Origin of the sequence: Azospirillum sp. A1-3, assembly GCF_023806445.1 — a bacterium.
Lineage (GTDB): Bacteria > Pseudomonadota > Alphaproteobacteria > Azospirillales > Azospirillaceae > Azospirillum.
This window is the reverse complement of sequence record NZ_JAMSLU010000001.1, coordinates 1964379-2076508: the sequence shown is the minus strand read 5'-3', so window position 1 is coordinate 2076508 and position 112130 is coordinate 1964379. Positions and strand designations below refer to the sequence as shown.

General features: G+C 68.3%; 105 protein-coding genes, 4 tRNA genes and 1 pseudogene (2 of these 110 cut by a window edge). 56 read left to right on the top strand and 54 right to left on the bottom strand.

The genetic code is table 11. The features are described from left to right. The 4 genes from def to M5E06_RS09895 form a co-directional block, all read left to right on the top strand. Positions 1-265: the 3' portion of a peptide deformylase gene (gene def / locus M5E06_RS09910; RefSeq protein WP_109150857.1), read on the top strand. The gene continues 248 nt to the left of window position 1, outside the view; only the last 265 of its 513 coding nucleotides appear in the window; the start codon falls outside the window, past its left edge; it ends in the stop codon at positions 263-265. Positions 266-297: 32 nt separating this feature from the next. Next, positions 298-1242 carry a methionyl-tRNA formyltransferase gene (fmt, locus tag M5E06_RS09905; RefSeq protein ID WP_252138020.1) on the top strand — a complete coding sequence of 315 codons (945 nt, stop codon included), beginning with the start codon at positions 298-300 and terminating at the stop codon, positions 1240-1242. A gap of 5 nt (positions 1243-1247) precedes the next feature. Beyond that, positions 1248-1985 (top strand): tRNA pseudouridine(38-40) synthase TruA, encoded by a 738-nt coding sequence (gene truA / locus M5E06_RS09900; RefSeq protein WP_252138019.1) that lies wholly within the window; start codon positions 1248-1250, stop codon positions 1983-1985. 451 nt (positions 1986-2436) lie between these two features. Next, positions 2437-4995 (top strand): hybrid sensor histidine kinase/response regulator, encoded by a 2559-nt coding sequence (locus M5E06_RS09895; protein ID WP_252138018.1) that lies wholly within the window; start codon positions 2437-2439, stop codon positions 4993-4995. Between the two features lie 24 nt (positions 4996-5019). On the opposite strand, the gene M5E06_RS09890 is transcribed toward M5E06_RS09895, so the two are convergent. Continuing rightward, entirely contained in the window at positions 5020-5925 is a 906-nt protein-coding gene (locus M5E06_RS09890; protein ID WP_252138017.1) for a LysR family transcriptional regulator, read from the bottom strand. An 87-nt stretch (positions 5926-6012) separates the two neighbouring features. Here M5E06_RS09890 and M5E06_RS09885 point away from each other — a divergent pair, with 87 nt between their 5' ends. Then, positions 6013-6618, top strand: coding sequence for a cysteine hydrolase family protein (locus M5E06_RS09885; RefSeq protein WP_252138016.1), 606 nt, complete (start codon positions 6013-6015; stop codon positions 6616-6618). Positions 6619-6657: 39 nt separating this feature from the next. On the opposite strand, the gene M5E06_RS09880 is transcribed toward M5E06_RS09885, so the two are convergent. Further along, a complete protein-coding gene (locus M5E06_RS09880; RefSeq protein WP_109150863.1) occupies positions 6658-8268 on the bottom strand; it encodes an ABC transporter substrate-binding protein in 1611 nt (536 codons plus the stop codon). Between the two features lie 227 nt (positions 8269-8495). On the opposite strand from M5E06_RS09880, the gene M5E06_RS09875 reads away from it, so the two are divergent. Both M5E06_RS09875 and M5E06_RS09870 read left to right on the top strand, forming a co-directional pair. Continuing rightward, positions 8496-9515 (top strand): aspartate-semialdehyde dehydrogenase, encoded by a 1020-nt coding sequence (locus M5E06_RS09875; protein ID WP_109150864.1) that lies wholly within the window; start codon positions 8496-8498, stop codon positions 9513-9515. 86 nt (positions 9516-9601) lie between these two features. Then, the gene (locus tag M5E06_RS09870) at positions 9602-10912 is read left to right on the top strand and encodes a branched-chain amino acid ABC transporter permease (protein WP_252138015.1); all 1311 of its coding nucleotides are present in this window, start codon (positions 9602-9604) and stop codon (positions 10910-10912) included. 52 nt (positions 10913-10964) lie between these two features. Here M5E06_RS09870 and tyrS read toward each other — a convergent pair whose 3' ends face one another. Next, positions 10965-12233: a tyrosine--tRNA ligase gene (gene tyrS / locus M5E06_RS09865; protein WP_252138014.1), complete on the bottom strand. Its 1269-nt coding sequence runs from the start codon at positions 12231-12233 to the stop codon at positions 10965-10967. A 420-nt stretch (positions 12234-12653) separates the two neighbouring features. Between tyrS and bfr (M5E06_RS09860) the strand changes: the two genes are divergently transcribed. After that, positions 12654-13136, top strand: coding sequence for a bacterioferritin (gene bfr, locus M5E06_RS09860; protein WP_109150867.1), 483 nt, complete (start codon positions 12654-12656; stop codon positions 13134-13136). 14 nt (positions 13137-13150) lie between these two features. Continuing rightward, on the top strand, positions 13151-13630 hold the full coding sequence (gene bfr, locus M5E06_RS09855) for a bacterioferritin (protein WP_109150868.1): 480 nt from the start codon (positions 13151-13153) through the stop codon (positions 13628-13630). Between the two features lie 160 nt (positions 13631-13790). Here the strand turns inward: bfr (M5E06_RS09855) and parA are convergent, their stop codons facing one another. Further along, positions 13791-14435 carry a ParA family partition ATPase gene (gene parA, locus M5E06_RS09850; protein ID WP_252138013.1) on the bottom strand — a complete coding sequence of 215 codons (645 nt, stop codon included), beginning with the start codon at positions 14433-14435 and terminating at the stop codon, positions 13791-13793. A gap of 114 nt (positions 14436-14549) precedes the next feature. On the opposite strand from parA, the gene M5E06_RS09845 reads away from it, so the two are divergent. Continuing rightward, positions 14550-15545 carry an L-threonylcarbamoyladenylate synthase gene (locus tag M5E06_RS09845; protein WP_252138012.1) on the top strand — a complete coding sequence of 332 codons (996 nt, stop codon included), beginning with the start codon at positions 14550-14552 and terminating at the stop codon, positions 15543-15545. On the opposite strand, the gene gcvA is transcribed toward M5E06_RS09845, so the two are convergent. Next, positions 15505-16443: a transcriptional regulator GcvA gene (gene gcvA / locus M5E06_RS09840; protein WP_252138011.1), complete on the bottom strand. Its 939-nt coding sequence runs from the start codon at positions 16441-16443 to the stop codon at positions 15505-15507. The genes M5E06_RS09845 and gcvA overlap by 41 nt on opposite strands. A gap of 295 nt (positions 16444-16738) precedes the next feature. Here gcvA and M5E06_RS09835 point away from each other — a divergent pair, with 295 nt between their 5' ends. From M5E06_RS09835 to leuC, 3 genes are all read left to right on the top strand, one after another. Then, complete coding sequence (locus M5E06_RS09835) at positions 16739-17698, top strand: DMT family transporter (protein ID WP_252138010.1); 960 nt, start codon at positions 16739-16741, stop codon at positions 17696-17698. A 68-nt stretch (positions 17699-17766) separates the two neighbouring features. After that, positions 17767-19182 (top strand): FAD-binding oxidoreductase, encoded by a 1416-nt coding sequence (locus M5E06_RS09830; protein ID WP_252138009.1) that lies wholly within the window; start codon positions 17767-17769, stop codon positions 19180-19182. Positions 19183-19335: 153 nt separating this feature from the next. Next, a complete protein-coding gene (leuC, locus tag M5E06_RS09825; protein ID WP_109150871.1) occupies positions 19336-20739 on the top strand; it encodes a 3-isopropylmalate dehydratase large subunit in 1404 nt (467 codons plus the stop codon). A gap of 116 nt (positions 20740-20855) precedes the next feature. Here leuC and M5E06_RS09820 read toward each other — a convergent pair whose 3' ends face one another. Then, entirely contained in the window at positions 20856-24569 is a 3714-nt protein-coding gene (locus M5E06_RS09820; protein ID WP_252138008.1) for a YhdP family protein, read from the bottom strand. Between the two features lie 228 nt (positions 24570-24797). Here M5E06_RS09820 and M5E06_RS09815 point away from each other — a divergent pair, with 228 nt between their 5' ends. The 4 genes from M5E06_RS09815 to M5E06_RS09800 all read left to right on the top strand — a co-directional run bounded on the left by M5E06_RS09815 (position 24798) and on the right by M5E06_RS09800 (position 30541). After that, positions 24798-27803: a bifunctional [glutamine synthetase] adenylyltransferase/[glutamine synthetase]-adenylyl-L-tyrosine phosphorylase gene (locus M5E06_RS09815; RefSeq protein ID WP_252138007.1), complete on the top strand. Its 3006-nt coding sequence runs from the start codon at positions 24798-24800 to the stop codon at positions 27801-27803. A 44-nt stretch (positions 27804-27847) separates the two neighbouring features. Further along, positions 27848-28312: a thioredoxin-dependent thiol peroxidase gene (gene bcp / locus M5E06_RS09810; RefSeq protein WP_109150874.1), complete on the top strand. Its 465-nt coding sequence runs from the start codon at positions 27848-27850 to the stop codon at positions 28310-28312. Between the two features lie 216 nt (positions 28313-28528). Beyond that, complete coding sequence (locus M5E06_RS09805; RefSeq protein WP_109150875.1) at positions 28529-29392, top strand: phytanoyl-CoA dioxygenase family protein; 864 nt, start codon at positions 28529-28531, stop codon at positions 29390-29392. Between the two features lie 39 nt (positions 29393-29431). Next, complete coding sequence (locus M5E06_RS09800) at positions 29432-30541, top strand: anhydro-N-acetylmuramic acid kinase (RefSeq protein ID WP_252138006.1); 1110 nt, start codon at positions 29432-29434, stop codon at positions 30539-30541. Here the strand turns inward: M5E06_RS09800 and M5E06_RS09795 are convergent. From M5E06_RS09795 to aat, 3 genes are all read right to left on the bottom strand, one after another. After that, entirely contained in the window at positions 30439-31755 is a 1317-nt protein-coding gene (locus M5E06_RS09795; RefSeq protein ID WP_252138005.1) for a hypothetical protein, read from the bottom strand. The genes M5E06_RS09800 and M5E06_RS09795 overlap by 103 nt on opposite strands. Positions 31756-31827: 72 nt before the next feature. After that, the gene (locus tag M5E06_RS09790; protein WP_252138004.1) at positions 31828-32001 is read right to left on the bottom strand and encodes a hypothetical protein; all 174 of its coding nucleotides are present in this window, start codon (positions 31999-32001) and stop codon (positions 31828-31830) included. 125 nt (positions 32002-32126) lie between these two features. Then, complete coding sequence (aat, locus tag M5E06_RS09785) at positions 32127-32780, bottom strand: leucyl/phenylalanyl-tRNA--protein transferase (RefSeq protein ID WP_252138003.1); 654 nt, start codon at positions 32778-32780, stop codon at positions 32127-32129. A gap of 145 nt (positions 32781-32925) precedes the next feature. Between aat and M5E06_RS09780 the strand changes: the two genes are divergently transcribed. Beyond that, entirely contained in the window at positions 32926-33672 is a 747-nt protein-coding gene (locus M5E06_RS09780; RefSeq protein WP_252138002.1) for a ribonuclease T2 family protein, read from the top strand. Between the two features lie 3 nt (positions 33673-33675). Here M5E06_RS09780 and M5E06_RS09775 read toward each other — a convergent pair whose 3' ends face one another. After that, positions 33676-34587, bottom strand: a complete 912-nt coding sequence (locus M5E06_RS09775; protein ID WP_252138001.1) for an NAD(P)H-hydrate dehydratase — start codon at positions 34585-34587, stop codon at positions 33676-33678. A gap of 40 nt (positions 34588-34627) precedes the next feature. Beyond that, positions 34628-35392, bottom strand: a complete 765-nt coding sequence (locus M5E06_RS09770; protein ID WP_252138000.1) for a histidine phosphatase family protein — start codon at positions 35390-35392, stop codon at positions 34628-34630. 315 nt (positions 35393-35707) lie between these two features. On the opposite strand from M5E06_RS09770, the gene M5E06_RS09765 reads away from it, so the two are divergent. The 5 genes from M5E06_RS09765 (at position 35708) to M5E06_RS09740 (ending at position 40170) form a co-directional block, all read left to right on the top strand. Next, entirely contained in the window at positions 35708-36814 is a 1107-nt protein-coding gene (locus M5E06_RS09765) for an alkene reductase (protein ID WP_252137999.1), read from the top strand. Positions 36815-37078: 264 nt separating this feature from the next. Next, the gene (locus M5E06_RS35520) at positions 37079-37639 is read left to right on the top strand and encodes a cold-shock protein (protein WP_136704505.1); all 561 of its coding nucleotides are present in this window, start codon (positions 37079-37081) and stop codon (positions 37637-37639) included. Between the two features lie 392 nt (positions 37640-38031). Beyond that, a complete protein-coding gene (locus M5E06_RS09750) occupies positions 38032-38667 on the top strand; it encodes a YgjV family protein (protein ID WP_252137998.1) in 636 nt (211 codons plus the stop codon). Continuing rightward, a complete protein-coding gene (locus tag M5E06_RS09745) occupies positions 38664-39371 on the top strand; it encodes a Crp/Fnr family transcriptional regulator (RefSeq protein WP_252137997.1) in 708 nt (235 codons plus the stop codon). The genes M5E06_RS09750 and M5E06_RS09745 overlap by 4 nt, the downstream gene beginning before the upstream one ends. Before the next feature lie 130 nt (positions 39372-39501). Continuing rightward, a complete protein-coding gene (locus tag M5E06_RS09740) occupies positions 39502-40170 on the top strand; it encodes an MT-A70 family methyltransferase (RefSeq protein WP_109150884.1) in 669 nt (222 codons plus the stop codon). Positions 40171-40194: 24 nt separating this feature from the next. Here M5E06_RS09740 and M5E06_RS09735 read toward each other — a convergent pair whose 3' ends face one another. The 4 genes from M5E06_RS09735 to M5E06_RS09720 all read right to left on the bottom strand — a co-directional run bounded on the left by M5E06_RS09735 (position 40195) and on the right by M5E06_RS09720 (position 44702). Further along, positions 40195-40824: an HAD family hydrolase gene (locus M5E06_RS09735; protein ID WP_252137996.1), complete on the bottom strand. Its 630-nt coding sequence runs from the start codon at positions 40822-40824 to the stop codon at positions 40195-40197. Positions 40825-40837: 13 nt separating this feature from the next. Further along, positions 40838-41605, bottom strand: a complete 768-nt coding sequence (locus M5E06_RS09730; protein WP_252137995.1) for a DsbA family protein — start codon at positions 41603-41605, stop codon at positions 40838-40840. Between the two features lie 132 nt (positions 41606-41737). Continuing rightward, entirely contained in the window at positions 41738-43165 is a 1428-nt protein-coding gene (locus M5E06_RS09725) for an esterase-like activity of phytase family protein (RefSeq protein WP_252137994.1), read from the bottom strand. Positions 43166-43334: 169 nt separating this feature from the next. Then, positions 43335-44702: a M48 family metalloprotease gene (locus tag M5E06_RS09720; RefSeq protein ID WP_252137993.1), complete on the bottom strand. Its 1368-nt coding sequence runs from the start codon at positions 44700-44702 to the stop codon at positions 43335-43337. Here M5E06_RS09720 and M5E06_RS09715 point away from each other — a divergent pair. Next, positions 44662-46095, top strand: a complete 1434-nt coding sequence (locus M5E06_RS09715; protein WP_252137992.1) for a gamma-glutamyltransferase — start codon at positions 44662-44664, stop codon at positions 46093-46095. The genes M5E06_RS09720 and M5E06_RS09715 overlap by 41 nt on opposite strands. 62 nt (positions 46096-46157) lie before the next feature. Then, the gene (locus M5E06_RS09710; protein ID WP_252137991.1) at positions 46158-47321 is read left to right on the top strand and encodes a pyridoxal phosphate-dependent aminotransferase; all 1164 of its coding nucleotides are present in this window, start codon (positions 46158-46160) and stop codon (positions 47319-47321) included. Positions 47322-47366: 45 nt separating this feature from the next. On the opposite strand, the gene M5E06_RS09705 is transcribed toward M5E06_RS09710, so the two are convergent. After that, positions 47367-48104 (bottom strand): SDR family NAD(P)-dependent oxidoreductase, encoded by a 738-nt coding sequence (locus M5E06_RS09705; protein WP_109153506.1) that lies wholly within the window; start codon positions 48102-48104, stop codon positions 47367-47369. Positions 48105-48386: 282 nt separating this feature from the next. Between M5E06_RS09705 and M5E06_RS09700 the strand changes: the two genes are divergently transcribed. Further along, positions 48387-49628, top strand: a complete 1242-nt coding sequence (locus M5E06_RS09700; RefSeq protein ID WP_252137990.1) for a ChaN family lipoprotein — start codon at positions 48387-48389, stop codon at positions 49626-49628. Here M5E06_RS09700 and M5E06_RS09695 read toward each other — a convergent pair. After that, positions 49625-50218 carry an NUDIX hydrolase gene (locus M5E06_RS09695; protein ID WP_109153505.1) on the bottom strand — a complete coding sequence of 198 codons (594 nt, stop codon included), beginning with the start codon at positions 50216-50218 and terminating at the stop codon, positions 49625-49627. The two genes, M5E06_RS09700 and M5E06_RS09695, sit on opposite strands and share 4 nt — an antisense overlap. Before the next feature lie 173 nt (positions 50219-50391). Between M5E06_RS09695 and M5E06_RS09690 the strand changes: the two genes are divergently transcribed. The 4 genes from M5E06_RS09690 to M5E06_RS09675 all read left to right on the top strand — a co-directional run bounded on the left by M5E06_RS09690 (position 50392) and on the right by M5E06_RS09675 (position 54716). Next, complete coding sequence (locus M5E06_RS09690) at positions 50392-51846, top strand: DNA recombination protein RmuC (RefSeq protein WP_252137989.1); 1455 nt, start codon at positions 50392-50394, stop codon at positions 51844-51846. 136 nt (positions 51847-51982) lie between these two features. After that, positions 51983-52171: a hypothetical protein gene (locus M5E06_RS09685; protein ID WP_109153504.1), complete on the top strand. Its 189-nt coding sequence runs from the start codon at positions 51983-51985 to the stop codon at positions 52169-52171. 176 nt (positions 52172-52347) lie between these two features. Further along, complete coding sequence (locus M5E06_RS09680; RefSeq protein WP_252137988.1) at positions 52348-54387, top strand: methyl-accepting chemotaxis protein; 2040 nt, start codon at positions 52348-52350, stop codon at positions 54385-54387. 128 nt (positions 54388-54515) lie between these two features. Then, positions 54516-54716 carry a hypothetical protein gene (locus tag M5E06_RS09675; protein ID WP_244560865.1) on the top strand — a complete coding sequence of 67 codons (201 nt, stop codon included), beginning with the start codon at positions 54516-54518 and terminating at the stop codon, positions 54714-54716. A 37-nt stretch (positions 54717-54753) separates the two neighbouring features. On the opposite strand, the gene M5E06_RS09670 is transcribed toward M5E06_RS09675, so the two are convergent. From M5E06_RS09670 to M5E06_RS09655, 4 genes are all read right to left on the bottom strand, one after another. After that, positions 54754-55830: a hypothetical protein gene (locus M5E06_RS09670; RefSeq protein WP_109157035.1), complete on the bottom strand. Its 1077-nt coding sequence runs from the start codon at positions 55828-55830 to the stop codon at positions 54754-54756. Between the two features lie 159 nt (positions 55831-55989). Then, positions 55990-56211: a DUF1150 family protein gene (locus M5E06_RS09665; protein ID WP_109153517.1), complete on the bottom strand. Its 222-nt coding sequence runs from the start codon at positions 56209-56211 to the stop codon at positions 55990-55992. A gap of 130 nt (positions 56212-56341) precedes the next feature. Then, positions 56342-56818 (bottom strand): Hsp20 family protein, encoded by a 477-nt coding sequence (locus M5E06_RS09660; RefSeq protein WP_042689584.1) that lies wholly within the window; start codon positions 56816-56818, stop codon positions 56342-56344. Between the two features lie 143 nt (positions 56819-56961). Beyond that, complete coding sequence (locus tag M5E06_RS09655) at positions 56962-58104, bottom strand: NAD(P)/FAD-dependent oxidoreductase (RefSeq protein WP_252137987.1); 1143 nt, start codon at positions 58102-58104, stop codon at positions 56962-56964. A 240-nt stretch (positions 58105-58344) separates the two neighbouring features. Here M5E06_RS09655 and rpsD point away from each other — a divergent pair, with 240 nt between their 5' ends. Continuing rightward, positions 58345-58959, top strand: a complete 615-nt coding sequence (gene rpsD / locus M5E06_RS09650) for a 30S ribosomal protein S4 (protein WP_109153494.1) — start codon at positions 58345-58347, stop codon at positions 58957-58959. A 100-nt stretch (positions 58960-59059) separates the two neighbouring features. On the opposite strand, the gene M5E06_RS09645 is transcribed toward rpsD, so the two are convergent. The 15 genes and pseudogenes from M5E06_RS09645 to M5E06_RS09570 all read right to left on the bottom strand — a co-directional run bounded on the left by M5E06_RS09645 (position 59060) and on the right by M5E06_RS09570 (position 74265). Continuing rightward, entirely contained in the window at positions 59060-60277 is a 1218-nt protein-coding gene (locus M5E06_RS09645; RefSeq protein WP_252137986.1) for a PP2C family protein-serine/threonine phosphatase, read from the bottom strand. Beyond that, on the bottom strand, positions 60274-61536 hold the full coding sequence (locus tag M5E06_RS35515) for a response regulator (protein ID WP_353654317.1): 1263 nt from the start codon (positions 61534-61536) through the stop codon (positions 60274-60276). Before M5E06_RS35515 ends, M5E06_RS09645 begins: the two co-directional genes overlap by 4 nt. After that, entirely contained in the window at positions 61533-62354 is an 822-nt protein-coding gene (locus M5E06_RS09630; protein ID WP_252137985.1) for an ATP-binding protein, read from the bottom strand. Before M5E06_RS09630 ends, M5E06_RS35515 begins: the two co-directional genes overlap by 4 nt. Positions 62355-62359: 5 nt before the next feature. Beyond that, positions 62360-62665, bottom strand: coding sequence for an STAS domain-containing protein (locus tag M5E06_RS09625; protein WP_109153489.1), 306 nt, complete (start codon positions 62663-62665; stop codon positions 62360-62362). A 53-nt stretch (positions 62666-62718) separates the two neighbouring features. Next, positions 62719-63399: pseudogene (locus M5E06_RS36040) on the bottom strand (methyl-accepting chemotaxis protein); the annotation flags it as partial. A 527-nt stretch (positions 63400-63926) separates the two neighbouring features. Next, entirely contained in the window at positions 63927-64988 is a 1062-nt protein-coding gene (locus M5E06_RS09615; protein ID WP_252137984.1) for a protein-glutamate methylesterase/protein-glutamine glutaminase, read from the bottom strand. 3 nt (positions 64989-64991) lie between these two features. Continuing rightward, positions 64992-65654, bottom strand: coding sequence for a chemotaxis protein (locus tag M5E06_RS09610; RefSeq protein ID WP_252137983.1), 663 nt, complete (start codon positions 65652-65654; stop codon positions 64992-64994). Positions 65655-65657: 3 nt separating this feature from the next. After that, the gene (locus tag M5E06_RS09605; RefSeq protein ID WP_252137982.1) at positions 65658-66581 is read right to left on the bottom strand and encodes a CheR family methyltransferase; all 924 of its coding nucleotides are present in this window, start codon (positions 66579-66581) and stop codon (positions 65658-65660) included. 19 nt (positions 66582-66600) lie between these two features. Beyond that, a complete protein-coding gene (locus M5E06_RS09600; RefSeq protein WP_252137981.1) occupies positions 66601-69165 on the bottom strand; it encodes a methyl-accepting chemotaxis protein in 2565 nt (854 codons plus the stop codon). Between the two features lie 70 nt (positions 69166-69235). Continuing rightward, positions 69236-69778: a chemotaxis protein CheW gene (locus M5E06_RS09595; protein ID WP_109153789.1), complete on the bottom strand. Its 543-nt coding sequence runs from the start codon at positions 69776-69778 to the stop codon at positions 69236-69238. Between the two features lie 9 nt (positions 69779-69787). After that, positions 69788-72115, bottom strand: coding sequence for a chemotaxis protein CheA (locus M5E06_RS09590; RefSeq protein ID WP_252137980.1), 2328 nt, complete (start codon positions 72113-72115; stop codon positions 69788-69790). A gap of 33 nt (positions 72116-72148) precedes the next feature. Further along, entirely contained in the window at positions 72149-72514 is a 366-nt protein-coding gene (locus M5E06_RS09585) for a response regulator (protein WP_199230985.1), read from the bottom strand. Next, on the bottom strand, positions 72511-72825 hold the full coding sequence (locus M5E06_RS09580; protein WP_109075571.1) for an STAS domain-containing protein: 315 nt from the start codon (positions 72823-72825) through the stop codon (positions 72511-72513). Before M5E06_RS09580 ends, M5E06_RS09585 begins: the two co-directional genes overlap by 4 nt. Positions 72826-73009: 184 nt before the next feature. Beyond that, a complete protein-coding gene (locus tag M5E06_RS09575; protein ID WP_252137979.1) occupies positions 73010-73501 on the bottom strand; it encodes an RNA pyrophosphohydrolase in 492 nt (163 codons plus the stop codon). A 20-nt stretch (positions 73502-73521) separates the two neighbouring features. Beyond that, positions 73522-74265: a sulfite exporter TauE/SafE family protein gene (locus M5E06_RS09570; protein ID WP_252137978.1), complete on the bottom strand. Its 744-nt coding sequence runs from the start codon at positions 74263-74265 to the stop codon at positions 73522-73524. A 166-nt stretch (positions 74266-74431) separates the two neighbouring features. Here M5E06_RS09570 and M5E06_RS09565 point away from each other — a divergent pair, with 166 nt between their 5' ends. From M5E06_RS09565 to gpmI, 5 genes are all read left to right on the top strand, one after another. Continuing rightward, on the top strand, positions 74432-75706 hold the full coding sequence (locus M5E06_RS09565) for a glutamate-5-semialdehyde dehydrogenase (protein WP_252137977.1): 1275 nt from the start codon (positions 74432-74434) through the stop codon (positions 75704-75706). A gap of 142 nt (positions 75707-75848) precedes the next feature. Then, complete coding sequence (locus M5E06_RS09560) at positions 75849-76478, top strand: nicotinate-nucleotide adenylyltransferase (RefSeq protein WP_252137976.1); 630 nt, start codon at positions 75849-75851, stop codon at positions 76476-76478. Beyond that, positions 76475-76921, top strand: a complete 447-nt coding sequence (gene rsfS / locus M5E06_RS09555) for a ribosome silencing factor (RefSeq protein WP_014248611.1) — start codon at positions 76475-76477, stop codon at positions 76919-76921. The genes M5E06_RS09560 and rsfS overlap by 4 nt, the downstream gene beginning before the upstream one ends. Positions 76922-76969: 48 nt before the next feature. Further along, entirely contained in the window at positions 76970-77428 is a 459-nt protein-coding gene (rlmH, locus tag M5E06_RS09550; RefSeq protein WP_109075575.1) for a 23S rRNA (pseudouridine(1915)-N(3))-methyltransferase RlmH, read from the top strand. 90 nt (positions 77429-77518) lie between these two features. Next, positions 77519-79081: a 2,3-bisphosphoglycerate-independent phosphoglycerate mutase gene (gene gpmI, locus M5E06_RS09545; protein WP_252137975.1), complete on the top strand. Its 1563-nt coding sequence runs from the start codon at positions 77519-77521 to the stop codon at positions 79079-79081. Positions 79082-79216: 135 nt separating this feature from the next. Here the strand turns inward: gpmI and M5E06_RS09540 are convergent, their stop codons facing one another. Next, on the bottom strand, positions 79217-79429 hold the full coding sequence (locus M5E06_RS09540; RefSeq protein WP_252137974.1) for a hypothetical protein: 213 nt from the start codon (positions 79427-79429) through the stop codon (positions 79217-79219). On the opposite strand from M5E06_RS09540, the gene M5E06_RS09535 reads away from it, so the two are divergent. From M5E06_RS09535 to M5E06_RS09520, 4 genes are all read left to right on the top strand, one after another. Beyond that, a complete protein-coding gene (locus M5E06_RS09535) occupies positions 79418-80668 on the top strand; it encodes a murein hydrolase activator EnvC family protein (RefSeq protein ID WP_252137973.1) in 1251 nt (416 codons plus the stop codon). The genes M5E06_RS09540 and M5E06_RS09535 overlap by 12 nt on opposite strands. Next, positions 80669-82090, top strand: a complete 1422-nt coding sequence (locus M5E06_RS09530) for a S41 family peptidase (protein ID WP_109075577.1) — start codon at positions 80669-80671, stop codon at positions 82088-82090. Positions 82091-82105: 15 nt separating this feature from the next. After that, entirely contained in the window at positions 82106-83275 is a 1170-nt protein-coding gene (locus M5E06_RS09525) for a divergent polysaccharide deacetylase family protein (RefSeq protein ID WP_136704482.1), read from the top strand. A gap of 121 nt (positions 83276-83396) precedes the next feature. After that, on the top strand, positions 83397-83975 hold the full coding sequence (locus tag M5E06_RS09520; RefSeq protein WP_252137972.1) for a hypothetical protein: 579 nt from the start codon (positions 83397-83399) through the stop codon (positions 83973-83975). Between the two features lie 24 nt (positions 83976-83999). Here the strand turns inward: M5E06_RS09520 and M5E06_RS09515 are convergent, their stop codons facing one another. The 5 genes from M5E06_RS09515 to rplU all read right to left on the bottom strand — a co-directional run bounded on the left by M5E06_RS09515 (position 84000) and on the right by rplU (position 87887). Further along, a complete protein-coding gene (locus M5E06_RS09515; RefSeq protein ID WP_252137971.1) occupies positions 84000-84659 on the bottom strand; it encodes an HAD family hydrolase in 660 nt (219 codons plus the stop codon). Beyond that, the gene (gene proB / locus M5E06_RS09510) at positions 84656-85795 is read right to left on the bottom strand and encodes a glutamate 5-kinase (protein WP_252137970.1); all 1140 of its coding nucleotides are present in this window, start codon (positions 85793-85795) and stop codon (positions 84656-84658) included. Before proB ends, M5E06_RS09515 begins: the two co-directional genes overlap by 4 nt. Next, positions 85785-87065 carry a GTPase ObgE gene (obgE, locus tag M5E06_RS09505; protein WP_252137969.1) on the bottom strand — a complete coding sequence of 427 codons (1281 nt, stop codon included), beginning with the start codon at positions 87063-87065 and terminating at the stop codon, positions 85785-85787. Before obgE ends, proB begins: the two co-directional genes overlap by 11 nt. 161 nt (positions 87066-87226) lie before the next feature. Then, positions 87227-87514 carry a 50S ribosomal protein L27 gene (rpmA, locus tag M5E06_RS09500; protein WP_063635180.1) on the bottom strand — a complete coding sequence of 96 codons (288 nt, stop codon included), beginning with the start codon at positions 87512-87514 and terminating at the stop codon, positions 87227-87229. Positions 87515-87569: 55 nt separating this feature from the next. Beyond that, positions 87570-87887 carry a 50S ribosomal protein L21 gene (rplU, locus tag M5E06_RS09495; protein ID WP_109153776.1) on the bottom strand — a complete coding sequence of 106 codons (318 nt, stop codon included), beginning with the start codon at positions 87885-87887 and terminating at the stop codon, positions 87570-87572. Positions 87888-88095: 208 nt separating this feature from the next. Here rplU and M5E06_RS09490 point away from each other — a divergent pair. Beyond that, positions 88096-88185, top strand: a tRNA-Ser gene (locus tag M5E06_RS09490). A gap of 235 nt (positions 88186-88420) precedes the next feature. Beyond that, positions 88421-89083 carry a hypothetical protein gene (locus tag M5E06_RS09485; RefSeq protein WP_136704477.1) on the top strand — a complete coding sequence of 221 codons (663 nt, stop codon included), beginning with the start codon at positions 88421-88423 and terminating at the stop codon, positions 89081-89083. A 98-nt stretch (positions 89084-89181) separates the two neighbouring features. Here M5E06_RS09485 and M5E06_RS09480 read toward each other — a convergent pair whose 3' ends face one another. After that, positions 89182-89658, bottom strand: a complete 477-nt coding sequence (locus M5E06_RS09480) for an Hsp20 family protein (protein ID WP_109153773.1) — start codon at positions 89656-89658, stop codon at positions 89182-89184. A gap of 278 nt (positions 89659-89936) precedes the next feature. On the opposite strand from M5E06_RS09480, the gene M5E06_RS09475 reads away from it, so the two are divergent. After that, the gene (locus tag M5E06_RS09475) at positions 89937-90362 is read left to right on the top strand and encodes a DUF1465 family protein (RefSeq protein ID WP_085090096.1); all 426 of its coding nucleotides are present in this window, start codon (positions 89937-89939) and stop codon (positions 90360-90362) included. A gap of 89 nt (positions 90363-90451) precedes the next feature. On the opposite strand, the gene rpmE is transcribed toward M5E06_RS09475, so the two are convergent. Beyond that, complete coding sequence (gene rpmE / locus M5E06_RS09470) at positions 90452-90676, bottom strand: 50S ribosomal protein L31 (protein ID WP_012974887.1); 225 nt, start codon at positions 90674-90676, stop codon at positions 90452-90454. 233 nt (positions 90677-90909) lie between these two features. On the opposite strand from rpmE, the gene M5E06_RS09465 reads away from it, so the two are divergent. Together M5E06_RS09465 and M5E06_RS09460 are read left to right on the top strand one after the other, a co-directional pair. Further along, positions 90910-92703 carry an ABC transporter transmembrane domain-containing protein gene (locus M5E06_RS09465; RefSeq protein WP_252138538.1) on the top strand — a complete coding sequence of 598 codons (1794 nt, stop codon included), beginning with the start codon at positions 90910-90912 and terminating at the stop codon, positions 92701-92703. Between the two features lie 68 nt (positions 92704-92771). Beyond that, positions 92772-93905: an ABC transporter permease gene (locus tag M5E06_RS09460; protein ID WP_252137968.1), complete on the top strand. Its 1134-nt coding sequence runs from the start codon at positions 92772-92774 to the stop codon at positions 93903-93905. A 33-nt stretch (positions 93906-93938) separates the two neighbouring features. Here the strand turns inward: M5E06_RS09460 and M5E06_RS09455 are convergent, their stop codons facing one another. Further along, complete coding sequence (locus M5E06_RS09455; RefSeq protein WP_252137967.1) at positions 93939-94541, bottom strand: hypothetical protein; 603 nt, start codon at positions 94539-94541, stop codon at positions 93939-93941. Positions 94542-94810: 269 nt separating this feature from the next. On the opposite strand from M5E06_RS09455, the gene mepA reads away from it, so the two are divergent. From mepA to M5E06_RS09425, 6 genes are all read left to right on the top strand, one after another. Beyond that, entirely contained in the window at positions 94811-95794 is a 984-nt protein-coding gene (gene mepA / locus M5E06_RS09450) for a penicillin-insensitive murein endopeptidase (RefSeq protein ID WP_252137966.1), read from the top strand. 205 nt (positions 95795-95999) lie between these two features. After that, positions 96000-96941 (top strand): methyltransferase domain-containing protein, encoded by a 942-nt coding sequence (locus tag M5E06_RS09445; protein ID WP_247870908.1) that lies wholly within the window; start codon positions 96000-96002, stop codon positions 96939-96941. Positions 96942-97056: 115 nt separating this feature from the next. Next, positions 97057-97143, top strand: a tRNA-Leu gene (locus M5E06_RS09440). Between the two features lie 38 nt (positions 97144-97181). After that, positions 97182-97257, top strand: a tRNA-Ala gene (locus M5E06_RS09435). A gap of 238 nt (positions 97258-97495) precedes the next feature. Beyond that, positions 97496-97867, top strand: coding sequence for a hypothetical protein (locus M5E06_RS09430; RefSeq protein ID WP_252137965.1), 372 nt, complete (start codon positions 97496-97498; stop codon positions 97865-97867). Between the two features lie 389 nt (positions 97868-98256). After that, positions 98257-99447, top strand: a complete 1191-nt coding sequence (locus M5E06_RS09425) for a glutathionylspermidine synthase family protein (RefSeq protein WP_502801968.1) — start codon at positions 98257-98259, stop codon at positions 99445-99447. Between the two features lie 33 nt (positions 99448-99480). Here the strand turns inward: M5E06_RS09425 and M5E06_RS09420 are convergent, their stop codons facing one another. Together M5E06_RS09420 and phaR are read right to left on the bottom strand one after the other, a co-directional pair. Further along, positions 99481-99699 carry a hypothetical protein gene (locus M5E06_RS09420; RefSeq protein ID WP_252137963.1) on the bottom strand — a complete coding sequence of 73 codons (219 nt, stop codon included), beginning with the start codon at positions 99697-99699 and terminating at the stop codon, positions 99481-99483. 208 nt (positions 99700-99907) lie between these two features. Beyond that, positions 99908-100555 carry a polyhydroxyalkanoate synthesis repressor PhaR gene (gene phaR, locus M5E06_RS09415; protein ID WP_136704468.1) on the bottom strand — a complete coding sequence of 216 codons (648 nt, stop codon included), beginning with the start codon at positions 100553-100555 and terminating at the stop codon, positions 99908-99910. Positions 100556-101151: 596 nt separating this feature from the next. Here phaR and M5E06_RS09410 point away from each other — a divergent pair. The 4 genes from M5E06_RS09410 to M5E06_RS09395 all read left to right on the top strand — a co-directional run bounded on the left by M5E06_RS09410 (position 101152) and on the right by M5E06_RS09395 (position 106350). Beyond that, positions 101152-102468 carry an alpha/beta fold hydrolase gene (locus M5E06_RS09410; protein WP_252137962.1) on the top strand — a complete coding sequence of 439 codons (1317 nt, stop codon included), beginning with the start codon at positions 101152-101154 and terminating at the stop codon, positions 102466-102468. 113 nt (positions 102469-102581) lie between these two features. Then, positions 102582-103757, top strand: coding sequence for an acetyl-CoA C-acetyltransferase (locus tag M5E06_RS09405; protein ID WP_109153030.1), 1176 nt, complete (start codon positions 102582-102584; stop codon positions 103755-103757). 148 nt (positions 103758-103905) lie between these two features. Then, positions 103906-104628, top strand: a complete 723-nt coding sequence (gene phbB / locus M5E06_RS09400; RefSeq protein WP_063635164.1) for an acetoacetyl-CoA reductase — start codon at positions 103906-103908, stop codon at positions 104626-104628. A gap of 210 nt (positions 104629-104838) precedes the next feature. Further along, positions 104839-106350 (top strand): UbiD family decarboxylase, encoded by a 1512-nt coding sequence (locus M5E06_RS09395; protein ID WP_252137961.1) that lies wholly within the window; start codon positions 104839-104841, stop codon positions 106348-106350. A gap of 52 nt (positions 106351-106402) precedes the next feature. On the opposite strand, the gene M5E06_RS09390 is transcribed toward M5E06_RS09395, so the two are convergent. The 5 genes from M5E06_RS09390 to M5E06_RS09370 all read right to left on the bottom strand — a co-directional run bounded on the left by M5E06_RS09390 (position 106403) and on the right by M5E06_RS09370 (position 109507). Then, the gene (locus M5E06_RS09390) at positions 106403-106786 is read right to left on the bottom strand and encodes a gamma-butyrobetaine hydroxylase family protein (RefSeq protein WP_252137960.1); all 384 of its coding nucleotides are present in this window, start codon (positions 106784-106786) and stop codon (positions 106403-106405) included. Continuing rightward, entirely contained in the window at positions 106783-107013 is a 231-nt protein-coding gene (locus M5E06_RS09385; protein WP_085090082.1) for a Trm112 family protein, read from the bottom strand. The genes M5E06_RS09390 and M5E06_RS09385 overlap by 4 nt, the downstream gene beginning before the upstream one ends. A 46-nt stretch (positions 107014-107059) precedes the next feature. Further along, the gene (locus M5E06_RS09380; protein ID WP_252137959.1) at positions 107060-107728 is read right to left on the bottom strand and encodes an LON peptidase substrate-binding domain-containing protein; all 669 of its coding nucleotides are present in this window, start codon (positions 107726-107728) and stop codon (positions 107060-107062) included. Positions 107729-107785: 57 nt separating this feature from the next. Then, positions 107786-108745 carry a thioredoxin family protein gene (locus M5E06_RS09375; protein WP_252137958.1) on the bottom strand — a complete coding sequence of 320 codons (960 nt, stop codon included), beginning with the start codon at positions 108743-108745 and terminating at the stop codon, positions 107786-107788. Positions 108746-108934: 189 nt separating this feature from the next. Further along, positions 108935-109507 (bottom strand): prolyl-tRNA synthetase associated domain-containing protein, encoded by a 573-nt coding sequence (locus tag M5E06_RS09370; RefSeq protein WP_252137957.1) that lies wholly within the window; start codon positions 109505-109507, stop codon positions 108935-108937. A 145-nt stretch (positions 109508-109652) separates the two neighbouring features. Here M5E06_RS09370 and M5E06_RS09365 point away from each other — a divergent pair. After that, positions 109653-109727: transfer RNA gene (locus tag M5E06_RS09365), tRNA-Gly, on the top strand. Positions 109728-109922: 195 nt separating this feature from the next. Here the strand turns inward: M5E06_RS09365 and M5E06_RS09360 are convergent. Continuing rightward, positions 109923-110597, bottom strand: coding sequence for an elongation factor P hydroxylase (locus M5E06_RS09360; RefSeq protein WP_252137956.1), 675 nt, complete (start codon positions 110595-110597; stop codon positions 109923-109925). A gap of 160 nt (positions 110598-110757) precedes the next feature. Beyond that, positions 110758-112130, bottom strand: partial view of a methyl-accepting chemotaxis protein gene (locus M5E06_RS09355; RefSeq protein ID WP_252137955.1) — the 3' portion only. It continues 637 nt past the right edge of the window; the window shows 1373 of its 2010 coding nt (coding positions 638-2010); its start codon lies off the right edge, out of view — the gene reads right to left on this strand; the stop codon is at positions 110758-110760.

The following is a 112130-nucleotide window of genomic DNA, read 5'->3' as shown; positions in this document are numbered from 1 at the left end:
GTCCGACGAGAAGTCGGTGTGCGAGGAAGGCTGCCTGTCGGTGCCGGAGCAGTATGCCGAGGTCACCCGTCCCCAGCGCATCCGCGTCCGCTATCTGGACGAAAAGAACCAGCAGCAGGAGATGGAGGCCGACGGGATGCTCGCCACCTGCATCCAGCATGAGATCGACCATCTGAACGGCGTTCTGTTCGTCGATTACCTGTCGATGCTGAAGCGGAACATTCTGCTGAAGAAGGTCCAGAAGATGCAGAAGGCGACGGCCTGACCGGCCCAAAAACAGAACTGCGATTTGATCCGATGACCCCGCTCCGTCTCGTCTTCATGGGCACGCCGGATTTCGCCGTCCCCAGCCTTGCTGCGCTGATCGAGGCGGGGCATCAGGTCGTCTGCGCCTACAGCCAGCCGCCGCGCCCGGCCGGCCGCGGTCAGCAGGTGCAGAAGTCCCCCGTCCACCGCTTCGCCGAGGAGCACGGCATCCCCGTGCGCACGCCCAAGAGCCTGCGCAACGCCGAGGCCCAGGCGGAGTTCGCGGCCCTTGAGGCCGACGTCGCGGTGGTCGCCGCCTATGGCCTGATCCTGCCGCAGCCGATCCTCGACGCGCCGCGGCTGGGTTGCGTCAACGTGCATGGCTCTCTGCTGCCGCGCTGGCGCGGGGCGGCGCCGATTCAGCGCTCCATCCTGGCCGGCGATGCCGAGACCGGGATCACCATCATGCAGATGGACATCGGGCTCGACACCGGCGCCATGCTGTCGAAAGAGGCGGTGGCGATCACCCCCGCCACCACCGCCAGCAGCCTGCATGACGAACTGGCCGCCCTCGGCGCCCGCATGATCGTCCCGGCGCTGGACGGTCTGGCCGCCGGCACGCTGGCCGCCGTGCCGCAGCCGGAAGAGGGCGTCACCTACGCCGCCAAGCTGACGCGTGAGGATGGCCGGCTCGACTGGACCCAGCCCGCCGCTTATGTCGAGCGGCAGGTCCGGGCGCTGACGCCGTGGCCCGGCTGCTGGTTCGATGCTGCGAATGGCGAGCGCATCAAGGTGCTGGCGGCCGAACCCGCGACCGGCACCGGCACGCCCGGCACCTTGCTGGACGATCGGCTGACGGTCGCCTGCGCCGACGGGGCGGTGCGGCTGGTCAAGGTGCAGCGGCCGGGCAAGGCGCCGGTGGATGGCGCTGCCTTCCTGCGCGGCTTCGCGCTGGCGGTGGGGCAGCCGGTCTCCGCCGAAGCTGTTGCGGACTGACCGCCGTGCAGCGCTGGAAACTGACCGTCGAGTATGACGGCCGTCCCTTCGTCGGCTGGCAGCGCCAGGACAACGGCCCCTCCGTCCAGCAGAGCCTGGAGGAGGCGGTGCAGCGCCTGTCGAGCGAGGTGGTGCGGGTCCATGGCTCCGGCCGCACCGACGCCGGTGTGCACGCGCTGGGGCAGGTCTGCCATTTCGACCTGGAGAAGCCCTTCACCGGGCTGAAGCTGCGCGACGCCCTGAACTTCCACCTGAAGCCGGCCCCCATCGCGGTGCTGGAGGTGGAGGCGGTTGCTGACGACTTCCACGCCCGGCTGACTTCGACCGGCCGCGCCTATGTCTACCGCATCGTCAACCGCCGGGCGCCGCTGGCGCTCGACGCCGGCAGGGCGTGGCACGTCACCCGCCCGCTGGATGCGGAGGCGATGCACGCCGCGGCGCAGGTGCTGGTCGGTCAGCATGACTTCACCAGCTTCCGCGCCGCGCTGTGTCAGGCGAAGTCGCCGGTGAAGACGCTGGACCGGCTGGATGTGGAGCGTCAGGGCGAGGAAATCCGCATCCATGCCGCGGCACGTTCCTTCCTGCACCATCAGGTCCGCAACATGGTCGGCACGCTGGAACTGGTGGGCGCCGGCAAGTGGACCCCCGACGACGTGCGCCGCGCGCTGGAAGCCCGCGACCGCGCCAAGGCCGGGCCGACCTGCCCGTCGGACGGGCTCTATTTCATGGCGGCGCGTTACTAAAGACATAGCGAAGACGGCATAGTCACGCTGATTTGTGAGACTGCCGAACTTTCTGCAAAACTGTTCCCACTCAGCAGTGAATGTTGTATGTAGTCTTCTCAAGGCGCTTTGACCTTGAGGTGCGGTCACTTGCTTTCCTTTTCTGGCAACAATCGGAAGGCCGCTTTTGTGTTTCCGAAAACTTAGCATCTCTGATTGCATATGATTTGCCAAGGTTACGGTATCGGCAGGCGGATGTAGCGGGAAGGTCTGCGAGAATGTCATTTTGCAACCGCCGGATCGGAAATCTACACTCTTTGATTGTCAAATTGGAGGTTTGCAAGTCCAGATGTTCGAGGGGAGGCGCCATGCAAAGCGCTGGCGCCGCCGATGTCCGATCGCCGGTCGGGGTTGGATGATGCAACCGCCGCCAAGTGTGCGCCATCCTCGGCCGTCACCGCGATCCCGCCGATTGCGGACTTGGCTCATCCTGCTGGTCACCGCCGTGGCCGTGCCGCTCGTCCTTTTTTCCGGTTTCCTGCTTGTCCGGAACGTGAAAGCCCAAGCCAGGGAAACCGAGCGGCTGGTCCGTGACAGGGCGCACCTATTGGCCGAGGACGTGGACCGGGAAGTGGCGCGACTGATCGCTGCGGCCGAAGTCCTTGCCACGTCCGAGAGTCTGGTGGTGGGCGACCTTGCCACCTTCCACCGGCGCGCCGTCGAGGTGAGGGACCATCTCGGCACCAACGTGGTCCTGCGCGACTTGGCGAACCAGCAGATCGTCAACAGCCGGGTGCCCTGGGGAACGCCCCTGCCCGCGAACTCCGGCCTGGTCACCGACCAGCGGGCGATCGCGACGCGGAAACCGCAGGTGTCCGGCCTGGTCACGGGCGGTGTGACGCGGGCGCCGCATCTGATCGTCGTGGTGCCGGTGATCTGCGACGGGGATGTCCGCTTTCTGTTGAGCCTGACCATTACCCAGGAACGGCTCCAGACCATTGTCTCTCCCGAGCGTCTTCCCCGCGGCTGGCGGGCTGGGGTGATCGACGAGGACGGGACCGTCATCGCCCGCTCGCATCAGGCCGAACAGTTCGTCGGCCAGTCGCTGCCGACGGATATGTGGGCCGGGATGCGCGACGCGCCCGAGGGTGTCCATCGCGCGATCAATCTGGAGGGAGTGTCCGCCTTTCAGGCCTACAGCCGCTCCGGGACAACTGGATGGGTGGTCGCCGCCAGCGTTCCCCAGTCCCTGATGGCGGTGCCCGCGCGTGAGACGCTGCTGCTGTTCGTGGGGGGAGGGCTCGTCCTCGTCCTGATCGGCATCGCCGCCGCCATGGGTTTGGGGCGTCGCCTGATGCGCCCGGTTGTGCAACTGGCTGAGGCTGCCGAAGCCTTGGGGGCGGGGCGTCTGCCGTCTGCCGACGCCGGAGGCGTTCTGGAGATCGACGCAGTCGGCAAGGCGATCCGGAATGCGGCGATCCTGATCCAGCAGCGTGAAGCGGATTTGGCCGAAAGCGAGGCCCGGAATCGCGCCATGGTCCAAACCGCGGCGGACGCCATGGTGGTCATCGACGACGCCGGCATCATCCAGTCGCTCAACCCGGCGGCGGAGCGCATCTTCGGCTATCGGGCGGAGGAGGCAAGCGGGCATACCGTCAGACTTCTGATGCCGGAACCGTGCCGCTCCGCCGACGATGTCGACGTCGTGACCTGCCTGTCCATGGGTGACCGGCGGGGCAATGGCGCCGGCCGCGACCTGATGGGGCGGCGCAAGGACGGCATGATATTCCCGATCGAACTGGCCATCGCCGAATGGACCTCCGGCAAGCGGCGCTATTTCAACGGAATCATCCGCGACATCACCGAACGCAAGTCTGCCGAGGATGCCCTGCGCGCGTCGAAGGCCGAAGCAGACCGCGCCAATATCGCCAAGTCGAAATTCCTCGCCGCCGCCAGCCATGATCTGCGCCAGCCGGTCCAGGCCATGATGCTGTTCCAAAGCGCCCTGGAGGAGCGGCTCGACGGACATCCGGCCTTCCCTCTGCTGAAGTCGCTGGGCGAAGCGATGGGAGGCTTGCGAATGCTGCTAGACAGCCTGCTCGACGTGTCCAAGCTCGATGCCGGACTGATCGTCCCGACCCCGGTGGATATGCCGGTGGGGCCGCTCCTGGAGCGGCTTGGCGCCGAATATCACGCCCAGGCCGCGGCCAAGGAACTGCGCCTGCGGGTCGTCCCCAGCGGCGCGACCATCCGCAGCGACCCGGCATTGCTGGAGCGCATCCTGCGCAACCTCATCGAGAACGCATTGCGCTATACGGAACGGGGCGGTGTTCTGATCGGATGTCGGCGGCAGGGCGGTAACCTGCATATCGACGTGATCGATACCGGCATCGGCATCCAACCCAACAAGCACGAGGAGATCTTCGAGGAGTTCTTCCAGGTCGGCAATCCGGAGCGCGACCGCAGCAAGGGCCTGGGGCTGGGATTGGCGGTGGTGCGACGCCTCGCCCGGCTGCTCGGTCACCGGATCGAACTCCGCTCGTTGCCGGGGCGCGGCTCGATGTTCCGCGTCGAGGTGCCGGTGGTGGCCCTGCGTTCGTCCGGCTCCAGCAAGCCGAACAATGTGCACCCCGTGAATGGGCATCCCGTGAATGGGCATCCCAGCCTGATCCTGGTGATCGATGACGAGCCTTTGGTGCGCACTGGACTGCAGGCGATGCTGGAGAGCTGGGGCTATCAGGTGCTGACCGCCGGTTCCATCCAGGATGCCGTCCTACTTGTCGATAGCGGCAAATGGCCGGACGCCATCCTCGCCGATTACCGGCTGCGGGGCGGCGAGACCGGCCTGAATGCGATCAAGGCGGTGTGCGAACGCCTGAATGTGCCGGTGCCCGCAACTGTCATTACCGGCGATACCGCGCCTGAACGCCTGGTCGAGGTGCGGGCCGGCGGGCATGCGCTGCTCCACAAACCGGTCGCGGCCACCGATCTGCGGAACGCCGTCGTGGAGATGTTGTCCGTCGTGGAGTGACGCCGCTCTGTGCACCGATGGGGGTCATGGGGCCCTCGGCTGCTGCGGCTGACAGCCGGTGCGCCCCGCCAGCCGCTCTTTCTCCGCGGTGAACACCGTCACCAGATGCTCGATCACCGCCCGCACCCGCGGCACCTCGCGGCGGTCGCGGTGGACCAGCAGCCACGCCTCGCGGGTTAATGGAGGGCCGGACTGCGGGCGGCGCTCCAGCCCCGGCACGCCGTCCGCCAGCATGCAGGGCAGGAAGGCGATGCCGAAGCCGGCGACCGTCGCCGCAAGTTGCCCCTGTACGCTGTTGGTGCGAAAGGCGATGCGCCGGCCGCCGCCATGGCGGTCCAGCCACAGCGCCTCCGGCAGTTCGGCCATCGACTCGTCATAGGCGATCAGCGTGTCGGGCGCGCCCGGCGCGGCATAGAGCCCATAGCCCAGCGTCGCCAGCCGCCGCCCGACCAGATCGCCACGCTGCGGCCGGGCCAGCCGGATGGCCAGATCGGCCTCCCGCCGGGCGAGGCTGAGGGTGCGGTTGTCGACGATGATCTCCAGGTTCAGCGCCGGGTTTGCCGCACGCAACGGCCCCAGGCGGGGGATCAGGAAGACGTCGGCCAGCGCCTGGGTCATCGTCAGCCGTACGGTGCCGCTGAGGCCGGCGTCGTCGCCCTCGCGGCGGCGGATCGCCTGCGCCCGCTCGTCCATCGCCTCGGCCAGGGCGCGGACGCTCTCGCCCTCCGCCGTCAGGACATAGCCGTCGGGGCGGCGCTCCATCAGGCTGCGGCCGAGCGTCGCTTCCAACGCAGCCAGCCGGCGCCCGACCGTGGCGTGGCTCAGTCGCAGGCTGCGCGCCGCCGCCGACAGGCTGCCGGCGCGGGCCAGTTCCAGGAAGACGCGCAGATCGTCCCAATCGAGCGGGCCTGTGAATTTTTGAACAGTCATCGTGCAAGGATAGCGGATGGCTGCGCATCGGTGAACGGGGCAGCATGGTCTCCATCAACGCTCAAAACGATTGCGGAGCATTTCCCGATGACGACCCTTCCCGCCCGGACCCTGCGCCAGATCGTCGGCGCGCCGACCGCCCCCGCTCCCTTGGACAAGGCGGTGCTGGTGCTGATCGACCTTCAGCGCGAATACACCGACGGCGCCCTGCGGCTGTCGGGCGTCGATGCGGCGGTGGAGCAGGCGGCGGCGCTGCTGGCCCTTGCCCGCGCCAATGGCGTGCCGGTGATCCACATCGTCCATCACACCGCTGCGGGCGCGCCGGTGTTCGACCCGACCGGGCCGATGGCGGAGATCGTTCCGGCGGTCGCCCCGCGCGATGGCGAGCCGGTGGTTGTCAAGAAGCTCGCCAACGCCTTCGCCGGGACGGACCTGCAGACGGTGGCGCGCGATACCGGGCGGACGGAGATGATCGTCGCCGGTTTCATGACCCACAACTGCGTCAGCAGCACCGCGCGGTCGGCGGTGGATCATGGCTGGCGGGTGACGGTCGTGGCGTCGGCCACCGCCACCCGCGACCTGCCGGACGGCAAGGGCGGGGTGGTGCCGGCGGCCGACATCCAGCGCGGCGTGCTGACCGGCCTGTCCGACAGCCTCGCCACCGTGGTCGAGGATGCGCGGGCCTGGGGGTGAGCGGGAGAAGGGGGCGCGGTCGGCGCCCCCGCCGCATTCTTACTTCTTGTCGGCCTTCCAGTAGTAGTTGGTGTCGAAGCTCGGCCCCCAGACGAGGCCGGTGACGTTCTTGCGCTCCGCCACCATCTCGGTCTGCTGGAACATGATGACGAAGGGCGAGTCGGCCAGGACCGAGCGCTGAAGCTCCTCGTACATCTTGGCGCGCTTGGCGCTGTCGCGTTCCTCGACCGCGGCGGCGGTCTTCTTGGTCAGCTCCGGAATGTCCCAGGCGTTGCGCCACGCCAGCGGCTTGGCCTTGGCGTCGTCGCTGTTGTCGGGGTTGGAGGCGAAGGTGTCGGCGTTGGAGTTCGGATCCTGGTAATCCGCGCCCCACTGCTGGATCATCAGTTCATGGTTGCGGGCGCGGAACTTGGTCAGCACCTGCTTGCCGTCGCCGGGAATGATCTCGATCTTCACGCCGGCCTTGGCGGCGCTGGCCTGGATCGCCTGGGCCATGTCCTGGGTCGGGTTGGTGTTGCGCACGTCCATGCTGACGGTGAAGCCGTCGGGATAGCCGGCCTTCGCCAGCAGTTCCTTCGCCTTGGCCGGATCGTACTTGTAGGGGTTGTCGTTGACGGCGCCCAGGAAGCCCTTGGGCAGGAAGGCCTGATGGACGGCGCCGATGCCGTTCATGATGGAGCCGGCCATGCCGTCGTAATCGACCAGATACTTGAAGGCCTCGCGCACCTCGGGCTTGGCCAGGGCGGGGACCTTCTGGTTCAGGCTGAGATACCACAGCGTGCCCTTCGGCGCCTGGACCAGACGGATGGCGTCGCTGGACTTCAGCGGCTCGAACTGCTCCGGCTTCAGGTTGCGCGCGACATCGACGTCGCCCTTCTCCAGCAACAGGCGCTGGGTCGCCGGTTCCGCGATGTGGCGGATCAGCACGCGCTTCAGCTTCGGCGCGCCGCGCCAGTATTTCGTGTTGGCGTCGAAGGTCAGCAGTTCGCTCGGCTTCCACTGCTTCAGGATGAAGGGACCGGAGCCGGCGGAGTTGGTCTTCAGCCAGCCGGCGCCGAAATCGCCGTCCTTCTCCTTGCTCTTCACCAGCTTGGAATCGATGACCGACGCGACGTCGGCGGTCAGGCAGTAGAGCACGAAGGTGGGGGCGTAGGCCTTGTCGGTGGTGAAGACCAGCGTCTTCGGATCGGTGGCGCGCACCATCTGGTCGACATTGTCCGGGGTCAGGCCGAACTGGGTCAGGATGAAGGCCGGACCCTTGTTCATCTTCACCGCGCGGGCGAAGGACCATGCCACGTCGTTGGCGGTCAGCGGGTTGCCGGAATGGAAATTGATGCCGTCGCGGATCTTGAAGGTGAAGGTCTTGCCGTCCGGCGACACGGTCCAGCTTTCGGCGACCTCGCCCTCGATCTTGCTGACGTCGTTGACGTCGAAATGGATCAGGCGGTCATAGACCTGGGCGCTGTATTCCGCGCCCGACAGCTCGAAGATCTCACCGGGATCGAGGCTGACGATGTCGTCGAACTGCCACGCCATCACCAGCGAGTCCTTGGGCGTGGCGGCGATGGCCGGGCCGGCGAGGCTGACGAGGGCGAGAGCGGCGGCGCCGAGAACGGTCTGGGCAATAAGGCCGCGCTTGAAGCTGGTCATCCGTGAAGTCTCCCTGGAGGCCCGTTCGGGCACTGTTGAGAATTAAATCTTCCCGCTGCCTTCCCTGGTATGTCAACCCGGCAGGTTGGCTGGTTCCGCCCTGGCTGCTTCCGGGCCGCCCTTTCCATCGGGGACGGGTTGCAATTCGTGGGGAAAGCGCCTAGCTCCTATCGCCCCCCGGCACCATTCTTGTATTCGCGGACATTCGGCAGAAGGAAACCACCGTCATGGGCTATACCGTCGCGGTCATCGGCGCCACCGGCAATGTCGGGCGCGAGATCCTGCAAACGCTGGCCGAGCGGAAGTTCCCGGCCGACAAGGTCATCGCGCTCGCCTCCGAAAAGTCGATCGGCCAGGAGGTGTCCTATGGCGAGGACGACATCCTCAAGGTCCAGGATCTCAACAAGTTCGACTTCCATGGCGTGGACATCGTGCTGTCGTCGCCCGGCGCCAAGGTCTCGGCCGTCCATGTGCCGCGCGCTGCCGCCGCCGGTGCCATGGTGATCGACAACACCTCGCACTTCCGCATGGACCCCGACGTGCCGCTGGTGGTGCCGGAGGTGAACCCGGAGGCGCTGGTCGGCTATCGCAAGCGCGGCATCATCGCCAACCCCAACTGCTCCACCATCCAGATGGCGGTGGCGCTGAAGCCGCTGCACGACCGCTACAAGATCCGCCGCGTCGTGGTGTCGACCTACCAGTCGGTGTCGGGCGCCGGCAAGGAGGCGATGGACGAGCTGTTCACCCAGACCCGCGCCATCTTCGTCAACGACCCCATCACCAAGAGCGTCTTCCCCAAGCAGATCGCCTTCAACGTCATCCCCCAGATCGACGCCTTCATGGAGGATGGCTCCACCAAGGAAGAGTGGAAGATGATGGTGGAGACCAAGAAGATCCTCGATCCCAAGATCAAGGTCGCCGCCACCTGCGTCCGCGTGCCGACCTTCATCGGCCATGCCTTGTCGATCAACATCGAGACGGAGGAGCCGATCAGCGCGGAGGAGGCCCGCGTCGTGCTGCGCGCCGCTCCCGGCGTGTCGGTGGTCGACCAGCAGACCAGTGACGGCTATGTCACGCCGGTCGAGGTCGCCGGCGACAACCCGGTGTTCGTCAGCCGCATCCGCGACGACTTTACGGTGGAGAACGGCCTGTCCTTCTGGTGCGTCGCCGACAACCTGCGCAAGGGCGCGGCGCTGAACGCCGTGCAGATCGCCGAGCTGCTGGTGCGGGATTACATGGTGGAGTGAGGGGGCGGGTGGGGGCAGGTCGCGGACGCTTCCCACCCTCCCAAATTGTCGGTAGGCTGAACCATCCCACCTGACCGGGCGGTTCCGTGCCTCGCATCCTGCCGCTGTTGTGCCTCGTCCTGCTGCTGCTCACCGGGTGCGGCGTCGATGCCGACCAGGACGCGCTGTGCCGGAAGCTGATCCCGGCCTTCGACGACGGACCCGTCACCGACCTGTCCACCCGTTCTTATACCGAGGACAAGCGGGTGCTGCGCGTCGATTACCGCAGCGGCGGGCAGGCGCACTGGATCGCCTGCCGCTTCGCCGGCACCTCGATGGAGGAGGGGCGGCGCACCCTGGCGGCGGTAGCCACCGACCGCAACGGCTGGCTGACCGGCATCCGATTCGCCATGCTGCAGCAATGGCTGCGCATCAGGCCGCCGCGCGATGCCGTTGGCGTGGTGGTGGAGGTTCCGCGGGCGCAGCCGACGCGTTGGACGCCCATCCTGTTCCTGGCCCAGCAAATCATCAACGCCGCCACGGTGGCCTGCGTCTATGGGCTGCTGGCGCTGGGCTACACGCTGGTCTACGCCATCCTCGGCCAGATCAATCTGGCGATGGGGGAACTGACGATGCTCGGCGCCATGCTGACGGCGATGGCGGCGGCCGGGCTGGGCATGGCCGGCTGGGCGACATGGCCGCCGGCCCTGCTGGGCGTGCTGGTGCTGGTGATGGGCTTCACCGCAGTGCAGGGCTGGACGATGGACCGGCTGGTCTTCCGCCGCCTGCGCGGGGTGCGCAGCCACACGCCGCTGATCGTCGCGGTCGGGCTGTCCATCGCCTATCAGGAGGGGGTGCGGCTGCTGCACGGCGCGCGCGACTGGTGGCCGGCGCCGGTGCTGACCGAGCGTTTCGACCTGCTGAGTGACGGCGCCTTCACCGTCACCGCGCTGACGGCGCAGCTGGCGATCCTGGCGCTGACCGGCGGGCTCTATGCGGCCCTGTGGGGGATCATGCAGCGCACCGCCTTCGGCCGGGCGCACCGCGCCTGCACCGACGACATTGCGGCGGCGGAGCTGGTGGGGGTGGACGTCAACCGGACGATTGCGGCGACCTTCGCCATCGGCGGCGGGCTGGCGGCAGCGGCGGGGGCGGTGATCGCGCTGTATTATGGCGGGGTGAACTTCTTCACCGGCTACCTGATCGGCTTCAAGGCGCTGGCCGCGGCGGTGGTCGGCGGCATCGGCTCGGTGCCGGGGGCGATGCTGGGCGGCGCCCTGCTGGGGCTGGTGGAGACCTTCTGGTCGGCCTATTTCGCGCTCGCCTACAAGGACATCGTGGCGTTCGGGCTGCTGACGCTGTTCCTGATCTACCGGCCGCAGGGATTGATGGGGCAGGCGCGGGGCAGGGGCGATTAGGCGGGAGGTGCCGGCCGGGGCGTTGAGTCGCCAGCCGGCACCGTGACCGTCCTTACCCCACCTTCACCAGCGCATGCCGCTTCTTGCCGGCGCTGAGCTTGACCACGTTGTCGGCGTTCAGGTCCGCCGCCGTCGCCTTCGCCGCCTCGTCGGCGATCGGCCCGTCGTTCAGCTTGGCCCCACCGCCCTTGATGAGGCGGCGCGCCTCGCCCTTCGACGCCGCCAGACCGGCGGACACCAGCAGGTCAACCACCGGCAGCCCGGCTTCCAGATCGGCGCGGGAGACCTCGATGCTGGGCAGCCCCTCGGCGGCGGCTCCTTCCTCGAAGGCGCGACGCGCGGTCTCGGCGGCCTCCAGCGCAGCCTCTTCGCCATGGGCGAGCTTGGTCACCTCGTTGGCGAGGATCTTCTTGGCCTCGTTGATCTCGGCGCCCTGCAGGCTTTCCAACCGGGCGACCTCGTCCAGCGGCAGTTCGGTGTAGAGGCGCAGGAAGCGGCCGACGTCGGCATCCTCGGTGTTGCGCCAGTACTGCCAGAAATCATAGCTGCCGAGCTTGTCGGCGGTCAGCCACACCGCGCCGGCGGCCGTCTTGCCCATCTTGGCGCCGGAGGACGTGGTCAGCAGCGGCGTGGTCAGGCCGAACAGCTCCGCCCCGTCGGTGCGGCGGCCGAGTTCGACGCCGTTGACGATGTTGCCCCACTGGTCCGACCCGCCCATCTGCAGCGTGCAGCCATAGCGCCGCTTCAGTTCCACGAAGTCGTAAGCCTGGAGGATCATGTAGTTGAATTCGAGGAATGTCAGCGGCTGCTCGCGGTCCAGCCGCAGCTTGACCGACTCGAAGCTCATCATCCGGTTGATGGTGAAATGCCGGCCGATGTCGCGCAGCAGCGGGATGTATTTCAGCTCGTCCAGCCAGTCGGCGTTGTTCGCCATCACCGCGTCGGTCGGGCCATTCCCGAAGGTCAGGTAACGGCCGAAGATGCGCTTGATGCCCGCCATGTTGTTGCCGATGACCTCGTCGGTCAGCAACTGGCGCGCCTCGTCCTTGCCCGACGGATCGCCGATCTTGGTGGTGCCGCCGCCCATCAGGACGATCGGCTTGTGGCCGGTCTTCTGCAGCCAGCGCAGCATCATGATCGGCAGCAGGCTGCCGACATGCAAGCTGTCGGCGGTGCAGTCGAAGCCGATATAGGCGACGATCGGCCCCTTCTGCGCCCGCTCGTCCAGCGTGGCGAGGTCGGTGCACTGGTGGATGAACCCGCGCTCCTGAAGGGTGCGCAGGAACTCCGAAGAGGGAGCCGAGGGGGTGGTCGTCGTCATGGCCGCAATCCGGCTGTCGTTGAAATGAAGGGCGGGCCCGCCGGCCGGGGAGGTCGGAGAATTCCCGCGGTCTGTTACCACGGAACGGCCCCTGCCTCAATGCGGCGGCCGGATCGCCGCCGGATGGCCGTGCGGGAACCGCTCCACCCGCCGGCCTGTTCTCCGGCACAAGCATCGCTGCGCTGCCGCAAGTCAAATCCCACAAGTTATGCCGGGGAATTCCCGCAATTCTTTCCTTGTCGCAATTGACATTGATTCGCAAAATAGATGTCCCGCCCTGACTGTATTTTGTGCAGCCCGCGTCCGACCCAAATGATAGTGACTATCAACTACACTTCTATTTCTGACGGAGATTTTTATTGTGCGAGTCCTTCGTCTGTGACAAGGTGCGACAAATTATCCATTCAGGAGCATCCCACCATGCAAGGCGATCAAGGGGTCCTGGACCGTTTGAACAAGCTGCTCACCGGCGAGCTGAGCGCGGCCGACCAGTATCTGTCCCACGCGCGGTCGATGGAAGACATGGGCCTCAAGGCGCTCGCCGAGCGCATCTCGCACGAGCGGGAAGAGGAGCTGGAGCATGCCGACAAGCTGATCCGCCGCATCCTGTTCCTGGAAGGCACGCCCGACGTCGCCAGCCGCGACCCGATTCACATCGGCAAGACCGTTCCGGAAATGATGCGGAACGACCTGAACCTGGAATATGAGGTGGTGGCCGCCCTGAAGGAGGCAATCGCCTATTGCGAGCAGGTGAAGGATTACGACACCCGCCGCATCCTGCTGGAACTGCTGGTCGACACCGAAGAAGACCACGCCCACTGGCTGGAACAGCAGCTTGGCCTGATCGACATGCTCGGCGTGCAGAATTACCTGCAGTCGGCCATGGGCGGCTTCCCGAGCTGAGAGGGGGACGGACCATGAAGGGCAACAGCGACGTCATCGCCCAGCTTCAGATCGTCCTGAAGGACCAGCTGACGCAGATCAACCAGTATTTCCTGCACGCCCGCATGCTGAAGAACTGGGGCGTCAAGGCTCTGGGCAAGTGGGAGTATCACGCCTCCATCGAGGTTATGAAGAGTGCGGACGAGATCATCGAACGCATCCTGTTCATCGAAGCGATCCCCAACCTCCAGGACCTCGGCAAGCTGCGCATCGGCGAGGACGTGCCGGAGATCCTGTCCAGCGACCTCGCCGCCGAGCGCGAGGCCCGCGACCGCATCGCCAACGCCATCGCCGTGTGCGAGCAAAAGGCCGACTACGTGTCGCGCGACGAGCTGTCCGAACTGCTGGAAGAGTCGGAAGAGCGCATCGACTATCTGGAAACCCAGTTGAGCCTGATCGACGACATCGGCCTGCCGAATTACATCCAGTCGGCAATGGGCGAGTTCAAGGAGTGAGGTCGGGGAGAGGTGGCTTCGAATGCCCCCTCCCCATCCCTCCCCCGCTTCGCGGGAGAGGGGGCAGGACGCTTGCGGAGGTTCAGCAAAGTACGGCGGCAGTCCCCTCTCCCGCGGAACGCGGGGGAGGGATGGGGAGGGGGCATTCGAAGCGCCCCCCTCAAACCCGCCCCAAAATCTCCTCCGCCAGCGCCTGCATCTCCGCTGCCGCCTGGGTCTTGCGCGCGGCTTCCGTCACCGACAGGCCGGTCATCAGCGTGCCGGCATAGGCGGTGCGGTTGCCGACCTGTGCCGTCGCCAGTTCCACCGCCGGTGGATCGACCAGTTCATGCACCTTGGCGATCAGTTCGTCGGCGATGCGGGCGCGCGGCGGTACCCGGTTCAGCACCAGCAGCAGCCGGCGCTTCTCCTGCGCCGCCAGATCGATGGTCGGATGCACCGCCCACAAATCCATCGGGCTCGGCTGCACCGGGGCCACCACCAGCGTGGCGGCGCGGACGGCGATGCGCGCCTCCGTCTGTGCGTGCGGCGGGCTGTCGATCACCACGATGTCGTGGGCGCGCGCCAGCTTCTCCACCTCGGCCTGGGTGCGCCAGCCGGTGATCTGCACATGGGTGAAGCCGGGCTGCCCGCCGGTCGCCTCGGCCCGCACGGCGTGCCAACGGGTCAGGCTGCCCTGCGGGTCGATGTCGACGGTGGCGACCTTGTACCCGAGCTGAGTCCAGGCGATGGCGAGATGGGCGGCCAGCGTGGTCTTGCCGGCGCCGCCTTTCTGCTGCGCCACGGTGAAGACCTTGCCCGTCATGCCCGCACCCATCATGTTGTGTTCGGTGATTGCGCATCCCCCTCATAACCTTGGGCATGGCACCGGTGCAACCGCGCGAATTGACACCGGTGCTGCACTGGCTAGAAAGACGCCGTGACCGACCATTCCGCACCCGATACCGGTGAGAAGCGCCCGGCGCTGATCCCGGCCACCCCCGCCGGCATCGCCCGTGCGGCCGAGCTGCTGCGCGCCGGCCGTCTGGTCGCCTTCCCGACCGAGACGGTCTATGGACTGGGCGCCGACGCCACCGACGACCGCGCCGTGGCGGCCATCTTCGCCGCCAAGGGCCGGCCGCAGTTCAATCCGCTGATCGTCCATGTGCCCGATCTGGTCGCCGCCCACTCCTGGGGCCTGTTCGACGACCGCGCCCACGATCTGGCGACGCAGTTCTGGCCCGGCCCGCTGACCATGGTGGTGCCGCGCCCGGCCAATTCCGCGCTGTCGCTGCTGGTCAGCGCCGGGCTGGACAGCATCGCCATCCGCGTGCCCAACCACCCGGTGGCACAAGCCATCCTGCGCGCCGTCGGCAAGCCGATCGCCGCCCCCAGCGCCAACCGCTCCGGCGCCGTCAGCCCGACCACGCCGCATCATGTGCTGGAAAGCCTGGGCGACCGGGTCGACGCCATCGTCGCCGGCGGCAAATGCATGGTCGGCCTTGAGTCCACCGTCATCGACCTGACCGGTCCGGAAGCGGTGCTGCTGCGCCCCGGCGCCGTGCTGCCCGACGAGATGGAGCGGCTGATCGGCCCGATCCGCCTGTCGGCCGGCGACCCGACCGCGCCCAAGTCGCCCGGCCAGTTGGAAAGCCACTATGCCCCGAATGCGGCGGTGCGCCTGAATGCATCGTCGGCGGAAGAGGACGAGGCGTTCCTGACCTTCGGCCCCGACCGCTTCGTCTTCGGCGGCACCACGCGGCTGAACCTGAGCCTGGAAGGCGACCTGAACGAGGCGGCGGCCAACCTGTTCTCGCACCTGCGAAACCTGGATCAGAGCGGCGCCAAGCGCATCGCCGTGATGCCGATCCCGGAGGTGGGGCTCGGGATGGCGATCAACGACCGCCTGCGCCGGGCGGCGGCGCCGCGGGGATGAGGGCATCGCCGGCCTCCGCCCTGATCCAGCGGAGAAAGGCGGCCACCGCCGGCTTTTCCTCCGCTCCGCCCGGATAGACGAGGTGATAGGCGAGGCCGTTCGACAGACGTTGGTCGAACAGGACGACAAGCCGCCCAGCCGCGAGATCGTCCGCGGCAAAACGGTGCCGGACCAGCGCTATTCCCAATCCGGCCTTCACAGCCTCCATCACGCCGTTGCCGTCGGCGAAGACCGGCCCGCGATCTGCGCCCGCATCCGGCACGCCGGCGGCTCGGAACCAGAGCGCCCAGTCCCCGCGGTGCTCATCATGCAGAAGCCGATGAGCCGCCGAATCCCCTGCCAGATCGGCTGGATGCCGAAGCGGCGGTGCGGCGCGCAGATAGTCGGGGCTGCACACCGGAACCAACTCGTCATCGATCAACCGCTCGGCACATAGGCCTTCGTAGGCGCCCAGCCCGTGACGCACGGCGATGTCGACGCGGTCCTGCGCGAAATCGACGAGCCGGTTGGTGACCCCGATCCGTACATCGATCCCAGGCGCGGCCGCCTCGAACCGCGGTAGACGCGGAACCAGCCATTGCACGGCAAAGGCCGCAGTGCAGGACAGCGTCAGCTCCGGCCTGCGGCGCCCTGCCGTGAGTTCGGCGGTCGCGTCCCGCATCAGGCGGAAGGCGGTCCGGATGGCAGCGTGATAGGCCGCCCCCTCGCCGGTCAAGGCGAGGCTGCGCGGCTTGCGTTCGAACAGCCGCAAGCCGAGCGCCGTTTCCAGCTCCTTGACCTGGAGGCTGACAGCACCGGGCGTGACGTTCAGCTCCTGCGCGGCAAGCGTCATGCTGAGGTGACGTGCGGTCGCTTCGAAGGCGCGCAGGCCGGCAAGCGGGGGCAAAGAAAGCGTCATGGTTTAGGAAATTTCAACGGTATGCGGAAAAGGACTCGTTTGTCCAATGTCAGGACCGGACGCTATTTTTAGCTCAGCTCGATTGAGCATGAAAGGCCGGACAATGGCGGGATCGCGTGGGCCAAGCCCGATCATGGCACGGGCTTCCCAAACATCCGTTCCGGCGGCAATGGCAATTCCACCGCAAGAAGCCGATCGCCGCCGGCCGACACCGCCGTGCAGGATGCCGGAACCCGGCATGTCCAGCCCCTGCCACACACCGGAACACGCATAAGCCATCAATGGAGGCCTCCAGATGACCGCACCGAACCACAAGCCGATGGACCTGACCGACTGGAGCCTGCTGGTCGCGCTTTCGATCCTGTGGGGCGGGTCCTTCTTCTTCGTCGGCATCGCCGTGCGGGAATTGCCGCCGTTCACCATCGTCGCCATGCGGGTCGCGCTGGCTGCCCTGGCACTCGGCGGGCTGCTGTGGATCCTAGGACTGCCGATGCCGCGCGACCGCCGGACCTGGATCGCATTCTTCGGCATGGGGGCATTGAACAACCTCGTTCCTTTCTGCCTGATCGTCTGGGGACAGACCCAGATCGCCAGCGGCGTCGCCTCGGTCCTCAACGCCACCACGCCGCTGTTCGGCGTGATGGTCGCGCATGTCCTGACCCGGGACGAGAAGATGACCGGCAACCGGCTGGCGGGGGTCCTCGTCGGCTTCGCCGGCGTGGCGGTGATGATCGGACCGTCGGCATTGGAGGGGCTTGTCGGAGCCGGGCCGGGAAGCGGGTTGCTGCCGCAGCTTGCGGTGCTGGGCGCCGCCCTCTCCTATTCCTTCGCCGGCATCTTCGGCCGGCGGTTCAAGAGCATGGGCGTGTCGCCCCTGGTCACCGCGACGGGGCAGGTCTCCGCCTCCACCCTGATGCTGGTGCCGGTGGCCCTGCTGGCCGATCGCCCCTGGACCCTGCCGATGCCCAGTGTGGCCGCCTGGGGCGCCGTCATCGGCATCGCCCTGCTGTCCACCGCTCTGGCCTATGTCATCTTCTTCCGCGTCCTGGCTTCAGCCGGCGCGACCAACCTGATGCTGGTCACGTTCCTGATCCCAGTCAGTGCCATCCTGCTGGGCGGCCTGTTTCTCGGCGAACGGCTGGCGGTCAGGCATGGGGTCGGGATGGCGCTGATCGCCGGCGGCCTCGCCGCCATCGACGGAAGACTGTCCACATGGCTGGGACAACGCAGATCCGCATCGGCTGCCAAGGGATAGAAAATGATCGGCGGAGACGTTAGAAGGGATCGATTGCAAGCCCCTTAACCTGCTTCGGACGCCTTGCCATGACCGTCGCCGCCGCCCTCGACCAAATCCGCGCCATAGTCGGCCCGTCCGGCATCCTCACCGACGCAGCCGATATGGCTCCCTATCTCGCGGAGTGGCGCGGGCGCTTCAAGGGCAACAGCCCGGCGGTGGTCCGCCCGGCCAGCACCGAGGAAGTCGCGGCGGTCGTGAAGATCTGCGCCGAAGCAGGCATCCCCATTGTCCCGCAGGGCGGCAACACCAGCCTCGTCGGCGGCTCCATCCCCTACGAGGAGGGGCGCGAGATCGTGCTCAGCCTGTCGCGCATGAACCGCATCCGCGACATCGACACGCTGAACTACACCATGACGGTGGAAGCCGGCGTGGTGCTGACCAGCATCCAGGAGGCCGCGGCCGACGCCGACCGCCTGTTCCCGCTGAGCCTGGGCGCGGAGGGCACGGCGCAGATCGGCGGCCTGATCTCCACCAACGCGGGCGGCATCAACGTTCTGCGCTATGGCAACACCCGCGACCTTGTGCTGGGGCTGGAGGTAGTCCTGGCCGATGGCCGCGTCTGGGACGGCATGCGCCGGCTGCGCAAGAACAACACCGGCTACGACCTGAAGAACCTGTTCGTCGGTGCCGAGGGCACGCTGGGCATCATCACCGCCGCCGTGCTGAAGCTGTTCCCGCGCCCGCGCCAGTCGATCACCGCCTTCGTCGCCGTGCCGAGCCCGGCGGCGGCCATCGAGCTGCTGGCCCGCCTGCGCGCCGCATCGGGCGACGCCGTGTCGGCCTTCGAACTGATGTCGCGCCGCTGCCTGGACTTCGCGCTGAAGCATGTCGCCGGCACCATCGACCCGCTGTCGGAGCCGTCGCCCTGGTACGTCCTGACCGAGCTGACCGCCGGCACCCGGTCCGACGCCTTCCAGGAGACGGTGGAGACCGCGCTGGGCGAGGCGTTCGAGGCTGAACTGGCGACCGACGCCACGCTGGCCCAGTCGGACGCCCAGGCCAAGCAGCTGTGGTTCATCCGCGAAGCCATCGTCGAGGCGCAGAAGTTCGAAGGCGGCTCGATCAAGAACGACGTGTCGATTCCGGTTTCCCGCGTCGCCGAATTCATCGAACTGGCGGAAGCCGCAGTGGCGCGGGCCTGCCCCGGCATCCGCCCGACCCCCTTCGGCCATGTCGGCGACGGCAACATCCACTTCAACCTGAGCCAGCCCGAGAGTGCCGACACCAAGGCCTATCTCGACCGCTGGGACGAGATCTGCCACGTCGTGAACGAGGTGATCTTCAAGCTCGACGGTTCGATCTCCGCCGAGCATGGCGTCGGCCGCTTCAAGAAGGACGAGATGCCGGTCATCAAGGGGCCGGTGGAGTTCGACATGTTGCGCGCCATCAAGGCGACGCTCGACCCGAAGGGCCTGCTGAACCCGGGGAAGATGCTTCCCTGAACACCCCCTCACCAGCCGCCCGCGTCATAATATTGCGGGGGACAGGCTTGCGGCGAAAGACGGATGGCCGCGCTTGTCCCCGGCGCGACACAAGGCTATGGTGCGGCCTCCGATTGTTCTGCGCCTGTCGTACCGCGAGAGAGAGTTTTTCCGATGTCCAAGCCGCGCACTCTGTTCGACAAGATTTGGGACAGCCACGTCGTGCATCGCCAGGACGACGGCACCTGCATCCTCTATATCGACCGCCATCTGGTTCATGAAGTGACCAGCCCGCAGGCGTTCGAAGGACTGCGCGTTGCCGGCCGCAAGGTGCGGCGTCCGGAAGCCACTCTCGCCGTGCCCGACCACAACGTCCCCACCACCGACCGCTCCAAGGGCATCGTCGAGGAGGAAAGCCGGATCCAGGTGGAGACGCTGGACAAGAACGCCCGCGACTTCGGCGTCCGTTACTTCCCGATGGACGACGTCCGCCAGGGCATCGTGCACATCGTCGGTCCGGAACAGGGCTTCACCCTGCCCGGCGCCACCATCGTCTGCGGCGACAGCCACACCGCCACGCATGGTGCCTTTGGCGCCTTGGCCTTCGGCATCGGCACGTCGGAGGTGGAGCATGTGCTGGCCACCCAGACCCTGTTGCAGAAGCCGGCCAAGAACATGCTGATCCGCGTGGACGGCAAGGTGAATCCGGGCGTCACCGCCAAGGACATCGTGCTGGCCATCATCGGCAAGATCGGCACCGCCGGCGGCACCGGCTACGTCATCGAATTCGCGGGCGAAGCCATCCGCGACCTGTCGATGGAAGGCCGCATGACCGTCTGCAACATGGCGATCGAAGGCGGCGCCCGCGCCGGCCTGATCGCCCCGGACGAGAAGACCTTCGCCTATGTCCAGGGCCGCGCCCTGGCTCCGAAGGCCGGCGCCTGGGAGCAGGCCGTCCAGTACTGGAAGACGCTGCCGTCGGACGAGGGTGCGGTCTATGACGCCACCGTCGTGCTGAACGCCGCCGACATCGTCCCGCAGGTCACCTGGGGCACCAGCCCGGAAGACGTGCTGCCGATCACCGCGACCGTGCCGAACCCGGCCGAGATCGCCGATGCCGGCAAGCGCGCCGCCGTCGAGCGCTCGCTCGCCTACATGGGCCTGACCCCCGGCCAGCCGCTGACCGAGGTGAAGGTCGACACCGTTTTCATCGGTTCCTGCACCAACGGCCGCATCGAAGACCTGCGCGCCGCCGCCGAGGTCGCCAAGGGCCGCAAGGTCGCCGAGGGCGTCCGCGCCCTGGTGGTCCCCGGTTCGGGTCTGGTCAAGGAGCAGGCCGAGGAAGAGGGTCTGGACAAGATCTTCACCGAGGCCGGCTTTGAGTGGCGCGAGCCGGGCTGCTCCATGTGCCTGGCGATGAACGCCGACCGTCTGGCTCCTGGCGAGCGCAGCGCGTCGACCTCGAACCGCAACTTCGAAGGCCGTCAGGGCCGCGGCGGCCGCACCCACCTCGTCAGCCCGGCGATGGCCGTGGCGGCGGCGGTGACGGGGCATCTGGCCGACGTCCGCGCTCTGTAAGAATGTAAGGTAAAGTTGCTGGAGGGGCAGGGTCAGGGTTATCCCCCGGTCCTGCCCCTTTTGCTTGAGGTAAGGCCTGATGGCGACGCTTGGTGACGGCGCGGCGGCCTGCCGCCTCACCGCGTGTGGGCTTCCGGCGGCGCCTTGGTGTCGGGCGTCGGCGTGCCGTCGCCGCCCAGGAAGAACAGGTTGCGCAGGAAACCCGGCGCCAGCACCGCCAACGGGTTGACCGACACGTCGGGGTCGGACAGCGGCCCCTGCACATGCCAGGTGGCGGAGAAGATGCCCTGGCCCTCGCCGCCGCTGAGAATGTCGCCCAGCAGCGGGATCTGGCCGATCAGGCGGTTCAGGCCATAGACCGGGACGATGGTGCCCTGCAGGTTGGCGGTTTCCGTCTCAAGGTCGATCTGACCCTCCAGCGTCAGGCCGAGCGCCGAGCCCGAAGTGCGCAGATCCTTCAGCGTCAGCAGCCGGCCCTCCTTACGGAAATCCGCCACCATGCGGCCGAATGCGATGCCCTTGCCGCCGCCCAGCAGCTCGGCGAAGCCCGACGGCGAGATGGCGTTCAGGATGCGGGCCAGCGCCGGAACGTCGATCAGCGTGTAATCGCGGATTTCCGCCTTGCCGACGATGGCGGCATCGGCCCGCGGCTCGGCCGAGCGGCCGGTCAGGGTCAGCCGGCCGCCGCGCATGCGGTCGTTCAGATCCATCGCCTGCAGGGCGGAGCCCAGATCGTCGGCATTGATGGCGAGGTCGTAGACGCCCTGTGGACCCGGCCGCCATTTCATCGACACGCCGCCGCCTTCACTGCGGCCGGTGAGGTCCAGCAGGGTCCAGGCGGAGGCGTTCCGCCGCATGGTTCCCGAGACCTGCCGCAGCCGCCGGCCCTCGCCGAACACCACCGAATCGAACTTGATGGCGACGTCCAGCGGTGTCTTGCGGCCGTCGTCGGTGGGGGAGGGCGGCTTCTTGGGCGGCGGTGCGACGGCGCCCTCACCCGACGGCGTCTTGCCGGTCAGGCCGCGGGCGTCCAGGCTGGCGCCGGTGATGGTGCCGGCATAGCCGCCGGAGGGACCGCCAGGCTTCGCCGGAGGCAGCACGGTCAGGTCGGCGCGCAGATCGGTCTGGCCCAGCTTGAAGCTGGGAGTCTGCACCCGCGCCACCCGCTTGCCGCCGTCGGCCAGCTCCAGATTGGTGACGCTCTTCAGGCCGCCGGCGTCGATGGTCAGGTTGCTGATGCGGGTCGGGCGGTCCTTGTCGAACTCCAGCGTCAGCTTGCCGGTGCCGGGCTTGCCGGGGGGCTTGGCCCAGCCCAGCTCCTCGATCGACAGCCGGGTCTTCTCCAGGTTCAGATTGCCGGTCAGCAGCAGCTTGTGCTTGCGGTCCACCGTGAACAGGATGTCGGCGCCGAAGGGACCCTGCACCCGGTCCTCCAGGTCGATGCCGTGGGCGCGCAGATCGTCGGCGGTGGCGTCGCCCTTCACCGCGATGCGGGTGCGCGGACCCTTGGCGGCACTGTCGAAGGACTCGTTCCAGTCGACGGTGACGGGAATGCCGTCCAGCTTGGTGGCGCCCTTGATCTGCATCGCCTTGAGGTCGAGCGCCAGCGACAGCTCGCCGTCGGTGGCGTTCAGCCCGGCCGCGACCTTCTCCACCGCCACCTTGTGCAGCTTGCCGGTCACGTCCAGCTCCAGTTGCTCCACCTTCAGGTCGGCCAGCAGGGGGAAGGCGAAATGCAGCTGCGCCTCGGCGGTGCCCTGGGTGCGCTTCGGGTCCATCTCCAGCTTGGTCGGATAGCCCAGCGGCGGCATGTCGATCAGGGTCAGGATGGAACGCACCGGTCCCTGGACCGGCAGGCGGATGTCCATCGTCTCCTTGCCGATGTCCAGCCCGCCGATCACCACCTTGCCCTCGCCGACCTCGATATCGCCGGATTTCGGGTCGGCGATCCGGCCGCCCTTGGTCAGGATGGTGAAGGTCTTGCCGTCGGTCGTCGCCTCCAGCCCCGCACCGGTGACCGGCGTCAGGTCGTGGAAATAGCGGACGCTGATGTCCTGCCCGGCCATGGTGGCGAGGAAGCGCGTCTGTTCCGGCGGTCCCGACCCGTCGAGTGGTACCGAGAGGTCCACCTCCGCCCGCGCCTCCGTCACCGTTCCGTGCGACAGGTTCCGTGTCACCCATTCCCGCGCGTTGGGACCGGCGACGGTGGGCCAGTAGCGGTGCAGCTCATCCAGCGCCACGCCGCGGGCAGCCGCCTGCGCCTCCACCGCCATGCGGTCGCCCTGGCGGAGCGCGGTTCCGCTGGCCTCCACCTTCGGCTGAGGCCCGCCGGCTTCGCCCAGCACCGCGCTCAGCCCGTCCAGTTCGACGCGGTCGCGGTTGCCATGCAGGCGCAGCCGGGCCGAGTCTACCGGCAGCGGCCCTTCGAACAGCTCCGGCCGGATCAGCTGCCCGTGCCCGGCGGTGATGTCGGCCTTGCCGCCGGTCGGTTGCAGCGAAGGGTCGAAGGCGACCTCCACCGTTCCCGACAGCGGCAGGTCGGCGGCCTTCAGCGGCGCCAGCAGCGGGGCGAGGCCAGCGACGGCGGCGGGGGTGAAGCCGGTCAGCCGCGCGGTCGCCCGGCCGTCCTTGTCCGGCCCCTGCCATCCCGACAGCTCCAGCCCGGCGGTGCGGCCACCGGCGGTCAGCGACAGGGCGGCCTGCAGGTCGCGCCCCTCATCGGTCTCCACCAGTTCGCCCCGGCCGTTCAAGCCCAGCGGTTCGCCGCCATCCGCCGCGTCCAGCGACAGATCGTCGACCCGCAGCCGCCGGCCCGGCACGTCCAGGCTGCCGCGCAGCTCCAGGCTCCGCACCGCGACCGGCTCCGGCCGCAGAGCGGCGGGAAGGGCGACGCTGCCGCTGCCGCCGCGCAGGTTCAGATCGACCGTCATCGGTTCGAAGCGCGGGTCGAGTCGCGCCGAGACCGTGCCGGATAGCGGCAGCTTCACCGCCGACAGCGGCGCCATTGCCGGCCCGACCTCCGCCAGCGCTGCCGGTTCCAGCCCGTCGACCGACAGGGTGAGGTCGGTGGTGGCGTCGGCGACGCTGTAATGGCCGGTGGCGGCGACGGTCACCGCCTGGGGCGTCCCCGTTCCGCTGGTATTGCCGAGGTCCAGCGTGACGCGGGCACGGCCCTGGGCACCCTGGGAATCGCGGGTCAGCACGATGTCGGCGCGCGTGGCGTGCCAGGACAGATCGAGCATTCGGTTCTCGACCCGCAGGTCGGCACCGACCACCGACAGCCGGCGCAGCAGACCCAGCGGCCGGTCGATGTCAGGCGGGCGGCGCAGGCTGTCCAGCGCCTCGTCCATCAGGTCGGGGCCGGCATTGTCGGAACCGCCGGCGGATTCGGCGTCGGCCCGCACATCGAAGGCGAGGCTGCCGTCGGCGCGGCGCAGCACGGTCAGGCGCGGCCGGACCAGATCCAGGCGCGTCGGCGACAGCGTGCCGCGGAACAGGGCCGGAATGGAGAAGCCGATGCCCATCTCCGGCACCGCCGCCAGCTCCGCCCCCCCGGCATTCAGCGCCTGTACCCGGCGGGCGCGCAGGTCTAGACGGCGTCCGGTGTTCTCAAGCCCGTCCTCGTCCTCCAGCGACAGCACCAGTTCGCCGATGTCGATGTGGAAGCGGCCGTCGCGGTCGCTCAGCGCCTGCTCGACATAGGGAATCAGCGGGTCGAGGGCGATCGGCCCCTGCGACAGCCGCCACGCGAACAGCCCGCCGGCCGCAAGCGCCACGGCGCCGACCCCGGTCAGCGTCAGGCCGAGGATTTTCGCGGTGCGGCGGATCATCGGTCACCGGCCGAGGGAGATCCCCTCTCCCCCCCGGGGAGAGGGTTAGGGTGAGGGGGACGCATAGCGAGGATTCTCGATAAGGCACGCAGCGCATCCCCCTCACCCCGACCCTCTCCCCGGGGGGGAGAGGGAGAAGAATGGGAATCGCGCGAATCGGTCCGATTGACCTTCACGCCCGACACGTGCAGCTTTCTGCCCATGATTTGAGCAGGAAAGACGGTTGCCATGCCCAGCCCCATCGCGTTCTCAAGCCCCTTGCCGAAGCCCTTCGATGCCGCGCAGGCGTCGCTGGGGATGGAGCGCTGGCGCCAGCAGGCCGCCGCGGCGGAGCCGGAGACCCGTGCGTGGGCGGAGGCCTTCGCCGATTCGGAAACCGGCCGCGCGCTGATCGAGGCGGTGTGCGGCAACAGCCCGTATCTTGGCCACAGCCTGACGCGGGAGCTGCCCTTCGTCGCCCGGACGGTGCAGGACGGCTTCGACGACAGCTTCGCCGCGCTGATCGCCGCCCTCCATGCCGAGCACGACGAGGAAAAGTCGATGGACCGGCTGATGGCGGGCTTGCGGGTGGCGAAGCGGCGGGCGGCGCTGCTGATCGCGCTGGCCGACATCGCCGGTGCGTGGCCGCTGTTCCGCGTCACCGGCGCCCTGTCGGAGCTGGCGGAGACGGGGGTGCAGCTGGCCGCGAATTTCCTGCTGCGCCGCGCCGGGGAGGCGGGGACGCTGACGCTGCCGGATCCGCAGCGACCGTGGGTCGGTTCGGGCCTGATCGTTTTGGGCATGGGTAAGCTTGGCGGGCGCGAACTCAACTATTCCAGCGACATCGACCTGATCGTCCTGTACGACGACGCTGTTGTGCAGACGCCCCAGCCGGACAACCTCGCGCGAACCTTCATCAGGCTCGCACGCGATCTTGTCCGCATTATGGATGAACGGACCAAGGACGGCTACGTCTTCCGCACCGACCTTCGGCTTAGGCCGGATCCGGGCGCCACGCCTCTGGCGGTTTCCGTCTCCGCAGCCGAAATTTATTACGGCAGCGTCGGCCAGAACTGGGAACGCGCGGCGATGATCAAGGCGCGCCCCATCGCCGGCGATCCGGAGGCCGGCGCTTCCTTCCTCCGCTTCCTGGAGCCCTTCGTCTGGCGCCGCAACCTGGATTTCGCCGCCATCCAGGACATCCATTCGATCAAGCGCCAGATCAACGCCCACAAGGGCCACCGCGAGGTGACGGTCAACGGCCACGACATCAAGGTCGGCCGCGGCGGCATCCGCGAGATCGAGTTCTTCGCCCAGACCCAGCAGCTGATCTTCGGCGGGCGCGACCCGCGCGTGCGAATCGCCCCGACCCTGATGGCGAACGAGGCGCTGCGCGACGTCGGCCGCGTGCCGCCGCAGACGGTGGAGGAGCTTGCCGGGGCCTATCATTTCCTGCGCCGTGTCGAACATCGCATCCAGATGATCGACGACCAGCAGACCCACCGTATTCCTGCCGACGATGCCGGGGTGGCGCATCTGGCGACCTTCCTCGGCTATGACGATCCCGCCGCCTTCCGGGCGGAGCTGCTGGCGACGCTGGGGCAGGTCGAGGACCGCTATGCCGAGTTGTTCGAGGAGGCGCCGTCGCTCTCCGGTCCCGGCAATCTGGTCTTCACCGGCACCGACCCCGATCCCGGCACGGTGGAGACGCTGACGGGCATGGGATTCGCCGACCCGGCGCGCGTCATCAACGTGGTGTCGGCCTGGCACCGTGGCCGCTACCGCGCCACCCGGTCGGGCCGCGCGCGGGAGCTGCTGACCGAGCTGACGCCGGCGCTGCTGAGCGCGCTGGCCAAGACGCCGGCGCCCGATTCGGCGCTGATGAACTTCGACGACTTCTTAGGCAAGCTGCCGGCCGGCGTCGGGCTGTTTTCCCTGTTCGTCGCCAATCCCTGGCTCTTGGAGCTGGTGGCGGAGATCATGGGCATCGCGCCGCAGATGGCGAAGACGCTGTCGCGCAACCCGTCGCTGCTGGATGCCGTGCTGTCGCCGGACTTCTTCGACCCGCTGCCGGGCAAGGAGGACGGGCTGGCCGACGACCATGCCCGGGTCATGGCGGCGGCCCGCGACTTCGAGGATGCTCTGACCCTGTCGCGGCGCTGGACCAACGACCAGCGCTTCCGCGCCGGGGTGCATATCCTGCGCGGCATCACCGACGGCGACCGCTGCGGCGCCTTCCTGGCCGATCTGGCCGACATCGTCGTCCCCGACCTCGCCCGCCGGGTGGAGGAGGAGTTCGCTCAGCGCCATGGCCACATTCCCGGCGGCGCCTGGGTGGTGGTGGCGATGGGCAAGCTGGGCAGCCGGCAGCTGACCATCACGTCGGACATCGACCTGATCGTCATCTACGACGTGGCGCCCGGAGAAGGGCCGCGCCTGTCGGACGGCACCAAGCCGCTGTCGCCCAACGAATACTACATCAAGCTGACCCAGCGGCTGACCAACGCCATCACCGCACCGATGGGCGACGGGCGGCTCTACGAGGTTGACATGCGGCTGCGGCCGTCGGGCAATGCCGGGCCGCTCGCCACCTCGCTGGACGCCTTCCTCAAGTATCAGACCACCGACGCCTGGACCTGGGAGCATATGGCCCTGACCCGCGCCCGGGTGATCGGCGGCGATCCGGCGCTGGCGGACCGCGTGTCGGCGGCGATCCGGTCGGTGCTGACCGCCCCGCGCGATGCCGACCGGCTGCTGTGGGATGTCGCCGACATGCGGCGGCGAATCGAGAAGGAGTTCGGGACGACCAACGTCTGGAACGTCAAATACGCCCGCGGCGGCCTGATCGACATCGAGTTCATCGCCCAGTACCTGCAACTGCGCCATGGGCATGAGCGGCCGGACATCCTGCACATCGGCACCGCCAAGGCGCTGGGTTGCGCCGCCCGGACGGGGGCGCTGGACCCGGAGGTGGCGGAGGATCTGGAGGCGACGCTGCGGCTGTGGCGGCGGGTGCAGGGCTTCCTGCGGCTGACCACCGCCGGGGTGCTCGACCCCAACCAGGTGTCGCCCAGCCTGCTGGCCGGGCTGGTCCGCGCCGCCTTTCCTGACGAGCGTGAGCCTGGCGGTGTTGACTTCCCGGAACTGGACCACAGAATCCGTGCCGTTGCCGCCCGCGCCCATGGTCATTTCAAGGCCCTGGTCGAGGAACCGGCAGGCCGTCTGGCCCCGCCTACCACCACGCCTCCGGCCTGAGAACTCGCTTCCCCGCCGGCAAGAAGAAGGACATTCGAGCAGCCATGACCGTAGACGTCGGATCGCCCGCCCCGGATTTCACCATGCCGACCGACGGCGGGGGCAGCGTCACGCTGTCGGCCCTGCGCGGCAAGCCGGTGGTGCTGTATTTCTACCCGAAGGACGACACGTCGGGCTGCACGTCGGAGGCCTGCGGCTTCCGCGACCAGCTGCCCGACTTCTCCGCCGTCGATGCGGTGGTGATCGGCGTCTCCAAGGACAGCGTCGCCAGCCACGACAAGTTCAAGGCCAAGCACGAGCTGACCTTCACCCTGGCGTCGGACACCGACGGCGCCGTGTGTGAGGCCTATGGCACCTGGGTTGAAAAGAGCATGTACGGGCGCAAATACATGGGGATCGACCGCGCCACCTTCCTGATCGACAAGGACGGCGTGGTGCGCAACGTCTGGCGCAAGGTGAAGGTCACCGGCCATGTTGCCGCGGTCCTGAAGGCCGTGCAGGCGCTGTAACCTCCTACGGGAAGGTGGGGCGCCTTTTTCTCCCGGCATGGACCGGACGGGAAGGGCACCCTGCCGGCCCGGCTATTCCCCCGGCGTGTGGGCTTACGCCCGAAGGGTATTTTTAGAATCGCCCCAAACAAGCCTACACTTCGTGCATTCCCGCACCAGAGGCCGCGCAACCCACCGCGGTTTTGGTCCTTCGGCTGCCCCAGGGATGCACACGCCATGAACGTTGCGAACATTGCCCGGCGCCTCGTCGCCGGAGAGCTTCACTATGCGCTGGGCCGGTTCGAATCGGTGCGGCGCGGCTACAGTGCCCTGCGCCGTCTGTCTCCCCGGTCGCGTCAGCGGGCGCCGGCCGGCCCGCCCATATCCCTGCCTCCGCTCCCCATCAGCCTGTTCCCCGGTCAGACCATCGACCGCGCGCTGGCCGACCTGCGGCGCGACTCGATCGCGCTCGGTTTCGATCTGCCCTGGGCAATGGTGGAGGAGATGGTGGAGTTCGCCACCCACTCCCCCCTGCAGCGGCGGCTGCGCGACGACCGCGTGTTCTATCGCCACAACGTCCGCAAGGGCCGGCTGGAGGATGGGTCGCCCGCGGTGATGGGCATCGTCCCCGATCCGCTGGACTGCCCGGCGGTGCGCCGGGTCTGCCGCGATCCGTTGCTGATGCAATGTGCCGGGGCATTCCTGGGCTTTCCTGCCACCAAGATCATCCCGCGCCTGTTCTGGAGCTTCGTCACCGACGCCACCGACGACGAGCGGCGCCAGCTGGGCCAGACCATCGACTGGCATTACGACGTCCACGACTTCCATTTCTGCTCGGCGCAGTTCTATCTGACCGATGTCGGGCCGGGGGCGGGGGAGCATGCGCTGGTCCGCGGCAGCCATCACGGCAAGTCGCTGCGTATGCTGCTGGGGTCCGCCAACGCCCGCGACGAGGAGCTGTTCACCCGCTTCGCCCGCGACCGCATCCTGGTGGTGGAGGGGCCGGCCGGCACCGGTTTCATCGAGGACACCTCCTGCTACCACCGCGCCACCCCGCCGGTCAGCCGCGAGCGGCTGATGCTGCAGCTCTGGATCAGCTGAGCTAGACTGCGCCGCATCGCCACGAGGGATGCGGATCGGATGATGGAAGCGAAGGACGGGCTGCGCACGGTCGTCGGCCTGATGAGCGGCACCTCGATGGATGGCATCGACGCCGCTTTGCTGCGCACCGACGGCCGCGACCGGGTGGAGCCGCTGGCCTTTCTGACTATCCCCTATGACGACGGCTTCCGCGCCCGTCTGCGCGGCTGCCTGGGACGGACCGACAGCGACGGGACAGTGGCGGCGGTGGAGCGCGACCTGACCGATGCCCATGTCGACGCGGTGCGCCGCCTGCTCGACAAGGCGGGCGTCGCGGCGGCGGCGGTCGATCTGATCGGCTTCCACGGCCACACTATCCACCATGACCCGGACCGGCGCATCACCCGCCAGATCGGCGACGGCGCACGGCTGGCCGCGGCGACCGGGGTCGCCGTGGTCAACGACTTCCGCAGCGCCGACGTTGCCGCAGGCGGGCAGGGGGCGCCTTTGGTCCCGCTGTTTCACCGGGCGCTGGCGCATGGGCTGCCGCGTCCGCTCGCCGTCCTCAACATCGGCGGCGTCGCCAATGTCAGCTGGATCGGCCCCGAATCGGCGGAAGGGGAGGCGGACGTCGTCGCCTGCGATACCGGGCCTGGCAACGCCCTGATCGACGATTGGGTGCTGCGCCACGGGATCGGCCGTTTCGATGCCGGCGGCGCACTGGCGGCGGCGGGGCGGGTGGATGGCGCGGCGTTGGCAGCCCTGATGGCCCATCCCTATTTCGACCGTCCGGCGCCCAAGTCGCTGGACCGCGACGCCTTCGATCCGGCGCCGGTGGCGGCATTGTCGCCGCAGGACGGCGCCGCCACCCTGACCGCCTTCACCGCCGAATCGGTCGCCCGAATCGTGACCCATCTACCGGCCGCGCCGGTGCGCTGGCTGGTCTGCGGCGGCGGGCGGCACAATGCCACGCTGATGGCGATGCTGACCGATCGGCTGGGCGTGCCCGTCGAGTCGGCCGATCTCGTCGGCTGGGATGGCGACGCGTTGGAGGCGCAGGCTTTCGGCTATCTGGCGGTGCGCAGCCGGCTGGGGCTGCCGCTCAGCCTGCCGGCCACCACCGGCGTGCCGGCGCCCATGCCGGGCGGGGTGTTCCACCCGGTCGGCTGACCGGGCCCTGCGCGTCCCGTCCGTTCGGCGGGCAGTGCGTCGCGGCTGCGGGCCGTCGCCAGCAGCACCAGGGCGGCGAAAGGCACCAGCCAGATCACGCGGTTCTGATAGCGGTCATGGACCGCCGACAGCCCGCCGGTGACAATGGCGTTCAGCACCAGCCCCAGCCCGATGACCAGAAGCAGCATCCGCACCCGGTCGCCGACCCGCCGCCAGCGGCCCAGCCCCATCGTGGCGAGCCCCAGCATGCCGAGCGACAAGGACAGATCCTCGACCAGCGCCAGCCTGCTGCGGGGAAAGCGCTGCTGCGTCTGCAGCGAGTGGTCGAAGGCGGCATAGACCGCCGCGGGGAAGCGGCTGAACAACCGGCGGGTCAGCGGCTTGACCGGGTCGTTCAGGGTGTCATCGGACTGGACCTTCAGGAACTGGCTTACGGCGTTGGCGAGACCATGCTCGGCGACCGCGACCGGGCGGCTGGCGATGGTGTCGTGGGCGATCTCCGCCGCCTCGGCCACGAAGCGCGGCTGGTCGCCGAAGCGGCGTCGGGCACCGTCGGGATGCCAGAGGAAATAGTCGGAGGCGACGTAGCCCGGCGCACTGCGTCCCAGCGTGTCCAGGCTGTCGCACAGCAGATAGTCGCGGCTGTGGCAGGCCTCGGCCAGATAGTCGCGGGCCGGACCATCGCCGATCAGCCGGGCCAGCAGGAAGACGGGGGAGCTTTCCGACAGTACCATCCGTCCGGCCGTCAGCAGGTTGGAGGTTGTCAGCAGCCCGGCCGCCAGCACCACCGGCAGCAGCACTCCCAAAGCCAGCGGCCGGAGGATCCCGCGATCCTTCCACAGCGCCCAGAGGCCGAGCAGGACGATCATTCCGCCCAGGATCGCCAGATGGCTGAGATGGGCGACGGTCATGCCGGTGATCGCCGCGACGATCAGCGACCGCTGCACCATGCTGAGCGCCGCCCAGCGAACGACGACGACATAGACCAGCAGGATCAGGAGCCCGGTGAGGAAATCCGGCATGATGGTAGCGGCGTGCAGCGAGAGGCTGGTGGTCAGGCCCAGCACCGCGGCGATGCCAAGGAATATCCCCGGCCGGTCCGGCGCACCCGCCGCAGTCAGGGCGGCTCGTAGGACCGCCGCCGCCAGGATCCCCTGGGCCAGCGGGATCAGCCACACGCCCCAGCCGCTGGCGAAGGGAAGCAGGAACAGCATGTAGCCGAAGGGCCGCAGGAAGAAGATGTTGGCCGAGGGCGGCCCGTGCGGCGACAGGTCCGGCGGGGACGTTCAGGCCGGCTGGGCGGCGCGGTGCAGGATGTTGAAAGCCGGTTCCAGATAGCCCGGCGTGTCGTCGAAGGTCAGCGGAAAACCGTTCAGCACCAGCAGCGGTGCGCCGATCAGGACACCTGCCAGGACGATGATGAGGGCAGGCAAAATCCGGGATTCGTTCCAAAAGCGCATGGGCGCCTTCCGGCTATAGCGGTGGACGACCGGAGGATGGCCGCGTTCGTTGCGACGCACAACGGATCGGGCGTGGTAGGCGTGGGGCTGCGGGGCGCGCTTCCGGCATAACCCCCGGTGGCAGGTCAGGGGTGTTGAGTGGCGGTCGACTCCAGCAGATCGGCCAGCGCCGCCTGCTGGTCGACGCCGCCGAAGTCGGTCTTGCGCTCCATCGCAGCGGCAAGGCGGCGGCGGTACTCGGTGCGCGGGATCTCGATGGCGCCGAAGCGGCTCAGATGCTCCGTCACGAACTGGGTGTCGAGCAGGGCGAAGCCGGCGGCGCGCAGCCGGGCGACCAGATGGACCAGGGCGACCTTGCTGGCCCCGGTCTCGCGGCTGAACATGCTCTCGCCGAAATAGGCGCCGCCGATCGACACCCCGTACAGGCCGCCGACCAACCGGCCGTCGCGCCAGCATTCCACGCTGTGGGCGAAGCCGGAATCGAACAGATCGCCGTAAAGGCGGACGATGTCGTCGTTGATCCAGGTCTTCGGCCGGTCCTCCGTCGATTCGGCGCAGCCCTCGATCACCGCGCGGAAGGCGCTGTCGAAGCGCAGCTCGAACGGGCAGCGCCGCAGCGTCTTGCGCAGGCTGCGCGGCACATGGAAACCGTCCAGCGGCAGGATGCCGCGGAGTTCCGGGTCGAACCAGTGAAGCTCCCGCGATTCGGCGCTTTCGGCCATCGGGAAAATGCCGGCGGCGTAGGCGCGAAGCAGGATCGGGGCGGACAGGGTGAACATGCCGGTCACTATACCCGCTGATGAGGCGGAACGCGCAAACGTTCGGCCGAAGTTAGGCTGAGTGATACTGGTGTCGAGACCCCGCGACAGCAATCTCCTTCCATGGTATGCAACGCAGGGAAGCACATCCGTGGGGAAGACCGTCATGAGAAGCGCCGTCGCCGCCATTCTGTCCGTCATGGTTGCCGGACTGTTCGTCGCAAGCCCCTCCTGGGCGCAGAGGCGGGCGGAGCCGGGCAACTTCGACTATTACCTGCTGTCGCTGTCCTGGACGCCGACCTATTGCGCCCGCGACAAATACGGCCCCGATCCCGACCAGTGCGGCGACCGCAAATACGGTTTCGTCGTCCATGGCCTGTGGCCGCAATACAATGACGGCAGCTATCCCGCCACCTGCACCCGCGACCGCAACCTGCCCAAGGCAGTGGTGGACCAGACCATGCCGGTGATGCCCAGCGTCGGGCTGATGATGCATGAATGGCGCAAGCACGGGACCTGCTCCGGCCTGAACGCCACCGATTATTTCGCCAAGCTGCGCGCCGCGGCGTCCAAGGTGACGATCCCGGAGCAGCTCAAGGTTCCCGGCCCGACCGTGCCGGCAACGCAGGTGGAGCGCCTGTTTCTGGAGGCCAATCCCGGCCTGACGGCGGAGGGGGTTGCGGTCATCTGCTCCCGCCGCGATGTGGCGGAGGTGCGGGTCTGCCTGAACAAGGATCTGGGTTTCGTCGCCTGCGGCCAGAAGGTGGTCGACCGCTGCCGCGACCGCGACGCCGTCCTGTCGCCCGACGTGGTCGCGGCCCAGCCGCGCCGCAGCGCGACTCCGCCGGCCGCCCCGGCCCTGCCGCCGGCGCCTGCCGCGGCACCCGCCCCGGCAAGCGTCCCGGCGCAGTGAGGCTCAGCCGCCCGTCCCCTCCGCCAGCGACGCCATCACCGCCGGGATTTCCGCCAGCAGTTCGCGGGCGAGGAACCCCAGCGGGCCGATGCGGCGGCTCAGCCGGTTGCCGGCCTCGCCATGCAGGTAGACCCCCCAGATGGCGGCTTGCTCCGGACTGGCGCCGCGGGCCAGCAGGCCGGTGACGATCCCGGCAAGAGTGTCGCCCGAACCGGAGGTCGCCAGCCCGACCGTGCCCTCGCGATAGGCCCAACTGCGACCGTCCGGTGCGACGATGCGGGTGCAGCCCCCCTTCAGCGCCACCACCGCCTTCAGCCGGGCCGCCGCCTGCCTGGCACTGCCGAGCGGGTCGGCGTCCACCTGCTCGCGCGGGCAGCCCAGCAGGCCGGCCATTTCGCCGGAATGGGGGGTGATGACCACGCGGCCTTCATGCCGGTGCAGCGGCGCCGGGTCCTGCCCCAGCCCGGCCAGTGCCCCGGCATCCAAAACAAAGCGTAGCCCGTCCCCACTCGAATCCAGCCGCCTCAGCAGGTCGGCGGTCAAGGCCGCGGTTGCGGGCTCGTCCATCATCCCGGGGCCGATCAGCACCGTATCGCAACGCGAGGCGCGCTCAGCCAGCGTCTGGGCCGACTCGGCGGCGATTCCGCCCTCCGGCGTCTCACGCAGGCCGGCGACCAGGGCCTCGGGCAGGACGAGGCCCAGATGGGGGGCGACGCTGGCCACGGTGGCTATCTGCAGCTTGCCGGCACCCGCCCGCAGCACACCGATCCCGGCCAGCAGGGCGCCGCCCGGCACCGGCACGCTGCCGGCCACCACCAGCGCCCTTCCGCGGGTTTCCTTGTCGCCGTCGCCATCCGGCTGGGGCAGGGGCATGCCACGCAGAAGTTCGGCGGTGACGGGGATCTCGGCGTCCAATCGGCTCTCCTCGGCGGGTGGCGATTTATTGGGCGGTGATTTATCGGGCGGCAACGGCGGCATCCGGCTCGGCGGTGACCGGGGCGCCGGCCTCCTCCAACGGAGCGACGAAGTTGTAGCGATGCAACTGCAGTCCGCCGCGTGGCCCGGCCTGGGCATCGAAGCGGTATTCGGTGACGGAGCAGTTGGCGACGTCGCCGGCCGCGTCGACGGCCAGGATTTCCTCCTCCGTCATGTTTTCCAGCAGATAGCGCAGGCACAGCACCACCACCTGATGCCCGACGATCAGCACCCGCCGGCCGCCGTGATGCAGGCTGACGGTGTCGAGCGCGCTGCGCAGCCGCAGGATCACGTCGCACCAGCTCTCGCCCCCGGGCGGACGGTGATAGAACTTGCCGAGCAGGCGGCGGAATTCGGCCTGTTCCGGGAATTCCTGGCGGATGCCGGCGGTGGTCAGCCGGTCGAGCACGCCGAATTCCTTCTCGCGCAGCCGCTCGTCGATGACGAAATCGGCGGGGTCGATCGGCAGCCCGCCCGACTGGTGCAGCCGTTCCGCCGTGCGCAGCGCCCGCCGGTAGGGCGAGGTCAGCACCACGTCCGGCCGCTCCACCGCCGGCATGGCGGCGAACCAGCGGCCGAGCGCATCCGACTGCCGCTCGCCCAGCGGGCTGAGCGGCACGTCGACGTCGCGTTCGTCGATGGCGATCCGGACATGTCCGGCGGCGTGGGCGGCGTCGCGCGCGACGTTCCCGGCGCTCTCGCCATGGCGGACGATCCACAATCGGTCGGGCCAGCGCTGTTGCATCGGCGATCCCGTTTTCTGGTGGAGGAGGCTGCCGGAAATAGATCGGATCGCGCAAAATCGGAATCGATTTGGAGCGTGAATCCGATCGTCAAACGTAAAGCTATAGCGTCGTGCGTTTCATGGAAAACGCACGACGCTATAACCGCCGGGCGGGCCGAAAGGTCCCTCTGCCGTGCAGGTCGCGGTATGGCAGCCATGCTGCCCGTTCCGCCGCTGCGGCGACGCGGCACCTTGCCGCTGGCGCCGGCCGGGCCACACTTTCCTGTCCAGTTTCCAACCAGCAGCCAGTCTTCAATCATACAGGATGGATCGGACATGACGGATAGCCAGGACGCGGCCCCCCTGTTCCAGCCGGTGACGATCGGGCGCCTTACCCTGCCCAACCGCATTGCCATGGCGCCGCTGACCCGCAGCCGCACCGACAACGCCACCGGCGTGCCGACCGCGATGAACGCCGAATATTACGCCCAGCGCGCCAGCGCCGGCCTGATCATCGCCGAGGCGACGCAGATCTCGCCGCAGGGCAAGGGCTATGCCTACACACCCGGCATCCACAGTGCCGAACAGGTGGCGGGCTGGAAGCTGGTGACCGACGCGGTCCATGCGAAGGGCGGACACATGTGCCTGCAGCTCTGGCATGTCGGCCGCATCTCCCACCCCGACTTGCAGCCGGGCGGCGCCTTGCCGGTGGCGCCCTCCGCGGTGAAGCCGGAGATGAAGGCATTCACCGTCGACGGCTTCAAGGACATCCCGCCCCCGCGCGCGCTGGAACTGTCCGAGTTGCCGGGCATCGTCGAGGATTACCGCCGCGCCACCCGCAACGCGCTGGCCGCCGGGTTCGACATGGTGGAGGTGCATGCCGCCAACGGCTATCTGATCGACCAGTTCCTGCGCGACGGCACCAACAAGCGCACCGACGCCTATGGCGGCTCGGTGGAGAATCGCGCCCGCTTCCTGTTCGAGGTGCTGGACGCCGTGGTGGCGGAGGCCGGGGCCGACCGTGTCGGCATCCGCCTGTCGCCGCTGAGCCCGGCCAACGACGCCCAGGAAAGCGACCCGGTCGGCACCTTCAGCCCGGTGATCCGCCGCCTGAACGACTACGGCCTTGCCTATCTGCACATGATCGAGGGGGTGACCCGCGGCCCGCATCCCGGATTCGGCGGCGATCTCGCCGAACTGCGCGGGCTCTACAAGGGCCGCTACATGGCCAACAACGTCTATGACCGCGCCATGGCGATCCAGGCGACGGCCAGCGGCCATGCCGACATGATCGCCTTCGGCCGGCCCTTCATCGCCAACCCGGACCTTGTGGAACGGCTGCGCATCGACGCCCCGCTGGCCGAGCCGGACCAGAAGACCTTCTATGGCGGCGACAGCCACGGCTACACCGACTATCCGACCTTGAACCAGTCGGCGGCCTGATCCGCGGCGCACGGTTCGCGTGCAAAAGATTGCCGAGTCGCGGCGGAACCGGGAAGCAGGGGGTGCCGAAAAGGGGTGGCGGAGCGGCACTTCGGTGCCGCTCCCGTCCATCCGAGGCCCCAAGGGGGAGGGCGCGCGCGTCAAGCGTGAGCCAGGGGTGGGGCAATTAACGGCGATTCGGCCATCTTTCCTTTGGAAGGCTTGACCTGGGACCCGATCCCTGTGACAAAAGACATTCGGCACACTCTATGAGCTTGAAGACACATGTTCGACCGCCCGCCCCGCCAGGGCTTCCGCGCTCCCGAGATCACCAAGTCCAACGTCACCGCCACCGTGAAGTGGTTCAACCCCACCAAGGGGTTCGGCTTCGTGTCGCCTGAGGACGGTTCGCCCGATGCCTTCCTGCACGTCTCTGCGGTTCAGGCCGCCGGCTACGACGCGCTGGACGAAGGCACCACCATCACCTGTGACCTGGCCCGTGGGCCGAAGGGTCCGCAGGTGGCCTCCATCCACACGGTCGATGCGTCGACCGCTCAGCGTTCGGCCCGTCCGCGGACCGGCGGCTTCGACCGTGGCGGCTTTGACCGCGGCGGCTACGATGCCGGCGGCGCCGGTGGCGAAGAAGTCGACGGCACCGTGAAGTGGTTCAATGCCGACAAGGGCTTTGGCTTCATCACGCCCAGCACCGGTGGCAAGGACGTCTTCGTCCACGTCAACGTGCTGCGCCGTTCGGGCATGCAGACCCTTCAGGAAGGCGATCAGGTGCGCGTCACCGTTCGCCAGGGCCAGAAGGGTCCGGAAGCGGGCAAGGTCGAGTACCTGTAAGGCTCCGGGAATCCCGGGCCTCGGCCGCGCGGCGTTCGTCCTCTCCGGACGCGCGCCACACCGGCTGGCTCCGCTTGGCTGAATAGCCTCTTGAGGTCCTGAACCGTACCGGCTCCGGGCCTCCCGGTGGAAATCCGGACTTTCAGCGCACGGCGCATCCCTTCGGGGGCGCGCCGTGCGTTCCTGTCTTTTGTTCTGCTATTTTTGCGGTCCTGGCTCGTGAGCGATCCGGCCGTGGCGCTGTTCGGCCCGGCTGTTCTTTGCGTGTGTCTTCCGCTCTTTCCTTCGTTCCTGCCTTCTTCGTGACGCCTGTTCTCCAGTGCCGCCCTCCGGGGCGGCCGGCGCCACGTCTCCCTCCCGTTACCCCCTTGCTGCCAAAGGTCCGATCCGGCATGAGCGAGGTGCTGACCGACTTAGTCGCCGTCTTGACAGGTGGTGGGGACGGGGTGGCGGGCGGTGGATGGTCCACGGCGCAGCTGATCGGTTTCTGCGGCACCGTCGGCGGCATGCTCTGGCCATTCTTCCGCAGCCGGGCCGGCATGCTGCTGGTGCAGCTGGTGCCCTGCCTGTGCTTCGCTGTGCATTACGCCATGATGGGCGCTCCGACAGCGTCGGCGCTGAACGGGCTTGCGGCGCTGCAGGTGGCGGCGGCGCTGGCGATCGGCGCGCGGCCCGCCTTCCGAATCGTCTATCTGGCAATCCTTCCGGTGATCGCCGTGGTGATGGCCGTCACCTGGACCGGGCTGCCGTCCGTCTTCGCGGCGGCCGGGATGGCGGCGATCAGCCTTGCCCGCTACCAGACGCGGGTTGCACCCTTCCGCGGCATCATGTTGGTGGCTTTGCCTTGTTGGTTCGTGCACAACAGTCTGGTGGGGTCGGTGCCGGCAATGATCTCGGACGTGACCGGAATCGCCGTCAATGCCTGGATGCTGCTGCGCGGCACCGGGCTGACGCCGCCCTCACCAACACCAATGCCACCGGCTGCAGCAGCAATGCCGCCGGCGGCCGGGGAGGCGAAGCTGTCATGACCGTCAACCATTCCAATCTGTCGGCGGAAGACGCCGCCGCACTGCGCGCGATCCCGCTGTTCGCCAAGCTGACCGACCGGGCGGTGTCGCTGCTGGGCGGGGTCGCCATCGTGCGCCCGGTGTCGCGCGGCACCACCCTGTTCCTGCAGGACGAGACGGCCGACCGCTTCTTCGTCCTGCTCGACGGCTGGGTGAAGCTGTACCGCCTGACCCGCGACGGGACGGAGGCGGTGGTCCATGTCATCGGCCCGGCGGAAAGCTTCGCCGAGGCCGCCATGTTCGCCGACGGCAAATTCCCGGTCTGCGCCGAGGCGGTGACCGACGCCCGCGTCCTGACCCTGACCGCCGACGGCTTCGCCCGCTGCCTGCGCGAGGACGACCGCATCGCCTTCGGCATGCTGGGTTCCCTGTCGGTCCGCCTGCGCCATCTGGTGACGCAGATCGAGCAACTCCAGGTCCAGCCGGCGCCGCAGCGGGTCGCCGCCTTCCTGATGCGCGTCTGCCCGCCGGGCGACGGGCCGGCGCAGTTCCAGCTTCCCTTCGACAAGGCGCTGATCGCGCGGCGCCTGGGCATGCAGCCGGAAACCCTGTCGCGTGCGCTGGCCAAGCTGCGTCCCATTGGAGTGGAAACCCAGGGGCTGACCGTCAGCGTCGCCGAACGCGCCACCCTGCGCGCCATGGCAGAGGCCGGCGAGGAGGAGTGACCGCAGGCCGCCGGGCCGGCGCCTTGTGACAGCGTCGGCGCGGCGGTTCAGACCCGATTGACGGCGCTGTCACAAGGTGCGAGTTTGCACCCCTCCCGGTACCGCATTTGTTCAGGATTTCGAGGCAGCGATGGGCGACAGCAAGACGGTGGCGACGGCATCGGATCCGGCGCAGGATCTGGTGGCCTTCGCCGGTGACCGACGCTTCGCCACCGTGATGGCGGACCCGCCCTGGCGCTTCGTCAACCGCACCGGCAAGATGGCGCCGGAGCATCGCCGTCTGTCGCGCTACGGCACCATGACGGTGGAGGACATCTGCGCCCTGCCGGTCGCCGACATTGCCGCCCCGACCGCACACCTCTATCTCTGGGTCCCCAACGCCCTGCTGCCGGAAGGGCTGCAGGTGATGCGCAGCTGGGGGTTCGAGTACAAGACCAACCTGATCTGGCACAAGGTGCGCAAGGATGGCGGGTCCGACGGGCGCGGGGTGGGGTTCTACTTCCGCAACGTCACCGAACTGATCCTGTTCGGCGTGCGCGGCAAGAAGGCCCGCACGCTGCCGCCCGGCCGCACCCAGGTCAACCTGATCGAGAGCCGCAAGCGCGAACACAGCCGCAAGCCCGACGAGCAGTATGAACTGATCGAGTCCTGCAGCCCCGGCCCCTATCTGGAGATGTTCGCCCGCGGCGCCCGGCCCAACTGGTCGGTCTGGGGCAATCAGGCCGACGATGGGTATGAGCCGACCTGGAAGACCTACGCGTTCAATTCCGCGACGGATCGCGAGGCTGCGGCGGAGTAGGGGGCGGCGGAGTAAGAGGCTGGGTCAAAGCAGCCCCACCGCCTCCAGATCGCGCCGCAGCGCCTCGGCGCCCAGGAACAGGTGCGCCGACATTCCCACCGATCGCGCCGTCTCGACATTGTCGGGGTTGTCGTCGATGAAGTAGCAGTCTTTCGGCGCGAGACCGTAACGATCCATCAGCAGCCGATAGATCGCCGGGTCCGGCTTCACCAGTTGTTCCTGACCCGAAACGATGATCCCGTCGAAGCCGTTCAGGAAGTCGAAGCGCTTGCGCGTCAGCTCGAACTTGTCGACCGAGAAGTTGGTGATGGCATAGACGGGAACGCCGCGGGCCTTCAGCTCCGCCAGGATTTCCGGGGTGCCGGGAATCGGGCCGGGCACCATGCGTTCCCACATGTCGTCATAGGCGCGGATCAGTTCGGCGCAGTCCGGATGCTCCTCGATCAGCAGGGCGACCCCGTCCGACCAGGGACGGCCGCGGTCCTGCTCCAGGTTCCAGGCGGGGGTGCAGACCCGGTCGAGGAAATCCTCCATCAGGTCTTCGTAACCGTCGAACAGCTCGCGGTAGAGATGCCGCGGGTCCCATTCGATCAGCACCTGTCCGACGTCGAAGATAACGGCGGACGGCTTGGTTTGCTCGGTCATTCCGGTCATGGAATGGTCCGCCTCAGCCCTTTGCACGGGCGGCTTCGGTCAGCCGCTTCATGTCGTCCAGCCGGATGGCGCCGGGCACCAGCTCGTCGCCGAAGATGAAGGCGGGGGTGCCGCGGATGTTCAGCTTCTCGGCCAGCGCCTGGTTGGCGGCGATCACCTTCAGCACGTCCGGCGACTCCATGTCCTTCTTCAGCCGGTCGGTGTCGAGCCCGACCGACTTGGCCAGCCGCATGATGACGGCCTCGTCCAACTGGCCGCGCTGCGCCATCAGGGCATTGTGGAACTCCATGTATTTGCCCTGCGCGCGGGACGCGAGCGCCGCCTTGGAGGCGACCACGGAGGCCGGACCCAGGATCGGGAATTCCTTCAGGACGAAGCGCAGCTTGGGATCGCCCTTGATCAGCGACTGGGTGTCGGCCTGTACCGCCTTGCAGTAGCCGCACTGGTAGTCGAAGAACTCCACAACCGTGACGTCGCCCTGCGGGTTGCCGGCGACCGGGTCGGCGGGGTTGCGGGTCAGTTCCTGCTTGTTCTCCACCAGGGCCTTGCGGGCCTGTTCGGCCTCCGCCGTCTTCTGGCGTTCCTGCATGGCGTCGACGGCCTGCAGGATCACCTCCGGATGCTCCATCAGATAGTCGCGGACGATCTTCTCGATGGCGGTCTTCTGGGTGCTGTCGAAGCTCGCCGATTGCGCACTGGCCGGGACGGCGGCGGACAGCGCCAGCGCCGCGACGGGCAGGGCCAGCAGGGCGGAACGCAGGAACGGCAGGGCGGGGCGCATGAGGGCGGTCTCCGAAACACGAAGGGAGTTGGGCCGAAGGCCGCCCACACTGGACCGACAATCCGGTCCGGACAAGTGCAAAGCGCCTGCCCGGACCTCACGTTTTAGCGATCGGTAATCTGCGATTGGCGATCAGCGGGCGCGCAGCAGCTCACCCACCGACAGAAGCGCCATCTCGTCGCCGTCCGCCTTGCCGATGGTCCGGCCGGTGGAATAGGGCAGGTTGTTGTCGTTGACGACGACGATGTGGTCGGCGTCGACGACGTTCACCCCCTCCGGCCCCAGATGGGGCATGACGAAGCGGCCTTCCGGCGCCTGCCCGGCACGGGCCTTGTGGTCGGGATCGGCGATGTCGGTCAGGTCGATGTAGCCGACCTTGCGGACGAAACCCTCGGCATCGGCCCCGGCGATGTCGATCTTGTAGATGCGCTTGAAGGCGGCGGGCGCGTTGAAGCAGTCCGGCTTGGCCTCGCCCTGGCAGGCCTGGGGCTTCGCTCCTTCGGTGCTGTCGTCGCGCTCGATCACCAGGGCGCTGCCGGCGTCGATCATCGCCATGTCGGCGACGACGTTGGCGTTGTCCTCCAGCCTGTACTTCCAGGAGCGGCCGGTGTACGTGCGGCTGGCGACGTCGAACTCGAGGATGCGGGTGTACGCGTGGCCGTCCTTGTTCTCGAAGCCGTTGGCGGCGGCGTTCCACAGCGGGCCTTCCAGCGACGGGTACAGCGTCTTGCCGTCCGGCGACACGCCCATCGGCTCGAAACCGCGGGAACGGCGGACCTCGAAGGTGACGGCACCGGGGACCGCCGGCAGGCCGTTGTTGCGGTAATGGTCGGGCGAGCGGGCCGGCTTGCCGTCGATCACCGTCTCATGCACCGCGATGACCACGCCATCGCGGCTCAGCTCCAGGATATAGGGGCCGAATTCCTCGCCGATGAACAGGCGGTCGCCTTGGACCACCAGCGATTCGGGGTCGAAATCGGCGCCGGTCAGGTAGCGGCTGGTGCTGTTCTCGTTGACGATGGCGAAGGGGACCTTGCGGTCGGGATCGCGCAGGAAAATGGTCTCCAGCCGCTGCATGGCGCCGCTCTGCCAGTCCGGCTTGACGCGGTGGACCATCAGCAGGGCGTCGACCGAGTTGACCTTGCTGCCGAAGCCGTTGTCGGTCAGCGCCAGGAACTCGCCGTTGCCCTGCGGCACGATGGCGGAGAAGCCCTGCACCGCCTGACCGGCGACCGGCAGCATGATCTCCGTCCCGCGCGGGGCCTTGGGATCGGCGGCGAAGGAGGTGGCGCGGATGCTGCCGACGGCGTCCACGCGCTTGCGATCGGCATTGGTGAACTTTCCGGCGCTGGCGAACAGCGGCCCGGCATCGGCCGGCGCCTGCACCAGCGTGTCGGCCGGCAGCACCGCATGGCCGGCGAGCGTGGCGGGATAGCGCTTGGCCTGCTGCTCCTGGGCCAGAGCCGGGAGGGCGGCGAGGCCGGCGGACAGAAGGGCCGCGGTGGCGAGCAGGGGGCCGCGCCAGGGGCCATGCCAGGGCTGGGGACGGACGGACGGCATGCGGTGTACTCCGTGGACGAAACCGCGCGCCCGAAACGGATGGGGCGCGCTCGATGTCCGCGGAATAGCAAGCAGCGATGACGTGGCCGGGACGGTTCGGTGACCGTTGCGTTACCAGAAGGACGCTTTCGTCATATGACCCCCAGCTTGGCGTTACGGTCTGCTGACGTTACTGTCCGCCGCCACCGGTCTGGCCGCGGATGTCCTGGGCGCGCAGCCAGCCCGGCGATCCGGCGGGCAGCAGCTTCTCAGCCCGCTCCGCCTGCGCCTTGGCCATCGGCATGTCGCCGCGTGCCAACGCTTCCTCCGCCGTGGCGTAGGCGACCATGCCGTCGTTCTTCTTCATGCTCCAGGCCTGCGCGGTCAGCCGCCACAGGAAGGCGGACTGCGCCTTGCCCTTGGAGGCGATCTGGAGGTTCTTCAGCGCCTCGTCCGCCAGACGGGGATCATGCTGTTCCAAGAGGGCGTGGGCGAGGGAGACACGGATCGTTCCGGCTTCGGAACCAGCCAACTCCACCGCCTTTCGATACGGGGCCGCGGCATCCGGCGCCCGGCCGGTCTGCAGCATCAGATCGCCCTTCATCTCATACAGGTAGGGGTTTTTCGGCTCGTCGGCGATCAGCCCGTCGATCAGCGGCGTCGCCTGCTTGATGTCGCCCTGGCGGAAATAGGCATAGGCGCGGCCATAGCGGGCGGCGGGCGAGGGATCGTTCGCCTTGTAGCGCTGCAGGGCGCCGCGCGGGTCGAGATAGCCGTACAGCTTGGCCTGGATGCGCCGCAGATCGGCCTCCGTCGCCGCCGGCAGATGGGCGTTGGCGTAGTGGGAGCGGGAGACGAAGGACTTCACCGCGTCGATGCGTTCGCGCGTCAGCGGGTGGGTCAGGCGGTAACCGGCGTCGCGGTCGTTCATCAGCGGATCGCCGACCCCCAGCTTCTCCAGGAAGGTTTCCATCCCCTTGGCGGAGATGCCCGACTGTTCCAGGAAGGACAGGCCGGCCTGATCGGCCGACGCCTCCTGCGTGCGGGAGAAGGACAGGTAGTTCCGCTCCGCCAGATGCTGGCCCAGCATGACGCCGGCGGCACCCGCCCCGGCATTGCGCGACGCCAGACCGCCGATGACGCCCAGCCCCATGCCGAGCAGCGAGGAGAGGAAGGCGTTGTCCATCGCCTCCGCCCCGCGCACCAGATGGCCGCCGGAGATGTGGCCGGTTTCGTGCGCGATCACGCCCAGCAACTGGTCGGCATTGTCGACGTCGAGCAACAGCCCGGTGTGGATGAAGATGTTCTGCCCACCGGCGACGAAGGCGTTCACCGTCGGATCGTTGATCAGCAGGATCTGCACCGAATCCGGGTCGACGCCTGCCGCCTGGAAGATTGGCCGGGCCATCTTGCGGATGATATGGTCCGTCTCGGCGTCGCTGAGGATTTGCATCTCCGAGCGGCGCTGCGCGCTCGCCGGTGGCGCTCCCCACACCAGCGACATCAGACAAACGGACATGATGGCGACGACCGAAACCAGCCTGCTGGGCTTGCGCACCGTGACGACCTCCGGCTTGGAACAGCGGATTCCCGCGCGCGACCGGCGGAACTCCGGACCGCGACACACTCGCTTGCAAATCTGGCAACGGTTGGGCGCGGTTGCCATAGCTGCATCACTGCTGCCGGGCTGCGTCAACACCAAGTTCAAGACCGACGCCACGGTGCAGAGCTTCGTCGTCGCCGACGAACCCTATGCCGCCGGTGTGGGGCGCGACATCATCGCCCAGGGCGGCAAGGCCGGTGACGCCGTGGCGGCGATGGCCCTGGCGATGACCGCCAGCCTGCCGTCCCGCGTCGGATTGGCCGGCGGCGGCGTCTGCGTGTTGTTCGATGCCGCCTCGAAGAAGGCGCGCACCATCGATTTCCTGCCGCGTCCGGCCGGTGCCGGCGGCGTCGCCATGCCCGCCATGGCGCGCGGCCTGTTCGCCGTCCAGGCCTCCGCCGGCGTGATGCGGTGGGAGCAGGTCGTCTCCCCGGCCGAACAGTTGGCCCAGTTCTCCCCCGGTCTCAGCCGCGCGCTGGTGCAGGATTTGACCGCTTTCGGCGGGCGGCTGGCGCCCGATTCGGAGACGCGCCGCCGCTTCCTCGGCACCGGTACGCCCGCCGTCGGCGCGGTGGTCGGCCAGCCGGAGTTGGCTGCGACCCTGTCGGTCCTGCGCCGGCAGGGGGTGGGCGCCTTCTACAGCGGGCCGCTCGCCGCCACGGTCGCCCAGGGCACCGGCATCGATCCGGCGCAACTGCGCGCTTATCAGCCGCGCGTCGCCGGAACGCTGACCGTGCCCTTCGACATCTCCGACCTGCATGTGCCCGACCTGAACGAGCCGGAGGCCGGCGCCGCCCTGATCCAGGCCTGGAAGTCGGTGGCATCGCTGCCGCCGGGCGAGCGCGCCACCCGCGCCGCCCAACTGCTGGGCGCCACCGGCAGGGGCGCGACCGCCGCCGGGGCCGGGGTGATGGTGATCGATCCGGACGAGAACGGCGCCGCCTGCGCCTTCACCCAGGGGGCGCCCTTCGGCACCGGCCGCGGCATCCCCGGCACCGGCATGCTGGTGGCCCAGGGGGTTGACCGCGGCGGCTTCGGCGCGCCGGCGCTGATCGCCAACTCCATCATCGGCCGCACCCTGTTCGCCGGAGTCGGCACCGCCAACGGCGACGACGGTCCGGCCGCCGGCCCGGCCGCACTGCTGTCGGCCGCCCTTCCGGCCGGTCTGGAGGACAAGTCCACCGCCCCGCAGATCCAGGCGGCCCGTCCCCAATCCATCCCCGGACGGGTCAGCTTCGCCGGTTGCCGGGTTTCGATCGAGGATGGGGTCCGCTATTGCCAGACGGCAATCGACCCGCGCGCCGGCAGCCTGGGGCTGACGGTCGAAAGCGAACGCAAGCGGGAATGACACTGCCGGAAAACGGCACGCCTTAAGAGAGCCCGCCCAAAGAAAGTTAGAGACGGACGATCATGAGCAAGCAGCCCAAGGTTTCCAAGCGGGGCGCCATCCCGCCCTTCTTCGTGATGGAAGTGATGCACGCCGCGGCCGAGCGCGAAGCCGCCGGCCTGGAGGTCCTGCACATGGAGGTGGGGCAGCCCTCCACCGGCGCGCCGAAGGGCGTGGTGCAGGCGGCGGCCACCGCGGTGGCCGGCGCCGACCCGCTGGGCTACACCGGCGCGCTCGGCATCCCGCCGCTGCGTGCGGCCATCGCCAAATGGTACAAGGACCGTTACGGCGTCGATGTGCCGGAGCGCCGCGTGGTCGTCACCACCGGGTCGTCGGGCGCCTTCCAGTTGGGCTTCCTCGCTGCCTTCGATCCGGGCGACCGGGTGGCGATGGCGTCGCCCAGCTATCCGGCCTACCGCCACACCCTGACCGCCGCCGGCGTCGTCCCGGTGGAGCTGCCGACCGGGCCGGAGCATCGCTTCCAGCCGACCGTCGAGCTGCTGGAAGCCCTGGACGAGCCGGTGCAGGGCCTGATCGTCGCCAGCCCGGCCAACCCGACCGGCACGATGCTGAGCCGTGAGGAACTGACCTCCCTGTCCGACTGGTGCCGCGCCAACGGCGTGCGCATGGTGTCGGATGAGATCTACCACGGCCTGACCTATGGCACCGACGCGGTGACCGCCGCCGAGGTCAACGACCAGGCGCTGGTGGTCAACAGCTTCTCCAAATATTTCTCGATGACCGGCTGGCGTCTCGGCTGGATGATCGTGCCGGACGACCTGCTGCGTTCGGTCGAATGTCTGGCGCAGAACCTGTTCATTTCCGCGCCGACTCTGAGCCAGGTCTCGGCGGTCGCCGCCTTCGACTGCACGGAAGAGCTGGATGGCCATGTCGCCCGCTATGCCCGCAACCGCAAGCTGCTGCTGGAGGAGCTGCCGAAGGCCGGCTTCACCAAGATGGCTCCGGCGGACGGCGCCTTCTACATCTATGCCGACGTTTCGGACATGACCGACGACAGCGAGGTACTGGCGAAGCGGATCCTGGAGGAGACGGGCATCGCCTGCACCCCTGGCATCGATTTCGACACTGCCCGCGGTCGCCGCTTCCTGCGCTTCAGCTTCGCCGGGTCGGAGGAGACCATCGCCGAGGCGGCGCGCCGGCTGATCGCCTGGAGGGCGGGGAAGTAATGGACCTGTTGGACGGGGGCGGCTGCGGCAGCCCCCGTCCATCCCTCAAAACAGATGCTGCCCGCCGGTGATGAAGGTCTCCGTGCCCGTCACATAGGCCGAGTCCGGCCCACAGAGATAGAAGATCACCGCAGCGACATCCTCCGGCGTGCCCATGCGCTTCAGCGGGATGCGCGGGATCAGCACGTCGTATTCCGGGCCGGTCATCGCGGTCTCGATCTCGCCGGGGGCGACGGCGTTGACGCGGACGCCGATCTCAGCGAACTCCACCGCCATTTCGCGGGTCAGGCCGGACAGCGCCGCCTTCGAGGTCGAATAGGCCGAGCCGGCGAAGGGATGCACCGAATGGCCGGCGATGGAGGTGACGTTGACGATCGCCCCCTTCGCCCGCGACAGCGGGGCGGCGAAGCCGCGCGCCAGCACCAGGGCGGCGAAGAAGTTCAGCTCGAACACCCGGTGCCAGCCCTCGATCGAGCCGTTCAGGCAGCCGAGCCGCTCCTTGATCGGGGTCTTGGGCGAGATGCCGGCATTGTTGATCAGGGCGTGCAGCGGCGCGCCGTCCAGCGCCTTGTTCGCCTCCTCCACGAAGGCGGCGCGGCTGGCCGGGTCCGACAGGTCGGCCGGGATGTGGTGGGTCCAGTTGGGATCGCGCCGGCAATGGTCCGGCACCTCCTCGCGCGAGCAGGAGATCACGCGCCAGCCTTCGTTGCTGAACCGGGTGACGGTGGCGTGTCCGATACCCCGGCTGGCGCCGGTGAGAATGACGACTTTGCGGTGCGGCATGGGGGGCTGCGCTTCACGAATGATTGCGGTCGGCGGGGAAGGCGGACGCCCTGGGAACGGCCTCGGGGTTACGGATGCGGGAGTCGAATGATCCCCCATCCGCCGGTGGTCCGCCGCCTGCGGCGATCCTACCCGCCGCCGCTTCGCCTGTCATCCGCCAGTATGCCGGCCGCCCATTCGCTGTTGGGCGCGACTGAACGACGCAATCGCCGGCTTTGTCCATTGACCTTGTGCCCGACAGTTCCAACCTTGGCGCAATCCCCGCACCGACGGAGCCAGCCCTTGCCGCGCCAGCCCTTCCGTCCCGCCGCCGCCGTTCCGCGCCGCCGCATCGCCCTGCTGACCGTCGCGGCGCTGTTCCTGAGCGCTCCCACCGCTTGGGCCACGGAGGCCAAGGCCGAGGACGCCGCGCGTATCGGCTGCGTGCCGCCCGGCGTCTGGGCGGACGGCACCGGAACGGCGGTGGAGCCGGTGCCGCTGCTGCGCCGGATCGCCGAGGCGCCCGTGGTTCTGCTGGGGGAGCAGCATGACAAGCCGGACCACCACCGCTGGCAGCTTCATACTCTGGCCGGGCTGCACGCGCTGAACCCCGATCTGGCCGTCGGGATGGAGATGCTACCGCGCCGGCTGCAGCCGGTGCTCGACCGCTGGGTGGCGGGAGAGCTGACGGAGGGCGAGTTCCTGAAGCAGACGGATTGGCGCAGCGTCTGGGGCTTCGATCCGCAATTCTATCTGCCGATCCTGCAGTTCGCCCGTCTGCACCGGCTGCCGGTGGTGGCGCTGAATGTGGAGCGATCGCTGGTCAGCCGCACAGCCCGCAATGGCTGGGCCGCCATCCCGGAGACGGATCGCGAGGGCGTCGGCACGCCGGCCCCGCCGACCGAGGCCTACCGCAACCGCCTGACCGAGACGCTGGCGGCGCACGACCACTCGGAAGCCCGCGCCGCCGCGCCCGACGATGCCCCCAACAAGGCGGCCCAGCGCTTCATCGAGGCGCAAGGCGTCTGGGACCGCGCGATGGCGGAGAAGATCGCCGAGACCCGCCGCACCACCGGACGTAGCGTGGTCGGCATTCTCGGCGAGGGGCATGTGGCCCAGCGGGAGGGTGTGCCGCACCAGCTGGGCGACCTCGGCATTCGCGACGCCGTCGTGCTGCTGCCCTGGGACGCCGACCGCGACTGCGACGATCTGGACGGCCGCATCGCCGATGCCGTCTTCGGCCTGGGGCCGGCGCGGGAGGATGCCGAACCGCAACGCCCCAAACTGGGCGTGCAGCTCGACCCCGGGCCGGAAGGGATCACGGTCGGGGCGGTCGGCGACGGCAGCGTGGCCGCTGCGGCCGGCCTGCGCACCGGCGACCGCATCCTGGTCGCCGCGGGAACGCCCGTGCGTGCACCGGCCGATCTGGTGGCGGTGATCCGCCGTCAGGCGCCGGGCACTTGGCTGCCGCTCACCATCCGCCGCGACGGGGCGGAGCAGGAACTGGTGGCGAAGTTCCCGACGGAGAGGGCAGGGACGCCTTAAAGCATCTTCTCCCACCGCGCCAGCGCATCGGGCGTGGGATTGACCGCCGGGGCACAGTCCAACTGGCCGAGCCGCTCATGATGCTCGCGAAGGGCCCAGACGACGGTGGGGAAGGCAAGCTCGCTCCAGGGAATGTCCTTCCAGGCGAACAGGCCGACCTCCAGGCTCTCCGGGCCGGGTTCCACATCGGGGGACAGCAGGCGGGCGCGGAAGATCATCTGGACCTGGCTGATGCGCGGGATGTCGTAGATCGCCAGCAGATGGTCGATGTCGATGCGCGCCCGTGCCTCCTCCCAGGCTTCGCGGGCGGCGCCGTCGCGGGTGCTTTCGCGCTCTTCCATATAGCCGGCGGGCAGCGTCCAGAAGCCCTTGCGCGGTTCGATGGCGCGGCGGCAGAGCAGGATGCGGCCATCCTCCCAAGTCGCCACCGCCCCGACCACGATCAGCGGGTTCTGGTAGGCGATATAGCCGCAGTCCGGGCACATCAGCCGCTCGCGATCCTCGCCGGGCGGAATGGCGCGGACGCGCGGTCCCCCGCAGTCGGGGCCGCAATCGGGGGAATTGTTGTCGGGGAGCGTGTCGTTCGGCATGGCTTCCGATATGGCGCCGTATCCTTGATTGGGCAAGCGGGGAAAGCGGCGGCTCGGCCGGTGCGGCCCTCTGTCCGTTCGCGGCCTGTTCCAATTCGCGATTCGTTCCGATAGGCTGTGCCGGTTTCGGTGGAGGGGCCAGCGGTTGGGCCAGTGGTGTGGGGGTGGTCGGGGTGACGCAGTTCCTGGTCAACGGGATGGTGATTGACGGCCTGTCGCTGGCGGTCGGGCTGGTGGCCGGCCTGCTGCTGGGCGCCGCCGTCACCTGGGCGGTGATGCGCGCCGCCGCCGGACGGGCGGAAGCCGCCGCCGCCCTGCATGCGGAGTTCGCCACCCGTCTCGACCTTGCCGAACGGACCGAGGACGATCTGCGCGAGGAGATCGAGGCGCGCGACCACCAGATCGCCCGCCTGCATGGCGAAGTCGCCGATGCCCGCGAACGCCATGCCCAGCTGTCCACCCGGCTGGAGGCGGAGCGCACCGCCGCGGCGGAGAAGATGGCGCTGCTGGAGCGCGCCCAGGCGGCGCTGGCCGACAGCTTCAAGGCCCTGTCGGCGGAAGCGCTGCACCAGAACAACCGCAGCTTCCTCGATCTGGCGCGGGAGACGCTGACCGGCTTCCAGGAGCAGGCAAAGGGCGACCTCGACAAGCGCCAGACCGCCATCGCCGCCATCGTCGACCCGGTGCGCCAGTCGCTGGAGGCGATGGACCGCCAGATCCGCGAATTGGAAAGCACGCGGGCCGGCGCCTATGAGGGGCTGAAGCAGCAGGTGCTGTCGCTGGTCGAAACCCAGACCCAGCTGCGGGCGGAGACCGGCAACCTCGTCCGGGCGCTGCGCACCCCGGCGGCACGCGGGCGCTGGGGCGAAATCCAGCTGCGCCGGGTCTGCGAGATGGCCGGCATGCTCGACCATTGCGACTTCGTCGAGCAGGTGTCGGTCGACAGCGGCAGGCTGCGGCCTGACCTGATCGTCACGCTGCCCGGCGGCAAGACCATCGTGGTCGATGCCAAGACGCCGCTGGAAGGCTATCTGGACGGCATCCAGGCGGTGGAGGAGGCGGCGCGGCGCGACGGTCTGGTCCGCCATGCCCGCCATGTGCGCGAGCATATGAAGCAACTCGGCACCAAGGGCTATTGGGACCAGTTCGACGACAGCCCGGAATTCGTCGTGCTGTTCCTGCCCGGCGAGAATTTCTTCTCCGCGGCGCTGGAGCAGGACCCGGCGCTGATCGAGGCCGGCATCGACCACCGCGTCATCCTGGCGACGCCGACCACCCTGATTGCGCTTCTGCGCGCCGTCGCCTATGGTTGGCGGCAGGAGCGGCTGGCCGACAATGCGCGGGAAATCAGCGCGCTGGGCGCCGAACTGTACAAGCGGCTGTCCGACCTGGGCGGCCATATGGAAAAGCTGGGCGGGCAGCTGGACAAGGCCGTCGGCTGCTACAACAGCGCGGTGGGGACGCTGGAGTCGCGGGTTCTGGTCAGCGCACGCCGCTTCCGCGACCTGCACGCCGCGCCGGAAGGGGCGGAGATGCCGCTGCTGGAACCGCTGGACCACAGCCCGCGCCGTTTGCAGGCGACCGAACTGCGCGCCGTGCCGCCGGTGGAGACCACCGCAGCCGATTGATGGGCGTCCGGCCGGTTGATGCGGCATTTCGCCCCACCGGCAACGGCGCCCGGCCGCCGCTCATCGACGCTGCGGTGCGGCGGCGGGCGTGCTATCCATGCGGCGTTACCGCCCTTTGACCCCATGGAACCCGCCGATGTCGGACCAGACCGCAACCGACCAGACCGTCCGCTGCGACCGTTGCGCCCACCGCTATCCCGCCGCCGAGGAGGGGTGCCCGCGCTGTCGGTCGATTCGGCGCACCAATGCCGTGATCGTGGCTCTGCTGGTGATGCTGGTGATTCTTGCCCTGGTCGGCTGGGTCGGCACCTTGGTCTTGACCTGAGATCACGTCCAGCTCTTTGGTCGCCCCTTGCGCAGACCCTGCACAATCCGTATGCAAAGCGCTTAACGAAACATCATTTCCAATAGGGCCGATAATCGAGCAAGTTTTTTGCTTGTCACATTAGACTTATTTTGAGAAGCAACCCTATGCCGTCGTCTTTGCGCAGGGGTTGCACCATGCTGAAAAACCTCCGGATTGCCGCACTTACCAATCTGTTCGGGGTGGCGGTCACGCTGGGTTTCCTGGCGGTGGTCGTCACCGGCGGACTGGCGATCCGCGAGCTGAAGGTGGGTGGGCCGATCTACCAGCGCATCGTCCTGGGCAAGGACCTGATCGCCGACATCCTGCCGCCGCCCGAATATGTGATCGAAGCCTATCTGGAGGCGACGCTGGCGATGAACGATCCCGCGTCGGTCGGACAGCGCCGCACGCGGCTGGCGCAGCTGCGCAAGGATTATGACGAGCGGCACGAGTATTGGTTGAAGGAGGGCTTCGAGCCGGCGCTGGTCGACCAGTTGACCCGGACCTCCCACGCGCCGGTGATGCGCTTCTGGAGCGAGATCGAGACGAGGTTCCTGCCGGCGCTGGCCCGCAAGGACGAGGCCGCGGCGCGCGCCTCCTACGCGGTCATCGCCGAGGCCTATGCCGCCCATCGCGCCGTCGTCGACCGGATCGTCGAGGACACCACCCGCTACAACAGCGAGACGGAGGTCTATGCCGCCGGCCGCGAGAACCTGTTCATGACCGCGGTGTGGGGCGTGTCGGCCTTGGTTCTGGCGGTCGTGGTGCTGGGCGTGCTGGGCATCCGGCGCCGGGTGGTGCGGCCGGTGGGCGAATTGACGGTGGCAATGCGGACCCTGGCCCAGGGCAACCTCGCCGTTGCCATTCCCGGCGCCGACCGTGGCGACGAGGTGGGGGCGATGGCGCAGGCGCTCAACGTCTTCAAGCAGAATGCCGAGGAGGCCGAGCGCCTGCGCCGTCTGCGCGACGAGGAGCGCGAGCGGTCGGAGCGCGAGAAGCAGGCGGCCCTGCTGCGCATGGCCGAAACGGTGGAGACCGAGGCGTCGAACGCCGTCGACGTGGTCGCCAGCCAGACCAGCCAGATGGCCGGCAATGCCACCCGCATGGCCGAATCGGCCCGTGCGGTCAGCGACAACAGTCAGAATGTCGCCGCCGCCGCGACTCAGGCGCTGTCGAATGCCCAGACCGTGGCCGCTGCGTCGGAGCAGCTCAGCGCCTCCATCCGCGAGATCGCGGCCCAGATCGGCACCGCGACCACGATGACCGGCGACGCCGTCGGCGCGTCGGTCCGGGCGGAGGAGACCATCCAGCGTCTGGCCGAAGCCGTGACCCGCATCGGCGAGGTGACCAACCTCATCAACGACGTCGCCGGCCAGACCAATTTGCTGGCGCTCAACGCCACCATCGAGGCGGCGCGGGCCGGCGAGGCGGGCAAGGGATTCGCCGTGGTGGCGAGCGAGGTGAAGCAGCTGGCCGGCCAGACCGCGCGGGCGACCGACGAGATCGAAAGCCAGATCGCCGCCATCCAGGCCACCACCGCGGAGGCGGTGAATGCCGTGCGCGCCATCGCCGAGCGTGTGCGCGGCGTCGAATCGGTGTCGGCCACCGTCGCCGCCGCCATCGAGGAGCAGGAGGCGGCGACCGGCGAGATCGCCCGCAACGTCGTCCAGACCTCCAACGCCGCGCAGGAGGTGGCGACCCGCATCGCCGCCGTGTCTGAGGAGGCCACGGCCACCGGCGAGCGCGCGAGCGAAGTCAATGCGCTCTCCACCCGCGTCGCCACCAGCATCGACCAGCTCCGCCGCGTCCTGATCGAGGCGATCCGCACGGCGACGCCGGAGGTGAACCGCCGCGCCGCTCCGCGCTACCCGCTGAACCGTCCGGGCCGGATCACGGTGGGCGGGCGCGACTTGCCGGTGACGGTCGACAACGCCTCGGAAGGCGGCGCCCAGCTGAGCGGTCTGCCGCAGGAGGCATGGGGCGGATTGGTGGGGAGCGGACTGGCCGAGGGAACCGCATTGCGCGTCGCCCTGCCGGGGCTGGAGCCGGTGCCTGCCGTCGTGCGCGCTCTGGAACGCGGTGCTGCCGGCCGTCTGCATGTCACCTTCACCCTGGCCGGGGCCGAGCGCGACCGGTTCGCGGCGCAGTTCGGCCGCAGCGTCGGCGGGCTGGTGCCGATGGATCGCGCGGCCTGAGCGGCTGGCCCGCCACAGGACGGGAAAAGCCTTAAGTATGACAGGGATTTCATGACGTCGGGCGGGGGCGCGGGTCCAGAATGGCCTTGGTTCCAGGGCCTCCCGCCCATGCTGAAAGCCCGTCTGCCATGGTCGATACCACAGCCTGTCCCTATTGCGGGTCCGATTACGGGCATGGTCCCGACGACTGCCCGCTGTGCCGCTCCGCCCGACGCAAGGACCTGATCGTCCGATGCGTCATCGGGCTGATGTTTCTGATCCCGATCCTGACGCTGTTCGCCACCATCCTGCTGGACAACGGCATGGGGAAGATGCTGTCGATGGATTGAAGGCGGGTGGGGGGATCGAGCGGAGAGCGGCCGGCGACTACAGGTGGCCGGTCCGCGCCGACTGTTCCAGCGCCTTGATGTGCGACAGGCCGGGCAGGATCTCCGACTTCACGAACTCCATGCGCCGGTTGGGGCCGCCGCCGCCGCGGGCGAAGCGGTGCTTCCACAGATTCATCTTCACCGCCAGACCGCACAGCACGCCGCCGATGGTGACGTGGTGGGACGAGATCAGTTCGCGGATCGACCGGAAGGTGTCGGCGTTGATGTCGCTCCAGAAGTCCTTCGATCGGTTGTCGAAGCTCTCGAATCGGCCGGTGATGGAGGTCGAAATGTCGGTCAGGTCGCGGGCGATGTCGTCGAGCATCCTGATCTGGCGCGGGTCGCGCTTGACCTCGGCGGAGCTGCGGATTTCGCCCATCCAGCCGACGAAGCGCTGCACCTCCGGCACGATCTCGTCCAGGCATTTGCGGAAATAGGCCAGCGACAGGAAGACATCGCCGTATTCCTCGAGAAATTGCGGGATCTCGCCCAGACCGATGTCCAGCCGGTCGGCCATCATGCGCAGGTTGCGCAGAGCCTCGTCCCGGTTGGGGTTGGCGAACAGTTGGATGATGTCGGTCACGTCGGAGACCTGCAGCTCCTCCGTGCCATAGACATATTCCATCAGCGGCCGGGTGAAGACCCGCATGTAGTTGGTCAGCTCGGCCTTCTTGCGGTCGGATAGGGTCAACGATTCGACGTTGTTGACGTCGATGTTCAGCCGGCGCAGCTCGATCCGCGAAGAATAGACGTCGAAGCTGGAGGCGGCGCCGATCTTCTCCAGCTTCACCAGATCGCGTTCGACCTCGTCCTTGTAGGACTCGAAATAAGCGGGGATGTGGCGGGGGGAGACTTGCCCGCTGCCGGTCTGGGCATCGCGGAACATCTCCACCACCGTCTGCAGCCGGACATTCTTGATCAGGCGCGCATGCTGCAGGCCGGGCGTTTCCAAGGGGATCGCCGACAAGGGCAGGATGTGAAGGGAATCGCGCGCCTCGTCATCCCAGGCCCTGCGCTTTTCCGTGTCGGGAGCGGACTTCGCATCCGCCGCCGTTTCGCTTGCCCCGCCGTCCAACCGACCGTCCCCCACTGCCTCTTCGCGTCTTGTCTCGGCGATTATCGCAGAGCGCACCTTACAGCAGGAGTCAGGGCTGACAAGGATCGAGATGTGGCGGATTGCAGCGCAACCGGCCGGGGGTGCCCGCCGATGACGGCGGCGCCCCGGCCGAACCGGTCAATGGACGCTGACCGGCTCCATGTCGTTCTGGATGATGGCGGCGAAGGCCAGTTCGCGGTCGGCCACCACGCTCAGCGGCGTGCCGTCGGCGGCGTGGATGGCGAAGGCGGCGGTTCCGTCCATCTCGACCGGGCGGACATAGGCCACGTCGCCCAGGCCGAAGCTGGCGAAATCCTGGGGCGACAGCTGGCGCAGCTGGGTGTGGGTATCGTTCATCATGATCGTGATCTCCCGGCGGCTCCCCGTCATGGGCGACCGCGCGTGCAGAGTGTCGGGGGTAGAGTGTCGGAGAACGGGGGTGAAGGCTGTGACCTGGATCAGACTTTCCGGCGATCGGGCTTTCCGGCGATCAGTCGTCCCGGCCATCGGCGGACACGTCGATGGTGCGGGGCATGGCGCCGCCGGCGGCCTTCTTCGGCTGCTCGATCTTGATGGTGCGGACCTTCGGTTCCGGCATCGGGCGGGTCAGGTCGATGTTGAGCAGCCCGTTGTCGAGCGAGCAGCCAACCACCTCGATCCCCTCGGCCAGGACGAAGCTGCGCTGGAACTGCCGCGCGGCGATGCCGCGGTGCAGGTAGACGCGCGACTTGTCGTCGGTCTGGCGGCCGCGGATGACCAGCTGGTTGTCCTCGATCTGGACCGACAGGTCATCGGAGGTGAAGCCGGCCACGGCAAGCGTGATGCGCAGGCCGTCGTCGCCGATCTGCTCGATGTTATAGGGGGGATAGCCTTCGGCCGAATTCTTGGCGATCCGGTCGAGCGTGCGCTCGAACTGGTCGAAGCCAAGCAGCAGCGGGCTGTTGAAGAGCGAAAGGCGAGTCGTCACGACGCATCCTCCTCACGACGGGAGCGAGTTGCGGAAGATGGGCCCGTTTCCGGCGCCCGGCGGGTCGGCGGCCCAGCATCGGCCGGCGCCGCCATGCCTATAGATTGGGAGAGCCGAGGTCGCGGTCAAGAACCCTGTGAGCCTCAGGAATGGTTAAGAATTTCAGGCGCCTCGCCGAGCGCCATCGCCACCGCGTCGGCGATGGCCAGACAGGAGGTCAGGCCCGGCGATTCGATGCCGAACAGGTTGACCAGACCGTCCACCTCGTGTGTGTCCGGACCCTGGATCAGGAAATCGGCCTGCGGTTGCCCCGGCCCGCTCAGCTTCGGCCGCACGCCGGAATAGGCCGGCACCAGCGCGCCGTCCGGCAGCCCCGGCCAATAGGCGCGCACCGCGCCATAGAAGGAGTCGGCGCGGGCGGGATCGACGGTGTAATCAACGCTGCCCTCCACATCGCCCAGCCATTCCACGTCGGGACCGAATCGGGCCTGTCCGGCGAGGTCCAGCGTCAGGTGGACGCCCAGCCCGCCCTCGACCGGCACCGGATAGACCAGCCGCGAGAAGGGGGAGCGGCCGGCGGCAAGCGCATAGTAATTGCCCTTCGCCAGCACGCGCGGCGGCACATGGGCGGCATCCAGCCCCTCCAGCCCGCGCGCCACACCCCAGGCGCCCAAGCCCCCGGCATTGACCAGGGTGGAGCAGGCGATGCGCATCGGCTCCGCCCCGCCGACCTCAAGTTCGAAGCCGGTGGCGGTTCGGTGCGAGCGCGTCAGTGGGCTCAGCAACGCCAGCATCGCCCCGGCCTCCTCCGCGTCGCCCAGCAGGGCCAGCATCAGCCCATGGCTGTCGATGATGCCGGTGGAGGGCGACAGCAGGGCGCCGACGGTGCGCAGGTTGGGCTCCCACGCCCGCGCGGTGGCGGCATCGATCTCGGTCAGGTCGGTGACGCCGTTCGCGGCGGCCTGGGCGCGGATCGCGGCCAGCCTGGGCAACTGGTTCTCCTCCGTCGCGACGATCAGCTTGCCGACACGGCGATGCTCGACGCCATGGGCGGCGCAATAGTCATAAAGCGCGTCGCGGCCGGGCACGCACAGCCGGGCGCGCAGGCTGCCGGTCGGATAATAGATGCCGGCATGGATGACCTCGGAGTTGCGCGAACTGGTGCCGGTGCCGATGGCCTCCGCCGCCTCCAGCACGATCACCTCGCGCCCGGCTTGTGCCAGCCGCCGCGCCACCGCCAGCCCGACCACGCCCGCCCCGACGACCACGCACTCCACCCGTTCCATCGCGTCATTCCTGCCTGCAGCTTGCGGTGCCGGGAAGGGGAGCGCAAAAGGGTGGGGGGACGCAAGAAGTTCCGGATATGCCGTCAGGCTTGACTCCGGCCCGCCAATGGGTATTGTGCGCGCCTTCACCTCCTGGGAAAGCGGGCGCGCGCAATCTTTGACGCCCCGTCCGCCGCCTGTAACAAGGCGGACGGAACTACCGGGACAACATCAACTCGTGTCCAACGAGGCCTGAGAGTTATGAGCAAGCGTCAAGAGTCCAAGTACAAGATCGACCGCCGCCTTGGCGTCAACCTGTGGGGCCGTGCCAAGAGCCCGCTGAACAAGCGCGAGTATGGCCCGGGCCAGCATGGCCAGCGCCGCAAGAAGCCGTCGGACTACGGTCTGCAGCTGATGGCCAAGCAGAAGCTGAAGGGCTACTACGGCAACATCGGCGAGAAGCAGTTCCGCCGCATCTATGCCGAGGCCGTCCGCCGCAAGGGCGACACCGGCGAGAACCTGGTCGGCCTGCTGGAGCGCCGTCTGGACGCGGTGGTCTACCGCATGAAGTTCGCGCCGACCCCGTTCGCCGCGCGCCAGCTGATCAACCACGGCCACATCCTGGTCAACGGCCGCCGCCTGAACATCGCGTCGGCCCGCATCAAGGACAACGACACCGTCGAGGTGCGCGCCAAGTCCAAGCAGATGGCGCTGATCCTGGAAGCCTCCGCTTCCGGCGAGCGTGACATCCCCGATTACCTGGAAGTCGACGGCAGCGCGCTGAAGGGCCGCTTCGTCCGCGCCCCGCTGCTGGCCGACGTTCCGTACCCGGTCCAGATGGAACCGAACCTGGTCATCGAGTTCTACTCGCGCTGATCGGTCGGCTCCCGCCGAACGCGAAAGGCCGCTCCCTCGGGAGCGGCCTTTTTGCTTTTCAGCCGGTAGCTCGCCAATGCGGTCCCTCCCGCACGCGGTGTTATTTCCGCCGCGTCAGCAGCAGCGCCGTCAGGTCGTCGTCGATGGGGCCGGTCGCTTTCAGGTCGCCGAGCAAGCCGGACAGCAGGGCGGCGTCGTCCGACTCCTGCAGACGGCGGGCGAACAGGGTGGCGAGACCGTATTCGTCCAGAACCTCGGGGCTGTCCTCGCCGCCGATCGGGATCTCGATGGCGGCGTCGGAGTAGAGGAACAGGCGGGCGCCGGGCGGCATCGGCAGCACGCGGCTGTCGTAGCTGGCCGACGCCAGCAGGCCGAGCGGCAGGCCGCTGCCGTCGCCCAGCCGCGGCGCCTCGTCGCCGGGATGCCACATCATCGGCGCCGTCGATCCGGCCGAGGCATAGTGGAACAGGCCGGCCGCCGGGTCGATCACGCCGGTCAGCATCGTCGCGAACTGGCCGCAGGGCAGCAGCCCGCACAGCCGGCGGTTCACGGCGGCCAGGAACTCCGCCGGGCTCAGCTCCGTGCTGCCGATCTGGCGACAGATGGCGTCCAGCCGGAAGGTGTTCAGCGCCGCGCCGACGCCATGGCCGGAGAAATCGACCAGATAGGTTGCGACCCGGCCATCCGGCAACCGTTCGATTCCCCAAAAATCGCCGCCCAGCTCGGACGAGGGGGCGAAATGGGTGTGGATGGCGATGCCGGTCGCCGCCTCCAGCTCCGCCAGCCGGTCGGGGCCGGGCAGCATTCGGGCCTGCATGGCGCGGGCCAGCTCCAGCTCGGCTTCCGTGCGGCTGTGATATTGCTGCAGGTCGCGCAGCATGGTGCGCTTGCGCAGATGGATGCGGACGCGGGCCAGCAGTTCCACCGCGTTGATCGGCTTGGTGACATAATCGGTCGCCCCGGCGGCGAAGGCGCGGGCGCGATCCTCCGCCCGGTTCAGGCTGGACTGCACCAGGACCGGCAGCGATTTCCAGCGAGGATCGGTGCGCAGGCGCCGGCACATCTCGAACCCGTCCATCTGCGGCATCATCAGGTCGAGCAGCACGAGGTCGGGCTTGAACCGCTCGATCCGGACAAGGGCGTCATGCCCATCCTCCGCCTGCTCGATCAGGGTGATGCCGCCGCGCTCCAGCAATGCCAGCAGCAGATGGCGGTTGATCCGGTTGTCGTCGACGACCAGCACGCGGGCGCCGGCCAGCCCGTCGAAGGCATCGCGCGTCTCGACCGGCAGCAGACCGGGCGGCGGGGAACCGGTCATGGCGCCGTCTCCCGCTCGATCCACAGCAAGGTGTGGTCGTCGCCGCTGGCCTGGCCCAGCGCGAAAGCCAGCGAGCGGACCACCGCGTCGAAACCCTCGCCTTCCGCCACCGCGCGGGCGATCATCCAGCCGAGCCCAATCCCGGTCCCGCCTGCGTCCAGCAACTCCAGCACCGCGACGGAGTAGAGCGCCAGCACGCCGCCGCGCGGCAGTTCCATCATTTCGCTGCGATAGCGGGTGCCGGGGGCAATGCCGATCGGCAGGCCGGTGGCCAGGCCGAAATGCGGCCCGCCGTCACCATCCAGGATCATCGGCGGCGCACCGTCGGCCGATGCGTGGATGAAGCGACCGGCCTCGCCGTCCACCACCCCATAGGTCATGGTCGCCTTTTCCCCCGCGGCCAGAAGCCCGGCGGCGCGGTCGTTCAGCGCGGTCAGCAGGCCGGCGGCATCCTGGCCGTGAACGGGTCCAAGCTCCTGCAGAAGGGCATGCAGGCGGAAGGCATTCAGCGCCGCCGAAACCCCGCGGCCGGCGACATTCAGCAAATAGACGCCGAAGCGCCCTCCGCCGAGCGGCAGAAGCCCCCACAAATCGCCGCCGAGATGGGGGGAGATCGCGCTGTGGGCCTGCAGGCGACAGCCGGCGGCGGCGGCCACCGCGTCGCATTGCGCCGGGGTCGGCAGCAGGTGCTCATGCATCGACCGGGCGATGGCCAGTTCCGCCTCCACCCGCGCCCGATAGGCCTGCAGACGGCGGATCAGCACCCGGTCTTCCAGATGGATGCGCACGCGGGCCAGCAACTCGGTACGCTCCAGCGGCTTCGACACCAGATCGGTGGTGCCGGCAGCGAAGGCGCGGTTGCGGTCCTCGCCGGACGACAGCGCGGTCTGCACCAGGATCGGCAGGTCGGCGGTCTCCGGCATGGTGCGCAGGCGGCGGCAGACCTCGAACCCGTCCATTCCCGGCATCATGATGTCGAGGATCAACAGGTCGGGGAGGGCGGCCTCGATCATCGCCAAGGCCTCCATCCCGTTTGCGGCGAAGGAGACCCTGCGGAAGCCGGCCTCGGCGAGGAAGGCGCCGATCAGGGTGCGGTTGAAGGCGGTGTCGTCCACCACCAGGATCGGGCAATCGAGGATGGTGCAGTCGGGGTCCTGGTATTCGCAGGCGCGGCCGTCCGATCGCTGCGGATCGGCAAGTCCGTCCGGCGGCGCCGACACGGCCTCACGGCCGGGGCCATGCCATCCTGCCGCGGTCACAGCCGGAACCTCAGGCGGATGCTGCGGCCGCCATTTGCGATCTCCAGCTCTTCGGCGATGTTGCCGATCAGATCGAGGCCGCGGCCGGAGGCGCCGGAACTGGTGCGCGGGCCGGGGGTGAAGCCTTCGCCTTCGTCGGTGACCTCCACCGTCGCCAACGCCCGGCCATCCTGCGCCGGGCCATCCTCCGCCGGGCCATCCTCCGCAGGATCGATCCGCAACGCGATGACGATGCGGCGGGCGGCCAGGGTCGGGTCGGCCAGACGATCGCCCAGGTCGCGGGAAAAGCGTTCCAGTTCCTGCGCGCTCAGCTCCTTCATGCCGGCGACGCCCAGGTTGCCATGGACCAGCGCGTTGCTGACCGCCTCGTGCAGGGCCAGCTCCAGATCGTCGCGGCGGTCCCCGTCCAGCCGATGGCGCGCGTTCAGCGCGGCCAGCAGCCGCCCGCCGAGTTGGAGATCATGGGCGGTCGCGGTGGTCAGGTTGAGGTAGAGGTCGTTGCCCGCCGCTTCGGCGAGCAGCGGGACCAGCCCGGCGGCATCGCTGCCGTCCGGCGGCTCGATCCAGGCGGCGACCGGGGGAAGCCACAGCTCGTCGGCATTTCTGCCGGGGTCCGCTCCGGTCAGCAGGACGGCCAGCGCCGCCGGCCCGGCGGGCTCCGCAACCGGCGCCAGACCCAGAGCCTGAGCCAGCCGGGCAAGCCGTTCGGCCGGCATCCCCGGAGCCGCGAGGCCGGCGAAGCGGGTGCGGCATCCGACCGTCCCGGTCGTGCATTGGGCAGTGCTCTGGGCCAGGCTCTGGGTCGTCCCGTCGTTCACCGGGATCAGTCCTCCATCGCAACGATCTTGGCGATCTGCGCCACGGTCAGCACCCGCTTCACCTGGCCGGCGGCGCCCCGCAGGACGAATTGCTTGGCGGCGCGGTCCATCTCCTCCCGCGCGATCAGCAGCATGCCGATGCCGGCGGAATCGACGAACTCCAGCGACGACAGGTCGAGCACTTGGCGCTTGAGCTTGTTCTGCCCCATCTCGCCGATCAGGGTTCGCAACTTTGCATGGTCGTTGAAGGTCAGGCGGCCGCGCAGGCGGACGACCGCCTCCTGATCGCGCACTTCTATGCCGTAATCCATAGGCCCGTCTTTCCGGAAAAGTGGTTCACTGTACAGGCGGCCGGCGCACCGCGCTAGAAGAGTTCAATATCACCGCCCGAGCCGCTTCCCCCTGCGGCATTGAGGTCGAGCACGCCGTTTTCATCCAGCGCGGTGCCTTCCAGTAGCAGCTTGCGGACGAAGCGCTCGCGCATCTCGCTCAGCGTGAATCGACCCATCAGCTGGTTCAGCCATTCCTCCGGTTCCCGCGCGCCGATGCCGGCGGGAACCTGGGCGCGGATTTGGGTTTCCAGTTCTCCCAGCCCGGCGCCCATGATGGCGAGGCTGTCGTTGATCGCCTCGATCCGCTGCTTGGTCAGGTCCTGGAACTGCATGCCGGTGATGACATGGGCGATGGTGGCGGACATGTCGGACGACACCGAGGCGGCGGTTTCCAGCACCGACTGGAAATGGTTGGTCTGCGCCACCAGGCTGTCCATCGTCTTGTCGACGCGCTCCTTGGCCAGCATCTGCGGCGACATGTCGGTGTTGGCGATCTGGCGCAGGATGTCGTGGCCGTTGCGGACGCCCTTCACCACGGCGGTGACCTTGCTGCGCATGCGCTCGGCCAGCTCGCCGGTGGAGCGGGAGAGGTGGCGCACCTCCTGCGCCACCACGGCGAAGGTGCGCCCGGCCTCGCCGGCGCGGCTGGCCTCGATGGTGGCGTTCAGCGCCAGGAAGTTGGTCTGGCGGTTGATGCCGTCGATGTCGCCGATCGACTTCTCCAGCTCGGCCACGTCCTTCTGCACGTCGTCCAGCAGATAGACCATGCTCATGGCGTGACGCGACAGGGTGACGATGTTGGTCACCATGTCGGTGATGACGTCCTGCATGCCGACGACCAGCGTGTCGAGCGGCACCCGTTCGCCGTCGATGTCGACCGACCCGGCCATGGCGACGATCTGTGCCACCCGTTCCGACTGGTCCAGCGCCTTCTGGGCCAGCTCGCGGAAGCGGTCCGACAGGTCGAGGGTGGAGGTCTCCACATGGTTCGAGGTCCGCGTCAGCTCGCCCTGCACGACGTCCAGCGTGCGGCGCTGCACATCGGCGAAGCCGAGCCATGTCGACAGCAGCTCCGCAGTGACCGCGACCTTGGCGTTTCCGCCTTGGGCTCCGTCCTGGAAACTGTCCGGCGTCGCGGGCACGGCATCGGGGGAAGCGGGGGTAAACATACTGGTGCTCCTTAGAAACTCTGCCCGGGGAAACTCTGCCCGGGGAAAACTTGCCCGGATGCCCGGTCGGATCAGGCGGTGCGGGGGCGCTCGCCGACGGCGTCGAAGGCGCGCAGCATTTCGGCGGGGATTTGGGTAAGCGGCAGTTCGACCGCGACCGCGCCGGCCTCCTTGGCGGCCCGCGGCATGCCATAGACGACGCAGCTCGATTCCTGCTCGCCGATGGTGAAGGCGCCGGCCTCATGCATCGCCTTCATGCCGATGGCGCCGTCGCGGCCCATACCGGACAGGATGACGCCGACCGCATTGCCGCCGGCCGCCTTGGCGACGGAGGCGAACAGCACGTCGACCGACGGGCGGTGACCGCTGACCGCAGGCGTGTCCTGGATGTGGCAGACGAAGCCGGTGGCGTCGCGGACGATGGCGAGATGGCGGTCGCCGGGGGCGATCAGCACCAGCCCCTGGGTCGGCCGGTCGCCATGGACGGCCACCCGGACGCTGGGCGCCGACAGCCGGTCGAGCCGGGCCGCGAAGCTGGGCACGTAGCTCGGCCCCATATGCTGGGTGATGACGATGGGCGGGCAATCGGCCGGCATGGCGGCCAGCACGTCGCGGATGCGCTCCACCCCGCCGGTCGAGGCGCCGATGGCGATCAGCCGTTTCCCCGACCCGGCGCGGCGCGGCGTCGGCAGCACGCCATGCACGGCGGCCGGGCGGCGCATGGTCAGGCGCGCGGTGGCGGCGACGCGGATCTTGGAGACCAGTTCCATCGCCGTCGCCTCGAACCCGTGCCCGTCGGAGCCGCCGGGCTTGGCGACGCAGTCCACCGCCCCCAGCTCCAGCGCGCGGATGGCGGCGTCGGAGCCCTCGCGGGTCAGGGAGGAGACCATGATGACCGGCGTCGGCCGCAGGGTCATGATCTTTTCCAGGAAGGACAGGCCGTCCATCTTCGGCATCTCGACGTCCAGGGTGATGACGTCGGGGTTGGTGGCCTTGATGACCTCGCGCGCCTCGAAGGGGTCGCGGGCGACGCCGGCGACCTCCATCCCCGCCTCCCGGCTCAGGATGTCCTTCAGCATTTCGCGCATCAGGGCGCTGTCGTCGACGATGACGACGCGGATCGGTCTGGGCATCGGTCAGCTCCCTCCCGGATCGGCGGGCGTGAACAGTTCGACCTCGCCTTCCTCGGGGCTCTGGCTCAGGTGGGTGATGAAGCACCGTTCGCGGGTGACGGTGTCGGCCGCCGCCTCCGGCCGCAGCAGGCGGCGCAGCGCACGCCCGCTGTGCGGGAAGTAATGCAGCCGCCGGGCGGAGTCGCCGCCCAGATCCTGGCCTGCCAGCGTCAGCCCCTCCGCCCGCACGTAATCCAGCGCGAAACGGCTGTTCAGCCCGCCGATGTCGTAGCTCGACTCGATGACCCGGCCACCGCCGAACAGCTTGACCTGCAGGCGCCGGCGTTCGGCGCCCGCGGCCAGCAGCGCGTTGATCAGCCGCTCCATCGCGACGGAGCCATAGCGCGCGGCGACGCCGGCCCCCTCCAGTTCGATCGCCGGCAGGTCGGGCAGCATGAAATGGTTCATGCCGCCGATGCGGCGCACCGGGTCGTGAATGCAGGCCGCCACGCAGGACCCCAGCGTCGTCGCGATCATCAGGTCGGGCCGGTCGCTGACCGCCTGCTGCCCCAGAGCGATCTTGACGGTGTCGACCTTGAATTCCTGGTTGAAGTAACGCCCGCTGCCGAGGCGCCGGTGGGTCGCGGACCGGGTGGATCCGGATCGGGGAAGGGGGACGGCGTTCATCGCTCAGTCCCTCCGGTAGATCGTCGGACCGGCCTGGCGGAACAGGTTCGACACGCCATACAGACTCTCCGAATGGCCGAGGAACAGATACCCGCCGGGGCGGAGCATCCGGGCGAAGTTTTCTATCACCTGCATCCGGCCGCGGCGGTCGAAATAGATCAGCACATTGCGGCAAAAGATCGCGTCGAACGGGCCGGACATCGGCCAATGTTCCAGCAGGTTCAGCGGCTTGACGGTAACGAGGCGTTTCAGCTCATCGCCCATCGCCACGGCCGGCTCGCCGTCCAGCCTCACGTCCTGGGTGAAGCGCTGGCGGACCTGTGGCGGGATGCCGGTGGCGCCCGACAGCGGATAGATGCCGCGCCGGGCGGTGTCCACCATGTGGGTGTCGATGTCGGTGGCGAGGATGCGGGCGTCCCAGCGGCGCAGATCGGCGCCCATGGCCGAGACCAGAACCATCGCCATGGTGTAGGGCTCCGGCCCCGACGAACAGCCGGCCGACCACAGCCGCAGGCGCGGTTTCGACAGGTGGGCGTTCAGCTCCCGCACCTCCGGCAGGACGGTGGAGGCGAGGAAGTCGAAATGGTGCGATTCGCGGTAGAAGCTGGTCAGGTTGGTGGTCAGCGCATTGACCAGGAAGCCGATCTCGTCCGCCACGTCCTCGCTCTGCAGCAGGGCGCAATAGGCGTCGAAATCGGGCAGGCGCAACTCGCGCAGGCGCCGCGCCAGCCGGGCATAGACCATCTCGGCCTTGTGCGGGGCCAGCGCGATGCCGGCCAGCTGATAGAGCAGCCCGGCGATCAGGTCGAAATGGTGCCGCTCGAACCGGAACTCGCGCGCACCGCCGAACACCGCGGCCGGCGAGGCGGCGAGGGAGCGCCGCGGCGTCGCGGGTTCGGTCGATAAGGCGGGCGAGCGGTCGGTCATCGCGGCACCGGTGGCGTCCTCAGGCGGACTGGCGGGAGGCGGACTGGCGGTCCAGGGTGAAGAAGGTCATCTGGTGGCGCAACTGGTCGGCCTGCTCCTCCAGCGAGCGGGCGGCGGCGGTGCTTTCCTCCACCAGGGCGGCGTTCTTCTGGGTCATCTCGTCCATCTGGGCGATGGCGATGTTGACCTCGTCCAGGCCGGACGCCTGCTCGGCGGTCGCCCGCGCGATCTCCGACACCAGATCGGCGACCCGGCCGATGCCCGACACGATCTCGGTCAGGGAGCTGCCGGCCGAGCGCACGAGATCGACGCCGTCGCGCACCTGCCCGCCGCTGTCCATGATCAGCGCCTTGATCTCCTTCGACGCCTGGGCGGAGCGCTGGGCGAGCTGCCGCACCTCCTGCGCCACCACGGCGAAGCCGCGCCCGGCGTCGCCGGCCCGCGCCGCCTCCACCGCGGCGTTCAAGGCCAGCAGGTTGGTCTGGAAGGCGATCTCGTCGATCACCCCGATGATGTCGGAGATCTTCTGCGACGACTGCTCGATACGGCGCATCGCCTCCACCGCGCTGGTCGCCACCTCGCCACCGCGCGAGGCCGCGCCGCGCGCCTCGGTGGCGTAGCCGTTGACCTGCTGGGCGTTGTCGGCGTTGGAGCGCACGGTGGCGGCGAGCTGTTCCATGCTGGCCGCGGTCTCCTCCAGCGAGGAGGCCTGCTGCTCGGTCCGTTCCGACAGGTCCAGGCTGCCTTCCGCCACCTCGCGGCTGGCGACGGCGATGGAGCCGGCGGCCTGATCGATGCGCTGAACGATCTCCGACAGACGGGCGACCGTGCCGTTGAAATCGTCCTTCAGCCGCTGGAACACGCCTTCATACTGCTTGTCGATGCGGCGGGTCAGGTCGCCCTGCGACAGCGCCTCCAGCACCGAGGCGAGTTCCTCGGTGACGCCGGCGATGTTCTCCGACAGCCGGTTGATGCCCTCGCTCACCAGCCGGAAGAATCCGGTCTTGCCGTCAAGCTCGATGCGGTGGGTGAAGTCGCCGCGCACGGCATTCTCCACCATCGCGCCGATCTCCGCCTCGATCGCCAGCTCCTCGGTCAGGTCGCGCCATTCGATGACGGTGCCGAGCCGTTCGCCCTGGCGGCTGACCACCGGGTTGGCGATGACCTGGAAGCTGCGGCCGCCGGTCTTGGCCCAGCCGCGGTGGGTCTGGGTCAGGTCGGCCAGCAGGCGGCGCTGGTGGCCGGGGTCGCGGTGGAAGACGTCGAAGTTGCGGCCGACCAGCGTGTTGGCGTCGAAGCCGGGCAGGGACATGCGCAGGTCCGCCTCGGCATGGCGGAACATGGCCATGATCGAATCGTTGGCATAGAGGATGCGGCCGTCGACGTCCGCCATCATGATGTTGGCCGACACCCGTTCCAGCGCGATGCGGGAGCGCAGGGCCTCCACCGCCTCGTCCTTGAAGGCGGCGACGGCGCGGGCCATGTCGCCCAGCTCGTCCTGCTGGCCGGTGTGGGGGACGCTGACCGACAGCTTGCCTTCCGTCAGGTCGGCCATCACCCGGCGGATCCCGGTGACCGGCCCGATGATCGAGGCGGCGATGCGGTTGGCGGCGACGATGCCGATCACCAGCGACAGCAGCCCAAGACCCAGTGTCAGGCGGATGGTGAAGGTGGCCTCGGTCCCGGCCTCTTCCTCGGTCACCTTGGCGCTGGCGGCGATGGAGGCGACGATGCCGTCGATGGCGCGGTTGATCGCGGTGGCGGCGGCGGCGAGGTCGTCGGTCAGCCGCTTCGCCTCGTCGTTGGCGGCCATCGCGTCGCGGAAGGCGGCACGGTAATCGGCGGCGCGGGTGTCGATCTCGCGCAGGGCCGCCAGCAGGTCGCCATTGCTGCGGACCACCGACGACAGCCAGGCGATGCTTTCGCTCATCGCCTTGCCCACCGCCTCGACCTGCGCCGCGGCCTCGGCGTCACGCAGGCCGATGGCGCGATTGGCCTGGAAGCGGGTCATCAGCCAGCGGTTCTCCACCTCCTGCGCGCCGAAGGCGAAGTCCTTGTCGCCCGACGTCTCGGAGGCGGACACCATGTCCTCCAGCCGCTTGGTTACCTGGGCGCCCAGCGGGTCCATGCGCTCGTGCAGCAGGCGGTCGGCCCGTTCGCGCACGGCGCGCACGGCCTCGAATCGCTGATGGTAGACGGTGTGCAGGCTGCTCAGTTCGGCGAAGGCGGCGGCCTGGGGCGAGGCCTTCAACTTGGCCTGCCGCGCCGCCATCGCCTGGTCGAACTCGCCGCGCAGGACGCGCAGCCGGTCCAGCGCCTCGGTCGAGCCGATGTTGATGTACTCGCGGGTCTGCAGCCGTTCGGCGGCCAGACGGCTTTCCAGATCCTTGGCGAAGACGGCGAGGTCGCCCGACGCGATGACGCCGTCGACGCGGCGGTTCAGCCCATCCAGCCCGTAGATGCCGGTGCCGGACTGGGCGGCGATCAGCACCAGCAGCAGGCCGAAGGCCAGCCACAGCCGCTTGGCGATGCGCATGTTGCTGAGGAAGGTGCCGGCTTTGGCGATCGTACCGTCGGTGGCCATCGGTGACGTTCCCTCTTTTTATTGCTTTTCGTTGCGGCTTGCCTGCCGGGGGCTCGGCAGCCTGCAGCGGTCAGGTCGTTTCCAGAGCGGCGCGGGGGATGGCGTCCTGGTCGACATGCTCGCCCGCGAACAGCTTGCCCACGTTCAGCAGGGTCACCATGCGGTTCTCGGCGGTGTAGAGGCCGCTGAGATATTCGGCGTCGATCAGCCCGCTGTCGACGTCGGGCGGCGGCTTGATCGCGTCATGGCCGATGGCCAGGATGTCGGAAATCGCGTCGACCAGGATGCCGCGCGTGCGCTCGCCCACCTGCATCACCACCACGACATGGCGCTTCGTCACCTGGGTCAGGCCGCCGCCGAAGCGGGCGCGCAGGTCGAAGATCGGGATGATGATGCCGCGCAGGTTGATGACGCCGCGGACATAGTCGGGCAGGTTCGGCAGGCGGCTTTCCGGTGTCCAGCCGCGGATTTCACGCACGGCCAGGATGTTGACGCCATATTCCTCGCTGCCGACCGTGAAGGTGACGTATTGCTCCTCGATCCCGTTCGCGGCGCCGGCGGACTGGAGATCGGTGCGGGAGCTGACGGGGGCGATTGCGGTGGAACTGCTCATCGCTGGGCCTCAAACCGTTTGGCGTTGACGCTGATCGGACCTGTCCGCCGGGGCGGGCAGGGACGGGGGATTGGAAGGGTTCGAGGTGCCGCCCGCCATGCCGGCGGCCTCTCCGCCGGTGCCGTGGCGGCTCATTTCGCGCAGGCCCGCCACGTCCAGGATCAGGGCGACCCGGCCGTCGCCCAGGATGGTCGCGGCGGCGACGCCGTCCAGCCGGCGGAAGTTGGCTTCCAGGCTCTTGATGACGACCTGCTGCTGTCCCAGCACCTCGTCCACCACCAGGCCGAGGCGGGAGCCGTCCTCCGTCTCCACCAGAACGACCAGCCCCTTGGTGGCGTCGTCGATGGCCTTGGGGATGCCGAACAGCCGGTGCAGGTGGACCAGCCGCACATATTCGCCGCGCGCCATCATGACGTCGCATTTGTTGACCAGCCCATGCAGGTCGGCAGGCTTCGGCCGCAGGCTTTCCACGATGTTGGTCAGCGGCAGGACGAAGCGCTCCTCCCCCACCGAGATCACCATGCCGTCCAGCACCGCCAGCGTCAGCGGCAGCGACAGGACGAAGCGCGAGCCTTCGCCCGGCGTCGAATAGACGCCGATGCGCCCGCCCAGGCTGGAGATGTTCCGCCGTACCACGTCCATGCCGACGCCGCGGCCGGACAGGTTGGACACCTGGTCGGCGGTGGAGAAGCCGGGCAGGAAGATCAGGTGGTCGATCTCCTCGTCCGACAGGGTGGCTCCAGGCTGGACCAGCCCCTTCTCGATCGCCTTGGACAGCACCTTGGCCCGGTTGATGCCGCGGCCGTCGTCGGTCACCTCGATCACGATGCGGCCGGACCGGTGGGCGGCCGACAGATGCACGGTGCCGGCGCGCGGCTTGCCGACGCGCTCCCGCTCCTCCGGGCCTTCCAGCCCATGGTCGATGGAGTTGCGGATCATGTGGGTCAGCGGATCGACGAGGTTCTCCACCACCGTCTTGTCGACCTCCGTCGTCTCGCCCGAGGTGACCAGCATCACCTCCTTGCCGGTGACGGCGGCGCATTCGCGCACCAGCCGTGGCATGCGCGAGAAGACGCTGGAGACCGGCTGGGCGCGGATCGACATCACGCTTTCGCGCAGTTCGCGGGTGTGCTGGGCGAGGCCTTCCAGCCCTTCCAGCAGCTCCTGGAACTGGCCCGGCGGCAGGTCGCGCAGATGCTCCGCGATCATCGCCTGGGTGATGACCATCTCGCCGACCATGTTGACCAGCCGGTCGATCTTGTCGAGGTCGACGCGGATGGTGTGGGTGGTCGGCCCGGTATGGTCGCCGCCGCCACCACCACCGCCGCCGCCGGCACCGCCATTGGGGCGCTTGGCGCCGTCGCCGGGCTTCGCCGAACCGGAGGTGGTGGCGGCCGGGGTGGTCGGCGGAGCCGCGGGAGCGGCCGGTTCCGGCAGGTTGGCGGCGGCCGGAACGGGAGCCGCTTGAGGAACCGGGGCGGGTTCCGCCGGCGCAATGATCGCGGGCGGCGGTGCTTCGGCGCTGATGCGGATGTCGCAGTCGTCGGCGACGAATTCGAACACGTCGTCGATCTGGGCGCGGTCGACCTGCGGGTCGGCCAGCAGCGTCACCGTCCAGGACAGGTGCAGCAACTCGGCGTCGAGGTCGCGCAGAGACGGCAACTGGTCCAGATGGCAGACCACCTCCGCCTCGCCCAGCCGGCGCAGGGCGCGCAGCATGTAGGTCGGCTCGTTGCCCGACAGCAGCAGTTCGGCCTTCGGGCGGAAGACGATGGTCCAGCGGACCTTGCCCTCCGGGACCGGGCCGGAGGGGGCGGGGAGCGGCTGATCGTCGCGGGCGGCCTGGATGGCGGCCAGGGCGTCGCCGAAGATGCCGGCCTCGTCATCCTCGTCGTCGGGATAGACCGTGGCGGGTGGCGGCGCTGCGGGCGCCTTCTCCGCAGGCGCGTCGGCCTTGCCCAGGAAGCGGCGCAGGGCAGCGACGGTGTCGTCGGTGGTGCCGGCCGGCGCCTCCGTCTCGTCGGAGGCATGGGACAGCAGGCGCGCCAGCAGGTCGTTGGCGCGGATCAGCGTGTCGACCAGTTCGGTGGTGACGGGGATCTCGGCGTTGCGCACGCCGTCCATCACCGTCTCGAATTCATGGGCGAAGGCGACGAGATCGTTGAATCCGAAGGCGCCGCCGCCGCCCTTGATCGAGTGGACGGCGCGGAAGATCGCGTTCACCTCGTCCATGTCGACCTCGCCGGGGGCGAGGCGCAGCAGCCCGGCCTCGGCGACGGCCAGCAATTCGGCGCTTTCGTCGAAGTAGGTCTGCTTGAAGCGGCTGAGATCGTCCACGGCTGTACCCCTTCCTTCGCTGACGGCTCGCGGTCAGCCGCAGACCTTCTGCACCACCGACACCAGCTTGTCGGGGTTGAAGGGCTTCACGATCCAGCCGGTGGCGCCGGCGGCGCGGCCCTCGGCCTTCTTGCTCTCGTCCGCTTCGGTGGTCAGCATCAGGATCGGCAGGGTGCGGTGGGCCGGGATGGCGCGCAGCTTGCGGATCAGGGTCAGCCCGTCCATCACCGGCATGTTCAGGTCGGTGATGACCAGATCGACCTTGGTGGCGGCGATGGCGCTCATCGCCTGCTGGCCGTCGGCGGCCTCCACCACCTCATAACCGGCGCCGCGCAGGGTGAAGGACACCATGTCGCGCATGGTCCGCGAGTCGTCCACCGTCATCACTTTCTTCTTCACGCACGCCTCCACTGCTTCAGCCAGCCGGCCAGCCCCAGATCCTCGCAGGCATCGGCGAGGACCTCCGACGGGCGCAGAATGGCGAAGGAATTTCCCTGTTCCGCCGCATCGCGGGCGGCGACGACCAGCGCCTGGACGCAGGCGACGCTGATGCGTTCCACCGCGTCCGCCTGGACGCTGATGTCCACCGACGCCTTGAAGGCGGCGCGCAGGCTGTCGAGCAGAGGTTGCGCCATGGGCAAATCGAGGTCGCTCGGCAGGCCCAGGCGAATGCGCCCGTCATCCTCCTCCGTCCACTTGATCAGCGACACGACACCCCTCCGTCCAATGCCGGCCCGCTCCTGCGCACTCCGGTTGCAGGAGGGACGTTGCCAGAACGCGTCTCAAGGATTCGTTAAGCGGACGTGGTGGATGGGCCGGGCGTCGTCGGGAAGTTGGGGATAACCGCAGTCAAAATTGGGACATGCCGCCGGGATCGGTGCAGGGGAATGCGGATCAGCCCTTTGCCCGTGCGATCAGCGGACGGAACTCCGCCAGCACCGATTCGTAGACCGGCCGCTTGAAGGCGACGATCAGGCCCGGCAATTCTTCCGCGTCGATCCATTTCCAGGCGTCGAATTCCGGATGATCGGTGTCCAGCCGGATGTCGGCCTCGGTTCCCGTGAAGCGGGCCAGCATCCACATCTGCTCCTGCCCGCGCCAGCGGCCCTTCCACACCTTTCCCAGCAGGTCGTCGGGCAGGTCGTAACGGTGGGGGGCTGCGGTCATGGCGATGAACTCCGCCTTCGCGGTGCCGATCTCCTCCTCCAACTCGCGGAAGGCGGCGCTGCAGGCGTCCTCGCCATCGTCGACGCCGCCCTGCGGCATCTGCCAGTCGGCCTCCGACCCGGAGCGCCTGGCGACGAACACCTCGCCGCGGTCGTTCAGCAGCATGATGCCGACGCAGGGGCGGTAGGGCAGCGCGTCACGGACGATGGGGGCGGTCATGCCGGGGGACTCCGTTGGGATCAGGTCTTGGTGATGAAGAAATAGACGGTCATGCCGGCTCCCACCAGGATCACCATCTTGCGCAGGACCGGCGGCGGGATGTGGCGGGCGACCGACGCGCCGGCATAGCCGCCGGCCATTGCGGCGACCAGCATGATCAGCGCTTCCGACCAATAGACCGCCCCGCCGGCGACGAAGGCCGCCACCGCGACGGCGTTCAGGCAGCCGGAGACCAGCGATTTCAGTCCGTTCATGGCGTGCAGGTCGGTCAGGCCGAAGACGCCGAGCGTCGCCAGGATCAGGATGCCGATGCCGCCGCCGAAATAGCCGCCATAGACCGCGATCAGGAACTGCACGGTCAGCACCGTGCCGTGACCGATGGTGACGTTGCGTCGCACCCAGGCCGACGCGGTCGGGCCGATCGCGAACAGCAGCGTGGCGAACAGCAGAAGCCACGGCACGATGACCTCGAAGGTCTTCTGCGGCGTCCACAGCAGCAGCAGGGCGCCCAGCAACCCGCCGACGAGGCTGATGCCGAGGAAGGAGGGCAGGTGGATGTCGCGGATGCGGCCCAGCTCCCGCCGGTAGCCGAATGCGCTGGCCAGCGCGCCGGGCGACACCGCGACGGTGCTGGTGGCGTTGGCGTTCAGCGGCGGCACCCCGGCCAGGATCAGCGCCGGAAAGGTCAGGAAGCTGCCGCCCCCGGCCACGGCGTTCAGCACGCCGGCGAAGAAAGCGGAGACGATCAGCAGCAGCGTCAGCATGTCACCCTACCCGAAACCTGTCCCGGCACTGCGGATGCCGCGTTGCGTTTTGCACACGCCCGCCCATACCGCAACGCCGAAGTCCCACAACCGCGCGGCTTTCGCAACCCCGAACAATTCGTTAAGGTCGTCGTCCCTTCAACGGATAGAGTGTCTGGAGACCTCCATGTCCGCCCTGCTCGACACCACCGACGCCCTGCACGACCAGATGCTGACCCTCGGCCGCGCCGCGCGCGCCGCCGCGGCTGCGCTGGCGACCGTGCCAGGACCGTCGAAGGACCGGGCGCTGAGGGCGGCGGCGGCGGCCATCCGCGCCCGCGCCGCCGAGATCAAGGCCGCCAACGCCGAGGACATGGCGAACGCCCGCGACCTGTCCGGCCCCATGCGCGAACGGCTGATGTTGGACGACAAGCGCATCGAGGCGATGGCCAAGGGCCTGGAGGACATCGCCGACTTCCCCGATCCCATCGGCGGCGTGCTGGCGGAATGGACGCGGCCCAACGGCCTGCGCATCCAGCGTGTCCGCGTGCCGCTGGGTGTCGTCGGCATCATCTATGAAAGCCGGCCGAATGTGACGGCGGATGCCGGCGGCATCTGCCTGAAGTCGGGCAACGCCGCCATCCTGCGCGGCGGGTCGGAGAGCATCCGCTCGTCCCGCGCCATCGCCGACTGCCTGGTCCAGGGGCTGCGCGAAGCGGGGCTGCCGGAAGCGGCGATCCAGCTGGTGCCGACCACCGATCGCGCCGCCGTCGGCCACATGCTGACGATGCGCGACTACATCGACGTCATCATCCCGCGCGGCGGCAAGTCGCTGATCCAGCGCATCGCCGACGAGAGCCGGGTGCCGGTCATCAAGCATCTGGACGGCAACTGCCATGTCTATGTCGATGCCGGCGCCGACCTGGAGAAGGCGCGCAAGGTGGTGCTGAATGCCAAGATGCGCCGAACCTCCATCTGCGGCGCCGCCGAGACCCTGCTGGTCGACCGCGCCATCGCCGACAAGGCGCTGCCGCTTCTGGTGAAGGATTTGCTGGATGCCGGCTGCGCCGTGCGCGGCGACGCGGCGGCCCAGGCGGCCGACCCGCGGGTGACGGCGGTGGCGCCGGAGGATTGGGACACCGAGTATCTCGACGCCATCATCGCCTGCGGCGTGGTGGACGGGGTGGATGCGGCAATCGACCACATCAACGCTCACAGCTCCCACCACACCGAATCGATCCTGACCGAGGATCCGGCGGCGGCGGAGCGGTTCCTGTCGCGGGTGGACAGCGGCATCGTGCTGTGGAACGCTTCGACCCAGTTCGCCGACGGCGGCGAGTTCGGCATGGGGGCGGAGATCGGCATCTCCACCGACAAGTTCCACGCTCGCGGCCCGGTGGGTGCCGAGCAGTTGACCAGCTACAAGTATGTCGTGCGCGGCGATGGCCAGACGCGGCCGTAAGACAGACACCCCTCCCTCCCGTGGAACCCTCTCCCCCCCGGGGAGAGGGCAGGGTGAGGGGGATGCATCGCGAGGATCGTCCGGCAAACGGAACCCCCTCACCCAACCCTCTCCCCGGGGGGGAGAGGGTAAGCGCTCCGGGTTGAAGTCCGGATTCCAAAAGGCCCCCCACCTCTACTCCGGCCCGCTCTATGCCGGCCTCACCGTCGGCATCCTCGGCGGGTCGTTCAACCCGGCCCATGCCGGGCACCGGCACATCAGCCTGTTCGCGCTGAAGGCGCTCGGGCTCGACCGTGTCTGGTGGATGGTCAGCCCGCAGAACCCGCTGAAGTCGGCGTCCGGCATGGCTTCGCTGTCCGACCGGATGGCGGAGGCGCGGGCGGTCGCCGCCCATCCGCGGATCGAGGTGACGGCGATCGAGACCGCGCTCGGCACCCGCTTCACCGCCGATACGCTGGCCAAGCTTCAGCGCCGCTTCCCGAAAACCCGCTTCGTTTGGTTGATGGGGGCGGACAATTTGCGACAAATTCCGCGCTGGAAACATTGGAATCGAATCTTCGACTCGGTGGCCGTTGCGGTTTTCGCCCGCCCCACCTATTCTCTTAGTGCGTTGAGCGGCAAGGCCGCCCAACGCTACACCCGTCGACGGGTGTCGGTGTCGGGGGTCAAAGGGCTGGCGCGCCGCAGGCGGCCGGCCTGGGCGTTCTTACGCAACCCCTTGCACCCGGCCTCGGCGACGGCGATCCGGCAGGCACGGGCCGCCGGGTCGTGAAACCGTTGCAAGAGGTTGGAGCCATCACCACGCACACCGAAACGGCCGCGACCGCTCCGCGGCCAGCCGCCGTTCCCCAGATCCTGGAACCGCAGGACCTGAAGGCGCTCATTCAGGCGTCGCTCGACGCCGATCAGGCGGATGACGTCACCGTCATCGATCTCGCCGGGAAAACCACCTTCGCCGATTACATGATCGTGGCGTCGGGCCGCAACACGCGGCACATCGCCGCCATGGCAATGAAGCTGGCCGAAAAGCTGAAGCAGGCCGGCGTCCGCGGCGTCGAGATGGAAGGCATGGCCCAGTGCGACTGGGTTCTGGTCGATGCCGGCGACGTGATCGTCCACCTGTTCAAGCCGGAAGTCCGGACCTTCTACAACATCGAGAAGATGTGGGGTCTGGAGCTGCCGACGCCGTCGGGCACGGCGCGGCTGAGCGCCTGACGGGCCAAGGGCGGAAACGAGAGCGAAACGGGGGCGGAGGGCCGCATCATGCGTCTGTGGCTCGCCGCCGTCGGGCGGTCGCGGGGCGGACCGACCCGCGACCTGTTCGACGAGTATGTCGGACGGCTCGGGTGGCCCTTCACCCTGAAGGAGGTCGAGGTGAAAAAACGCCTCTCCTCCGACGAATTGAAACGGCAGGAGGCGGAGCTGCTGCTCGCCGCCGTGCCGGCCGGCGCCATCGTCGTGGCGCTCGACGAACGCGGCAAGGCGCTGCCCAGCGAAGCTTTCGCCGCCAAGATCGGCGACTGGCGCGACCGCGGCGCCGGTGATCTCGCCTTCCTGATCGGCGGTGCCGACGGCCATGGCGACGCTGTGCGGGCGCGGGCCGACTTCCTGCTCGCCTTCGGGCCGATGACTTGGCCCCACATGCTGGTGCGCGGCATGCTTGCGGAGCAACTCTATCGCGCCCAACAAATTCTTGCCGGTCACCCCTATCACAGATCCTGATTCCCTGCGTCGCATCCGGCGCGCGGAAAAGCGCCGGAGCCGAAAAACACAAAACTCCGAGACCACAACCTTTCGAGAAAGGTAAGCGCGATGACCGAGACCAACCGACCCCGCCCTGTCGTCCTCTGCATTCTGGACGGCTGGGGCTATCGCGAGGAGCGGTCCGACAACGCGATTGCGCTGGGCGACACCCCGAATTGGGACCGCCTGTGGTCGGCCGAGCCGACGGCCTTCCTGGACGCCAGCGAGGAGGAGGTCGGCCTGCCCAAGGGTCAGATGGGCAACTCCGAGGTCGGTCACATGAATCTCGGCGCCGGCCGGGTCGTCATGCAGGACCTCGTGATGATCGACCACGCCATCGTCGAGGGCGAGCTTGAGCGCAACGCCGCGCTGAACGATCTGGTCAAGGCGATGCACAAGACCGGCGGGCGCGTCCATCTGATGGGCCTGCTGTCGCCGGGCGGCGTCCATTCGCACCAGGACCACATCGCGGCGCTGGCCGGCGTGCTGTCGCGCGAGGGGGTTCCGGTGGCGGTCCACGCCTTCACCGACGGCCGCGACGTGCCGCCGCAGAGCGCCAAGGATCAGGTCGCCGAGTTCATGGCCGACGTCTTCGAGCTGCCGGGCGTCGAGGTGGCGACCGTCATCGGCCGCTACTACGCCATGGACCGCGACAAGCGCTGGGATCGCGTCGCCAAGGCTTATGCGGCAATGACGAAGGCGGAGGGCGAACGCGCCGCCGATCCGATCCAGGCGATCGAGCAGAGCTACGCCGCCGACAAGCACGACGAGTTCATCCTGCCGACGGTGATCGGCGACTATGCCGGCATGAAGGACGGCGACGCCATCCTGATGGCGAATTTCCGCGCCGACCGCGCCCGCGAAATCCTGGCCGCCTATGTCGATCCGGCTTTCGACGGCTTCCCGGTGGATGGGGCGCCGAAGCTGGCCGCCGCCGTCGGCATGGTCGAATATTCGTCGGCGCTGGCGAAGCTGATGACCACCATCTTTCCGCCGAAATCTCTCACCAAGGTGCTGGGCGAGGTGGTTTCCGAGGCCGGAATGAAGCAACTGCGCATCGCCGAGACGGAGAAGTACCCGCACGTCACCTTCTTCTTCAACGGCGGCGAGGAGCGGGTCTATGAGGGCGAGGACCGCATCCTGGTGCCGTCGCCGAAGGTCGCCACCTACGACCTGCAGCCGGAGATGTCCGCCGCCGAAGTGACCGGCAAGCTGGTCGGCGCCATCGATTCGGGCAAGTACGACCTGATCGTCGTCAACTTCGCCAACCCCGACATGGTCGGCCACAGCGGCATGCTCGACGCTGCCATCAAGGCGGTGCAGGCGGTCGACGGCAGCCTGGGTCAGGTGGAGGCCGCGGTGCGCCGTGCCGGCGGCACCATGCTGGTCACCGCCGACCACGGCAACTGCGAGCTGATGAAGGATCCGGAGACCGGCGGCCCGCACACCGCCCACACGCTGGACAAGGTGCCGCTGATCCTGATCAACGGCCCGGCCGGTGCGCGGATCGAGAGCGGCCGTCTGGCCGACATCGCACCGACGCTGCTCGACCTGCTGGGCCTGCCGAAGCCGGCGGAGATGACCGGCCGCAACCTGCTGGTCCGCACCGCCGCCCGCGCGGCGGCGGAGTAACGGATGGCGCCGGGCGTTCCCTTTGCGCTCGAGTCCCCCTCTCCCCCCCGGGGAGAGGGTCGGGGTGAGGGGGGCGCGTGGCGTGGAGGTGCGGGAATTCCTGCGCTTCGACTTACATCCCGCCGCAAATCCCCCTCACCCAACCCTCTCCCCGGGGGGGAGAGGGTATCCGCTGGGGAGAGGATATCCGGGGCGGGAGAGGGTATCCTCGCCGGCTTCGTCGTCATCGCCGGCCTGATCCTCGCCCAGCCGGCGAATGCGCAGTCCGAAGCGCCCAAGGACACGCTGAAGCGCGTCGAACAGCAGCTTCAGACCGGCAAGCAGCGCCAGCAGCAGTTGGAGCGCCAATCGCAGGCGCTTCAGACCGAACTCGACGACCTGCGCGGCCGGCTGATCGCGCTGGCCGATCAGGCGCGCGGGCAGGAACAGTCACTCGATCAGTTGGAGGAGTCGCTCGCCGCGCTGGAAGCGGAGGAGCGGGACCGTTCCGCCGGTCTCGACGCCGAGCGGCAGCAGATCGCCACCCTGCTGGCCGCCCTGCAGCGGCTGGCGCGCATCCCGCCGGAAGCGGCGCTGGCCCGGCCGGAAAGCCCGGTCGACACGCTGCGCTCCGCCCTGCTGCTGCGCGATGCAGTGCCGGCGCTGAAGGCGCGGGCCGATGCGCTGGCCCAGGCGCTGACCGCGCTGGCCGACACCCGCGGCAAGCTGGTGGACCAGCGGGCGAAGGCGCTGGCGGCGCGGGTGGCGCTGTCCGAGAAACAGGACGAGATGAACCGCCTGATCGCCCGGCGCGAGGAGCTGTCGCGCCAGACGGAGGAGGAGCGCGTCCAGGTCGGCCAGCGCATGGCGGACCTGTCCGGTCAGGCCACCGACTTGCGCCAGCTGATGGAGCGGATCGAGGCCGAACGCCGCGCCGCCATCGAGGCCGCCGCCCGCCGCGAGGCCGAACGGCGCGAAGCGGAACGCAAGGAAGCCGCCCGCCGGGAGGCGGAAAAGCGCGAGGCCGAACGCCGCCTCGCCGCCCAGAAGGAAGCGGAGCGCAAGGCGGCCGAACGCAAGCTGGCCGAACTGCGCGCCGCGGAGCAGAAGGTCGCGGAAGAGAAGGCCGCCGAGGAAAAACGGGCGAAGGACGAAGCCGCCAGGGAAGCGGCGCGGGAGCGTGAGCTGGCCGCGAAATCCCCGGACGGCCCGCCGGCGGTCGCCGGCATGGTGCTGCCCGCCGCCGGCAAGCTGACCACCCGCTTCGGCGAGGCCGACCGCTTCGGTGCCACCAGCCGCGGCGTGACGGTCCAGACCCGCGCCGGGGCCGCCGTGGTGGCGCCGCGCGGCGGCACGATCGTGTTCGCCGGCCCGTTCAAGGGCTATGGCCTTATCTTGATCGTGGAACACGGCAACGGATATCATAGTTTGATTGCGGGTTTGGGCCGGATCGACACGGCTGTCGGGCGTAAGGTGGCCAGCGGGGAACCGCTGGCGGTCATGCCGTCGGACGGCAATCCGGATCTCTATTTCGAGCTGCGACGAAACGGCCAGCCGATCAACCCGCAACGCGGGTTCGGCGCCCCGGAGGGGAAAGGACAAGGGTAGATGAGGATGATCAAGCGCGCCGCCACGGCGGCTGCTCTGGTGTTTCTGGGCGCCGGCGTCGCCACCGTCACCGCGCAGTCCAGCAATTCGTCGGACACCTACCGGCAGCTGAACCTGTTCGGCGACGTCTTCGAGCGCGTCCGCGCCGAATATGTCGAGCCGGTCACCGACGAACAGCTGATCGAATCGGCGATCAACGGGATGCTGACCTCGCTCGACCCGCATTCCAGCTATCTGAACAAGAAAAGCTTCCAGGACATGCAGGTCCAGACCCGCGGCGAGTTCGGCGGGCTGGGCATCGAGGTGACGATGGAGAACGGCCTGGTGAAGGTCGTGTCGCCCATCGACGACACCCCGGCCTTCCGCGCCGGCCTGCAGCCGGGCGACCTGATCGTCCAGTTGAACGGCGAGGCGGTGATGGGCCTCAGCCTGAACGAGGCGGTGGAGAAGATGCGCGGCCCCGTGGGCAGCGAGCTGAAGGTTACCGTCCGCCGCGGCGAGGCGGGCGAGCCCTTCACCGTGTCGCTGACCCGCGCCGTCATCAAGGTGCAGTCCGTCCGCTACCGCACCGAAGGCGACATCGGCTACATCCGCATCACCAGCTTCAACGAGCAGACGCAGAGCGGGCTGGAGAAGGCGATTTCCTCCATCCAGCAGCAGTTGGGCGACAAGCTGAAGGGCTTCGTGCTCGACCTGCGCAACAATCCGGGCGGCCTGCTCGATCAGGCGGTGTCGGTGTCCGATACCTTCCTGGAGAAGGGGGAGATCGTGTCGACCCGCGGCCGGCGGGCGGAGGAGGGCACCCGCTTCAACGCCAAGCCGGGCGACCTGATCAAGGGCCTGCCGATGGTGGTGCTGGTCAACGGCGGGTCCGCCTCGGCTTCCGAAATCGTCGCCGGTGCCCTGCAGGATCACAAGCGCGCGATCATCATGGGCACCCAGAGCTTCGGCAAGGGATCGGTGCAGACCATCATCCCGCTGCCCGGCCATGGCGCCATGCGCCTGACCACCGCGCGCTACTACACGCCGTCGGGCCGCTCGATCCAGCAGCTGGGCATCACCCCGGACATCGAGGTGCATGTCGCCAAGGTGGAGGATCTGGACAAGAACGTCGTCCGCCGCCGCGAAGCCGACCTGAAGGGCGCGCTGGTCAACCCCGACGCCAGCAAGGCGCCGCGTCCGGCCACCACCAACCCGGCCGCTCCCGGCACGCCGGCGGCCCCGAACCCGGCAGCGCCCGCTCCGGGGCCGGGCGCCGGTGCTGCTCCGGCTGCACCGGGTGCAGCTCCGGGTGCCGCGCCTGCTCCGGCAGAGGGTGCGGCGGCGGAGGGGGCGGAGCCGCCCTTCGACTTCCAGCTCGCCCGCGCGCTGGATCTGCTGCGTGGCGTCGCCCTGTTCCAGCAGCGCGCCGCGGCGCGCTGACCGGAGCAACCGACGGTGAAGGCTCCCGCCCTGCTGGGTCGTTTGCGGTTCGATGTCCGGGGTCTGCGCCCCGGACTCGGCTGGCTGCGCCGTTTCCGCCGCAATGGAGGCGATTCGGCGGGACGGCCGCGCAAGCCGTTGTCCAAGCCTCTGCTGGCTGCCGTCGCCCTGGTGGCGGTCGCCGGTGGCGGGCTGGCCGGCTGGCTGGCCTTGAACGGCGAGGCGACGCGGGAGGCTTGGCAGGCATCGATTCCGGCGGCGACGGTGGCGGTCGCTCCGCTGCCGCCGCCACCGGTGCCGGAACCCAAGGCCGCCGCGCCGGCGGCGCCTTTGCCCACCGACGCCGCCCCGCTGCCTCTGCCGGGCGTTCCGGCGGCGGCGGTGACGCTGGTCCCGGCGCCGGTGCCGGGTCTGGTGGAGGATAGCCGCAACGGTCCGCTGCCGCGCATCGCCCAGGACGGACGCAAGCCCTGGCAGGTCTATGCCCGGCCCTTCCCGGCGACCGACAAGCGGCCGCGCATCGCCATCGTCATGTCCGATCTTGGGCTCAGCGGCGTCACCACCGGCAATGCGCTGGCGAAGCTGCCGCCCGGCATCACGCTGGCCTTCCTGCCCTATGCCGAGCGGCTGGACGATTGGGTCGAGCGGGCGCGCACCAAGGGGCACGAGGTGATGCTGTCGGTGCCGATGGAGCCGCTGAACTACCCGCGTGACGATCCCGGTCCGAACGCGCTGCTGACCATGCTCGGACCCGACCGCAATGTCGAACGGCTGGAATGGTCGCTGGGCAAGGCGGTCGGCTATGTCGGCATCACCAGCACCACCGGCAGCAAATTCACCGCCAACCCGGCGGCGATGCAGCCGGTGATCGACGTGCTGAAGGCGCGTGGCCTGCTGCTGGTCGATTCGCGGGTCAATCCGAAGAGCGTGGCCGGGCCGCTCGCCAATCTGGCCGGCGTGCCGCGGGCGTTGGGCGACCGCGTCATCGACCGTGATCTGTCGCGCGGCGCCATCGACGACCAGCTGCGCGAGTTGGAGGAGCTGGCAAAGACCAACGGTGCGGCCGTCGGCTTTGCCTCTCCCTATCCGACAACGATCGAGCGCCTCAATCTGTGGCTGACCTCGCTGGCCGACCGCGGCATCGCGTTGGCCCCGGCATCGGCGGTGGTCAACATCCAGAAATAGCGGTTGCGACTGCACCACCCGATGCGACAACGCGCATCGGGTGGTAGCGCGTGTGTGCCTTGCTTGATTGCGTCCGTTGCGAGAATATCTCCGCCGACTTTCGAATTTGTGGAGAGGGCGGATGTATCACCCCGAAGCGCTGGAGCCCATCGTCGCCTTCCTGCGCGGCATCGGCATGCAGGTGGAATATGGCGAGGGCGGGCGCGACGGCTTCCTGCCCGGCGTGAACATCCATGCCGGCGCGATCCATGTCGATCCGGAGACCCTGAAGGGACCGGGCGACCTGCTGCACGAGGCCGGCCACATCATCGTCATGCCGCGCCAGTACTGGCCGTTGCTGAACCGCAACGTGCAGACGGACATCGACAACATCCTCGCCGACCAGACCGCGCGCGACGGCGCCCCCGACCCGATCCTGACCCGGGCGGCCCGCCAAGGCGAGTTCATGTCGCAGGCCTGGTCCTATGCGGCGGTTCAGCATCTGGGCCTGCCGCAGGAATGCCTGTTCTTCCCCGGCTCCTACCAGTACCACGAGTATGAGGGCACCCACCCGATGCAGGCCTGGATCGAGCAGGGGACCCATTTCGGCCTGATCAATCTGGCGCAGGCCGGCTTCACCGGCTATGCGGGAATGTTCGCCTATATGGGCGACAACGGGCTGGCGCCGTTCCCGCAGATGGCGCGCTGGACGTTGGACTGAGGGGGCGCGTTCGGCGGAACCCCCTCACCCGCAAAGCGCATCCCAATCCAGCGCCCCCGGATCCTCAACCAGATGGTCGACGGCGTCGAAGACCACGGCGGGGTGCTGGGGCCAGGCGATGGTCAGCATGCCGGCGGCCTTGGCGCTACGGGCGCCGGTGGGGCTGTCCTCGATCACCGCGCAGGCCTCCGGGGGCAGGCCCAGCATCTTCGCGGCCAGCAGGTAGGGCTCCGGATGGGGCTTGCCGTTGGCGACGTCCTCGCGGGCGATGCTGAAGCGGAAATGCGGGATCGACATCGCGCGCATGTTGGCGTCGACGATCATGCGCCCGCCGTTCGACACGCAGGCCTGCGCCAGCCCGCGGGCAGCGAAGGCCTCCACCAGGGCGAAGGCGCCCTCGCGCGGGCGCACCTGATCGACGCGGGCGACATACTGCGCGTTGATCTCGTCGGCCCAGGCGTGCAGGTCGATGGGGAAGGGGCGGCGGGCATGCAGCGCGGCATAGATCTCGCGGAACGCCACGCCGTGCATCGACCGGCAATCCTCGTCGCTCAGCTCATGGCCATAGCCGCGGCAGACGTCGACGGTGATCTGCTGGTGCCAGGGTTCGCTGTCCATCAGCGTGCCGTCGATGTCCCACAGCACGGCACGGATCGGGGAGCTGATCGGGCTGCGGTCAGTCACCGCACCACCAGATCGTCGCGGTGGATCATCTCGTCGCGCCCCTGATATCCCAGGATCTCCGGGATCTCGGTGCTCTTGTGGCGCAGGATCTTGCGGGCGTCGTCGGCGCTGTAGGCGACGAGGCCGCGGGCGACCTCGCGCCCCTCCTGGGTGCGGACGATCACCACGTCGCCGCGGTCGAAGTCACCCTGCACGGCACTGACGCCGGCCGGCAGCAGGCTGGCGCCGTGGGACAGGGCGCGCGTGGCGCCGTCATCGACCACCAGCACGCCGGTGGCGTTCACATGGCCGGCGATCCAGGCCTTGCGGGCGCTGGTCGGTTCGGCGGAGGGAAGGAACCAGGTGCAGAGCGCGCCGCCATCCTCCGGTCGCAGTTCCAGCGCCGCCAGCGGGTTCATGCGCTTGCCCTTGGCGATGACCATGCGGCAGCCGGCCGACAGGGCGACTCGCGCCGCGGCGATCTTGGTCACCATGCCGCCGCTGCTGTAGCCGGGGGGCGGCTCGCCGGCCATGCCCTCGATCTCCGGCGTCAGTTCGCGCACGGTGGGGATATGGCGGGCGTTCGGGTCCTTGCGCGGGTCGGCGGTATAGAGGCCGTCGATGTCCGACAGCAGCACCAGCGTGTCGGCGCTGACCATCTGCGCCACGCGGGCCGCCAGCCGGTCGTTGTCGCCGAAGCGGATTTCGGCGGTGGCGACCGTGTCGTTCTCGTTGATGACCGGAACGGCGCCCAGCTTCAGCAGGGTGTCGATGGTGTTGCGGGCGTTCAGGTGGCGCCGCCGCTCCTCCGTGTCCTCCAGCGTCACCAGAACCTGGGCGACGGTGACATCGTGGCGGGCCAGCGTTTCCTGATAGGCGTGGGCGAGGCGGATCTGGCCGGTGGCGGCGGCGGCCTGCTTCTCTTCCAGCTTCAGCGCCCGGCCGACGAGGCCGAGATGCTCCCGCCCGCAGGCGACGGCGCCGGAGGTGACGATCACCACCTCCTGCCCGCGCTTGCGGCAGGCGGCGACGTCGTCGGCCAGCGCGTCGAGCCAGTCCCGGCGGATTTGCCGGGTCTCCCCATCGACCAGAAGGGCCGAGCCGATCTTTACGACCAGCCGGCGGGATTCGAGAAGGGTAGGGGCGTCAAGCGCCATGGCGGGAGGTTCCGTCCGTATCGTCGTCCGAACCGTCCTCTTCGCCCTCCGGCTCCTCTCCGTCAAGGGCTTCGTCCGAGTCGCCGACCTCCAACTCCTCACCCTCTTCGAGTTCGCCCTCTTCGAGGTCGTCCTCCTCGAACTCCTCGTCCTCGCCGCCGACCCATTCGCCGGTTTCGTCGTCCCACTGCATCTCGCTGTCGTCGGGCAGCTTCTGGCCGACCGGCGGGCGGGGGATGGACCGGGTCGCGGGGGCGTGGATGACCTCGGGTTCTTCCGACTTGGACTCCTTGATCACCGTCAGCAGCCGGTACAGCACCTGCTTCACGCCCTGGCCGGTGGCGCCGGACAGCACCATGACCTCGGCGCCCGATGCCTCCTCCAATGCCGCCTTCTTCTCCTCGATCTCCTCGTCCAGCAGGGCGTCGGCCTTGTTCAGCCCGATGACCTCCGGCTTGTCGGCGAGGTTGCCGCCATAGGCCTCCAACTCGTTCCGGATCGTGCGGTAGGAGGCGACGACGTCGTCGGCCGTGCCGTCGATCAGGTGCAGCAGGATGCGTGAGCGTTCGACATGGCCGAGGAAACGGTCGCCCAGCCCATGGCCCTCGTGCGCGCCCTCGATCAGGCCGGGGATGTCGGCGATGACGAACTCTTCGTCACCGGCGCGGACGACACCCAGGTTGGGAGCGAGCGTGGTGAAGGGGTAGTCGGCGATCTTCGGCTTGGCCGCGGTGGTGGCGGCCAGGAAGGTCGACTTGCCGGCATTGGGCAGCCCCAGCAGGCCGGCATCGGCGATCAGCTTCAGCCGCAGCCACACCCACTGCTCCTGCCCCGGCCAGCCGGGGTGGAACTTGCGCGGCGCCCGGTTGGTCGGCGTCTTGAAGTGCGCATTGCCGTGCCCGCCGTCGCCGCCGCGCAGGAAGACGCGGCGCTGACCGGCCTCGGTCAGGTCGCACAGCACGGTTTCCTGATTCTCGTCGAGGATCTGGGTTCCGACCGGCACGCGCAGGACGACATCCTCGCCGCGCGCGCCGTTGCGGTTGCTGCCCATGCCGTGATGGCCGCGCTGCGCCTTAAAGTGCTGCTTGTAGCGGTAGTCGATCAGCGTATTCAGGCCGTCCGCCGCCTCGATGATCACGTCGCCGCCGCGACCGCCGTCGCCGCCGTCCGGGCCGCCGAACTCGATGAACTTCTCGCGCCGGAACGCGACGGCACCGGGGCCGCCGTCACCGCTCTTCAGGAAGACCTTGGCTTGATCGAGAAACTTCATCGGGGAACCTGCCCGTAAACGGAAGGGAAACCGGTGGTGGGACGGCACCGGACTGAAAACGAAAATCGGGGAGCCGGTCGCCCGGTCCCCCGATTTTATCCCACAAGCGTGCAGGCCTGCGACACAGGCCGCGCAACGACCTTAGAGGTTACTCGGCCCGATCACTCGGCGGCGACGGCCGGAACTTCCTGGTCGTTGGCCGGAACGACGTTCACGAAGGTGCGGCCGTTCGAGCTGTGCTTGAAGTAGACTTGGCCATTGGCCATCGCGAACAGGGTGTGGTCGCGGCCGATGCCGACATTCTCGCCCGGGTGGAACTTCGTGCCACGCTGACGGACGATGATGTTGCCGGAGACGACGTTCTCGCCACCGAAACGCTTCACGCCGAGACGGCGACCGGCGGAGTCACGGCCGTTGCGGGACGAGCCGCCTGCCTTTTTGTGTGCCATGGGGTGTTGCTCCTAAACTGAAGATGCGCCTGGAAGCCCGACCGGAGAACCCGGATCAGGCCGCGCCGTTGATGCCGGTGATGCGCAGGACGGTCAGGTCCTGGCGGTGGCCGTTCTTGCGGCGGTAGTTCTGGCGGCGCTTCTTCTTGAAGACGATGATCTTCGGGCCGCGGTCCTGGGCGACGACCTCGGCGACGACCGTAGCGCCGGCCACGGTCGGGGTGCCGATGGTGGTGTTGCCTGCGTCGCCGACCATCAGCACGTCATCGAGCGTGATGGAGGCGCCAGCATCGGCCTCGAGCTTCTCAACACGGATCACGTCGCCATTGGCGACCTTGTACTGCTTGCCGCCGGTGCGGATCACTGCAAACATTGTCGTCACTGCCTATGTCAAAACAAACGGCGGGTTTCTCGCCCACCGTTCGATGCGCAAGCCCGTTCATGGGAGCGACGATCTATACTCAGGAGGGGCTGAGAGTCAACAGGGATGCGGGCTGTGGGGCGCGCATTTTTCTGCAAAAAAGGCTTGCACGCCCGAAGGCGTTTATATAGGTTCCGCCCACCCCGCCAAACGGGGCAGCGGATGGGTGGCAGAGCGGTTGAATGCACCGCACTCGAAATGCGGCATACCCTCACGGGTATCGGGAGTTCGAATCTCCCCCCATCCGCCATTCTCTCTCTTCTGAGAGAGGGAAGATAGCGGAAAGCGCCAGCCGGACCGGCTAGGCGCTTTTTTCATGCCCGGATGCCGCCTCGGCCGGTCGGGTTTCCCCTTTTTCGCCGCTTGGTCGCGATGGCCGTTCCCCCGGCTGGTTTGTTGGTCATGTCAACGCCAACGCCCAGATAACCAACGCTCAAGATCCCTTTGGTGCGATCCGCCAGGGGTGCGACCGGAGGGGTGCCGCCATGAACACGCTCAGCCGCCGTGATGGATGCCTGCGATTCTCCTATGTCGTGGAGGGCGGCCTGCGCGTCGAAGGCACTCATGATCCGGCGGAGCAGGTGCTGATCCTGAAGGTGACGGCGCCGCAGGGGCGGGTGATCCATATGGATGCGATCCCCTGCGACGATCCCCGAGTCATCTTGGAGGCTTTGCGTGAGTGGGGCGAGCCGCCGGAGGAGGTGCGCGATGCTTTGCCGGCGCTGGGCGGCAACGCGATTCTGCTGGAAACGCGGCTTGGCGACTCGGTGCGGGCCTCGGTTCGCCGTCACGGCATGAAGGTGGAGGTCGTCTTCATCGACGCCGACGGCCGGCGGCTGGCGGAGCTGCGTGCCGGCAGCCTGGAAGCGCTCGACGCCAAGGCCGGCGGGTTGCTGCGCCTGTCGCAACGGACCCGCGCGGTGCTCGGCGCCTGGCTGTCGGCCGAGCCGCTGTGGCTGGCGGCATTTCTGCTGGGCGGGCCGTTCCTGGGGGCTCTGCTGATTGGATTCGGGGCGCAGGTGTCGCCGGAGCAGGTGCTGGTCACCGCCTATGCCGGTGCGGCCGGACTGGTTGCCGCCTATGAACTGATGCGCGCCGGCTATGCGGAATGGGTGTTGGCGCCCCCGGACAACTTCCCGCGCGCCTGAATCCGAAGTCCGACTGATCGGCAAAGGAAACGGCGCCCCGGATGGTCCGGGGCGCCGTTCTCATGTCCGCGTCAGGGGCGGACGGACCGTGTCAGGCGTCAGGCCGCCTGCTGGGTCAGGGCGGGAGTCTCGACCTCCACCGCGGCGCTGCCGGCGGCGGTGACGATCGGAATGCTCCGCGGCTTCATCGCTTCGGGTACCTCGCGCGCCAGCTCGATGTGCAGAAGGCCATTCTGAAGAGACGCGTTGGTCACCTTGATGAAATCGGCCAGCTGAAAGCGGCGCTCGAACGCGCGGCCGGCGATACCCCGGTAGAGGAATTGGCCGGTCGGCTCGTCCTTCTTAGCTTTACCCGTGACGGTCAACGAGTTCTGGTGAGCGACGATGTTGAGGTCGTCCAGTCCAAAGCCGGCGACGGCCATGGTGATCCGGTACGAATCCTCGCTCAGCTTTTCGATGTTGTAGGGCGGATAGGATGCCGCCTCGTCACCGGTGGTCGCGGTCTCCAGCAGACGCGACAGGCGGTCGAAACCGACGGTGGAACGGAACAGCGGCGAAAGGTCGTAGCTACGCATGACATATCCTCCGAAAGAGCGATACGGCCGTCGAGGACCACGGCATCGGTCGGTCCTCTGAGGGCTGGCCCAAGGGCCGGTTTGATGGCGGACCCCGTATGGGCATCCGCCGGACGAGCGAGAGATAATCGCCGCTTTTCCCTGTTCAAGAGGGCGGACCCACCAAGACCGGTCAATCCCCGCCTGGGGTTGCCGGGTGCCGCCCGGTCACCAATTGTTAATCAGTTGCGGCAAGGCTCACGCTAGGGCCGTAAGTCCGCAGGAGGGGGCCGACGACCATGACTTCGCACACCTTCTTCTTCAACGGTCCCTACGACGAGACGATGGCCCTCTTGATCGAGGCGCGGAATTACATCGCCTATCATGATGCGGCCGAACACCGGAAGCTGCCGCCGCAGGTGCGTCTTCAGATCTCCTACGAATCCATGCGGGTGACCAGCCGCCTGACCCAGGTGATGGCGTGGCTGCTGGCGCAGAAGGCCGTGCATGCCGGCGAGATGACGAAGGAGCAGGCGGCGAGCGAGGATTTCGCGCTGTCCGGCGGCGAAATCTGTTCCGACCCCAGCGGCCCCGACAACGAGGATCTGCCGTCCGGCCTGCGCAGCCTGCTGGAGCGCAGCCACAGCCTGTATATGCGCGTTCACCGGCTCGACGCCATGGTCCGCGCCGATGTGGAGCGCGAGGCTGCGGCGGCGGTGGGGTAAGACGGCCACCACGTCATGCACAAACGAAAAGGGCGTCCGAACCGGTCGGACGCCCTTTTCGCATCGGCAGGATAGAAGCGCGGTAACGCTTACTTCTTGAGGCCGAAGTTCGCGAAGCGCTTGTTGAACTTGGCGATCTGCCCGCCGGTGTCCAGCAGCTTCTGCACACCGGTCCAGGCCGGGTGCGACTTCGGGTCGATGTCGAGGCGCAGCGTGTCGCCCGGCTTGCCCATGGTGGAGCGGGTCGTGAACGAGCTGCCGTCGGTCATGACCACGGTGATCTCGTGATAGTCGGGATGGATGTCAGTCTTCATGGCCGGGGTTCCTGCAAAGCGAGCGGCGTCTATACCAAAACCCCCTCCCCGGCGCAACCCCGGAATCTCGCCTCGTTCAGGATGTCCGCGGCGGGCTCCGCGGCCATTTTCCGGGCGGTTTCGCCTGTTCGTCGCCTTGTTGGCATCCCCGCACAACGCTATATGCCAGCGATCCGCATCAATACCCCCAACAGACAAGCGGGAAACGCGTGGCTCGCCAACCCTCCCCCGACATGATCGCCGCCTCCGCCCGTGGCGAGGCGGATACCCGCCGCCGCGACCTTGGACCGCTACGCCGTCTGGTGCCGTTCCTGCTTCCCTACAAGTGGCGAATCCTGGGCGCCATGTTGGCGCTGACCGTGGCCGCCGGCACCGTTCTGGGGCTGGGGCAGGGGATGCGGGTGCTGATCGACCAGGGCTTTTCCGGCGGGGACACTTCGCTGCTCGACCGGGCGCTGCTGGTGCTGCTGGGGGTGATCGCGCTGATGGCGGCCTCCACCTATGGCCGCTTCTATCTGGTCAGCTGGATCGGCGAGCGGGTGGTCGCCGACATCCGGCGCGCCGTCTACGACCATGTGCTGACCCTCTCGCCCGGCTTCTTCGAGACGACCAAGACCGGCGAGATCCTGTCGCGCCTGACCACCGACACCACGCTGCTGCAGGTGGTCGTCGGGTCGTCGGCCTCCATCGCGCTGCGCAACACGCTTCTGTTCCTGGGCGGCACCGGCATGCTGCTGATCACCTCGCCCAAGCTGACCGGGCTGGTGGCGCTGGTGGTTCCGCTGGTGGTGGCGCCGATCATCTTCTTCGGCCGGCGGGTGCGCAAGCTGTCGCGCGACAGCCAGGACCGCATCGCCGACATCGGATCCTTTGTCGAGGAGACGCTGGCCGCCATCCGCACGGTCCAGGCCTTCACCCACGAGGCCATCGACCGCGCCCTGTTCGGCCGCCGCGTGGAGGAGGCGTTCGACGTCGCCATCCGCCGCGTGCGGGTGCGGGCGGTGATGACGGTGATCGTCATCGTTCTGGTGTTCGGCGCCGTCGGCATCATCCTGTGGATCGGCGGCCATGACGTGGTGGCCGGGCGGATCACGCCGGGCGAGTTGTCGGCCTTCGTCATCTATTCCGTGGTGGTTGCCGGATCGGTCGGCGCCATCAGCGAGGTGATCGGCGACCTCCAGCGCGCCGCCGGCGCGACCGAGCGGCTGTTCAGCCTGCTGTCCGTCGAGTCGGAAATCCGCGCCCCCGCCGTGCCGAAGCCGTTGCCGGTTCCGGCGGCGGGTGCATTGTCCTTCGACGCCGTCCGCTTCCATTACCCGTCGCGCCCCGATTGGGCGGCGCTGGAGGGCTTCTCGCTGGACGTGAAGCCGGGCGAGCGGGTGGCGTTGGTCGGTCCGTCGGGCGCCGGGAAATCGACGGTGTTCCAGCTTCTGCTGCGCTATTACGACCCGCAGGCCGGTGCGGTGCGGCTCGACGGGGTCGAACTGCGCGACGCCGATCCGGTGGAGGTGCGCCGCCGTCTGGGGCTCGTGGCGCAGGATCCGGTGGTCTTCTCCGCCAACGCCTGGGAGAACATCCGCTACGGCCGGCCCGACGCCTCGGACACCGAGGTGCGCGCCGCCGCCGAGGCCGCCCATGCGCTGGACTTCCTCGATGCGCTGCCGGAGGGGTTCGATACCTTCCTGGGCGAGAAGGGCGTGCGGCTGTCGGGCGGTCAGCGCCAGCGCCTCGCCATCGCTCGCGCCATCCTGCGCGACCCGCCGGTGCTGCTGCTGGACGAGGCGACCAGCGCGCTCGACGCCGAGAGCGAGCGGATGGTGCAGGATGCGCTCGACCGGCTGATGCATGGCCGCACGACGCTGATCGTCGCCCATCGGCTGGCGACGGTGCTGAACGCCGACCGCATCGTGGTGATGGACCAGGGCCGCGTGGTCGAGACCGGCACCCATGGCGAGCTGGTGGCGCAGGGTGGCCTCTATGCGAGGCTGGCGGCGTTGCAGTTCGACCGCGCGGACGGGGTGGCGTAGGAGGGGGCATCGACGCCCAAGCCTATCCGCGCTACCCTCACCGCACCCCAGCCCTGTGAGGCAGTGCGATGGCGCGGATATCGGTGGGCCGCCTGATGGCGGTGATGGTGAAGGAATTCATCCAGATGCGGCGCGACCGGCTGACCTTCGCCATGATGGTGGGGGTGCCGATCCTGCAGCTGATCCTGTTCGGCTTCGCCATCAACTCCGATCCCAAGGCGCTGCCGACGGCGGTGCTCGTCGCCGATTCCAGCCCCTTTGCCCGCACGCTGGTCGCGGCGATGGAGAATTCCCGCTATTTCGCCATCACCCGGACCGCGGCGTCGGAGGCCGAGATCGACCGGCTGCTGGCGGAGGGGGAGGTGCAGTTCGCCGTCACCATCCCCACCGGCTTCGCCCGCGACCTGCAGCGCGGCACCCGTCCGGTCCTGCTGGTGGAGGCCGACGCAACCGACCCGGCGGCGACCAGCAACGCCCTGTCGGCGCTGACCGCCATCGCCCGCCAAGCGCTGAACCCCGATCTGACCGGGCCGCTGACGGCCTTGCGCGCCGGGCCGGACCCGGTGGAACTGCGCGTCCACCGCCGCTACAACCCGGAGGGCATCACCCAATACAATGTCGTGCCGGGGCTGATGGGCGTGGTGCTGACCATGACCATGGTGATGATGACGGCGCTGGCCGTCACCCGCGAGCGGGAGCGCGGGACCATGGAAAACCTGCTGGCCATGCCGGTCCGGCCGTTCGAGGTGATGCTGGGCAAGATCGTGCCCTTCGTCGTCGTCGGCTATGTCCAGGTGCTGCTGATCGTGGTGGCGGCGCGGCTGTTCTTCAACGTGCCGATCGTGGGCAGCCTGGGGCTGCTGTCCGCTGTGCTGATCCTGTTCATCGCCGCCAATCTGGCCGTCGGCTTCACCTTCTCCACGCTGGCGCGCAACCAGCTGCAGGCGATGCAGATGTCCTTCTTCTTCTTCCTGCCGTCGATGCTGCTGTCGGGATTCATGTTCCCGTTCCGCGGCATGCCGGGCTGGGCGCAGGCGGTGGGCGAGATCCTGCCGCTGACCCACTTCCTGCGCATCGTCCGCGGCATCCTGCTGAAAGGAAACGGCTTCGCAGAGATCGCGGCGGAGGTGCTGGCGCTCGCCCTGTTCCTGACGGTGGTCACGGTGGTGGCGTTGAAGCGCTACCGCCAGACGCTTGACTGATTGGCGGGGACTGCCCCCATGCACTGATTGCCCTCAGGCGGCCGACAGATACTGGAACACCGCCCGCCGGCTGTCATAGGCCGTTCCCTTGTCCATGACGAGGTCGAGGCCGCCGCCCTGGAACCGCCGATTGGGATCGACGAAGGCGGAAACCAGGAATTTCTTCGGCACCGTCAGGTTGAACTGCGCGATGCCGTGTTTGGACGCCGGATACTGGTCGGCCGGACCCATCGCCTGATCGTGGCCGATCACCGGGACGATCTTGGCAAGGCGGCGCTCCCCCGTGGCCGGGATGTCGCCGGCGATCTTGCGGGCAAGGCCGTTCACCCCGGCGACCCCGAATTTCTGCTCCAGCGACCCCTGCACCGTCGGCCGTGCCGCCTCCGCCGCGGGGTCGTTGCTGGGCAGGCCGTATTTGCCGCCGGACAGGTGGGTGTAGCCCAGGAACTGGAACTCCCCGGCAGCCATCGGTTCCTTCAGCAGCAGCAGGTAATAGCCGCGGCTGAGACGCCCGCGGTGAAAGCCGATCAGATCCTCCAAATGAATAGGATCACGGTTGATAATATCGATCAGCCGGGTCAAGCAACCGCGGACACTGACGATGTCGCCAATACGGTAGCTCATTGTCGGTGGCATTTTATCGAATTCCTTGTTGATGATGCTTCGACGTTTCCATTGCTAATAACGGGCTGTCAATATTCGCTGCGGCTAGTCCGGTCAGCCAGGGTGGAGTGCTCCCGTGCGGCTAGGAAGCTCGATCGGGACCATCAGACGCACCCCGGATGGATCGGGCTGGGGCCTGACCGTCCGGTTGTGCGGTCCGGATGCATCCTCCATCATTCCTTAACCACGGATCCGCTATATGCGGTATCGACCGCGGTGCCGGAGACGGCGGGGGGACGGACATGGGGAATCTTGCGGGGATTCGTGCTTTCGGGGGGCGCGCCTTCAAGGCGATCGCATGCGTCGGACTGGTGGCCGCTCTGCTGGCGGCCGGCGATGCCGACGCCAAGTCACGGAAGAAGAAAAAGCCGGTTCCGATCCCGGCCTATGCCACCAGCGTCGCCTGGGGGGCGGTGGCCGGCCCCTCGTTGGGAGCGTCGAGATCCATCGGCGGATACGCGGCCGGCTGTATCGCCGGTGCCCGCGCCCTGCCGCCGGAAGGCGTCGGCTATCAGGTGATCCGCCTGTCGCGCCAGCGCAACTACGGCCATCCGGTGCTGGTCGACATGCTCCGCGACTTCGGCCAGCGGGTGGCGCATGCCGGGCTCGGTACGGCGCTGGTCGGCGACATGGGGCAGGCGCGCGGCGGACCGATGCCGTCGGGCCATGCCAGCCACCAGATCGGGCTGGATGCCGATGTCTGGCTGCGGCTGGACCTGCCGCCGATGGGCCGCGCCGGGCGCGAGCGGCTGGACGAGGTCAAGTATGTCGATTACGACCGCATGCGTGTCACCGCCGACTGGTCGGACCGGCAGGCGCGGATGATTCAGATCGCCGCCAGCGACCCCCGCGTCGCCCGCATCTTCGTCAATCCGGCGATCAAGCTGGCGATGTGCCAGCGCAGTTGGTCCGACCGCGGCTTCCTGAACAAGCTGCGGCCCTGGCATGGCCATGACGGCCATATGCACATCCGGCTGAACTGCCCGGCCGGCAGCCCGCTGTGCGAACAGCAGGCGGAGCAGCCCGACGGCGACGGCTGCGGCGACGAACTGATGTCCTGGCTGGACAGCGCCTCCCCCGCGATCGAGCATCCGCCGGGTTACAAGCCGGAGCCGCGGGTGGTCCGCAAGATGCCGGCGGCCTGCGCCCCGGTGCTGAACGCGGCGGGCACGCGCATGGCCTCCCTGCCCGAATCGGGCGCGGCCCCTGCCAGAACCGCGCGCTGACGGGTGTGTTTCCGCGGAGAAATTTTTCCACTTGCATGCAATTAGCGTCCGTCTAACCTGAAGCTGGATGCATTCTTGCGGGCGGTGTGTTTGGGCTCGGCCGGACAACCGGAAGAATGCTGCGCCGTCCGGCGCCGGATGGGGAATTCGGCGGCGGCAGGTCGATCGGCGGATGGGGTGCCACGGCGATGACGGACAAAGGGCGATGACGGACAAGGACGGATCGTCCGGACATGGACCGAGCCTGAAGACGCGCCTCTATGCGTGGTGGGAAGGCTATGACCTCTCCGGTCTGAAGGCGAAGAAGGGCGAGGAGCAGCCGCGCCAGCCGGAACAGCCGCAGCCTGCCGCACCCGGTCCCGGCATGAACCGCTGGGGCAAGCCGCTGTGGACCGCCACCCGCATCGAGGTGGCGGAGAAGATGTGGGGCGAGGGCTTCAACACCCCCGGCGGCGCCGATCACATTCCCTATCTGGTCAAGCCGCTGGGCCTGAACCCGGCGATGAGCGTGCTGGATCTCGCCGCCGGGCTGGGCGGCACCAGCCGCACCATGGCCGGCAAATACGGCTGCTGGGTCACCGGGCTGGAGGCGTCGGAACTGCTGGCGAAGGAGGGGATGGTCCGCTCCTTCAAGCTGGGGCTGGAAAAGAAGGCGCCGATCGAGACCTTCAATCCTGAACATTTCGGCTATCCCAAGCGCGTCGACGCCATCGTCTACAAGGAAGGCCTGTTCTTCGTCCGCGACAAGGAACAGATGTTCGACGGCATGGAGCTGGCGCTGAAGCCGCGCGGCCACCTGCTAATCACCGACTATATCGCCGAAGCGGATGTGATGGGCGCCAAGGCGATCCAGAACTGGTGCGACAAGGAGCCGTTGACGCCGAACCTGTGGCCGAAGGACCGCATGGCGAACGCGTTCGCCCAGCGCAACCTCGACCTCCGCATCGCCGAGGACATCTCCGACACCCACCGCGGCCTGATCCTGTCCGCCATCCAGGGGCTGGTCGAGCATCTGGAGAAATTCCAGCTCGACACCCCGACCAAGCTGGCGGTGATGGAGGAGGTCGAGTTGTGGGCCCGTCGCGTCGCCGCCATCGAGGCCGGCGTGCGGGTGTACCGCTTCTACGCGATCAAGCCGGCGGAGTAGGGGGAGGCGTTACGGCCCCGCTCCAAAAAACTTTTGCGCGGTCGCATTTTCTCCTTGAGCGCGACGCCCGGTCTGGGTACATAGAGCGCCCCGCGTGACCCCAAGTAACGCGGACGCGCTTGTGGCGGAACTGGTAGACGCGCTAGGTTCAGGTCCTAGTGGCTGAAAGGCCGTGGGGGTTCGACTCCCTCCAAGCGCACCAACACCTCATGTGTTGGTGAAGAGTAGAAGAAATATAGTGGGGCCATAGCTCAGCTGGGAGAGCGCTACAATGGCATTGTAGAGGTCAGGAGTTCGATCCTCCTTGGCTCCACCATTTCTTCCCGCCTGTCGGGGCGGACAATTCCCGATCAACCCGGATATTTATCGGTACAGCCACTGTGGCTATCCTGCATCAGCAAGACGCAGACAGGGTGTTACCACCTTGGAGCGCATGGCCGAACGGGTGCCGCGCACGGATAATTGCGCCTGTCGAACCGCGAGCTTTTGCCTGCTCGCTTCGATTCACACGCACCACAACCGCATGCCATTCCGATTTTTCCGGAGCCCCCGCCATGTCCACACGGATGGAACACGGGTTGAGGACGCTTGTCCTCGCCCTTTACGATGAAGCTGCATTGACGGCGGCTGCCAAGGGCCTGACCGGGCTGTTGGCCGAACGGGCGGCTTTGTACGAGGCGGCAAGCCTTGCCTCCGGCACGGCCCGTCGTGCGGTGTCCGAGGAGGAGGTGTTGCGCCTCGTGCTGTCGGCACGCCGGCTCCAGCGGCTCGGCGGCTCGCGCGATGACCAGCCGCTGCTCGTCCCCGGCCTGGCGGCGATTCCGTCGGCGCATCGGACGGCCGAGGCGATGAAGCCGCGTCGCGGCCGTCTGGCGCTGTGGGCGATGCGGTCGCTTGCCCGGCATCCCTCGGCGCCGCTGATCTGACGCGCGCCGCTTTCCGGAACGGGCCGCTGCCGCCTTTTGCCGCAGCGGCCCGTCGCCACTCCGGTCGATTGGGGCCGGCCGATTGGGACTGGTCAATTGGGGGCGGCCCCATTCCGCGCGGTTCCGAGGCTCTCCGGCGAGGGGGGAGCTATCGCGGATGCGCGCTGGTGCGCTGCGGCGGGACGGGTTACATACGCAAGGCTGTGCTTGCGTCGCAGTGATTGCATCGCGAGCATGCGCGCCTGCGTCGGATTGGCCTCCCCCGGAGTTGACCGTTGACCAGTGGACCGTTGACCAGCTTGCTGCCCGTCTCCCTTTCCACGCGCCGGCCCTTCGCCATCGCGCGCCGTCCGGCTCGCCGGCGCTGACATCCGGGGATCGGAACGGGCATGCGCAGGACGACGATAAAGCCGCGGGCCGATTGGCGCCCGGGGCTCCGCAAATATCCCTATGGTGTGCGCGCCATGTCGGCTGGAGCCGCCTGGCGGGAGGACACCGTCTACGAATTCACCGCTTCGCAGATCGACCTGATCGAAAGCGTGGCTGACGAACTGCACAGCATGATCGCGGTCGCCGTGCGTCATGTGATGGAGCACAAGCTGTTCGCCTCGCTTGGCATTCGCGGCGACCTCGCGCGCATGCTGGAAGCGTCCTGGCTCGATTACTGGGCCGGTGGGCGGCGCAACGAGCGGGCGGGCGGGCTCGCCGGGCGATTGACGCTGGCCTATGACGGGCGCGACAGCGTCAAGCTGCTGGGCTGCAATTACGACACCTGCGAGGGGCTGTTCGCCGCCTCGATGATCCAGCGCAACTGGCGCGAGGCGATGGCTCCCGACGCCAACCAGTTCAACGGCCTGCACGAGGCGCTGGTGGAGCGGTGGGAGGAACTGGCGACGGGCGTGCCCGGCCGCGGTCGCATGCATGCGACCTGCGCCACCCCCGATCCGGTGCGTGAGGGCGAACTGGTCTATCTCGCCGCCACCGCGGCTGAGGCCGGCATCGACACCCGCCTGCTGCCGCTGCAGTCCATCGCCTGGGACGGCCGCCGCTTCGTGGATGACGAGGGGCAGCCGATCTCCTGGCTGGCGAAGCTCTACCCGTGGGACGGGCTGGCCGACGACGGGTTCCTTCAGCGGCTGCGCAGCAGCGGCATGAGCGTGCTGTCGCCGCTGTGGTGCTGGCTGTGGTCGAACCACGGGCTGCTGGCGGTGCTGTCCTATCTCTATCCACGCCACCCGAACCTGTGCCGTGCGGCGCTGGACCCCAGCGGTGTGGCCGGAGCCGACATGGTGACCGTGCGCGCCCTGCATGGGCTGGACGGCGCGCCGAGCCGCATCCTCGAACACGGGACGGTGATCGCCGACGACGGGCCGGACATCGGCGAGGATGTCGCGGCCCATGGCGCGATCTGGCTTGAAACCCCACCCTGCTTCCGCGAGGAGGATACGCGCGCCGTCCTGCACGCCTGGATCGTCGGCGACAAATGCCTGGGCATGGGGGTGCGGGAATCGGCCGATCCGCGCCTGGGCTCCGGCGTCGGCCCGGATTCGGCGATGATCCCGCACCTGTTCAGGGGCTGATCGCCCCGGTTAGGGCGCCGTCAGGTGGCGCCGTCAGGGGGCGAAGGGGTTCTTGAGCGCCGGGCCAAAGGTCGCCTTGCGGGCGGCACGCCAGATATTCTCGGCCGCCACGTCGTTGCCGCGGTCGGCGATGGCCATGCCGGCCACGCCCGGCTGATGGCTGAGCCAGTCGCGCAACAGGTTTTCAAAACGCGTGACCTCGCGCGGGTCGTCGCTGCTCATGGTGATCGAAACGGTCAGTTCGGTGGTCACGGTCGGTTCCCTCCTGACGGTTGGACGGGCCGGCAAATCCGGCAATTCCGCCGGACCGGCACCGTGGACGAGAAGGTGCCCCCTATGCACAGAACCAAGCCTGCGCGTCCGTCCCGGTTGGCGCAATGAAAAAGGCGGGGTATGACCCCGCCTTCCGTGCCGCCAGTTGGTCGGAAAAATCTTCCGCCGGACCTGTCCGACCGTCCCGTTACTTTGTGTCCGACTTGCTGCCCGGGCTGGCGATGCTGGCGATCTGCTTCTGCAGCTCGTCGATCTGCTTCTGCAGTTCGTCGAACGTCACGCCGCCCGGTCCGGCGGGCGGGTTGGTGGACGCCGGACCGGGCTGGCCGGCCGGGCGCTGGCCGCCGGGCGTCTCGTCCGGGGCGCCGGCGGCGCCGAAGGGCGTGAACATGCGCATGGCGCGCTCGAACATCGCCATGTTCTGCTTGCTGACCTCGTCCAGCCGGCCGAACGGGAAGATGCCGCCCAGCGTGTTCTGGAAATAATCGCGCATCTGCTCCTGATTGCGGGAGAAGGCCTGCATCGAATATTCCAGATAGCGCGGCACCACCGACTGCATGTTGTCGCCGTAGAAGCCGATCAACTGGCGCAGGAAGCTGATGGGCAGCAGGTTCTGCCCCTTGCTTTCCTCTTCCACGATGATCTGGGTCAGGACGGAGCGGGTGATGTCTTCACCGGTCTTCGCGTCATAGACCACGAAATCCAAGCCGTCCTTCACCATCTGGCACAGATGGTCCAGCGTGACGTAGCTGCTGGTGGCGGTATTGTAGAGCCGCCGGTTGGCGTACTTCTTGATCGTGATCGGAGCGGACTTCTGGTCTTCCTTGTCGGCCATCGCGGACTCTTTCAAGAAGGGACGTGTTCCAGGGCAGGTGTTCCGGAACACGCGGGACAGGCGGCGGAAATTGTTCCGTCATTAGGACTACTCGAAGGGATAGCAATTTGTCCAGCGTTGCGCCGCGGCATAGCGCCGCGGTTGCGTTGGTCCGGCCGGTGCAGACGGACGAATGGAACGCGCCCGGGCCACTCCCGCCGATACCCGAAAGGTCAGGTGACCCGCCATGCCGGACTGGTCAATCCGGCCCCGCCGCCCCTATAATCCGGCCATGGCCGACCCGTCGAACCCAGACCGACCTTCCGAACATCCGTCCGGCGATCCGCCTTCCTACGAATCGCTGGCGCGCCGTTATCTGGACCTGTGGCAGGACCAATGGACGGCCAGCGCCGCCGATCCGGAAATGGCGGACATGATGACCCGCCTGTTCCAGATGATGGGGCAGGGCGCCGGGGCTTTTGGTTTAGGAACGGGCGGTTTCGGAATGGGCGGGTTTGGCGCCGGCTCCATGGCTGGCTCGACTGCCGGCACCGGCTGGGATCCCCGCCCGTGGCCATTCCCGAACACCGGTTCCCCCCAACACGGACAGCCTTCCGATGAGCGATCGTCTGGCGGACGACAGGCAGGCGGAGGGGACTCCGCCCGGCCCAGGGACAAGGCCGGGGATGCGGCAGGGGCCGCGCCCGCTGGCCCTGCATCTGACGGCGGCTCTGGGCAGCTTGCTCAGCTCCTCGGCCGCATTGCCGCTCTTGAGGAACGGCTTGCTTCCCTGGAGTCCGGCCCTGCGGGACCGGGCGGTGGCGCTCAGGGACGAAATGTCGCAAGCCGACCGGATGACCCGGGGCCGGCCGTACCGGGACGGCGAGGCGGGCGGCGGCGACCGTCTGACCGGTGAAGTCGACCGCGAGATCCGCCGCCGCATCGACGCCGTCCTGACCGGGATCGAGCGGTATCGCCACCATCCCTACCGCCGCGACCTGCCCGACCCGCCGGTGGTCTGGACGGAGGGCGGATCGCGCCTGCTGGATTATGGCGAGAAGGCAGGCGGCCGGCCGGTGCTGTTCGTGCCGTCGCTGGTCAACCGCGGCTATATCCTGGACCTGTCGCGGGACAAGAGCCTGATGCGCTGGCTGGCGGCGCGCGGCTTCCGGCCGCTCCTGCTGGACTGGGGCAGGCCTGGGCCGCTGGAGCGCTGCTTTACCTTGACCGACTACATCGCCGGCCGGCTGGAGCGGGCGCTGGGCTTCGTCGTCGAGACGGTGGGGGCGCCGGTGCCGGTGGCCGGCTATTGCATGGGCGGGCTGCTGGCCGCGGCGCTGGCGCAGCGCCGGCCGCGCGCCGTCGCCGGGCTGGTGCTGATGGCCACGCCCTGGGATTTCCACGCGGAGGATGCCGCCACCGCGCGCCGGGTGGCGACCTTCATCCAGCCCTGGGGTCCGGTGTTGGACCGTTGGGGCGAGTTGCCGACCGACGCGCTGCAGGCGCTGTTCGCCCAGCTCGACCCGCTGCTGGCGCTGAAGAAATTCACCAGCTTCGCCCGCATGGCGCCGGATTCCCGCGCCGCAGCCGCCTTCGTCGCGCTGGAGGATTGGCTGAACGACGGGGTGCCGCTGGTGGCCGGGGTGGCGCGCGACGCGCTCGCCGGCTGGTACGGGCGCAACGACACCATGGCCGGCACCTGGATGGTCGCAGGGCTGCCGGTCGATCCCGGCGCCATCCGCGTGCCCACCCTGGCCCTGATCCCGGAGCGCGACCGCATCGTCCCGCCGGCCTCCGCCCTGGCGCTGGGCGCCGCGATCCCCGGCGCCCGGATTTTGCGTCCCCCGCTCGGCCATATCGGAATGGTTGTGAGTGCCGGCGCCGAGACCGGAGTGTGGAATCCGCTGGCCGAATGGCTTGCTGCGACAGGTTAGCGCCGCGACCTTCGGCCAGCTTGCACCTGTCATGTTGCCCGACTTAAGGTAACAATCACTCCGAGCGTCCCACCAGCGCTATAATAAAACTGTCCTATTTCGAGGAGCGTTCAATGACCGAAGTCGTCATCGCCGGTGCCGCCCGTACGCCCATCGGCAGCTTCAACGGTGCTCTCAGCGCCGTTCCCGCCCACGTCCTGGGCGAGGTCGCGATCCGCGAAGCGCTGGCCCGCGCCAAGACCGACGCGGCGGAAGTGAACGAGGTCATCTTTGGCCAGATCCTGACCGCCGGCCAGGGCCAGAACCCGGCCCGCCAGGCCGCCGTCAACGCCGGCATTCCGGTTGAGGCGACCGCCATCGGCGTCAACCAGCTCTGCGGTTCCGGTCTGCGCACCGTCGCGCTCGGCTATCAGGCGATCAAGAACGGCGACGCCGATATCCTGGTCGTCGGCGGCCAGGAGAGCATGAGCATGGCGCCGCACGTCATGCACCTGCGCAACGGCACCAAGATGGGTTCCGCCGAACTGCTCGATACCATGCTGCGCGACGGCCTGACCGACGCCTTCCATGGCTATCACATGGGCAACACCGCGGAAAACGTCGCCCAGAAGTGGCAGCTGACCCGCCAGGAGCAGGACGCCTTCGCCGCCGCCAGCCAGCAGAAGGCCGAGGCCGCCCAGAAGGCCGGCCGCTTCAAGGACGAGATCGTTCCGGTCACCATCAAGGGCCGCAAGGGCGACGTCGTCGTGTCGGAGGACGAGTATCCGAAGCACGGCACCACGGCGGAATCGCTGGCCAAGCTGCGCCCGGCCTTTTCGAAGGACGGCACGGTGACCGCCGGCAACGCCTCGGGCATCAATGACGGCGCCGCCGCCCTGGTGCTGATGACGGCGGAGAACGCGGCCAAGCGCGGCGTCACCCCGCTGGCCCGCATCGTCTCCTGGGCGACCGCCGGTGTCGATCCGTCGATCATGGGCACCGGCCCGATCCCGGCGTCGCGCAAGGCGCTGGAAAAGGCCGGCTGGACCGTCGACGACCTCGACCTGATCGAGGCGAACGAGGCCTTCGCCGCCCAGGCGCTGGCCGTCAACAAGGACCTGGGCTGGGACACCAGCAAGGTCAACGTCAATGGCGGCGCCATCGCGCTCGGCCACCCGGTCGGTGCTTCGGGCGCCCGCGTGCTGACCACGCTGCTGTTCGAAATGCAGAAGCGTGACGCGAAGAAGGGCCTCGCCACCCTGTGCATCGGCGGTGGCATGGGCATCGCCCTCTGCGTCCAGCGCGACTGATGACCGGACGGGCCGCTTTCCAACTCTGGAAGCGGCCCGCTTCGCTTTAGGCTTGGGACATCCGCCGGACCTGCGGAGGGAGCCCCGTGCCCAACAATAAAAAGTCAAAGAAACCAACCAACCATCACTAAATCTGGGGAGAAGAACTATGGCTCGTGTTGCAGTCGTCACTGGTGGCACCCGCGGCATCGGCGAGGCGGTTGCCGTCGCCCTGAAGAATGCCGGTTACAAGGTCGCCGCCAACTATGCCGGCAACGATCAGGCGGCCGAGGAGTTCACCGCCCGTACCGGCATCCCGACCTATAAGTTCGACGTCGCGGATTTCGACGCCTGCAAGAAGGGGATCGCCGCGATCGAGTCCGACCTGGGCCCGGTCGACGTGCTGATCAACAACGCCGGCATCACCCGTGACGGCGTGATGCACCGCATGACCTATGATCAGTGGGAGAAGGTGATCCACACCAACCTCTCCTCCTGCTTCAACATGTGCCGCAACGTCATCGACGGCATGCGCGAGCGTGGTTTCGGCCGCATCGTCAACATCGGCTCGGTCAACGGCCAGGCCGGCCAATACGGTCAGGTCAACTACGCCGCGGCGAAGTCCGGCATCCACGGCTTCACCAAAGCGCTGGCGCAGGAGAGCGCGGCCAAGGGCATCACCGTCAACGCCATCGCACCCGGCTACATCGACACCGACATGGTGCGCGCGGTGCCGGCCAACGTGCTGGAGAAGATCGTCGCCCGCATCCCGGTCGGTCGCCTCGGCCGCGCGTCGGAGATCGCCAAGGCCGTGCTGTACCTCGTCGACGACGACAACGGCTTCATGACCGGCTCGACCCTGTCGGTCAACGGTGGCCAGCACATGTACTGATCCCAGGCCCTGATCCCTGGCCGGGTCTCGCACCCCGGTTCATGAGTTGTGACGAAGCCCCTTTCCCGCTTCCGGCCGGACCGATGGTCTGCCGGGAGTGGGGGAGGGGTTTTGTTTTGAATCTGGCCCCGCCGCACTTGACGGACCGGCCGCCGAGTTGAAGGTTATCGTCCGTTTCGGACGCACCACCACCACACTGGACACCCTGCGATGCCCTACACCTCGTTGCGTGACTTCATCGACCGGCTGGAGAAGGCGGGGCGGCTGGTGGTGGTGAAGGAACCGGTGTCCACCGTGCTGGAGATGACCGAGATCCAGACCCGCCTGCTGGCCGAGAACGGCCCGGCGGTGCTGTTCGAGAATGTCGTCAAGGCCGACGGCACGCGCTCCGAGATGCCGGTGCTGGTCAACCTGTTCGGCACGGTGGAGCGGGTCGCCTGGGGCATGGACCGCGAGCCGCACCAGCTGCGCGCCGTCGGCGAGACGCTGGCCTTCCTCAAGCAGCCGGAACCGCCGGGCGGCTTCCGTGAGGCGCTGGAGCTGATCCCGCTCGCCAAGACCGTGCTGTCGATGAAGCCGAAGACGGTCGGCTCGGCGCCCTGCCAGGAGGTGGTGCTGACCGGCGACGACATCGACCTCGGCCGCCTGCCGGTGCAGAGCTGCTGGCCGGGCGAGCCGGCGCCGCTCATCACCTGGCCGCTGGTGGTGACCAAGGGGCCGACCGGCAAGCGCGAGGATGACTTCAACCTCGGCATCTACCGCATGCAGGTGCTTGGCAGGAACAAGACCATCATGCGCTGGCTGAAGCACCGCGGCGGCGCCCAGCATCACCACCGGTGGGCAGCAAGTGGCAAGCGCGAGCCGCTGCCTTGCGCCGTCGTGCTGGGGGCCGATCCCGGCACTATCCTGGCGGCGGTGACGCCGGTGCCCGACACCTTGTCGGAATACCAGTTCGCCGGACTGCTGCGCGGCAAGAAGGTGGAGCTGGTGGAGTGCAAGACGGTGCCGCTGAAGGTGCCGGCCCAGGCGGAAATCGTTCTGGAGGGCCATGTCAGCCTGGACGAGTATGCCGACGAGGGCCCCTACGGCGACCACACCGGCTATTACAACTCGGTCGAGCCCTTCCCGGTCTTCACCGTCACCGCCATGACGATGCGGCGCAAGCCGATTTATCTGTCCACCTTCACCGGCCGCCCGCCCGACGAGCCGTCGGTGCTGGGCGAGGCGCTGAACGAGGTGTTCATCCCGCTGCTGATCCAGCAATTCCCGGAGATCGTCGATTTCTGGCTGCCGCCGGAAGGCTGCTCCTACCGCATCGCGGTGGTCAGCATGAAGAAGGCCTATCCCGGCCATGCCAAGCGGGTGATGATGGGCGTCTGGTCCTTCCTGCGCCAGTTCATGTACACGAAGTGGGTGATCGTCGTGGACGACGACATCGACGCGCGGAACTGGAAGGACGTGATGTGGGCGATCTCCACCCGCATGGACCCGGCCCGCGACATCACGGTGATCGAAGGCACGCCGATCGACTATCTCGACTTCGCCAGCCCGGAGTCCGGGCTTGGCGGCAAGGTCGGGCTGGACGCCACCAACAAATGGCCGCCGGAGACCAAGCGCGAGTGGGGCGAGAAGCTCCACATGACCGATGAGGTCGTGGAGAAGGTCAGCCGCAAATGGGACTTGTACGGACTGCCCGGCAGCGGGAAGCCGATCTGGAAGTGAGGGGGCGTCTCACTCCCGCCTCTTGGACATAGGAGGCGGGAGTGAGCGTCAACTACCGCCGCGGGTCGCGGCTCAGGCCCTTGGACTGCAACTCTTCGAGATATTCGGCCCACAGGATCTCCTGTTCGGTGCCGATCTCGTAGAGGTATTTCCAGCTGAAGATGCCGCTGTCGTGCAGGTCGTCGAAGACGATGCGGATGGCGTAGTTGCCGACCGGCTCCAGCCGCATGATGCCGACATGGCGGCGGCCGGCCACCGTCTGCTTCTGGCTGGGGTTGTGGCCCTGCACCTCGGCGGACGGGCTGACCACGCGCAGGAACTCCGCCGGGTAGGAGAAGGTCCGGCCGTCGTCGAAATCGACCTCCAGCCGCTTTTCCTCCTTCTTCAGGCGGATTTCGGTCGGCCAGTGAACCGTGCCGAAGCCATCTTCACTCATCGCTGCGACCCCGCCTTGTCCAGGCTGCGGGCCTCGTCGATCAGCATGATCGGGATGCCGTCGCGAATCGGATAGGCCAGACCGGCACGCTCGCTGACCAGCTCGGCGCGCTCGGCGTCATAGCGCAGCGGACCCTTGGTCAGCGGGCAGACCAGAATCTCCAGCAGCTTCGGGTCGACGCGGGCGTTGGTTTTCGCGTCGCTGCTCTTGTCCTCGGGCGTCGCCATCTCGTGTCTCGTAATGATTGGAAGAAGGGCGGTGATTGGAAGACCGTCAATGCTTGGGCGGCGGACCGTCCCCGTCATGGCTGTCGAGAATGGCCATCTCGACCAGTCCGATCAAGAGCTTCCCGCGTTCGGCCAGGGTCGGCGCCTCCAGCAGCGCCTGTTTTTCGCCGGGCGTGAAGGGGCAGATCATCGCCAGCGAGTTGACCAGCCGCTCGTCCAGCGTCGATTCGATGGATTTCCAGTCGACCGACAGGCCCTGGACGCGGAAATAGCTTTTCAGCGCGCCGAGCAGCCGGTTGCGGTCGATGTCGCCGCAGGACTCGGGCTCCAGGTCGGCTTGGAAGGGGCGCCAGTCGGGAACGACCCGCCGATAGCCGCGCGCACCCTCCACCTCGCGTCCGATCTCGAACCGGGCGACTCCGGTCAGGGTGATCAGCAGGCGGCCGTCGTCGGTCTCGGCGAAGCTGGTGATGCGGCCGGCGCAGCCGCAGGGATAAACGGCCGGCTCGCGCTCCCGTCCGGCGGGGTCGAGCGGCTGAACCATGCCGATCATGCGGCCGTTGCCCAGCGCATCCTCGACCATGGCGAGATAGCGCGGCTCGAAGATGTTCAGCGGCAGCCGCGCCCGCGGCAGCAGCAGAACGCCGGCCAGCGGGAAGATCGGCAGCATCGCCGGCAACTGGCCGAATTCGGCGTCGAAGGGGTTTCTGGTCATGCCAATCAGATAGAACCCCTTCGCCGATGGAACAGCCGTCCCGTTTTCGGAAAAGCGTCAGCTGAACATCATGGTCGACAGGCGGCGGCGGGTCTTCACCGTCAGCGGATCGGTCTGGCCGAACGCCTCGAAGAACTTCACCAGCTGCTTGCGGGCGCCGTCGTCGTTCCAGGTCCGGTCGCGCTTGAAGATCTCCAGAAGCTCGTCCACCGCGGCTTCACGCTTGCCGGCGGCGAACAGCGCCATGGCGAGGTCGAAGCGCGCGGCATGGTCGTTGGGATCGTGGGCGACCTTCTCCATCAGTTCCGGGATCGGGCCGGCGTTGGCGGCCTGCTCCGCCACGTCCAGAGCGGCGCGGACGTTGGCCAGCTCCTTGTCCTTGGCGATGGCTTCCGGGGCCTGGGCCAGCATCTGCTTGGCGTTCTCCAGGTCGCCGGCCGCGATCAGGCAGCGGATGATGCCGGCATAGGCCTGGGCGTTCTCCGGCTCGGCCTGCATGATCTGGCTGTAGAGGTCGAGCGCGCCCTGCAGGTCGCCGGCTTCCATCATCTCCTTCGCCTGGGCGAAAGCTTCCTCCAGCATCTCGCCGGCGCCACCGCCGCCTGCACCGGCCTGCTTGGCCAGCGCCACCAGCTTGTCGACGAAGGCCTTCACCTGCGATTCGGGCAGGGCGCCCATGAAGCCGTCGACCGGGCGGCCCTGGAAGAAGGCGTAGACCGCCGGGATCGACTGCACGCGCAGCTGCGAGGCGATCATCGGGTTGGCGTCGGTGTCGATCTTCACCAGGCGCACCGCGCCCTTGGCGGCGCGCACCACCTTTTCGATGATCGGACCCAGCTGCTTGCAGGGGCCGCACCAAGGCGCCCAGAAATCGACGATCACCGGGACGTCGGCCGAGGCTTCGATCACGTCCGCCATGAAGGCGCGGTCGGTGCTGTCCTTGACGATGTCGGCGGCACCGGGGGCGGCACCGGGAGCGGCGGGCTTGGACCCGTTGGCGGGGGGCATGGAGAACATGGCGTGTTTCGGTCCCGTTGGTGATGCCTGGCCCATTAGGACATCCCGGTGGGCCATGGAGTTGCCGATCCGGCCGCTGGCGGCCCGGACCCTATCGTTGCCGACATATGTGAGCGCGCAAGGCGGCTCAAGCAAGCATTGCGTGGGCAAGCATTGCATGGGCAGGCGCCGCGCGGAACCGCCGGTCCCTCACTCCGCCCTGTCGGCCTCGATGCGGCCGAACTCGACGATTGCCGGTTCGTGACCGCAGGCGCGGATGAAGCGCAGCAGGTCGTCGCGCCGGATCGCCGTGGTACGGTCGTTCAACAGCGGATGATAGTTCAGCAGGTCATGCTCCATCATCGCCTGCTGCAGGACCACGCGGACCTTGCGCTCGGTGTCGTTGACCAGGGCGAAGGGCGTGACCGACCCCGGCCGGATGCCGAGAAAGCGCCAAAGCCGTTCCGCCGAGGCGAAGGACAGCCGCGCCGACCCGATGACCTTGTCCAGCCGGTTCAGGTCGATCGGCGCATCCTCCAGCGCCACCACCAGCCAATGCTGGTCCTTCTTGTCCTTCAGGAACAGGTTCTTGCAATGGCCGCCGGGCAGGGCGCCGCGCAGGGCCTTGCTCTCCTCCACCGTGTGCAGCGGCGGGTGGCTGTTCGTGGTCGCCTGGATGCCCAACGCGTCAAGCCGCGCCAGCAACTGGTCCGGAGAGGTCGGCAGAGGCGCGTCGCCATCTGGCAGGGAGGCGCCCGGAAGGGGGAGCGATGCGGTGTCCATGACAGCCCTTTTACCGGCTGTTCGGAAAATCGTCCAGCCGGTGAAAAAAACTGAAACAAGGCCCTTGCATTGCGTCGGCCGATGAGTATAGTCCGCCGCACACCGCCGGACGGCAGAAACAAACTGCCGAATGACGGTACGGAGCGCGGGCGTAGCTCAGGGGTAGAGCACAACCTTGCCAAGGTTGGGGTCGAGGGTTCGAATCCCTTCGCCCGCTCCAGTTTTCTCCGGTCTTTGCACCGGAGCATGCGATCTCAAAAGGCCGGACCTTCGGGTGCCGGCCTTTCGCATTTCCGCTCAGTGACCAGAGTGCGCTTTGACAGTCCGCTCTTCGGACTGCACCTCATCCCGCGCGCGACGGCGCCGTCCGTGAACCGAGGCCCCGTCGGACGGCACGCTGTCACTGCATGGATTTCTAAAGCTGCGGGGAAAGCACCCGGGCGCCCTGCCGGGCATCCGCCCAGTCGCGCGCGGTCGTCGGGCGGCCGTCGGCGTCGATCAGGCCGCGGGTGAACAGTTCCTCGGCGTGGCGGATGAAGAAGGCGGCGGTGCTCGGCCGCTCCCAATGCTCCATCCAGTTCTGTTCCAGGAAGGCCAGGATCCCCGGCTGGCCCAGTTCCACTTCCCACAGCACGCCGAGCAGGGAGGTCTGCTGCTCTTCGTGCATGCAGTCCTCGAAGCACAAGCGCTTGTCGGCGCGTGCTTCCTTGCGGGCGGTGGTCTCCGGGCCGGGGCCGAGGCCGTAATCGATCAGCGTCCGCCGCTCCGGCGCAGCGCACAGCCAGTGCGCCACCTCATGCACGATCACCGTCGCCTCGACATCGGTGCGGATCACCTTGCCGTCCCACATGAAGGAGCGGCTGGGCGGTTCGTCCAGCGTATCGATGCCGTGGGCATGGGCCAGCCGCACCGCGTCGGCCCGGTGGGCCGGCGTGTCGACACCACCGCCCGGCTCGTCCGCCGGCCGTACGGGCCAGGTCGCGGCGATCCGGCGGAAGGCGGCCTGCGCTTGGGCATGGCCGTCCAGATGGGTGTCGAAGGCGGCGATGGCCTTCGGCATGTCGTCGATGGCGATGGGGGTCAGGATCATCGCGCCTATGTGCCCAAGGGGGCGGCATGGCGCAAGGGGAAAGTAACCGGACAAAGGAGCAGGGCTGCCCGCCAGAAGAAGGGCGCCGGCAAGCCCCGGTCCATTCGGGCCCTGCCGGCGCCATAACTGTCATCGCAGCGCTGAAGATCGATACCGTTTCTTACGCGGCGCGCATTTCGGCAAGGAAGCGCGACACGAAGCCGCGCAGGTCGGTTGCCTCGTGATTCAGCCCGTCCGCGGCGGTCAGCACCTCGCGCGAGGCGTCGCCGGTGGAGGCCGCGGCTTCCGACACGCCGGCGATGTTGCTGGACACCTGCTGCGTGCCGCGCGCCGCCTGCTGGACGTTGCGGCTGATCTCCTTGGTGGCGGCGCCCTGTTCCTCCACCGCGGCGGCGATGGTGGTGGAGATGTGGCTGATCTCCGCGATCACCCGGCCGATCTCGGCGATGGCGCCGGCGGCCTGCCGGCTGATCTCCTGAATGCCGGCGATCTGGCTGCCGATCTCCTCCGTCGCCTTGGCCGTCTGGCTGGCGAGGTTCTTGACCTCCGACGCCACCACGGCGAAGCCCTTGCCCGCCTCGCCGGCGCGCGCCGCCTCGATGGTTGCGTTCAGTGCGAGAAGGTTGGTCTGGCTGGCGATGTCGGTGATCAGCTGCACCACCTCGCCAATGCGCTGGGCGGCATCGACCAGACCGCGGACGGTGCCGTCGGTCTTCTCGGCGGTGGCGACCGCCTGTCCGGCAATGCGGGTGCTCTCCGCCACCTGCCGGCCGATCTCGGCGATGGAGGCGGTCAGTTCTTCCGTCGCGGCGGCCACCGTCTCCACATTGCCGGTCGCTTCATTGGATGCGCTGGCGACCGCATCGGCCTGCCGGGTGGTCTGCTCCGCGGTGGCCGACATGGTCTGGGCGGTCGCCTGAAGCTGGGTCGCCGCCGCCGACACCCGGCCCAGCGCGTCCAACACCAGCCGGTCGAACTCCTGGATCAGCCGGTCGATGCGTTCGCCGCGGCCACGCTGCGCCGCATGGTCGGCGCGCTGGGCTTCGGCCAGCCGGTCGCTCTCGATCAGGCTGTTCTTGAACACCTGCAGGGCCTTCGCCATGCCGCCGATCTCGTCGGTGCGGTCCAGGCCGGGGATGTCGACGCTGCGGTCGCCGCCGGCCAGCCGGGTCATGCGGTCGGTCATCGCCACCACCGGCCGCGACAGGCCACGGCCGATCAGCAGCGCCGTTGCCAGCCCAAGGACCACGGCAATCAGCGAGGCAAGCACCATCCCGCCGCGTGCCGTGTCGAGGAAGGCGCCGGTCGCCATGCCCAGGGTTTTCTGGGCGTCGACGCTGGCCTCGGTCAGCTGCTCCGCCTCCCTGGCGATGGAATCGCCGACGGGGTTCAGCACCTCGTTCACCAGCCGGTCGCGCTCGGTCGTGGCCTTCACCACGGCGTTGAAGCCGCTGATATAGACGCGCAGCATGGCGGTGTAGGACATCGCCATCTTGCGGCGGTCCAGATCGGTCAGCTTCGCCATCATCGCGC

Bases quoted from the DNA above. Each gene is read 5' to 3' on its own strand.
- fmt (WP_252138020.1), top strand. From the start codon at position 298: ATGACCCCGCTCCGTCTCGTCTTCATGGGCACGCCGGATTTCGCCGTC.
- M5E06_RS09890 (WP_252138017.1), bottom strand. From the start codon at position 5,925: ATGACTGTTCAAAAATTCACAGGCCCGCTCGATTGGGACGATCTGCGC.
- M5E06_RS09885 (WP_252138016.1), top strand. From the start codon at position 6,013: ATGACGACCCTTCCCGCCCGGACCCTGCGCCAGATCGTCGGCGCGCCG.
- M5E06_RS09880 (WP_109150863.1), bottom strand. From the start codon at position 8,268: ATGACCAGCTTCAAGCGCGGCCTTATTGCCCAGACCGTTCTCGGCGCC.
- M5E06_RS09875 (WP_109150864.1), top strand. From the start codon at position 8,496: ATGGGCTATACCGTCGCGGTCATCGGCGCCACCGGCAATGTCGGGCGC.
- tyrS (WP_252138014.1), bottom strand. From the start codon at position 12,233: ATGACGACGACCACCCCCTCGGCTCCCTCTTCGGAGTTCCTGCGCACC.
- bfr (WP_109150867.1), top strand. From the start codon at position 12,654: ATGCAAGGCGATCAAGGGGTCCTGGACCGTTTGAACAAGCTGCTCACC.
- bfr (WP_109150868.1), top strand. From the start codon at position 13,151: ATGAAGGGCAACAGCGACGTCATCGCCCAGCTTCAGATCGTCCTGAAG.
- parA (WP_252138013.1), bottom strand. From the start codon at position 14,435: ATGACGGGCAAGGTCTTCACCGTGGCGCAGCAGAAAGGCGGCGCCGGC.
- gcvA (WP_252138011.1), bottom strand. From the start codon at position 16,443: ATGACGCTTTCTTTGCCCCCGCTTGCCGGCCTGCGCGCCTTCGAAGCG.
- M5E06_RS09835 (WP_252138010.1), top strand. From the start codon at position 16,739: ATGACCGCACCGAACCACAAGCCGATGGACCTGACCGACTGGAGCCTG.
- M5E06_RS09830 (WP_252138009.1), top strand. From the start codon at position 17,767: ATGACCGTCGCCGCCGCCCTCGACCAAATCCGCGCCATAGTCGGCCCG.
- leuC (WP_109150871.1), top strand. From the start codon at position 19,336: ATGTCCAAGCCGCGCACTCTGTTCGACAAGATTTGGGACAGCCACGTC.
- M5E06_RS09820 (WP_252138008.1), bottom strand. From the start codon at position 24,569: ATGATCCGCCGCACCGCGAAAATCCTCGGCCTGACGCTGACCGGGGTC.
- M5E06_RS09815 (WP_252138007.1), top strand. From the start codon at position 24,798: ATGCCCAGCCCCATCGCGTTCTCAAGCCCCTTGCCGAAGCCCTTCGAT.
- bcp (WP_109150874.1), top strand. From the start codon at position 27,848: ATGACCGTAGACGTCGGATCGCCCGCCCCGGATTTCACCATGCCGACC.
- M5E06_RS09805 (WP_109150875.1), top strand. From the start codon at position 28,529: ATGAACGTTGCGAACATTGCCCGGCGCCTCGTCGCCGGAGAGCTTCAC.
- M5E06_RS09800 (WP_252138006.1), top strand. From the start codon at position 29,432: ATGATGGAAGCGAAGGACGGGCTGCGCACGGTCGTCGGCCTGATGAGC.
- M5E06_RS09795 (WP_252138005.1), bottom strand. From the start codon at position 31,755: ATGCTGTTCCTGCTTCCCTTCGCCAGCGGCTGGGGCGTGTGGCTGATC.
- M5E06_RS09790 (WP_252138004.1), bottom strand. From the start codon at position 32,001: ATGCGCTTTTGGAACGAATCCCGGATTTTGCCTGCCCTCATCATCGTC.
- aat (WP_252138003.1), bottom strand. From the start codon at position 32,780: ATGTTCACCCTGTCCGCCCCGATCCTGCTTCGCGCCTACGCCGCCGGC.
- M5E06_RS09780 (WP_252138002.1), top strand. From the start codon at position 32,926: ATGAGAAGCGCCGTCGCCGCCATTCTGTCCGTCATGGTTGCCGGACTG.
- M5E06_RS09770 (WP_252138000.1), bottom strand. From the start codon at position 35,392: ATGCAACAGCGCTGGCCCGACCGATTGTGGATCGTCCGCCATGGCGAG.
- M5E06_RS09765 (WP_252137999.1), top strand. From the start codon at position 35,708: ATGACGGATAGCCAGGACGCGGCCCCCCTGTTCCAGCCGGTGACGATC.
- M5E06_RS35520 (WP_136704505.1), top strand. From the start codon at position 37,079: ATGTTCGACCGCCCGCCCCGCCAGGGCTTCCGCGCTCCCGAGATCACC.
- M5E06_RS09750 (WP_252137998.1), top strand. From the start codon at position 38,032: ATGAGCGAGGTGCTGACCGACTTAGTCGCCGTCTTGACAGGTGGTGGG.
- M5E06_RS09745 (WP_252137997.1), top strand. From the start codon at position 38,664: ATGACCGTCAACCATTCCAATCTGTCGGCGGAAGACGCCGCCGCACTG.
- M5E06_RS09740 (WP_109150884.1), top strand. From the start codon at position 39,502: ATGGGCGACAGCAAGACGGTGGCGACGGCATCGGATCCGGCGCAGGAT.
- M5E06_RS09735 (WP_252137996.1), bottom strand. From the start codon at position 40,824: ATGACCGGAATGACCGAGCAAACCAAGCCGTCCGCCGTTATCTTCGAC.
- M5E06_RS09730 (WP_252137995.1), bottom strand. From the start codon at position 41,605: ATGCGCCCCGCCCTGCCGTTCCTGCGTTCCGCCCTGCTGGCCCTGCCC.
- M5E06_RS09725 (WP_252137994.1), bottom strand. From the start codon at position 43,165: ATGCCGTCCGTCCGTCCCCAGCCCTGGCATGGCCCCTGGCGCGGCCCC.
- M5E06_RS09715 (WP_252137992.1), top strand. From the start codon at position 44,662: ATGATGGCGACGACCGAAACCAGCCTGCTGGGCTTGCGCACCGTGACG.
- M5E06_RS09710 (WP_252137991.1), top strand. From the start codon at position 46,158: ATGAGCAAGCAGCCCAAGGTTTCCAAGCGGGGCGCCATCCCGCCCTTC.
- M5E06_RS09705 (WP_109153506.1), bottom strand. From the start codon at position 48,104: ATGCCGCACCGCAAAGTCGTCATTCTCACCGGCGCCAGCCGGGGTATC.
- M5E06_RS09695 (WP_109153505.1), bottom strand. From the start codon at position 50,218: ATGCCGAACGACACGCTCCCCGACAACAATTCCCCCGATTGCGGCCCC.
- M5E06_RS09685 (WP_109153504.1), top strand. From the start codon at position 51,983: ATGTCGGACCAGACCGCAACCGACCAGACCGTCCGCTGCGACCGTTGC.
- M5E06_RS09680 (WP_252137988.1), top strand. From the start codon at position 52,348: ATGCTGAAAAACCTCCGGATTGCCGCACTTACCAATCTGTTCGGGGTG.
- M5E06_RS09675 (WP_244560865.1), top strand. From the start codon at position 54,516: ATGGTCGATACCACAGCCTGTCCCTATTGCGGGTCCGATTACGGGCAT.
- M5E06_RS09665 (WP_109153517.1), bottom strand. From the start codon at position 56,211: ATGATGAACGATACCCACACCCAGCTGCGCCAGCTGTCGCCCCAGGAT.
- M5E06_RS09655 (WP_252137987.1), bottom strand. From the start codon at position 58,104: ATGGAACGGGTGGAGTGCGTGGTCGTCGGGGCGGGCGTGGTCGGGCTG.
- rpsD (WP_109153494.1), top strand. From the start codon at position 58,345: ATGAGCAAGCGTCAAGAGTCCAAGTACAAGATCGACCGCCGCCTTGGC.
- M5E06_RS09645 (WP_252137986.1), bottom strand. From the start codon at position 60,277: ATGACCGGTTCCCCGCCGCCCGGTCTGCTGCCGGTCGAGACGCGCGAT.
- M5E06_RS09625 (WP_109153489.1), bottom strand. From the start codon at position 62,665: ATGGATTACGGCATAGAAGTGCGCGATCAGGAGGCGGTCGTCCGCCTG.
- M5E06_RS09615 (WP_252137984.1), bottom strand. From the start codon at position 64,988: ATGCCCAGACCGATCCGCGTCGTCATCGTCGACGACAGCGCCCTGATG.
- M5E06_RS09610 (WP_252137983.1), bottom strand. From the start codon at position 65,654: ATGAACGCCGTCCCCCTTCCCCGATCCGGATCCACCCGGTCCGCGACC.
- M5E06_RS09605 (WP_252137982.1), bottom strand. From the start codon at position 66,581: ATGACCGACCGCTCGCCCGCCTTATCGACCGAACCCGCGACGCCGCGG.
- M5E06_RS09600 (WP_252137981.1), bottom strand. From the start codon at position 69,165: ATGGCCACCGACGGTACGATCGCCAAAGCCGGCACCTTCCTCAGCAAC.
- M5E06_RS09595 (WP_109153789.1), bottom strand. From the start codon at position 69,778: ATGAGCAGTTCCACCGCAATCGCCCCCGTCAGCTCCCGCACCGATCTC.
- M5E06_RS09575 (WP_252137979.1), bottom strand. From the start codon at position 73,501: ATGACCGCCCCCATCGTCCGTGACGCGCTGCCCTACCGCCCCTGCGTC.
- M5E06_RS09570 (WP_252137978.1), bottom strand. From the start codon at position 74,265: ATGCTGACGCTGCTGCTGATCGTCTCCGCTTTCTTCGCCGGCGTGCTG.
- M5E06_RS09565 (WP_252137977.1), top strand. From the start codon at position 74,432: ATGTCCGCCCTGCTCGACACCACCGACGCCCTGCACGACCAGATGCTG.
- rlmH (WP_109075575.1), top strand. From the start codon at position 76,970: ATGCGTCTGTGGCTCGCCGCCGTCGGGCGGTCGCGGGGCGGACCGACC.
- gpmI (WP_252137975.1), top strand. From the start codon at position 77,519: ATGACCGAGACCAACCGACCCCGCCCTGTCGTCCTCTGCATTCTGGAC.
- M5E06_RS09530 (WP_109075577.1), top strand. From the start codon at position 80,669: ATGAGGATGATCAAGCGCGCCGCCACGGCGGCTGCTCTGGTGTTTCTG.
- M5E06_RS09520 (WP_252137972.1), top strand. From the start codon at position 83,397: ATGTATCACCCCGAAGCGCTGGAGCCCATCGTCGCCTTCCTGCGCGGC.
- proB (WP_252137970.1), bottom strand. From the start codon at position 85,795: ATGGCGCTTGACGCCCCTACCCTTCTCGAATCCCGCCGGCTGGTCGTA.
- obgE (WP_252137969.1), bottom strand. From the start codon at position 87,065: ATGAAGTTTCTCGATCAAGCCAAGGTCTTCCTGAAGAGCGGTGACGGC.
- rpmA (WP_063635180.1), bottom strand. From the start codon at position 87,514: ATGGCACACAAAAAGGCAGGCGGCTCGTCCCGCAACGGCCGTGACTCC.
- rplU (WP_109153776.1), bottom strand. From the start codon at position 87,887: ATGTTTGCAGTGATCCGCACCGGCGGCAAGCAGTACAAGGTCGCCAAT.
- M5E06_RS09485 (WP_136704477.1), top strand. From the start codon at position 88,421: ATGAACACGCTCAGCCGCCGTGATGGATGCCTGCGATTCTCCTATGTC.
- M5E06_RS09480 (WP_109153773.1), bottom strand. From the start codon at position 89,658: ATGCGTAGCTACGACCTTTCGCCGCTGTTCCGTTCCACCGTCGGTTTC.
- M5E06_RS09475 (WP_085090096.1), top strand. From the start codon at position 89,937: ATGACTTCGCACACCTTCTTCTTCAACGGTCCCTACGACGAGACGATG.
- rpmE (WP_012974887.1), bottom strand. From the start codon at position 90,676: ATGAAGACTGACATCCATCCCGACTATCACGAGATCACCGTGGTCATG.
- M5E06_RS09465 (WP_252138538.1), top strand. From the start codon at position 90,910: ATGATCGCCGCCTCCGCCCGTGGCGAGGCGGATACCCGCCGCCGCGAC.
- M5E06_RS09460 (WP_252137968.1), top strand. From the start codon at position 92,772: ATGGCGCGGATATCGGTGGGCCGCCTGATGGCGGTGATGGTGAAGGAA.
- M5E06_RS09455 (WP_252137967.1), bottom strand. From the start codon at position 94,541: ATGCCACCGACAATGAGCTACCGTATTGGCGACATCGTCAGTGTCCGC.
- mepA (WP_252137966.1), top strand. From the start codon at position 94,811: ATGGGGAATCTTGCGGGGATTCGTGCTTTCGGGGGGCGCGCCTTCAAG.
- M5E06_RS09445 (WP_247870908.1), top strand. From the start codon at position 96,000: ATGACGGACAAGGACGGATCGTCCGGACATGGACCGAGCCTGAAGACG.
- M5E06_RS09430 (WP_252137965.1), top strand. From the start codon at position 97,496: ATGTCCACACGGATGGAACACGGGTTGAGGACGCTTGTCCTCGCCCTT.
- M5E06_RS09425 (WP_502801968.1), top strand. From the start codon at position 98,257: ATGCGCAGGACGACGATAAAGCCGCGGGCCGATTGGCGCCCGGGGCTC.
- phaR (WP_136704468.1), bottom strand. From the start codon at position 100,555: ATGGCCGACAAGGAAGACCAGAAGTCCGCTCCGATCACGATCAAGAAG.
- M5E06_RS09410 (WP_252137962.1), top strand. From the start codon at position 101,152: ATGAGCGATCGTCTGGCGGACGACAGGCAGGCGGAGGGGACTCCGCCC.
- M5E06_RS09405 (WP_109153030.1), top strand. From the start codon at position 102,582: ATGACCGAAGTCGTCATCGCCGGTGCCGCCCGTACGCCCATCGGCAGC.
- phbB (WP_063635164.1), top strand. From the start codon at position 103,906: ATGGCTCGTGTTGCAGTCGTCACTGGTGGCACCCGCGGCATCGGCGAG.
- M5E06_RS09395 (WP_252137961.1), top strand. From the start codon at position 104,839: ATGCCCTACACCTCGTTGCGTGACTTCATCGACCGGCTGGAGAAGGCG.
- M5E06_RS09390 (WP_252137960.1), bottom strand. From the start codon at position 106,786: ATGAGTGAAGATGGCTTCGGCACGGTTCACTGGCCGACCGAAATCCGC.
- M5E06_RS09385 (WP_085090082.1), bottom strand. From the start codon at position 107,013: ATGGCGACGCCCGAGGACAAGAGCAGCGACGCGAAAACCAACGCCCGC.
- M5E06_RS09380 (WP_252137959.1), bottom strand. From the start codon at position 107,728: ATGACCAGAAACCCCTTCGACGCCGAATTCGGCCAGTTGCCGGCGATG.
- M5E06_RS09375 (WP_252137958.1), bottom strand. From the start codon at position 108,745: ATGTTCTCCATGCCCCCCGCCAACGGGTCCAAGCCCGCCGCTCCCGGT.
- M5E06_RS09370 (WP_252137957.1), bottom strand. From the start codon at position 109,507: ATGGACACCGCATCGCTCCCCCTTCCGGGCGCCTCCCTGCCAGATGGC.
- M5E06_RS09360 (WP_252137956.1), bottom strand. From the start codon at position 110,597: ATGATCCTGACCCCCATCGCCATCGACGACATGCCGAAGGCCATCGCC.